94 protein-coding genes and 1 tRNA gene (1 of these 95 cut by a window edge) are annotated in these 115343 nt (G+C 68.3%); 50 read left to right on the forward strand and 45 right to left on the reverse strand.

What is annotated here, in order from left to right; all coding sequences use genetic code 11:
* The 3 genes from serB to leuA form a co-directional block, all read left to right on the forward strand.
* Positions 1-1181 carry the 3' portion of a phosphoserine phosphatase SerB gene (gene serB / locus FIU88_RS04350; RefSeq protein ID WP_152478317.1) on the forward strand. 55 nt of this gene lie to the left of the window's left edge, so only the last 1181 of its 1236 coding nucleotides appear in the window; the start codon falls outside the window, past its left edge; the stop codon is at positions 1179-1181.
* The gene (locus FIU88_RS04355) at positions 1171-2025 is read left to right on the forward strand and encodes an ion transporter (protein ID WP_016856111.1); all 855 of its coding nucleotides are present in this window, start codon (positions 1171-1173) and stop codon (positions 2023-2025) included. The genes serB and FIU88_RS04355 overlap by 11 nt, the downstream gene beginning before the upstream one ends.
* A 312-nt stretch (positions 2026-2337) precedes the next feature.
* Complete coding sequence (leuA, locus tag FIU88_RS04360) at positions 2338-4044, forward strand: 2-isopropylmalate synthase (protein ID WP_016856110.1); 1707 nt, start codon at positions 2338-2340, stop codon at positions 4042-4044.
* Positions 4045-4135: 91 nt separating this feature from the next.
* Here leuA and FIU88_RS04365 read toward each other — a convergent pair whose 3' ends face one another.
* Positions 4136-5131 (reverse strand): AraC family transcriptional regulator, encoded by a 996-nt coding sequence (locus tag FIU88_RS04365; RefSeq protein WP_152478318.1) that lies wholly within the window; start codon positions 5129-5131, stop codon positions 4136-4138.
* A 192-nt stretch (positions 5132-5323) separates the two neighbouring features.
* Between FIU88_RS04365 and FIU88_RS04370 the strand changes: the two genes are divergently transcribed.
* Both FIU88_RS04370 and FIU88_RS04375 read left to right on the forward strand, forming a co-directional pair.
* Complete coding sequence (locus FIU88_RS04370) at positions 5324-7489, forward strand: TonB-dependent siderophore receptor (protein ID WP_152478319.1); 2166 nt, start codon at positions 5324-5326, stop codon at positions 7487-7489.
* Positions 7479-8435, forward strand: a complete 957-nt coding sequence (locus FIU88_RS04375; RefSeq protein ID WP_152478320.1) for an alpha/beta hydrolase — start codon at positions 7479-7481, stop codon at positions 8433-8435. The genes FIU88_RS04370 and FIU88_RS04375 overlap by 11 nt, the downstream gene beginning before the upstream one ends.
* A 12-nt stretch (positions 8436-8447) precedes the next feature.
* Here FIU88_RS04375 and epmB read toward each other — a convergent pair whose 3' ends face one another.
* Positions 8448-9473: an EF-P beta-lysylation protein EpmB gene (epmB, locus tag FIU88_RS04380; protein WP_152478321.1), complete on the reverse strand. Its 1026-nt coding sequence runs from the start codon at positions 9471-9473 to the stop codon at positions 8448-8450.
* Between the two features lie 108 nt (positions 9474-9581).
* Between epmB and efp the strand changes: the two genes are divergently transcribed.
* The 14 genes from efp (at position 9582) to FIU88_RS04445 (ending at position 23541) form a co-directional block, all read left to right on the forward strand.
* Positions 9582-10148, forward strand: a complete 567-nt coding sequence (gene efp / locus FIU88_RS04385) for an elongation factor P (protein ID WP_016856108.1) — start codon at positions 9582-9584, stop codon at positions 10146-10148.
* A gap of 212 nt (positions 10149-10360) precedes the next feature.
* A complete protein-coding gene (gene epmA, locus FIU88_RS04390; protein ID WP_152478322.1) occupies positions 10361-11335 on the forward strand; it encodes an EF-P lysine aminoacylase EpmA in 975 nt (324 codons plus the stop codon).
* A 215-nt stretch (positions 11336-11550) separates the two neighbouring features.
* Positions 11551-12069 carry an Hcp family type VI secretion system effector gene (locus tag FIU88_RS04395; protein WP_152478323.1) on the forward strand — a complete coding sequence of 173 codons (519 nt, stop codon included), beginning with the start codon at positions 11551-11553 and terminating at the stop codon, positions 12067-12069.
* Between the two features lie 239 nt (positions 12070-12308).
* Positions 12309-14429 (forward strand): type VI secretion system Vgr family protein, encoded by a 2121-nt coding sequence (locus tag FIU88_RS04400; protein WP_152478324.1) that lies wholly within the window; start codon positions 12309-12311, stop codon positions 14427-14429.
* Positions 14426-15325: a DUF4123 domain-containing protein gene (locus FIU88_RS04405; protein ID WP_152478325.1), complete on the forward strand. Its 900-nt coding sequence runs from the start codon at positions 14426-14428 to the stop codon at positions 15323-15325. The genes FIU88_RS04400 and FIU88_RS04405 overlap by 4 nt, the downstream gene beginning before the upstream one ends.
* Entirely contained in the window at positions 15322-18657 is a 3336-nt protein-coding gene (locus FIU88_RS04410; protein ID WP_152478326.1) for a toxin VasX, read from the forward strand. Before FIU88_RS04405 ends, FIU88_RS04410 begins: the two co-directional genes overlap by 4 nt.
* 44 nt (positions 18658-18701) lie before the next feature.
* Positions 18702-19070, forward strand: coding sequence for a hypothetical protein (locus FIU88_RS04415; protein WP_152478327.1), 369 nt, complete (start codon positions 18702-18704; stop codon positions 19068-19070).
* 245 nt (positions 19071-19315) lie between these two features.
* Positions 19316-20053: a hypothetical protein gene (locus FIU88_RS04420; protein WP_152478328.1), complete on the forward strand. Its 738-nt coding sequence runs from the start codon at positions 19316-19318 to the stop codon at positions 20051-20053.
* Between the two features lie 15 nt (positions 20054-20068).
* Positions 20069-20476, forward strand: coding sequence for a hypothetical protein (locus FIU88_RS04425; RefSeq protein ID WP_152478329.1), 408 nt, complete (start codon positions 20069-20071; stop codon positions 20474-20476).
* A complete protein-coding gene (locus FIU88_RS19375) occupies positions 20443-21201 on the forward strand; it encodes a hypothetical protein (protein WP_253742725.1) in 759 nt (252 codons plus the stop codon). Before FIU88_RS04425 ends, FIU88_RS19375 begins: the two co-directional genes overlap by 34 nt.
* Positions 21202-21624: 423 nt before the next feature.
* A complete protein-coding gene (locus tag FIU88_RS04435; protein ID WP_152478330.1) occupies positions 21625-22371 on the forward strand; it encodes a hypothetical protein in 747 nt (248 codons plus the stop codon).
* 161 nt (positions 22372-22532) lie between these two features.
* Complete coding sequence (locus tag FIU88_RS19485) at positions 22533-22667, forward strand: hypothetical protein (protein ID WP_301339547.1); 135 nt, start codon at positions 22533-22535, stop codon at positions 22665-22667.
* A 1-nt stretch (position 22668) separates the two neighbouring features.
* Positions 22669-23049 (forward strand): hypothetical protein, encoded by a 381-nt coding sequence (locus FIU88_RS04440; protein ID WP_152478331.1) that lies wholly within the window; start codon positions 22669-22671, stop codon positions 23047-23049.
* Positions 23050-23151: 102 nt separating this feature from the next.
* Complete coding sequence (locus FIU88_RS04445) at positions 23152-23541, forward strand: hypothetical protein (RefSeq protein ID WP_152478332.1); 390 nt, start codon at positions 23152-23154, stop codon at positions 23539-23541.
* Between the two features lie 114 nt (positions 23542-23655).
* Here the strand turns inward: FIU88_RS04445 and asd are convergent, their stop codons facing one another.
* From asd to rsgA, 3 genes are all read right to left on the reverse strand, one after another.
* Entirely contained in the window at positions 23656-24492 is an 837-nt protein-coding gene (gene asd, locus FIU88_RS04450) for an archaetidylserine decarboxylase (protein WP_152478333.1), read from the reverse strand.
* Between the two features lie 152 nt (positions 24493-24644).
* Positions 24645-25475: a sulfurtransferase gene (locus tag FIU88_RS04455; protein ID WP_152478334.1), complete on the reverse strand. Its 831-nt coding sequence runs from the start codon at positions 25473-25475 to the stop codon at positions 24645-24647.
* Positions 25476-25548: 73 nt separating this feature from the next.
* A complete protein-coding gene (gene rsgA, locus FIU88_RS04460) occupies positions 25549-26583 on the reverse strand; it encodes a small ribosomal subunit biogenesis GTPase RsgA (protein WP_152478335.1) in 1035 nt (344 codons plus the stop codon).
* An 84-nt stretch (positions 26584-26667) separates the two neighbouring features.
* Between rsgA and orn the strand changes: the two genes are divergently transcribed.
* Entirely contained in the window at positions 26668-27261 is a 594-nt protein-coding gene (gene orn, locus FIU88_RS04465; protein WP_016856102.1) for an oligoribonuclease, read from the forward strand.
* A gap of 17 nt (positions 27262-27278) precedes the next feature.
* Here the strand turns inward: orn and queG are convergent, their stop codons facing one another.
* The gene (gene queG, locus FIU88_RS04470) at positions 27279-28424 is read right to left on the reverse strand and encodes a tRNA epoxyqueuosine(34) reductase QueG (RefSeq protein ID WP_253742728.1); all 1146 of its coding nucleotides are present in this window, start codon (positions 28422-28424) and stop codon (positions 27279-27281) included.
* 112 nt (positions 28425-28536) lie between these two features.
* On the opposite strand from queG, the gene FIU88_RS04475 reads away from it, so the two are divergent.
* From FIU88_RS04475 to FIU88_RS04525, 11 genes are all read left to right on the forward strand, one after another.
* The gene (locus FIU88_RS04475; protein ID WP_152478336.1) at positions 28537-30042 is read left to right on the forward strand and encodes an NAD(P)H-hydrate dehydratase; all 1506 of its coding nucleotides are present in this window, start codon (positions 28537-28539) and stop codon (positions 30040-30042) included.
* Positions 30043-30044: 2 nt separating this feature from the next.
* The gene (gene tsaE, locus FIU88_RS04480; protein WP_152480126.1) at positions 30045-30575 is read left to right on the forward strand and encodes a tRNA (adenosine(37)-N6)-threonylcarbamoyltransferase complex ATPase subunit type 1 TsaE; all 531 of its coding nucleotides are present in this window, start codon (positions 30045-30047) and stop codon (positions 30573-30575) included.
* Positions 30572-32023: an N-acetylmuramoyl-L-alanine amidase gene (locus tag FIU88_RS04485; protein ID WP_152478337.1), complete on the forward strand. Its 1452-nt coding sequence runs from the start codon at positions 30572-30574 to the stop codon at positions 32021-32023. Before tsaE ends, FIU88_RS04485 begins: the two co-directional genes overlap by 4 nt.
* Positions 32024-32041: 18 nt before the next feature.
* Positions 32042-34096 carry a DNA mismatch repair endonuclease MutL gene (mutL, locus tag FIU88_RS04490; RefSeq protein WP_152478338.1) on the forward strand — a complete coding sequence of 685 codons (2055 nt, stop codon included), beginning with the start codon at positions 32042-32044 and terminating at the stop codon, positions 34094-34096.
* Between the two features lie 6 nt (positions 34097-34102).
* Entirely contained in the window at positions 34103-35041 is a 939-nt protein-coding gene (miaA, locus tag FIU88_RS04495; RefSeq protein WP_152478339.1) for a tRNA (adenosine(37)-N6)-dimethylallyltransferase MiaA, read from the forward strand.
* Between the two features lie 115 nt (positions 35042-35156).
* Positions 35157-35402: an RNA chaperone Hfq gene (gene hfq / locus FIU88_RS04500; protein WP_016855436.1), complete on the forward strand. Its 246-nt coding sequence runs from the start codon at positions 35157-35159 to the stop codon at positions 35400-35402.
* Positions 35403-35410: 8 nt separating this feature from the next.
* Positions 35411-36727 (forward strand): ribosome rescue GTPase HflX, encoded by a 1317-nt coding sequence (gene hflX, locus FIU88_RS04505; RefSeq protein ID WP_016855437.1) that lies wholly within the window; start codon positions 35411-35413, stop codon positions 36725-36727.
* 170 nt (positions 36728-36897) lie between these two features.
* The gene (hflK, locus tag FIU88_RS04510) at positions 36898-38136 is read left to right on the forward strand and encodes an FtsH protease activity modulator HflK (RefSeq protein ID WP_016855438.1); all 1239 of its coding nucleotides are present in this window, start codon (positions 36898-36900) and stop codon (positions 38134-38136) included.
* 2 nt (positions 38137-38138) lie between these two features.
* Positions 38139-39023: a protease modulator HflC gene (gene hflC, locus FIU88_RS04515; RefSeq protein ID WP_016855439.1), complete on the forward strand. Its 885-nt coding sequence runs from the start codon at positions 38139-38141 to the stop codon at positions 39021-39023.
* A gap of 222 nt (positions 39024-39245) precedes the next feature.
* Complete coding sequence (locus FIU88_RS04520; protein ID WP_152478340.1) at positions 39246-40442, forward strand: ATP phosphoribosyltransferase regulatory subunit; 1197 nt, start codon at positions 39246-39248, stop codon at positions 40440-40442.
* A gap of 64 nt (positions 40443-40506) precedes the next feature.
* Complete coding sequence (locus FIU88_RS04525) at positions 40507-41802, forward strand: adenylosuccinate synthase (protein WP_016855441.1); 1296 nt, start codon at positions 40507-40509, stop codon at positions 41800-41802.
* A 210-nt stretch (positions 41803-42012) separates the two neighbouring features.
* Here the strand turns inward: FIU88_RS04525 and FIU88_RS04530 are convergent, their stop codons facing one another.
* The 17 genes from FIU88_RS04530 to FIU88_RS04610 all read right to left on the reverse strand — a co-directional run bounded on the left by FIU88_RS04530 (position 42013) and on the right by FIU88_RS04610 (position 64520).
* Positions 42013-44781, reverse strand: coding sequence for a tetratricopeptide repeat protein (locus FIU88_RS04530; RefSeq protein ID WP_152478341.1), 2769 nt, complete (start codon positions 44779-44781; stop codon positions 42013-42015).
* Positions 44782-44827: 46 nt separating this feature from the next.
* Complete coding sequence (locus tag FIU88_RS04535; RefSeq protein ID WP_152478342.1) at positions 44828-46054, reverse strand: alginate lyase family protein; 1227 nt, start codon at positions 46052-46054, stop codon at positions 44828-44830.
* Positions 46055-46108: 54 nt separating this feature from the next.
* Positions 46109-46993, reverse strand: a complete 885-nt coding sequence (locus tag FIU88_RS04540; RefSeq protein ID WP_152478343.1) for a polysaccharide lyase — start codon at positions 46991-46993, stop codon at positions 46109-46111.
* Between the two features lie 65 nt (positions 46994-47058).
* Positions 47059-48588 carry a PilZ domain-containing protein gene (locus tag FIU88_RS04545; protein ID WP_016855445.1) on the reverse strand — a complete coding sequence of 510 codons (1530 nt, stop codon included), beginning with the start codon at positions 48586-48588 and terminating at the stop codon, positions 47059-47061.
* Positions 48589-48634: 46 nt separating this feature from the next.
* Entirely contained in the window at positions 48635-50554 is a 1920-nt protein-coding gene (locus FIU88_RS04550) for a glycosyltransferase (protein ID WP_152478344.1), read from the reverse strand.
* 9 nt (positions 50555-50563) lie between these two features.
* On the reverse strand, positions 50564-51910 hold the full coding sequence (locus FIU88_RS04555) for a UDP-glucose/GDP-mannose dehydrogenase family protein (protein ID WP_016855447.1): 1347 nt from the start codon (positions 51908-51910) through the stop codon (positions 50564-50566).
* A 517-nt stretch (positions 51911-52427) separates the two neighbouring features.
* Positions 52428-54086: a BCCT family transporter gene (locus tag FIU88_RS04560; protein ID WP_016855448.1), complete on the reverse strand. Its 1659-nt coding sequence runs from the start codon at positions 54084-54086 to the stop codon at positions 52428-52430.
* Positions 54087-54127: 41 nt separating this feature from the next.
* On the reverse strand, positions 54128-54550 hold the full coding sequence (locus tag FIU88_RS04565; RefSeq protein ID WP_152478345.1) for a universal stress protein: 423 nt from the start codon (positions 54548-54550) through the stop codon (positions 54128-54130).
* A gap of 326 nt (positions 54551-54876) precedes the next feature.
* A complete protein-coding gene (locus FIU88_RS04570) occupies positions 54877-55737 on the reverse strand; it encodes a glycine betaine ABC transporter substrate-binding protein (RefSeq protein ID WP_026068484.1) in 861 nt (286 codons plus the stop codon).
* A gap of 82 nt (positions 55738-55819) precedes the next feature.
* Entirely contained in the window at positions 55820-56653 is an 834-nt protein-coding gene (locus FIU88_RS04575) for a proline/glycine betaine ABC transporter permease (RefSeq protein ID WP_040478295.1), read from the reverse strand.
* Positions 56654-56658: 5 nt separating this feature from the next.
* Complete coding sequence (locus FIU88_RS04580) at positions 56659-57861, reverse strand: glycine betaine/L-proline ABC transporter ATP-binding protein (protein ID WP_152478346.1); 1203 nt, start codon at positions 57859-57861, stop codon at positions 56659-56661.
* 323 nt (positions 57862-58184) lie between these two features.
* Complete coding sequence (locus FIU88_RS04585) at positions 58185-59372, reverse strand: PQQ-dependent sugar dehydrogenase (RefSeq protein WP_152478347.1); 1188 nt, start codon at positions 59370-59372, stop codon at positions 58185-58187.
* A gap of 63 nt (positions 59373-59435) precedes the next feature.
* Entirely contained in the window at positions 59436-60311 is an 876-nt protein-coding gene (locus tag FIU88_RS04590; protein WP_152478348.1) for an AEC family transporter, read from the reverse strand.
* Positions 60312-60369: 58 nt separating this feature from the next.
* Positions 60370-62427 (reverse strand): FUSC family protein, encoded by a 2058-nt coding sequence (locus FIU88_RS04595; RefSeq protein ID WP_152478349.1) that lies wholly within the window; start codon positions 62425-62427, stop codon positions 60370-60372.
* Between the two features lie 6 nt (positions 62428-62433).
* Complete coding sequence (locus FIU88_RS04600; protein WP_016855456.1) at positions 62434-63306, reverse strand: HlyD family secretion protein; 873 nt, start codon at positions 63304-63306, stop codon at positions 62434-62436.
* Positions 63307-63308: 2 nt separating this feature from the next.
* On the reverse strand, positions 63309-63524 hold the full coding sequence (locus FIU88_RS04605) for a DUF1656 domain-containing protein (protein WP_016855457.1): 216 nt from the start codon (positions 63522-63524) through the stop codon (positions 63309-63311).
* Positions 63525-63593: 69 nt separating this feature from the next.
* Positions 63594-64520, reverse strand: a complete 927-nt coding sequence (locus tag FIU88_RS04610; protein WP_016855458.1) for a LysR family transcriptional regulator — start codon at positions 64518-64520, stop codon at positions 63594-63596.
* Between the two features lie 225 nt (positions 64521-64745).
* Here FIU88_RS04610 and FIU88_RS04615 point away from each other — a divergent pair, with 225 nt between their 5' ends.
* From FIU88_RS04615 to FIU88_RS04635, 5 genes are all read left to right on the forward strand, one after another.
* Positions 64746-66701: a ligand-gated channel protein gene (locus FIU88_RS04615; protein WP_152478350.1), complete on the forward strand. Its 1956-nt coding sequence runs from the start codon at positions 64746-64748 to the stop codon at positions 66699-66701.
* A 303-nt stretch (positions 66702-67004) separates the two neighbouring features.
* Positions 67005-67943: an ABC transporter substrate-binding protein gene (locus tag FIU88_RS04620; protein WP_016855460.1), complete on the forward strand. Its 939-nt coding sequence runs from the start codon at positions 67005-67007 to the stop codon at positions 67941-67943.
* Between the two features lie 65 nt (positions 67944-68008).
* Entirely contained in the window at positions 68009-68971 is a 963-nt protein-coding gene (locus tag FIU88_RS04625; RefSeq protein ID WP_152480127.1) for an iron ABC transporter permease, read from the forward strand.
* 13 nt (positions 68972-68984) lie between these two features.
* On the forward strand, positions 68985-70088 hold the full coding sequence (locus FIU88_RS04630; RefSeq protein ID WP_152478351.1) for an iron chelate uptake ABC transporter family permease subunit: 1104 nt from the start codon (positions 68985-68987) through the stop codon (positions 70086-70088).
* A complete protein-coding gene (locus FIU88_RS04635) occupies positions 70085-70873 on the forward strand; it encodes an ABC transporter ATP-binding protein (RefSeq protein WP_152478352.1) in 789 nt (262 codons plus the stop codon). The genes FIU88_RS04630 and FIU88_RS04635 overlap by 4 nt, the downstream gene beginning before the upstream one ends.
* Positions 70874-70933: 60 nt before the next feature.
* Here FIU88_RS04635 and FIU88_RS04640 read toward each other — a convergent pair whose 3' ends face one another.
* Entirely contained in the window at positions 70934-71482 is a 549-nt protein-coding gene (locus FIU88_RS04640; protein WP_016855464.1) for a PRC-barrel domain-containing protein, read from the reverse strand.
* Between the two features lie 176 nt (positions 71483-71658).
* Between FIU88_RS04640 and FIU88_RS04645 the strand changes: the two genes are divergently transcribed.
* Genes FIU88_RS04645 through FIU88_RS04660 form a run of 4 tightly spaced genes read left to right on the forward strand, consistent with a single transcriptional unit; the run spans position 71659 to position 75750 of the window.
* The gene (locus tag FIU88_RS04645) at positions 71659-72627 is read left to right on the forward strand and encodes a zinc ABC transporter substrate-binding protein (RefSeq protein WP_253742731.1); all 969 of its coding nucleotides are present in this window, start codon (positions 71659-71661) and stop codon (positions 72625-72627) included.
* A gap of 44 nt (positions 72628-72671) precedes the next feature.
* Positions 72672-73454, forward strand: coding sequence for a metal ABC transporter ATP-binding protein (locus FIU88_RS04650; protein ID WP_016855466.1), 783 nt, complete (start codon positions 72672-72674; stop codon positions 73452-73454).
* Positions 73454-74602: a metal ABC transporter permease gene (locus FIU88_RS04655; protein WP_016855467.1), complete on the forward strand. Its 1149-nt coding sequence runs from the start codon at positions 73454-73456 to the stop codon at positions 74600-74602. The genes FIU88_RS04650 and FIU88_RS04655 overlap by 1 nt, the downstream gene beginning before the upstream one ends.
* Positions 74602-75750: a metal ABC transporter permease gene (locus FIU88_RS04660; RefSeq protein WP_016855468.1), complete on the forward strand. Its 1149-nt coding sequence runs from the start codon at positions 74602-74604 to the stop codon at positions 75748-75750. The genes FIU88_RS04655 and FIU88_RS04660 overlap by 1 nt, the downstream gene beginning before the upstream one ends.
* 7 nt (positions 75751-75757) lie before the next feature.
* Here the strand turns inward: FIU88_RS04660 and FIU88_RS04665 are convergent, their stop codons facing one another.
* The 6 genes from FIU88_RS04665 to FIU88_RS04690 all read right to left on the reverse strand — a co-directional run bounded on the left by FIU88_RS04665 (position 75758) and on the right by FIU88_RS04690 (position 82907).
* On the reverse strand, positions 75758-76678 hold the full coding sequence (locus FIU88_RS04665) for a sucrase ferredoxin (RefSeq protein ID WP_152478353.1): 921 nt from the start codon (positions 76676-76678) through the stop codon (positions 75758-75760).
* Positions 76675-77520 (reverse strand): ABC transporter ATP-binding protein, encoded by an 846-nt coding sequence (locus FIU88_RS04670; RefSeq protein WP_152478354.1) that lies wholly within the window; start codon positions 77518-77520, stop codon positions 76675-76677. The genes FIU88_RS04665 and FIU88_RS04670 overlap by 4 nt, the downstream gene beginning before the upstream one ends.
* A 125-nt stretch (positions 77521-77645) precedes the next feature.
* On the reverse strand, positions 77646-78683 hold the full coding sequence (locus FIU88_RS04675; protein WP_152478355.1) for an iron ABC transporter permease: 1038 nt from the start codon (positions 78681-78683) through the stop codon (positions 77646-77648).
* A complete protein-coding gene (locus tag FIU88_RS04680; protein ID WP_152478356.1) occupies positions 78680-79684 on the reverse strand; it encodes an iron ABC transporter permease in 1005 nt (334 codons plus the stop codon). The genes FIU88_RS04675 and FIU88_RS04680 overlap by 4 nt, the downstream gene beginning before the upstream one ends.
* The gene (locus FIU88_RS04685) at positions 79678-80697 is read right to left on the reverse strand and encodes an ABC transporter substrate-binding protein (RefSeq protein WP_152478357.1); all 1020 of its coding nucleotides are present in this window, start codon (positions 80695-80697) and stop codon (positions 79678-79680) included. Before FIU88_RS04685 ends, FIU88_RS04680 begins: the two co-directional genes overlap by 7 nt.
* Positions 80698-80774: 77 nt before the next feature.
* A complete protein-coding gene (locus FIU88_RS04690; RefSeq protein WP_152478358.1) occupies positions 80775-82907 on the reverse strand; it encodes a TonB-dependent receptor in 2133 nt (710 codons plus the stop codon).
* 215 nt (positions 82908-83122) lie between these two features.
* Here FIU88_RS04690 and FIU88_RS04695 point away from each other — a divergent pair, with 215 nt between their 5' ends.
* Positions 83123-84787 (forward strand): multidrug ABC transporter permease/ATP-binding protein, encoded by a 1665-nt coding sequence (locus tag FIU88_RS04695; protein WP_152478359.1) that lies wholly within the window; start codon positions 83123-83125, stop codon positions 84785-84787.
* Between the two features lie 177 nt (positions 84788-84964).
* On the forward strand, positions 84965-87106 hold the full coding sequence (locus FIU88_RS04700) for a TonB-dependent siderophore receptor (RefSeq protein ID WP_152478360.1): 2142 nt from the start codon (positions 84965-84967) through the stop codon (positions 87104-87106).
* A gap of 86 nt (positions 87107-87192) precedes the next feature.
* Here FIU88_RS04700 and FIU88_RS04705 read toward each other — a convergent pair whose 3' ends face one another.
* The 5 genes from FIU88_RS04705 to FIU88_RS04725 all read right to left on the reverse strand — a co-directional run bounded on the left by FIU88_RS04705 (position 87193) and on the right by FIU88_RS04725 (position 92608).
* On the reverse strand, positions 87193-88221 hold the full coding sequence (locus tag FIU88_RS04705) for a nickel/cobalt transporter (RefSeq protein ID WP_253742733.1): 1029 nt from the start codon (positions 88219-88221) through the stop codon (positions 87193-87195).
* On the reverse strand, positions 88206-88841 hold the full coding sequence (locus FIU88_RS04710) for a DUF1007 family protein (RefSeq protein ID WP_152478361.1): 636 nt from the start codon (positions 88839-88841) through the stop codon (positions 88206-88208). Before FIU88_RS04710 ends, FIU88_RS04705 begins: the two co-directional genes overlap by 16 nt.
* A gap of 59 nt (positions 88842-88900) precedes the next feature.
* Positions 88901-90904, reverse strand: a complete 2004-nt coding sequence (fhuB, locus tag FIU88_RS04715) for a Fe(3+)-hydroxamate ABC transporter permease FhuB (RefSeq protein ID WP_152478362.1) — start codon at positions 90902-90904, stop codon at positions 88901-88903.
* A complete protein-coding gene (locus FIU88_RS04720; protein ID WP_253742735.1) occupies positions 90894-91742 on the reverse strand; it encodes an ABC transporter substrate-binding protein in 849 nt (282 codons plus the stop codon). The genes fhuB and FIU88_RS04720 overlap by 11 nt, the downstream gene beginning before the upstream one ends.
* A gap of 98 nt (positions 91743-91840) precedes the next feature.
* On the reverse strand, positions 91841-92608 hold the full coding sequence (locus FIU88_RS04725; RefSeq protein ID WP_016855474.1) for an ATP-binding cassette domain-containing protein: 768 nt from the start codon (positions 92606-92608) through the stop codon (positions 91841-91843).
* Positions 92609-92841: 233 nt separating this feature from the next.
* Between FIU88_RS04725 and FIU88_RS04730 the strand changes: the two genes are divergently transcribed.
* Together FIU88_RS04730 and FIU88_RS04735 are read left to right on the forward strand one after the other, a co-directional pair.
* The gene (locus FIU88_RS04730) at positions 92842-93453 is read left to right on the forward strand and encodes a superoxide dismutase (protein ID WP_016855475.1); all 612 of its coding nucleotides are present in this window, start codon (positions 92842-92844) and stop codon (positions 93451-93453) included.
* A 143-nt stretch (positions 93454-93596) separates the two neighbouring features.
* Positions 93597-95390, forward strand: coding sequence for an ABC transporter ATP-binding protein (locus tag FIU88_RS04735; protein ID WP_152478364.1), 1794 nt, complete (start codon positions 93597-93599; stop codon positions 95388-95390).
* Between the two features lie 102 nt (positions 95391-95492).
* Here FIU88_RS04735 and FIU88_RS04740 read toward each other — a convergent pair whose 3' ends face one another.
* Positions 95493-97586 carry a TonB-dependent receptor gene (locus FIU88_RS04740; RefSeq protein ID WP_152478365.1) on the reverse strand — a complete coding sequence of 698 codons (2094 nt, stop codon included), beginning with the start codon at positions 97584-97586 and terminating at the stop codon, positions 95493-95495.
* A gap of 300 nt (positions 97587-97886) precedes the next feature.
* On the opposite strand from FIU88_RS04740, the gene FIU88_RS04745 reads away from it, so the two are divergent.
* Complete coding sequence (locus FIU88_RS04745) at positions 97887-98213, forward strand: DUF3325 domain-containing protein (protein WP_152478366.1); 327 nt, start codon at positions 97887-97889, stop codon at positions 98211-98213.
* A gap of 55 nt (positions 98214-98268) precedes the next feature.
* On the opposite strand, the gene FIU88_RS04750 is transcribed toward FIU88_RS04745, so the two are convergent.
* From FIU88_RS04750 to FIU88_RS04785, 8 genes are all read right to left on the reverse strand, one after another.
* Positions 98269-100377, reverse strand: a complete 2109-nt coding sequence (locus FIU88_RS04750) for a TonB-dependent siderophore receptor (protein WP_152478367.1) — start codon at positions 100375-100377, stop codon at positions 98269-98271.
* A gap of 106 nt (positions 100378-100483) precedes the next feature.
* Positions 100484-101440, reverse strand: a complete 957-nt coding sequence (locus FIU88_RS04755) for an AraC family transcriptional regulator (RefSeq protein WP_152478368.1) — start codon at positions 101438-101440, stop codon at positions 100484-100486.
* Positions 101437-102258 (reverse strand): siderophore-iron reductase FhuF, encoded by an 822-nt coding sequence (fhuF, locus tag FIU88_RS04760; RefSeq protein WP_152478369.1) that lies wholly within the window; start codon positions 102256-102258, stop codon positions 101437-101439. Before fhuF ends, FIU88_RS04755 begins: the two co-directional genes overlap by 4 nt.
* 81 nt (positions 102259-102339) lie before the next feature.
* On the reverse strand, positions 102340-102876 hold the full coding sequence (locus FIU88_RS04765) for an RNA polymerase sigma factor (RefSeq protein WP_152478370.1): 537 nt from the start codon (positions 102874-102876) through the stop codon (positions 102340-102342).
* Positions 102877-103024: 148 nt separating this feature from the next.
* Complete coding sequence (locus FIU88_RS04770) at positions 103025-105505, reverse strand: GNAT family N-acetyltransferase (RefSeq protein WP_152478371.1); 2481 nt, start codon at positions 105503-105505, stop codon at positions 103025-103027.
* A 3-nt stretch (positions 105506-105508) separates the two neighbouring features.
* Positions 105509-106681 carry an MFS transporter gene (locus FIU88_RS04775; RefSeq protein WP_152478372.1) on the reverse strand — a complete coding sequence of 391 codons (1173 nt, stop codon included), beginning with the start codon at positions 106679-106681 and terminating at the stop codon, positions 105509-105511.
* Positions 106678-108006, reverse strand: coding sequence for a lysine N(6)-hydroxylase/L-ornithine N(5)-oxygenase family protein (locus FIU88_RS04780; RefSeq protein ID WP_016855485.1), 1329 nt, complete (start codon positions 108004-108006; stop codon positions 106678-106680). The genes FIU88_RS04775 and FIU88_RS04780 overlap by 4 nt, the downstream gene beginning before the upstream one ends.
* Positions 108007-108023: 17 nt before the next feature.
* Complete coding sequence (locus FIU88_RS04785) at positions 108024-109583, reverse strand: aspartate aminotransferase family protein (protein ID WP_152478373.1); 1560 nt, start codon at positions 109581-109583, stop codon at positions 108024-108026.
* Positions 109584-109954: 371 nt separating this feature from the next.
* On the opposite strand from FIU88_RS04785, the gene FIU88_RS04790 reads away from it, so the two are divergent.
* Complete coding sequence (locus FIU88_RS04790) at positions 109955-111007, forward strand: hypothetical protein (RefSeq protein ID WP_152478374.1); 1053 nt, start codon at positions 109955-109957, stop codon at positions 111005-111007.
* Here FIU88_RS04790 and FIU88_RS04795 read toward each other — a convergent pair.
* A complete protein-coding gene (locus FIU88_RS04795; RefSeq protein ID WP_152478375.1) occupies positions 110985-112007 on the reverse strand; it encodes a CNNM domain-containing protein in 1023 nt (340 codons plus the stop codon). The genes FIU88_RS04790 and FIU88_RS04795 overlap by 23 nt on opposite strands.
* 126 nt (positions 112008-112133) lie before the next feature.
* On the opposite strand from FIU88_RS04795, the gene FIU88_RS04800 reads away from it, so the two are divergent.
* From FIU88_RS04800 to FIU88_RS04815, 4 genes are all read left to right on the forward strand, one after another.
* Positions 112134-112210, forward strand: a tRNA-Ile gene (locus FIU88_RS04800).
* A 273-nt stretch (positions 112211-112483) separates the two neighbouring features.
* Complete coding sequence (locus tag FIU88_RS04805) at positions 112484-112852, forward strand: nucleotide pyrophosphohydrolase (RefSeq protein WP_152478376.1); 369 nt, start codon at positions 112484-112486, stop codon at positions 112850-112852.
* A gap of 232 nt (positions 112853-113084) precedes the next feature.
* Positions 113085-113405 carry a hypothetical protein gene (locus FIU88_RS04810; protein WP_152478377.1) on the forward strand — a complete coding sequence of 107 codons (321 nt, stop codon included), beginning with the start codon at positions 113085-113087 and terminating at the stop codon, positions 113403-113405.
* A 138-nt stretch (positions 113406-113543) separates the two neighbouring features.
* Positions 113544-115178 carry a DUF6119 family protein gene (locus FIU88_RS04815; RefSeq protein WP_172977659.1) on the forward strand — a complete coding sequence of 545 codons (1635 nt, stop codon included), beginning with the start codon at positions 113544-113546 and terminating at the stop codon, positions 115176-115178.
* Positions 115179-115343: the final 165 nt, after the last annotated feature.

The following is a 115343-nucleotide window of genomic DNA, read 5'->3' on the forward strand; positions in this document are numbered from 1 at the left end:
CCGGCCTGGGCCGTGCCCTGGCCCAGAGCGGCGCGCGGCTGCTGGACATCAACCAGAGCGTGACCTTCGGCATCGTGTCGCTGGAGGCCCTGGTGGGGCTCGACCACGACAGCGACCTGGAGGGCGCGCTGTCCGCCGCCGGCGATCGGCTGGGGCTCGATGTCCAGGCGATCCAGATCGGCGCCGAGGACTATCACCGCTGGAGCGTGCAGGCCAGCCAGCCGCGGCTGATCCTGACCCTGCTGGCGCCGCATCTGCCGGCCGGCATCCTGGCCGAGGTCGGCGCGCTGACCGCCGAGCAGGGCCTGACGGTGGAGCTGATCCACCGGCTCTCCGGCCGCGAGCCGCTGGACGGCGGCGTGCCCGGCGAGCATGACGCTATCCAGGGCGCCTGCGTGGAGTGCTGGCTGCGCGGCGACAACGTCGACCTCGAGGCCCTGCGCGAGAAGGCGCTGGCGCTGGGCGCGGCCCACGGCGTCGACATCGCCCTGCAGGAGGACTCCATCTGGCGCCGCCACCGTCGCCTGGTGTGCTTCGACATGGATTCGACCCTGATCCAGGCCGAGGTGATCGACGAGCTGGCGCGCCGTCACGGCGTCTATGACGAGGTGGCCGAGGTCACCGAGCGGGCCATGCGCGGCGAGCTGGACTTCCAGCAGAGCTTCCGCGAGCGCATGGCGAAGCTCCGCGGCCTCGACGAGTCGGTGCTGGCCGAGATCGCCGAGGAACTGCCGCTGATGGACGGCCTGGAGCGGCTGATGCGCCAGCTCAAGCGGCTCGGCTATCGCACCGCGATCCTGTCCGGCGGCTTCACCTACTTCGCTCACTACTTGCAGGAGCGCCTCGGCTTCGACGAGGTCCACGCCAACGAGCTGGTGATCGAGGACGGCAAGGTCACCGGCGAGGTGCGCGAGCCGATCGTCGACGCCGACCGCAAGGCCGAGCTGCTGTGCCGGATCGCCGAGCGCGAGGGGCTGTCCATGGAGCAGACCATCGCCGTGGGCGACGGCGCCAACGATCTGAAGATGCTGGCCGCGGCCGGCCTCGGCATCGCCTTCCGGGCCAAGCCGCTGGTGCGCCAGCAGGCCCGGCACTCGCTCTCGACCCTGGGGCTGGACGCGGTGCTCTACCTGATCGGCTATCGCCAGGGCGACCTGGAGGAAGGACGCGGTGAGCGCTGATCTGCTGACCTGGCGCGACCGCTTCGAGCGGCTGCGCGCCAACAAGGTGTTCGAGACGCTGGTGATCGCCATCATCATCGTCTCGGCGCTGCTGATCGGCGCCAAGACCTACGAGCAGTCCAGCCACATCCAGCACTGGCTGCTGGCGCTGGACACGGCGGTGACGGTGTTCTTCCTGGTGGAGATCCTGATCCGCATGGGCGCCGAGCGGCGGCTGCGGGACTTCTTCAGGAAGGGCTGGAACGTCTTCGACTTCCTGATCGTCACTGCCAGCCTGATCCCGCTCGACGAGTCGGAGATGGTGCTGCTGGCGCGGCTGCTGCGCATCTTCCGGGTGCTGCGCCTGGTGTCGATGATCCCCGAGCTGCGGGTGCTGCTGGCGGCGCTGGTCAAGTCGATCCCGCGCATGGGCTACGTGGCGCTGCTGATGTTCATCATCTTCTACATCTACGCCGCCATCGGCAGCTTCCTGTTCGCCGAGGTCGACGATTTCCTGTGGGGCAACATCGCCACGGCCATGCTGACGCTGTTCCGCATCGCCACCTTCGAGGACTGGACCGACGTGATGTACGCCACCCAGGAGCTGCATGCCTGGAGCTGGCTGTACTACCTGACGTTCATCTTCCTCACCGCCTTCATCTTCCTCAACATGATGATCGGCATCGTGCTCGACGTGATGCAGAAGGAGAGCGCCGAGATGGCGCTGGAGAACGGCGAGGGCGAGACGGCGGAGCTCCAGGCCCTGCGCGCCGACGTGCACCAGATGCGCGACCAGCTGACCCGCATGGAGGGCCTGCTGCAGGCCGGCGAGGCGCGCGAGCTTGACAAGCGACCCCCAGGCTGATTTTCTAGGGGCCATGAACATGACATCGTACAGCCTCGTCCTCGACCTACGACTACTAGCCCGCCGCTGAGCGCGCCGGGCGATGCCGTCTGCATCGCCCTTTTGTCCAGGTCGAATTCGAGGTTGTCACATGTCCCGCACCGCTACTGTCATTCCCATGAACATTGCCCCTGTCTGTGTCGTACGCGCCGCCCGACCGGTCCGTGGGGTCGCGATGGTCATGAGCGAACACCTCGACGACGCCCCGTCTGCCCTCCGGCAGGCGGGGCGTCGCCGTTTCTGAATCCGATAAACGCCCGGGAGAACGCCGCCATGATGCTCGATAACCCCTCCGCCAAGTACCGTCCCTTCGTGGCCGTCGACCTGCCCGACCGCCAGTGGCCGAGCCAGCGCATCGAGACGCCGCCCCAGTGGTGCGCCGTCGACCTGCGTGACGGCAACCAGGCGCTGATCGATCCCATGGACCAAGAGCGCAAGCAGCGCTTCTTCGACCTGCTGGTGAAGATCGGCTTCAAGCAGATCGAGGTGGGCTTCCCCTCGGCCTCCCAGACCGACTTCGACTTCGTGCGCTCGCTGATCGAAGAGGACAAGGTGCCGGATGACGTCACCATCCAGGTGCTCACCCAGGCGCGCCCGCACCTGATCGACCGCACCTTCGAGGCGCTCAAGGGCGCCAAGAACGCCATCGTTCACGTCTACAACGCCACCGATCCGGTGTTCCGCCGCGTGGTGTTCAACGTCAGCAAGCCCGAGTGCATCCAGATCGCGGTGGACGCCACCACCCGCATCCGCGAGCACATGGCGGCGGCCCCGGAGACCCACTGGACCTTCCAGTACTCGCCGGAGCTGTTCTCGACCACCGAGATGGACTTCGCGGTGGAGATCGTCGATGCCGTGGAGGCCACCTATGGCGGCAGCGTCGAGAAGCCGATGATCGTCAACCTGCCGGCCACCGTGGAGTGCGCCACGCCCAACAACTACGCCGACCAGGTGGAGTGGTTCTGCCGCCACGTTGCCCATCGCGATCACCTGATCGTCAGCGTGCACCCGCACAACGACCGCGGCACCGGCGTGGCCGCCGCCGAGCTGACGGTGATGGCCGGCGCCGACCGCGTCGAGGGCTGCCTGTTCGGCAACGGCGAGCGTACCGGCAACGTCGACCTCGTCACCCTGGCCATGAACCTCTACACCCAGGGCGTGCACCCGGGCCTCGACTTCTCCAACATCACGCCGATCATGCGCGAGGTGGAGTACTGCAACCAGCTGCCGGTGCACCCGCGTCATCCCTACGTCGGCGACCTGGTGTTCACCGCCTTCTCCGGCTCCCACCAGGACGCCATCAAGAAGGGCATGGCCGAGCGCCGCGAGAACCCGGAGGCCGTCTGGGCGGTGCCCTACCTGCCGATCGACCCGCTCGACGTGGGCCGCAGCTACGAGGCGGTGATCCGCGTCAACAGCCAGTCCGGCAAGGGCGGCGTCTCCTACCTGCTCGAGCAGGAGCACGGCATCGAGCTGCCGCGCCGCCTGTCGATCGAGTTCAGCCAGGTGGTGCAGGAAGTGGCCGACCGGCTGGGCAAGGAGATCACCTCCGAGATGATCTACCAGGCCTTCGTCGACGAGTACCTCGAGCAGCGCGAGCCCTTCGCCCTGATCAGCCACCGCATGTCCTCCGAGCCGGACAGCCCCACCGTGACCCTCGAGGCCACCGTCGAGGAAGGCGGCGAGCGTCGCGTCATCCAGAGCCAGGGCAACGGGCCGCTGGCGGCCTTCATCAAGGCGCTGGCCGGCGAGGGCCATGACGTCGAGATCATCGACTATCACGAGCACTCCCGCGGCCAGGGCGCCGACGCCGAGGCGATCGCCTACGTGGAGGTGCGCGTCAACGGCGAGGCGGTGTTCGGCGTCGGCACCGACGAGAGCATCACCAGCGCCTCGATCAAGGGCGTGCTGAGCGCGATCAACCGCAAGCACTCCACCGAGGAGCCGGCGGCCAACGTGACCGCCGAAACGCTGGCCTGATCGCCCCCGGCTCGCCGAGCCGGCCTCGCGCCATCGTCCACCCCGTCGAGTTCGCTCGGCGGGGTGTTTTCGTGGTGTCCCGTCGGCGCGATCAGGCCGAGGCGCTCGCACCGGCCCGGCATTCGCTCGGCGTGAGGCCGAACTCTCGCTTGAAGGCAGTCGCGAAGTTGGGGGCGCGGGTATAGCCGGCCAGTGCGGCGGCCGCCTCGACGCTGGCGCCCTCGCGGATCAGGGCATCGCGGGCCAGCGTCAGGTGATGGCGGCGCAGGAAGCGTCCGAGGGATTCGCCCTGCTGGGCGCGGAAGCGGCGCTGAAGGTTGCTCAGGCTCATGCCCAGTCGCCGGGCCAGGTCGTCCTGGGTGGCGCCCCGGGCCTGGCCGTCGTCGACCATCGCCATCAGCCGTGCCAGGCGGCGGTCGACGGGGGCGCTGTGCGATGCCTCGAGCCGCTCGGGAAGCGGCATCGTCGGGCGCGCCACGGCCAGCGCCTCGCCGGCCATCGCCATGGCCAAGCCACTCAGCTGAAGGTGATGGGCGGCATCGTCTCGCGCCAGCCGTTCCGGCGCGAACAGCTGTGCCGCCAGGGTCAGCAGGCCCGGTGACGGTGTCCAGTGACGCAGTCGCGGCATGTCGTCGGGGGCGGCATCGAGGATGTCGCCCTGACCGTGACGCGCCAGCCAGTGCGGCGACAGGCCGAGGGTCAGGGTGCGCTCGAAGCCGCCGGCCCGGCCGAGGCGGGCGAAGGTCGTGGCCCGGGGCAGGCTGACCACCACGCCGGTGGCGTTCGCCTCGGGGCCCAGGTGGACCTCATCGGCGCCATAGCGCACCCGGGCCGCGCCATCGATCACCAGGGCGATCTTGAGGCCGGCCGGCAGTTCCGCCCGGCTGGTGAGGCCGAAGCGATCCCGGACCTCGGCCAGTCGCAGGCGCATGCCCGGCTGCAGCTCGGCGACGCGCATATGGCCGTCGAGCAGGGCGGTGCGACGATCCCAGTCCGGGGCGTCGAGCCGCTGGTGGCGGACCAGCGGCGCGGACAGATCGCGCAGCTGCCTGGCGTCGATGCCGTGATCGAAGGCGGTCTCTCCCATGGGGTCTCTCTCGTCGACAGCGGCCGGGCGCATCGCCGAAGCGCCGGTTCGCGGTGTTTGCAAAGCCATTCGCCCGAGGCGCAAAGGCGACGGGCGGGGGTCGCTGACATAATGCCCTTCCGCCGCTAGTGTAACGCATTCTCATTTGAGAATGGCGCCGCGCGGCTCGAAGGCACGACAAGGGAACGTGACATGATCATACGAGAAGGCGACACCTTCCGCTCCACGGCGCTGCTGGGCGGTACGCTGGCCCTGATGGGATTTGCCCAGACCGCGCTGGCTCAGTCGATCGAGGATGCCGCGCGCCTCGACACCATCACGGTCGAGGGCAACCGGCTCTACGAGATGCTGCCCTCCGAGACGACCGGCGGCTATGGCATCGATGCCGCCACCGTCGGCACCAAGACGCCGGCCGCACTGCGCGATATTCCGCAGTCGGTGAGCGTGGTGACGCGCGACGCCATCGAGGACCAGGGCTTCGCCACCCTGGACGAACTGGGGCGACGCACGCCGGGCATGCGGGTGCTCTCCAACGACAACGGCCGTTCGTCGATCTATGCCCGCGGCTACGAATACGACGAGTACAACATCGATGGCCTGCCGGCCCCGATGTCGAGCATCACCGGCTCGGTGCCGTCGCTGGCGGCCTTCGACCGGGTCGAGATCATGCGCGGCCCCTCGGGGCTGTTCAACAGCACCAGCGAGATGGGTGGCATCGTCAACCTGGTGCGCAAGCGCCCGACCCGCGAGTTCCAGGGACACGTCACCGGCAGCGTCGGAACCGATGATCGACGGGGCGCCCAGGTCGATGTGGCGGGACCGGTCGATGCCGCCGGGCGCATCCGCGGCCGGCTGGTCGTCGATCACACCGAGCACGCCCGTTTCGTCGACCAGAACGACAACGATCAGGATGATCTCTATGCGGCGCTGGACATCGATCTCGACGAGGCGACCACCCTGGGGCTCGGCTTCCTGCACAATCGCAAGGACATCGTGGTCAACAACGGCCAGCCGGTGGGCAGCGACGGCGAGCTCCTGTACGGCGATCGCTCGGACTTCTACGGTGCCGACTGGAACGATTTCGAGAGCCGCTCCGACGACTGGATCGCCGAGCTGACCCATCGCTTCGAGGGGGGCGGCGTCGGGCGCCTCGCCGCGCGCTACGCCGACCGCGAAGCCGACTACAACTACGCCTTCGGCGGCAGCGCCCTCGACGAGAACGGCACGCTGAGCGTGGCCGGCGCCGCCGGCAGGGTCGAGCAGCAGGCGCTGTCGCTGGATGCCAGCTACAGCCAGCCGTTCTCGGCCTTCGGCAGCGTCAGCGAGTTCGTGGTCGGCAGCGACCACAAGCGCTACGACACCGAGACCCAGACGGGGCGCGCGCGCAGCATGACGTCCTCCTCCGTCACCCTCGAGGGGCTCAACGATCTGGCCTACGTCGACGTGCTCGACGCCGCGCGGGCCGGCCAGAGCGGCTACAGCTACGGCGACACCGAGACCACCCTCGAAGAGAGCGGTCTCTACGGCAAGCTGACCCTGCGCCCCGTGGCATCGCTGGCGCTGATCGCCGGCGGGCGGCTGAGCCACTACGACGTCGAGCTGACGGATCACGTGGCGGACGACCGCCAGAGCCGCAGCGACGAGGAATTCACGCCCTATGCCGGCCTGGTCTACGACCTCGACGCCAGCCACTCGGTCTATGCCAGCTACTCACAGGTGTTCAAGCCGCAGACTTCCAGCGATGCCGATGGCGATCTGCTCGAACCGCGCGAGGGCGAACAGTTCGAGGTCGGCATCAAGGGCAGCTATCTCGGCGGTGCGCTGAACGCCCGGGTCAGCGCCTTCCGGCTAGAGGATGAGAATCGGGCGGCCACGCCGGACGATCCCGGCGCCGACTATGTGGTCGGGGTGGGCAAGATGCGCATCCAGGGCGCCGAGTTCGAGGTGACGGGCAGTCTGACCGAGCAATGGGACCTGATCGCCGGCTACACCTATCTGGATACCGAGGTGCAGCAGGCCTCCACCACCCGTGACGACGGGGTCTTCCTGCTGATGCCCCACAGCGTCGTCAACCTGTGGACCCAGTACGGCTTCGAGGGTGGCGCGCTGGACGGCCTGAGCCTCGGCGGGGGAGTCACCGCGATGAGCGACTTCGCCTCCAGCAGCGGCGTCGAGGCGCCGGGCTATGCGGTGGTCGACGCCATGGTCGGCTACGACTTCGGCGCCAACCTGAGCGGCCAGCTCAACGTCCACAACCTGCTGGACCGCGATTACTACAATCGCGTCGGCGGGGTGAGCACCTTCAACATGGCCGGGGCGCCCGCCAGCGTCGTCGCCTCGCTGCGCTATGACTTCTGAGTCGTTCGACGCCGGGCACCACGGCATGCCGTGGTGCCCGTCTCCCCTGCGAGCGGCCCTGTCAACGGGGCTACTGGCGCTGTGCTGGGCGGTGGCGAGCATGGCCCAGGGGGCGACGCCACCCGGCGTGACGCTGCCGGGGTCGCGCGAGTTCACCCTGGCCTCGGCCGAGACCGGTGGCGACTACCTGATCCAGGTGTCGCTGCCCGACGCGCCGCCGCCGGCGGGCGGCTACCCGGTGCTCTACCTGCTCGACGGCAACGCGCGGCTGCCGCTGGTGCAGGCCGCGCGCGACACCCTGACCCGGCGGGGCCCGAATGGCGACGGCAGCCCATGGCTGATCGTCGCCATCGGCTATCCCGACACCCGGCGCTTCGACCTCGAGCGCCGCGCCCTCGACTACACCCCGGCGGTAGCGGGGCGTGACGAGGCCGACGACAGGCACGGCGGGGCGGATGCCTTCCTGGACTTCATCGAGTCGCGGCTCAAGCCGGAGATCGCCTCGCGTTTCCCGGTCGATACCGCACGCGAGGCGCTGTTCGGACACTCCTACGGCGGGCTGCTGACGGTGCATGCGCTGATGACGCGTCCGACCCGCTTTGCGCGCTATATCGCCATCAGCCCGTCGCTGTGGTGGTACGGCGAGGCACCGCTGGCGCATCTGGCGGCCCTCGGCGCGTCGGAGCGCGAGGACGGCGAGGCGCCGCGGGTGATGCTCGGCGTCGGCGGGGACGAGCAGACGCCGGGCGACGGCGATCTCGGCACGCCGCGGGCCGAGCGGCTGCGCGAGCGGGCCATGATCGACAACGCCCGGCGTCTCGCCGACTGGCTGGCCGTGCATCGGCCGGGCTGGCGCGTCGGGTTCTCGGTGTTTCCGGGCGAGGATCATGGCAGCGTGATGTGGCCGGCGACCCGGGCGGCGCTGGCCTTCCTGCACTCGCCCTGATCGCCGCCGGGCTTACAGCGGCGTCTTGCTGGCCTCGCCCGGCACCTCGCGGACCAGCGTCGGCATCAGGAAGCCGGGCAGGTGCCGGCGCAGCTCGGCGACCAGCGCCCGGGCCGCCTCGTCGCTCACGTCGAAGTGGGCGGCGCCGGCCACCGGGTCCAGCACGTGCAGGTAGTAGGGCAGGACGCCGGCCTCGAACAGCCGCTCGGAGAGCTCGGCCAGCGACGCGACGTCGTCGTTGACCCCTCGCAGCAGCACGCTCTGGTTGAGCAGGGTCACGCCCGCGGCCTGCAGCCGTTGGCAGGCCTCGACCACCGCCTCGTCGATTTCCCGGGCGTGGTTGATGTGCAGCACCATGACCTTCTGCAGCCGCGTGCCGCCGAGCCAGTCGAGCAGGGCGCCGTCGATGCGGTCGGGGATCACCACCGGCAGCCGGGTGTGGATCCGCAGCCGCCGGAGGTGCGGGATGGCCTCCAGCCGTTCGACCAGCCAGGAAAGCTGGCGGTCGCTGGCCGCCAGCGGGTCGCCGCCGGAGAGAATCGCCTCAACGATGGAGGCATCGTCGCGCAGGTAGGACAGCGTCTCCTCCCACTGGGCCCGCGAGGGCGCGTTCTCTTCATACGGGAAGTGGCGGCGGAAGCAGTAGCGGCAGTTCACCGCGCAGGCGGGGCTCGCGATCAACAGCACCCGGCCGGCGTACTTGTGGATCAGCCCGCGCTTCTGGGTATGCTCGGCCTCCTCGAGCGGGTCGGCGACGAAACCGGGCGCGGCCTCGGCCTCCTCGCCGAGCGGCAGCACCTGGCGCAGCAGCGGGTCGCTTGGATCGCCGGGTCGGATGCGGGCGAGATAGGCCTCCGGCACACGCACCTCGAACAGCGCATGGCCGGCCTCGGCGCCGGACACCCACTCGGGGGCGAGGCCCAGGCGGCGGCACAGGGCGTGCGGGTCGCGGATCGCGCCGGCCAGCTGCGCCTGCCAGGCGCCGGGCGCCGGCGTGGCGGGCCGGCACTGCAAAGGAATCGGGCTTCGGGTTATCATGCGGGGCACACTTCGAGGCGGCCGAGGGCTTGCCCCTCGGCCACTGTCATTTGCTTGCTCGCGTCCGCGGCTTCGGCCACCGACGCGCTGGAATATGGAACGATCATCATGGCGAACTATTCTACCAACGAATTCAAGGGCGGTCTGAAGGTCATGCTGGATGGCGACCCCTGCGCCATCCTCGAGAACGACTACGTCAAGCCGGGCAAGGGCCAGGCCTTCAACCGCGTCAAGCTGCGCAACCTGATGACCGGCCGCGTCTGGGAACGCACCTTCAAGTCCGGCGAGTCCCTGGAAGGGGCCGACGTGCTCGAGCTGGACATGGAGTATGTCTACACCGACGGCGACATGTGGCACTTCATGAAGACCGACGGCTCCTTCGAACAGTACGCCGTCGAGAAGAAGGCGCTCGGCGAGACCGACAAGTGGCTCAAGGAGCAGGTGGTCTACACCGTGACCCTGTGGAACGACAACGCCATCGCCGTGACCCCGCCGAACTTCATCGAGCTCGAGGTCACCGAGACCGACCCCGGCCTCAAGGGCGACACCGCCCAGGGCGGCTCCAAGCCGGCGACCCTGTCCTCCGGTGCCGTGGTGCGCGTGCCGCTGTTCATCAACCAGGGCGAGGTGCTGAAGGTCGATACGCGCTCCGGTGAGTATGTCTCCCGCGCCTGACGCCTGAAGTGATGCACTGAGCGGCGGCGAGGGCAGGCCGGTGCGGAGATCCTATGCCATGGATGGCATCGGTAGCGCCCAGGGAGGGGTTCACAGCGCCTCCGCAAAGGCCTGCCCTCGGGAAAGCCGCGTTGCCGGTGGATCGCTCAAGTAACAAGGTGTTCTACAAAGGCCCCTACGCCGGGGCCTTTGTCGTTTGTGGAGAAAGATCGATGACCATTGATTGGCGGCCCACCGCCGAGATCGCGACGCTGCGCGAGCGGGCGCGGCTGATGGCCGAGGTGCGGGCCTTCTTCGCCGAGCGCGAGGTGTGGGAGGTGGAAACGCCGGTGCTCGGCCACGGCGGCAGCACCGACGTGCACCTGGCCTCACTGTGCTGCGAGGCGGTGACGCCGGCCGGTCGCGAGCGGCTGTGGCTGCAGACCTCGCCGGAATTCCACATGAAGCGGCTGCTGGCCGCCGGCAGCGGAGCGATCTTCCAGATCGCCCGCAGCTTCCGCGACGGCGAGGTGGGCGGGCGCCACAACCTCGAGTTCAGCATGCTGGAGTGGTACCGCCCGGGCCTCGACCTGGACGGCCTGATCGCCGAGACCGATGCGCTGATCCGCCGGGTGCTGCCGTCCGATCCCGGCCCGCTGCGCCGTCGCCGCTATCGTGAGCTGTTTCGCGAACACCTCAGGCTCGATCCCTTCCACGAACCGCTCGATGCCCTGCGCCGCCGGGCCGCCGAGACCGGCGGGCTCGACATGGCCACGGCCTCGCGCGACGACTGCCTCGACCTGTTGATCAGCCTGTCCATCGAGCCGCACCTGGGCCGCGATGGCATCGACGTGGTGGTGGACTACCCGGCCAGCCAGGCGGCGCTGGCGCGTCGACATCGCGATCCGGAGGACGGCGAGTGGGTCGCCTCGCGCTTCGAGGTCTACCGGCACGGCCTCGAGCTCGCCAACGGCTACGACGAGCTCACCGACGCCGCGGAGCAGCGCGCCCGCTTCGAGGATGACAACGCCGCCCGCCGCGCCGCCGGCCTGGCCGAGGTCGACGTCGACGAGCGCCTGCTGGCCGCGCTGGAGGCCGGCATGCCGGCGGGCAGCGGCGTGGCCCTGGGGCTCGATCGCCTGTTCCAGCTGGCGCAGGGCAGGGCGAGCGTGGCCGAGGTGATGGCCTTCGCCACGCCAAGGGCCTGAGTGGATCCGACGGAGCCTGAGAAGGCCAGGCAACTTCTTGCCCGCTGGGCAACTTCTTGCTCGATCCGGGCAAGATCTTGCCTAACCATAGTGAGTCTGGCGCGGCGATTTTTTCATAACAGACTGATTTTAAATGGGTGTGTGTGTTGTGGCCCCAGACATGCTCCTTATAGACGTCCATCGGACATCGTCATTCATCGTCAAGGAGCAGACACATGCCTACGCCGTGTTATATCAGCATCGAAGGCCAGACCCAGGGCAACATCACCGCCGGTGCCTTCACCCCCGAGTCCGTCGGCAACATCTACGTCGAGGGCCACGAGGACCAGATGCTGGTGCAGGAATTCAAGCACATCGTCACCGTGCCGACCGACCCGCAGTCCGGCCAGCCCGCCGGCCAGCGCGCCCACAAGCCGTTCATCTTCACCGTGGCCCTGAACAAGGCCGTGCCGCTGATGTACAACGCCCTGGCCTCCGGCGAGATGCTGCCGAACGTCGAGCTGAAGTGGTACCGCACCTCCGTCGAGGGCAAGCAGGAGCACTTCTTCACCACCTCGCTGACCGACGCCACCATCGTCGACATCAACCTGCGCATGCCCCACGCCCAGGATTCCAACAGCTCCGAGTTCACCCAGCTGATGGACGTGTCCCTGGCCTATCGCAAGATCGACTGGGAACACACCGTCGCCGGCACCTCCGGTTCCGACGACTGGCGCGCCCCGATCGAGGCCTGATCGCCTCGCGCCCTGCGGTGCCTCAGCCCATGCTCGCGCCGGCGGGCACCGTCTTCGTCGCCAGGGCCTCGGCCCTGGCGGCGGCATGTCTCAGCGCTGGTCGTTCTCGTCCGTCAGGCGAGCCCTGAGCCATGCCGCCGCCGACTTGTGTCGGCGCCGCACTCGCGTAACCTAGCCCTTTCGCCGGCCCTTCGCGGCCGGTGACCCAAGGAACGGACACGGCCTCCAGGAGGGATGCCATGACCCAGGCCAATGGACTGCAGTTCACCCTCAGCCTCGCGGGGGCCGATGAGGCCGACCTGGCCGTCGTCGACTTCACCCATGAAGAGGCGCTCTCGTCGCCCTTCCACCTGCGGGTGCGCTTCGCCAGCCGGGCCGCCGACCTCTCGTCGACATCGCTGCTCGACCGCCCGGCGAGCCTGACCGTGTGGCAGGACGGCGTGGCCCAGCGCCGGGTCCACGGCATCGTGGCCGAGTTCGGCCGCGGCGACCGCGGCCATCGCCGCAGCTTCTACGAGGTGGTGATCCGCCCCTCGCTGTGGCGGCTCTCGCTGCGCCAGAACTCGCGCATCTTCCAGCGCGTCTCGCCGCTGACCATCCTCAACACCCTGTGCGAGGAGCGTGGCCTGACCGACGTGGCCTTCGCGCTGACCCGCGAGCCCGCCGAGCGCGAGTACTGCGTGCAGTACCGCGAGACCGACCTCGAGTTCCTCGAGCGCCTGGCCGCCGAGGAAGGACTGTTCTATTTCCACCAGTTTCTGGAACCGAGTGGCGAGGATGCCGACCTCGGCGCCCACCGGCTGGTGTTCGCCGACGATCCCCAGGTGCTCACCGGCCTCGGCGAGCGCCGCTATCATCACCGCGCCGGCGGCACGCCGCCCCAGCGTCACCTGCGGCGGCTGACCCAGACCGCCCGGGTGCGCCCGGCTCGGGCCCAGCTCAAGGACTACTCGTTCAAGCAGCCGGCCTATTCACAGTTACATCAGGCTCAGCTGCACGATCGGGAAGCCGCGGGGCTGGACGCCCTCTCGCAGCGGACGGACTACGAACACTACGACTACCCGGGCCGCTACAAGGCCGACGCCTCGGGCCGGGCCTTCACCCGCCACCGGCTCGAGCACCTGCGCCACGACGCCCTGACCCTCGACGGCGAGAGCGACCTGCCCGAACTCACCCCGGGCGCGCGCTTCACCCTGGCCGACCACGACGTGGCCGAGTTCAACCGCGGCTGGCAGGTCATCAAGGTGGTCCACCAGGGCGAGCAGCCTCAGGCCCTCGAGGAAGATGCCGTGCAGGCGCAAGGCCTGCGGGGCCAAGGTGGGAAGACGGGCTCGGAAGCCATGACGCGGTATCACAACACCCTGAGCCTGACCCCGGACGACACCGCCTGGCGCCCCGAACCCCGGCCCAAGCCGCGGGTCGACGGCCCCCAGGTGGCCTTCGTGGTTGGCCCCGAGGGCGAGGAGATCCACTGCGACGAGCACGGCCGGGTGCGCTGCCAGTTCCCCTGGGACCGCTACGCCGAGCCCAACGAGACCGCCAGCGCCTGGCTGCGCGTGAGCCAGGACTGGGCCGGCGGCGGCTACGGCATGATGGCGATCCCGCGTATCGGCCACGAGGTGATCGTCTCCTTCCTGGAGGGCGACCCGGACCAGCCGCTGATCACCGGGCGCACCTACCACGCGGTCAACACGCCGCCGTATTCGCTGCCGGAGCACAAGACGCGCACCGTGCTGCGCACCCAGACCCACCAGGGCGAGGGCTTCAACGAGCTGCGCTTCGAGGACCAGCACGACCAGGAACAGATCTGGTGGCACGCCCAGAAGGACCTGGAACTGCTGACCGAGAACGACCGCACCGAGGAGATCCGCCGCGACAGCCACCTGGCCGTGAAGCGCGACCGCATCACCGAGATCGACCGCGACGACCACCACACCGTGCACGGCGAGCGGCGCACCCGGGTCGACGGCGACGATCATCTCAGCGTGGGCCAGACCCGCCACGAGAAGATCGGCCGCGCCCAGCTGGTCGAGGCCGGCAGCGAGGTGCATCACAAGGCCGGCATGAAGGTGGTGGTCGAGGCCGGCGCCGAGATCACCCTCAAGGCCGGCGGCAGCTTCGTGAAGCTCGACCCCAGCGGGGTGACCATCGTCGGCCCGAGCGTGAAGATCAACTCCGGCGGCAGCCCCGGCAGCGGCACCGGGCAGAGCGCCCAGGCGCCGATCCTGCCGGGGGAGGCGACGGAGGAGACGCATGAGGCGATCGAAGCGCCCCGTCAGGAAGCCGTCCTGAGACAGGAGATGGCCACGGCACAGCTCTGCACGCCGTCGAACAACGGGCAGGGAAGCGGCCAAGCATGAGCGCATGGTCGGTGACTCGGCCGTCTGTGCCCGGTGAGCGGGGAGGTGAACGCCTCTTCGTGCTGCTGGACGGCGTCGCCATGGAGCCGGTGGAGCGCTGGCTCTACGAGACGCATCCTACGCCGGTCTATGAGCCACTCTATCTCGATACGCCTCTGGCCGAATGTCGGACGCTATCGCCGTGCTTGGTCGAGCTGGAGGCGGGTAGCCCGGTGTTCGAGCGCTTTATCGAGGAAGAGGCCGAGAACGAAGCGGGCTGGCTGATGACGGCGGGCGAGGCCTTGGAGGTCGTGGCCGATCATCTGCGTAGGCTGCTGATCGTGGAGCACCCCTGGCAAGGTGAGCAGACGTTACGGGTGGCGTCCCCCGAGGTCATGCGCTATTTGCTCGAGGCGGAGGCCGCTCCGGAGGCCAGTTCGCTTCTGGGGCCCATCGAACGCCTGTGGCTACCTGAGATGCAGGGAACAGATCTGAACTGGCACCACCTCGAGAGTGATAGCGAGCGGCATCGTGACGAGTCGCCTGGGCGCTTCCAATTGACAGAGGCACATTGCGCGTCGCTTTCGCGTATCGCCTGGCGTCGATTCCGTGGCGAGCTTGCAGAGCATTTACAGGCCCATTTCGCCAAGGGGCCCTGGCTACCCACCTTTGACGGCGCAGGCCAGGCAGCGAGCGAGGTGATCGAGTTGACGGCGGCACTTGGTTTTCATGGACGGCGCGCGCATTTCTATCTGGCTAACATCCTCGGGGCCCACGGTCGATCGGCGCTGCAAGAAGAGACCATGCCCGAGTTATCCAGATGCCTGAAGGTGGCAGACGGACGTCCGCCGATGGAGCGCCTCAAGTCGGCGGTGGACCTCGCACAGGCCCGGCTGAACAAGGAGAGGTCAGCATGAGCATCGACATGGAAGCCGCCAATCTGGTGGCCGAAAACCAGAGCGATAACGATCCCGGCCAGGAGGCCGGGCAGTGTCCGCTACAAAAACCGGACCTGCAGCTGGTGCCGGTACGCTATGCCCTGGTGGAGCCCGAGCAGGAGGTGTCCCTGCCGGGGGTATCACCCCCCATCCAGGGAGACTTCCGTCCCAACGGCATTCGACCCGCCAGGCAAGGGTGGCTCTACCTGATTCACAGCATCGCCCCCGACGAGTTGCAGGCCTTCGAGGTCATGCCGGATGGCAGCGGGGACCCGATCATTCTCGAACGCCGCGGCAGCATCAAGGTGTTCTACAGCCAGGTGGAACTGGAGGAGAAACGGGCGGCTCTCCTGCTGGCGAAGCCGGAGGTGCAGGATGAGGTGATGCTGACGGTCAACATCGGTGGCTACTGCCCGGGCAACGGCACCGACCATCTGTTGCCACCCGATAAGTTAGGTGAGGTGCTGGCAGATGACCTGGGCGAGCGAACCGTGTCCGAAGAACGTCTGGATTATGGCCAGTATCAGTGGACGGCGAGCTCGGGCTGGCAGACGGCGCAGGCGGCCACCATCACGGGAAATATCCAGGCCGAGTATCGTGAAGACAGTGCCTGCCTAATCGTCGAGGATGTGGTGGCCCGTGCCAATGATCTGCTTGGCGCCTGGACACTGGTCGCCGGTCAGGAGGCCGAGTGGCTGGACGAGGAGCCCGAGAAACATTTTGCCGCCCGGGCCATCGATGGCTTCATGCAGCTCGACTTGAATCCCATGATCGCGCGTGCCGGTCAGGGCGAGATTCCCGAATGGCTGGGAGGGGCTGACGATTCTGACAGGGAGCAGCTCCGGCAACTGATGGAGCTGCAGAACCAGTATGATGAGAAGCACTCGGAGGATCTGGCCAATAGTGGCGGGCATCCGGGCTTTCGGTCCCGCGAACAGCAGGCGCTGGAAGCGGAGGTGAATAGCGTCAGCACCGATCTCGCCGAGCGACTGGGTACCGACGCCGAAGCGGTCCGCGACTTCGCTCGCGAGACCCATGACGATTACTTTGAGCGCGTCTTTGGCAGTCAGGAGGGCGATCGCTTTCTGGCTCAGCAAGGCATTGAGGACGTCATCCGCCTCGGCGAGATGCAGTCGTTTCTTACCAATGCTGACCATTTGCAAGGTGAGTGGCGAGCCGACAAGGAGAAGGTCGGTGGGGACATAAAGACGTTGCTGCCCCGTTGGCACCAGTACGCCAGCCTGCTCGATGGTGAGGATGATACCCAGGCTATCCTGCGCAGCAGTCTCGAACATCGGGTGTTCACGACCCTGGAGGCCTGCGGTCAGCAGGACTTCCTGAACCAGCACTATTTCGATGAGGTCACGGTGGCGCACCGCCTGCATGTGACCCCCTTGGCCGGCTTCATCAATGCCGCGGCGGCCAACTGGAAGAATGCCCAGGGCTCCCTGATGGCGCTGATGTCGGCGGAGGCCGCGCCGGGTACGCATGCGCAATGGCGAGAACGCGTCGATCAACAGGATCAATTACGCCTGCAGAACCTCGATGGCCTTGGCGAAGAGGCACGAGCGACCGTCGTAACCGAGTTGACGGCCAAGGAAAGAGTGATGGGGCGCTCCCTGATGGCGAGCGTACTGGACGAGACCGAGTCACTGAATCTCGAGGAGCGTTTCACCGCCCTGTTCGATCGCACCTCCAATGGGATACGCCATCAGCTCTATACACGCCTTTCCGCCTACCAGCTGGGTTGGCAAATCCCCGAACAGGCCGTTCTCGAGCGCCTCAATGGCCTGCTACAGCGCGCCGAACGCCTGGCGGGCGAGGTGGAAAGCGCGAGTCGTATCGAGCGGACGCTGGAACGCCAGCGGAAGCAGCTTCCCAAACGGGCCTATGATTCGCGAGTTCGTCAGGCGCGAGCGGACGTTCGTCAGCAGCGTCAGGCGCTGGCTGATGTACTCGATGAGCTGGCCGACGCCACTTACCCCCTCGATGAAGCGGGCAATCAGGCCTTTAAAGTATCCGGGCTCAGCGAGCAGGCATCTCGTGCAGCGTTAAATGAACGTAGCCAGGTCCGGAAGGCGCTGCAGCAGCAAAGTACTAGGGATGCTCTATTTCGCAATGAGCAGGGGGATATCGCCCCGAGCCGTGCCGTGCCGGTGGGAGTCAGCGGCCTGATGTTGGTATTAAATGTCTGGTTGTTTGGCGGGGCCATTCAGCAGTTGAGCATGTCCGTGCGAACGAATGAACAAAAGGGGGAGGCGGCGCTGAGCGTTCTCTCCGGTGCATTCGGGACGATTGGTGCCACGGCTAGTGTGTTAGAGATCTTCCATGATACTCGCTATCGACGCCTATATGAGGGTCGCTCCTTCCAGAGTGCCGTCCAGCAGGCGGCCGGTAGCCTGGATCATCTGGACGATTGGGCCCGATTGACCAACCGCGCGATGATTGGCGTGGCGGGGTTCTCAGTCTTTGCGGCAGGCTTCGATATTGGTCGTCAAGTCTTAAAGCTGGATCGTGCGAGCACGGATCGTCAGCGTCTGGCGGCCGGTATCGCTTTGGCGGGGGATATCGCCGTGGCAGGTGGAACCCTGCCGATCTTTGCGGCGGGGCTGATCGGGCAGTTCAAGGGCGCCTCTGCCACTGCTCTGCGCCTGTCCTTGTTGCGCCTGGCGGTGCCGCTGAACTGGGTCGCCGCCGTCGGCGTCGTGCTGGTCGTCGTCGGCGAGTTGCTCTACGAGTACTACTCCCTCTCGCCGCTGCAGCAGTGGTGCCAGAAAAGCGTCTGGGGAAACGAGCCGGAGGGCTGGAACCTCCAGGCGCATCATCAGCATCTCGCCGAGGTGCATGGCAAGCCGGTGCTTTGGCGCCGCGGCGAACAGCTACCACGCATGAGTGCCATGCCGGCAGGACCGCAACACCCGGCGAGTTCCCTGAATTTGCGTCTCAACCTGCCGGGAGTTGAGGTGCCTAATGCGGATAACCTCCTGGTAGGCCTCTGGGGGATATCGCGCGGTGGCCAGCAGGAGCTTCACGAGGATCTGATGGCCCACGCCGGGCTTACCCAGGAAGAGGGCAACTGTCGGTTGGATTATGCCCTGGACCCCGAGCGCGTCGGTGACTGGAATACCCTGATACTGGTGGTGCGTATTACCTCCCAGGGGGCGTCGTCACCTACCTCGACTGTGGCCTTCCAAGTCTTCAGTCGTTTGGATGCCGTATCGCCCAGGGAGAACTGGAGACCCGTCGAGCCCCTGGAGGGGCGCGAGGCCAGCGCCTGGCAGGCCATGCCGCTTGCGCCCTGGACGGCCTGATAGAGTAGGGCATCGAACCGCTTGCCATGAATACAGGAAACACCATGACCATCCAAACCAAGGAACAGGAAGCCTCCGCCATGTCGCTGCGCGTCGGCGAGCATCTGACGCGTGGCGCCAATGAGCTTTATGCCCTAACCCCTAAGCCTGTTCCGCTAGGGCCCACGGCGGGGGTCGGAGCGGATGTCGGCCGTCTGGTCTATCGTCGCGACGGGGCGACGTTGGATCTGCTGCATAATGTCAGTCGAAACGGCATGCTGGCCTGGGGGGGGGCGGCGGTCTGGATGATGCTTGCCTTTGTAGGGGTCTGCTTCTTCGTCGTCTTTATGGTCTTTTATGGAGGCTTTACCTGGGGCGATGCTTTGGGGATATGGGGGGGGGGGCCTATATGGCGATTCTGCTTTTTACTGTAGGCGGGCTATGGCTCCCTGATCTCTGGATTCGTGGCAATGCCCCGGTACGCTTCCATCGCCAGCGCCGTGAGGTGGCCTTTGTGGTGGAACACCTTGGGCGAAGGGTCTTCTTGCCGGCTCCCAGCGCTCACCTGATGTACGGCTTCTGGTTTGCGCTGTTTTCGATTAGTGGTTTTTTAACGTTGATCAGTCTCGGTGGACTTAGGGGAGAGATGCATATGTTCGATCGCCAGGGCGTTGTGCTTATGGCGATTACTCATCTGGTCATCTTGCCGGCTCTGGCCATCGGCTATGTGGCGTTGTATCGCGGGGTTCGTCGCCTGGCCGGCTGGCGCAAAGAGACCGTCTTCGTGCCCTGGGAAGACGTGGTAGCGGTGGCCACGCGCAATATGGCGGTGACCGTCGGCGGCCCGGCGGGCATCGGCTGGCAGCTGCATATCCTGCCGCCGGACCCAGAGCGTCCGGGGTATAGCCTGGCAGGTGCCGGTATTTCTGCCAACGTGACCAGCCTGCAGATGGCGATGATGCAGTGGGAGCAGATTCGCCGCTACATGGAGGAGGGCCCCGAGGCGGTGCCCGAGCGCGCCGATGACTACAGCGTGGCCTGGTACAAGGAGGAGATGGCCCGTCAGAAACGACGTCATGAGCGGGAAGGCAAGCCGTTCTGGCGCTACCGCCTGGGCCGCTGGATGGAGCTGGCCTATTTCGCCAGCTGGTACACCGAGTACCGGGTCAACCATGTGCTGCCCAAGGCTATCCCCAAGGGCTGGGTGGAGGAGTGGTCTAAGCCGCTGCCCGAGTCCGACTGGGCCAGCCCCTCGGACGAGCTCACCGAGCTAAGCCGCCAGGTCGAGGCCGCCTACGAGCGCGGCGAGACCTTCCTCGATCTGGGGCCGGTGGAGGAACGCTTCGGCCAGTCCGGTGCCGGTGAGACCGCGAAGGCCGCCTATCGCAGCGTGCCCTTTGCTGCCCATGTTGGGTGAATGGTAAGCAGTGTCATGACAGCCAAGGAAAACCAGACGCCCCGCCCCGATATGGCTCAGCCTCACCGCGCCGGAGATATCACTCCTTTCCCGGCAGGCAAGATTATCTACCTTTCCCCGATGCCCTTGCCCACGGGAGCGGCGCCCGTCGACTTCAATCAGGCCATCGGCGAGGTGAACGATGCCTATCTGGACTTGGGCGGTAGCCTGCCCACGCCGTTTACCTGGCAGTTTACCCTAGGGATTCCTTTTATTAGTTATTTGATGCTGGCGTTTCTTGTCCCATTGATAGGGGGAGGAGCCGTTGGGTTGTATGGTAAAAGCTTTGATGTATTTCTCTTGGTTACTGGACGGATGTTTAATGAGATTTTTGTGACGATGTCCGTGATATGTTTTTTATATTGGCCATGGCGTTGTTTATAAAATGTCAATATCACTTCAAGTTCCGCAACGACGTCCCCACTCGCTTTCATCGCCAGCGCCGCGAGGTGGCCTTCGCGCCGGGTGGTGGCAAGCCGCCGATCGTCGTGCCGTGGGAAAGCGTGGCGGCCTGGGTGACCCAGGCGCAGGGGGCGACCCAGTACGGCGTGCAGCGCCAGTATGGCTTGGGGCTCGGCTTCATCGATCCCGACACGGGGGAGCAGCACTTCCTCGAGTTGCCGCAGCCCGGCCTGCCGCTGGCGATGGGGCTGTGGGAGTCGGTGCGGGCCTATATGGAATACGAGGTGCATACCCGCGAGGAGATTCAGGATCCGAACGGCCTGCATCGCCCCGGCGATCCGCCCTACGAGGGCGTGCATACCTTCCATCATGCCCGTCGTAGGCTGCATCGTCGCCACCGCGACGGTGAGATCGGCCTGTTCAAGGTGGCCATGTGGTATGCCTGGCATGTCCTCGTCCTATGGACGATTCCCTTCCATCTCGCCGAGTGGGAAATTCGCGCCATCCAGAAGGCCGGGCGCAAGACCCTGCCGGCGAGTCTGGAGGAATGGTCGCAGCCGATTCCCAGGGAGCAGTGGGCCCAGCCCAGCGAAGCACTCGAGCGGCTCTCGGCGGAAGTGCGCCGGCGCTACGCCCAACAGCCCAACCGGCCGATCACCGCCATCTTCGCCGAGGTCTACGCCGAGGAGACGACGCTCCCAGCCTGACGGGGCAAGCGTGGTTCCTGCCTCTTACTAAGGCATTGATTCACTGAACGATACATCACACGGCAAGGACGCCGTGCCCATCAATTTTCGCCAGGGAAGGCGCACTGCCGCCTGCCCCGGCGGTAGCGTGCTTCAAGGCGCTAATCAGTACCTGTCCCTGATTGTTTTGCGGAGGCGGAATTTGCGCTGTCGATCGATTATCCGGCGACGCTACTGAACTCCCCTAATGGCGCTGACTTTGTGTTTTATAAGCCAGAGGCAGATGCGGGTGGTTTTACCCTGGAGCCGGTGGAGAACGCCCCTGTTCGGCAAGCGATGGGCCGACTGTTCAATCTGACGGTCCCGGCTTGAATTTATGCGGGACGGTTGCGGTTAGTATGTAAGTGTTTTTTCATTCAGTATCTTTGAAAAGGTGTTCGTGTGATGTGGTTTGTTCAGCCAAAGAAAAATTACGTGCCTGAGATGCCTTGGGAACGTACTGCTGAGCCCGAGGTGATGAGCTGGCAAGTTCGGGTGCGTGACTATAATGTTTTGGTGGCGAATATAGCGTTTCTTGTTATTACGCTGCTTTCTGGTAGTGTCTGGTTTTTTTCTGCTTATTCTTTTTTGGGAGAGGATGAGTATATGCCGGCAGTTTGCGTGGCGATGTTTTTTTTAATGACTCCTGTGTTCATGGGTATGACCCATCAAACGTCTATTATCGTTTATCGATTGACAGATAAAGGCTATGAGATGTTCTCGTGGAAACCCCAGATTGATTCGGTGAAGCCGGTGATGAAGTGGACGGCAATTGTCTCCGGTGTTGCCGTTCTTGTAGCCACTTTTTTCAATCCCTACTTTATTCTTGGTGCAGTTGGGCCAGCTGGTTTGGGCCTGATTGCACTGTCGATGGGTAATGCCAGTAGTTACCAGGAACTTGTGAGAGGAGCAGAGCATTGCAGCGCTTCTTGGCTCGATGTGGAAGAAGTGGCTCTTTGGAGAAAGCGTCGGCTGATTGGGCTCCGGTTTACCTTTCATACAAGTGAAGGTGTTACACAGAACGGATATCGCACCTTGTATTGTAAAAAGGGTGAAAAGGATAAACGAGTTGCCTTTATAAGGGAGAAGGTGTCGGAGGTTCCTTATGTAGAAAGAAAGATGGAGGTTTTTGAAGGGGGGATGGCGATTTAGCCTTTTTTTGAAAAACCACCTATCAGTCAAGCAAAAGCAGCACTGCAAGGACGCCGGTGACTCAATATTTCCGCCAGGGAAGGTGCGCTGCGGTCTGCCCGGCGGTAGCGTGCCTTTTGGCCGATCCGGCATGAGTGTTGGAACACGCAAGGAGGCAGAACATGACCGATGCCGCGCAGCCGGAAGAACAGCAAGGGTACGAGGACACGGCCTTCATGGCCGATCGTATTCCCCGGCTGGCACCGCCACCGTTTAATGCCCCCCTGGTTTCTGCACACCACGCATTAGCTGCGTAGGGTGTGCAGAAACCAGGGGGCAGTACAGCCGGACATTCCCCGGCTCGAGCCGTTCCGCCATCTCGACCCGACCACTCGAGCCTTCGACGAAGCCGGCAAGCGTGGCCGTCCGGCCACCTACTGGCGCGATCTCTACGCCAGCGTCGATGAAAAGGAGCTGAAGCGGCTTCGCGACGAGCATCACGAGAAGGTCAATGCTGCGCCCTGGGGCAGCCGCCCCGATCGGATGGCCCAGTCGGTGCCGGGTTATGAAGACAGCTACACCGCCGAGCCCGAAGACGTGAACGCCTATGCCCACGCGCCGACCAAGAACGTGCGTTTCGTGGAGCGTCCTGCGGCCTCGTCGGATGACGCCTCCGATCAGCACGATGCACGGCGCTGAACCTCTTGAACCTCGGTGGCTGATGGTTTCACCGAGGTTTGTCCGATCGACGCCGCAAGGCCGTTACAATGGCGCCCACATTCATCTCTTGGAAAGCGCATCATGAAGGATTCGGGGATCAAGGTCGCCACCTATGTCTGCCCGGCATGCCAGGAACGGGTCGGGCTGCGGCATCGCCATGCGCTGCGCCTGCTGCGCAACGAGACGGCCGAGTGCCCCAAGTGCGGGGCCGACGATCTCGTGGCGGGGGCGTCACGCGAGACGTTGTCCGGCCATCTTCGCCAGATGGAAGAGGCGGCGAAGAAGTATTCTCGTATCGTGCTGGTGACGGTGCCGATCATCCTGGCCACCCTGGCGCTGCACTTCTTCGGCAAGATCCCGACGCCGGTCTTCGCGGGGATCTTCATCGTCGCCATGGGCGTTCAAATCCTGGGCAAGCCGAGGAAGGCCATGCGCTCGCCGGTCGAGATCACGCTGGAGCGCTCGAGCTGAGCCGCTGGCGATCGTGACGTGACATGATCGGCCGGACACGACAGGGCCCACTCACCTGAGTGGGCCCTGTTCGTGGGTGGCTCGAGGGTGAAGCAGGGAGCCGGGCGGCTGGTGTCAGCCGAAGTCGCCGAGTCGCTGGCCCATCCTGACCGTCTGTTCCGCGTCCAGGCCGTTGAAATCGACCGGCTCGGCGAAGGTCATCACCACGGTGGAGCCGAGCTGGAAGCGGCCCATCTCCTCGCCCTTCTCGAGATGCACCGGGGTGTCGAAGCGGATGCGCTGGACGCCGCCGCGGGGCAGGGGCGTGATCTGCCCGGCCCACACCGTCTCGATGGCGGCGACGATCATGGCGCCGACCAGCACCAGCGCCATGGGGCCGTGCTCGGTGTCGAAGTGGCACACCAGGCGCTCGTTGCGGGCGAAGAGGTTGGGCACGTGGTGGGTGGTGGCGGCGTTGACCGAGAACAGCCGGCCCGGCACGTAGACCATCTCCCGGAGCGTGCCGGCCACCGGCATGTGCACGCGATGGTAGTCGCTGGGCGAGAGATAGACGGTGGCGAAGCTGCCGTCGCGATAGCGCCCGGCGGCTTCCAGGTCGCCGCCCAGCAGGTCGGCGGCGGTGAAGTGGTGGCCCTTGGCCTGGATCAGCCGGCCGTGCTCGAGGCGCCCGAACTGCGAGAGGGTGCCGTCGGCCGGCGAGACCAGCCCCTCGCCGATGGGGCGGGCGCCGTCCTTCAGCGGCCGGGTGAAGAACGCGTTGAAGCTCGGATAGGCGCTCGGGTCCGGCTGGTGGGCCTCGCCCATGTCCACCTTGAACTGGCGGATAAAGGCGCGAATGGCGAGGTCCTTGACCCAGGACACCCGGCAGTCGGCGAGCCGGCCGATCAGCCGCGAGAGCAGGTGGTGGGGCAGGGGATACTGGATCAGGGCGAACAGCTTGGCTGGGGTCACGAAGGGAACGTTCCGGTCGGTTGCATGAGTGATCAGAGGAAGGAGCGAAGAAGCAAGGCAGCGACGGGGCAGCCTTCCCTCTTCAAGGCGCGACGCGCCGGTCTTCCTTCCTCAGGCGGCCTGCTTCAAGCGGCGCCGCCGCGTCTTGCCGCTTATTTCTCGATCGGCGTGTCGTCGCGGTTGCCCCATTCCTTCCAGGAGCCGGGATAGGCGCGCATCTTCTCGAAGCCGAGTGCCTTGCCCACCAGCCAGGTGAGGCCGCTGCGGTGGTGGGTCTGGCAGTGAGTGACCACTTCCATGTCCGGCGTCAGGCCCAGCGTCTCGAGCTCGGTGATGAGCTCCGCGTAGTCGCGGATGCGCAGGTCGCGCGCCTTGTCCATGGCGTCGAGCCAGTCCAGGTTCACCGCGCCGGGGATGTGGCCGAGGCGCTTGTTGTCGCCCTTCTCGCCGTCGTACTCGGCGCGGGTGCGGGCGTCCCAGATCGCGAAGCCCTTCTCGCCCAGGCGCTCGGTCAGCTCGACGCGGTCGATGGCCACCTCGGGATGGAGAATCTCGGCCTGATAGTCGCTGGGCGCGGGGTTGGTCGTCTCGGTGGAGGTCGGCAGCCCGGCGGCGCGCCAGGCGTGGATGCCGCCGTTGAGGTAGGAGTAGCGGGTGTGGCCGATCAGCTCCAGGGTCCACAGCAGCCGGCCGGCCCAGCCGCCGCCCTCGTCGTCGTAGGCCACCACGTGGGTGTCCCGGGTCAGCCCCAGCGACGAGAACAGCGCCGACAGCGCCTCGGCGTCCGGCGCCTCGTTGGGCACGTCACCCTCGCCGCGCAGCAGCCGCTTGGGGTCCAGATAGACGGCGCCGGGCACGTGGCCCTGCTCATGGCTCTCGGCCTTCAGCGGCACGTCGATGATCAGCAGCGAAGGGGCGTCCAGCTGCGCCTCGAGCCGCTCGGGCTCGACGATCAGCGGCAGCAGGTTGTCTTCTGAACTCATGGGGCTCTCCTTGATCGTTCTGGCCTAGACGTCCTGGCCTGAATCCGCCCGGCTCGGGCATGCCGTTGTTCTTTCAGCTCTCTTCGAGACTATCGACGATACGGCGGTAGCTGGCAAAGCGGTCGGCGTGAATCTCGCCGCTCTCGACGGCGGCCAGCAGCGCGCAGCCCGGCTCCTTGCGGTGGCGGCAGTCGCGGAAGCGGCAGCGACCGAGGTGCTCGCGGAACTCGATGAAGCCCTCGGCGACCTGAGCCTCGTCCAGGTGGATCAGGCCAAACTCGCGGATGCCGGGGGAGTCGATCAGCTCGCCGGCCCCATCGGCGTCCCGCTCGCCCGGGGCGAAGCGGTAGAGCCGGGCGGTGGTGGTGGTGTGGCGGCCCTTGCGCGAGTCCTCCGACAGCGCGCCGATGCGCAGTTCCTCGTCCGGCAGCAGGCGGTCGATGAGTGAGGACTTGCCGACCCCGCTCTGGCCGACGAACACCGAGGTACGCCCGGCCAGCCGCCGATGGAGGGCGTCCAGGCCGCCGTCGCGGGCGGTGGTGGTGGTCACCACCGGATAGCCCAGCGCCGCGTAGCGTTCCAGCAGCGCGCCGAGCTCGCCGCCGTTCTCGGGCAGCAGGTCGGCCTTGTTGAGCACCAGCACCGGCGCGATGCCGGTGGCCTCGGCCGCCACCAGGTAGCGGTCGATGAGGTTGGCGTGAGGCTCGGGCTCCACGGCGAACACGATCAGGATCTGGTCGATGTTGGCCGCCACCGGCTTGAGCTGGCCCCGGGGGTCGGGGCGCTCGAGCACGCTTGCGCGCTCGCCGCGGGCCACCACCACGCCGCTGCCGTCCTCGCCGGCGCGCCAGATCACCCGGTCGCCGGTGACCAGCCCCTCGAGGTTGGCGCGCAGGTGGCAGCGCACCGGGTCGCCGTCGCCCTCCGGGCGCACGTCCAGGGTGCGGCCGAAGTGGGCGATCACCCGCCCGGGCTGTTCGGCGCCGTATTCGCCGGCGTCGAGCTTGTCGGCATCCTGCTGGCCGCGCTTCTCGGCGCGCTTGGCGCGTTCGGCCTGGATCTTCTCGATGCGCCAGCGCTGCTGGCGGGTCAACTTGCGTTTGCTCATGAGGGCCCGAAGGTCGGTACAATGGCGGCATTGTACTCATCAACGGGGCCGGCTGTCGCCGGCCGCACGATCAAGGAACGTCCCATGGCCGCGAACCAAGATGCCCAGGATCCGCGCACCCGGCGCCTGGTGTGGATCGACCTGGAAATGACCGGGCTCGACCCGAACCGCGAACGCATCATCGAGGTGGCCACCCTGGTCACCGACGCCGAGCTCAACGTGGTCGCCGAGGGGCCGGTGATCGCCGTCCATCAGCCGGATGCCCTGCTCGAGGGCATGGACGACTGGAACCAGAAGACCCACGGCGCCTCGGGGCTGGTCTCGCGGGTCAAGGCCAGCACCGTCGACACCGCCAAGGCCGAGCAGGAGACGCTGGCGTTCCTGCGCGAGCACGTGGCGCCGGGCAGCTCGCCGATGTGCGGCAACAGCATCCACCAGGACCGCCGCTTCCTCGAGCGCGAGATGCCCGAGCTGCTGGCCTTCTTCCACTACCGCAACCTGGACGTCTCGACCGTCAAGGAGCTGGCCAAGCGCTGGAACCCGGGCGCGCTGGTCGGCTTCAGCAAGCGCAACGTCCACCTGGCGATGGACGACATCAAGGAATCGATCGCCGAGCTGTCGCACTATCGCCAGACCTTCCTGCGCCTCGAGGACGAGGACGGCGACGAGGAAGAGTAAGCGGTTCGTCGTCGGGGCTAGGCCTCGACGGCGATCGTGTTCCGCTTCTTCTCCTGCTGACGCGCCAGCGCCCAGCGCACGTGCTCGCGGACCAGGTCCGAGGGATACGCCAGCCGGGCGCGCAGCGCGGCCTCCACCGTCTCGCTCCAGGGCGCGTTGCCGAGCCCCACCGCCAGGTTGCGCAGCCAGCGCTCGTAGCCGATCCGTCGGATCGGGCTGCCGGCGGTCCTGTCCAGGAACTCCTCCTCGCCCCAGGCGAACAGCGCGACCAGATCGGCGCGGTCCAGGTCGTGGCGCGGCGCGAAGTCGGCCTCGCTGCTGGCCCGGGTGAAGCGGGTGAAGGGGCACACCAGCTGGCAGTCGTCGCAGCCGAACACCCGGTTGCCCATGGCGGCGCGGAATTCCTCGGGAATGGCGCCGTGCAGCTCGATGGTGTGGTAGGAGATGCAGCGCCGCGCGTCGACCACCTTGTCCTCGACGATGGCGTCGGTGGGGCAGGCCGTGCGGCAGGCGCTGCAGCTGCCGCAGTGCTCCGCCTCGAAGGGCTCGTCCACCGGCAGCGGCAGGTCGGTATAGAGCTCGCCGAGGAAGAACAGCGAGCCGGCCTTGGGATTCAGCAGCATGGCGTTCTTGCCGAACCAGCCGAGCCCGGCCTTGCGCGCCAGGCCGCGCTCCATCACCGGGGCGGAATCGACGAAGGCGCGATAGCCGAACGGGCCGATCTCGGCTTGGATCTGCTTGGCCAGGCTCGCCAGGCGCTTGCGCATCAGCTTGTGGTAGTCGCGCCCGACCGCGTAGCGGGAGACGTAGGCCTTCTCCGGCCGCGCCAGCATCCTGGTGGTTTCCACCTCCGGCGGCAGGTAGTCCAGGCGCACGCTGATCACCCGCACCGTGCCGGGCTCGAGCTCCTCGGGGCGGGTGCGCTTGGTGCCGTGCTTGGCCATGAAGCCCATCTCGCCGTGATGGCCGGCGTCGAGCCAGCGCTGCAGGCGCGCCTCGTCCTCGGACAGGTCGACGTCGGCGATGCCCACCTGCTGGAAACCGAGTTCGCGGCCCCAGGTCTTGATGCGCTCGGCCAGCTCGGCCAAGTCGGTCTGCTGAGCCAAGTCGGTCTGCTGAGTGAGACGATCGGGGGCGTCGCCCGCGGGAGACGGCTGGGTCATGATTGAGGAAACACCGTTCGGAAAGGCGCCGCGACGCTTGGCGAGCGGCGGGAGACAGGACACACTTCGTGGAACGTCCATGGTAAAGCATCGCCTCGAAGGGAGACAGGGAATGACGGCATCGTCCGAAGCATCCGGCCGGGCGCTGTATCGCGCCGAGCAGGTCCGCGAGCTGGACCGTCGTACCATCGCCGCCGGCATCGCGGGCTTCGCGCTGATGCAGCGCGCCGCGGCGGCGGCCTTTCAGGTGCTGCGCGAGGCCTGGCCAGAGGCCCGCTCGCTCAGCGTGCTGTGCGGCGCCGGCAACAACGGCGGCGACGGCCACGTGCTGGCGGCGCTGGCCGCCGCCGAGGGCTGGGCCGTGCAGCGCGTGGCGCTCAAGCCGGTGGAGGCGCTGACGGGCGACGCCCGCCGGGCCGCCGACATGGCCACCGCGGCGGGCGTGGGGCTCGAGCCCTGGCGGCCGGGGCTCACGCTTGCCGGCGAGGTGGTGGTGGATGCGCTGCTCGGCACCGGGCTTGCCGGCGAGGTGCGCGGCGACTTCCGCGAGGCCATCGCCGCGATCAACGCGGCCGAGCGGCCGGTGCTGGCCATCGACATTCCCTCCGGCGTGCACGCCGACACCGGCGCCGAGCTGGGCGTGGCGGTCGAGGCCACGCGCACGGTCACCTTCATCGGCGACAAGCTGGGGCTGCACACCGGCCGCGCCCCGGCGCTGACCGGGGAGGTGATCTTCCGCGGGCTCGACGCCCCCGGCTCGACCGCGGCCGACATGCTGCCGGCGGCCGAGCTGCTGCACCGCGACGCCATCGCCGCGGCGCTGCCGCCGCGCCCGCGGGACGCCCACAAGGGTGACGCCGGCCATGCGCTGGTGCTCGGCGGGGCGCCGGGCTTCGGCGGCGCGGCGCTGCTGGCCGCCGAGCATGCCGCCCGGCTGGGGGCCGGCAAGGTCAGCCTGGCCACCGCGCCGGAACACGTCACCGCGAGCCTGGTGCGCCGCCCCGAGGTGATGGTCCACGGCGTGCGCGGCGCCGCCGATCTCGGCGAGCTGCCGTCGCAGGCCGATGTGCTGGTGGTCGGCCCCGGGCTGGGGCAGGGCAGCTGGGGCCAGGCGATGCTGCAGGCCGCCCTCGACGCCGGCCGGCCGCTGGTGGTCGACGCCGACGCCCTCAACCTGCTGGCCGGCCGTTTCGGCGGCCTTTCCCGGGACGACTGGCTGCTGACGCCGCATCCCGGTGAGGCCGGCCGCCTGCTCGGCACGAGTGCGGCCGAGGTGGAGGCCGACCGCCCGGCGGCGGCCGCCGAGCTGCAGCGCCGCTACGGCGGCACGGTGGTGCTCAAGGGCGCCGGCAGCCTGGTCGCGGGGCCCTCGGGGCTCGCCGTGTGCCCCTACGGCAATCCGGGCATGGCCAGCGGCGGCATGGGCGATGCCCTGTCCGGCATCCTCGGCGCGCTGCTGGCCCAGGGGCTCGACGGCGAGACCGCCGCCCGGGTCGGCGTGATGGTGCACGCCCTGGCCGCCGACGAGGCCGCGGCGGCGGGCGGCCAGCGTGGCCTGCTGGCCGGCGATCTGGCATCCTGTGCGCGAATTCTGGTCAACCCGACGATGGGCGAATGACGATGCAGCTGCGACTCGATGACGAAGACCGCCAGGTGGCCTTCGGCGAATCCCTCGGCCGGGCCCTCGGCGGCCACGGCCTGCTCTTTCTCGAGGGCGAGCTGGGCGCGGGCAAGACGACCCTGACCCGCGGCATCCTGCGCGCCTACGGGCATCGCGGCGCGGTCAAGAGCCCCACCTACACCCTGGTCGAGCCCTACGAGCTCGAGACAGTGCGCGTGAACCACTTCGACCTCTATCGCCTGGGCGATCCCGAGGAGCTCGAGTTCATCGGCGGCCGCGACCTGCTGGCCGACGACGCGCTGTGCGTGATCGAGTGGCCGGCCCGCGGCGAGGGCTGGCTGCCGACGCCGGACCTGACGGTGACGCTGAGCCTGGACGGCGAGGGCCGCCGGGCGACGCTGGTCGCCGGCAGCGACCACGGCCGCGCGCTGCTCGAGCGCCTCGCCGCCGATGCCTCTTTGTCTGCAGCAGAGCAGTCCGAGGCAGCGCAGCCCGGGGCGACGGGCCCGGAAGGCGACCGCCTCCCATGAGCCAGGGCACCGTGTCCCGCCGCCTGCTCGGCGGCCTGCTGGCGCTGGCGGCACTGATGCCGTCCGCGGCCCTCGCGGCCAGCGTCGACAACCTGCGCCTGTGGGCGGCCCCCGACCATGCCCGGCTGGTGTTCGACCTGTCGTCCGCGGCCGAGGCGAACGTCTTCAGCCTCGACGATCCGCGCCGCCTGGTGATCGACCTCTCGGACACCCGCCTGGCCGCCGACGTCGAGCGGCTCGACCTGGACGGCAGCGCCATCCGCGACGTGCGCACCGGCGTGCGCGACGGCGATGACCTGCGCGTGGTGCTGGAGCTCAACCGCGAGGTCGAGCCGCGCCACTTCAGCCTGGCGCCCAACGAACAGTACGGTCACCGCCTGGTGGTCGATCTCGAGTATCCCGGCGAGAGCGCCGTGGAGGACCCGATCGATCCCATCGAGGCGATGATCCGCGATCAGGAGATCGCCGCCGACCGCGCCCAGACGCAGGCCCAGGTGCAGGGCCGCGATGCCGCCGCGACGACCCCGCCCCGAGAGCCCGCCCAGCCGCATCCCAAGCGCGACATCATCATCGCCGTGGATGCCGGCCACGGTGGCGAGGATCCCGGCGCGATCGGCCCCTCGGGCACCCGCGAGAAGGACGTGGTGCTGGAGATGGCCCGGCGGCTGGCGCGCAAGGTCAACGACGCCGAGGGCTTCAAGGCGGTGCTGATCCGTGACGACGACTACTACGTCGGCCTGCGCCAGCGCACCCGCATCGCCCGCGAGCAGAAGGCCGACTTCTTCGTCTCGATCCACGCCGATGCCTTCCGCAGCCCGCGGCCCCACGGCAGCTCGGTGTTCGCGCTGTCCCAGAGCGGGGCGACCTCCGAGACCGCCCAGTGGCTGGCGGCCAGCGAGAACCGCTCCGACCTGATCGGCGGCGTCGACGGCAACCTGTCGCTCGACGACAAGGACGAGGTGCTGCGCGGCGTGCTGCTCGACCTGACCATGACCGCAACCCTGAACGATTCGCTGACCATCGGCGGACAGGTGCTCGACCGGCTGGGCCGGATCAACGACCTGCACAAGCCGCGGGTGGAGCAGGCCGGCTTCGTGGTGCTCAAGTCGCCGGACATTCCCTCGCTGCTGGTCGAGACCGGCTTCATCTCCAACCCCGACGAGGAGCGCCGGCTGCAGCAGTCGGGCTATCAGGAGCAGATGATGGACGCGGTGTTCGGCGGCGTCCGGGCGCACTTCCACCGCAATCCGCCGCCGGCCAGCCTGCTGGCCTGGCAGCGCGATCAGGGCCGCGACACGGGCGGCAACGAGTATCGCATCCAGCCCGGCGATACCCTCTCCGAGATCGCCGCCCGCCATGGCGTGCCGGTGGCGCAGCTGCGCCAGGCCAACGCCCTGAACGGCGACGTGATCCGCGTCGGGCAGGTGCTGCGGATTCCCCGTTCGTGAGCGGGTCACGGGAGCGTTATGAGCGATAACTCACATATCCGGATCCTCGATCCCCGGCTGGCCAACCAGATCGCCGCCGGCGAGGTGGTCGAGCGTCCGTCCTCGGTGGTCAAGGAGCTGGTCGAGAACGCCATCGACGCCGGCGCGAGCCGCGTCGAGGTGGAGCTGGAGTCCGGCGGCGCCCGGCTGATCCGGGTGCGCGACGACGGCGGCGGCATCGACGAGGACGACCTGCCGCTGGCGCTGTCGCGCCATGCCACCAGCAAGATCGCCTCCCTCGAGGACCTCGAGGGCGTGGCCAGCCTCGGCTTCCGCGGCGAGGCGCTGGCCTCGATCAGCTCGGTGTCGCGGCTCGAACTGGTCTCCAATACCCAGGACGATCCCACCGGCGGCTGGCGGGTGGTGGTCGAGGGCCGGCGCATGGAGCCGCGGGTCACGCCCTCGCCGCATCCGCGCGGCACCTCGGTGACGGTGCGCGACCTGTTCTTCAACACCCCGGCGCGGCGCAAGTTCCTGCGCACCGAGAAGACCGAGTTCGGCCACGTCGAGGAGGCCTTCCGCCGCCAGGCGCTGTCGCGGCTCGATGTCGGCTGGGTGCTGCGCCACAACCAGAAGACCCTCCACCAGCTGCGCCCCGGCGGCGACCTGGTGGGCCACGAGCGGCGCCTCCAGGCGCTGCTCGGCAAGGGCTTCCTGGAGAACGCCCTGCACCTGGACCTCGAGACCGGCGGGCTGCGCCTGTGGGGCTGGGTCGGGCTGCCGACCCATTCCCGGGCCCAGGCCGACCAGCAGTACTTCTTCGTCAACGGCCGGGTGGTGCGCGACCGGCTGGTGGCCCACGCCATCCGCCAGGCCTATCGCGACGTGCTGTTCCACGGCCGCCATCCGGTGTTCGTGCTGTATCTCGAGGTCGACCCGACGGTGGTCGATGTCAACGTGCACCCGACCAAGCACGAGGTGCGCTTCCGCGACGGGCGCATGGTCCACGACTTCCTGTTCTCCAGCCTGCACCGGGCGCTGGGCGAGGCCCGGGCCGGCGCCAGCGTGGGCGGCGACGCGGAGCCGGGCGAGACCGCGGATGCTGCGCCCGGCGCGCCCGGCGCGCCCGGCGCGCCCGCGGAAGCCGAGGCGGCTCGCGCCGGCGAGGTCCGCGAGGCGCCGCCCCAGCCCGCCTGGCAGCAGCAGCCCATGGCGCTGCACGGCCGCGCGGAGGAGGGCGAACGCAAGGTCTCGCCGGATCGCGTGCGGGCCTTCATGGAGGGCTATCGGGCGCTGCATCCCGAGCACGAGGAGAGCCTGCTGACGCCCCAGCCTGCCGCCCCGGGGGCCGGTGGCGCCGCCGCCGACGTGGCGCTGGCCGAGCGCCAGGCGCGCTCGCCGCTCGGGGCCACGGTCGCCGCACCCGCCGAGGGCTCCGCTGCGGCGCCGTCCGAGTCGGCGCCCCAGGCCGCGCCTCGCCCGGCGATGCCGGAAGAAGACGCCACCAAGGCGCCGCCGCTGGGCTACGCCGTGGCCCAGCTGCACGGCGTCTATATCCTGTCGCAGACCGAGCGCGGGATGGTGATCGTCGACATGCACGCCGCCCACGAGCGCATCGTCTACGAGCGCATGAAGACCCAGGTGCACGGCGGCGCCCTCGAGGCCCAGCCGCTGCTGGTGCCGGTCTCGCTGGCCGCCAGTGCCGCCCAGGTGGCGACCGCCGAGGCCGAGCACGAGGCCTTCGCCCGGCTCGGCGTCGAGCTCGACGTGGCCGGCCCCGAGACGCTGCTGGTACGCCAGGTGCCCACGCTGCTGGTCGACGCCGACGTCGAGCCGCTGATCCGCGACATGCTGGGCGACCTCGAGCGCTACGGCCGCTCGGATCGCCTCGAGGCACACATCAACGAGCTGCTGTCCACCATGGCCTGCCACGGCAGCGTGCGCGCCAACCGTCAGCTGACGGTCGAGGAGATGAACGCCCTGCTGCGCGACATGGAGATCACCGAGCGCAGCGGCCAGTGCAACCACGGCCGGCCGACCTGGACCGAGCTGAGCATGAAGGAGTTGGACCGCCTCTTCCTGAGGGGGCAGTGAACGACGATGCATGACACCCGCCCACCCGCCATCTTCCTGATGGGCCCCACCGCCGCCGGCAAGACCGACCTGGCCATCGCGCTGCACGAACGGCTGGGCTGCGAGCTGGTCAGCGTCGACTCGGCGATGGTCTACCGCGGTCTCGACATCGGCAGCGCCAAGCCCTCCGCCGACGAGCTTTCCCGTGCGCCGCATCGGCTGATCGACATCCGCGACCCGGCCGAGCCCTACTCGGCGGCGGAGTTCCGCGAGGACGCGCTGCGCGAGATGGCCGAGATCACCGCGGCCGGCCGGGTGCCGCTGCTGGTCGGCGGCACCATGATGTACTTCAAGCGCCTGGTCGAGGGCGTGGCCAACCTGCCGTCGGCCGACGCCGAGGTGCGCGCCGAGCTGGAGCGCGATGCCGAGCGTCTCGGCCTGGCCGGCCTTCATGAGGCGCTGGCGCGGGTCGACCCGGCGGCCGCCGAGCGCATCCATCCCAACGATCCCCAGCGCCTGATGCGGGCGCTGGAGGTGTATCGCATCAGCGGCCGGTCGCTGACCGAGCTGTGGCATGAGCAGCGCCCGGAAACCTTTCCCTGGCGGCCGCTGTCGATAGGGCTCGCGCCCGCCGATCGCGGCGTGCTGCATGCGCGCATCGCCCGGCGTTTCGACGCCATGCTCGAGGCCGGCTTCCTCGACGAGATGGCCGCGCTCAAGGCGCGCGGCGATCTGACGCCGGAGCTCCCGTCGATGAAGAGCGTGGGCTATCGTCAGGGGTGGGAATACCTCGAGGGCGAGGTCGATCATGCGACCTTTCGTCACCGCGGCATCGTGGCCACCCGCCAGCTGGCCAAGCGTCAGCTGACCTGGATGCGCCGCTGGCCGGCGCTGCACTGGGTGGATAGCCTGGGCCCCGACCCGCTTGCACAACTCCTGAAACTGGTGCGCGAATTCGGGACTTAGCGTAAGATGGTCGCTTCGAGCGGCCGTACGACCGGGCTCATCGGTTACCCTGTGTCGCCCCCGGACGGGGCGAGCACTGAATGATCAACTCCAGAAACAATTCAGGGAGAGCAACATGTCCAAAGGGCAGTCCCTTCAAGATCCGTACCTGAACATCCTGCGCAAGGAGCGCATTCCGGTATCGATCTTCCTGGTCAACGGCATCAAGCTGCAGGGCCAGATCGAATCCTTCGACCAGTTCGTGATTCTGCTGCGCAACACCGTCAGCCAGATGGTCTACAAGCACGCCATCTCCACCGTTGTGCCGTCGCGCAACGTGCGGCTGCCGGCCCCCGATGCGCCGTCGGAAAGCAATGCGTGAGGTATTGATTGTTTTTTGAACGTCCCGACGCCGGTGAAACGGCGGTACTCGTCCATGTCGACTTCCAGGACGAGAAAGAGCGCGAAGACCCAGGCGAGTTCCTCGAGCTCGTGCGCTCGGCCGGCGCGGAGCCGGCCACCCTGCTGACCGGCTCGCGCAGCCGGCCCGACCCCCGTTCCTTCATCGGCTCGGGCAAGGCCGAGGAGCTGCGCGAGGCGCTGCAGGTTCACAAGGCCGAGCTGGTGATCTTCAACCATGCCCTGAGCCCTTCCCAGCAGCGCAACCTCGAGCAGTCGCTCCAGTGTCGCGTGCTCGACCGTACCGGCCTGATCCTCGACATCTTCGCCCAGCGGGCGCGGACCCACGAGGGCAAGCTGCAGGTCGAGCTGGCCCAGCTCGAGTACATGTCGACGCGCCTGGTGCGCGGCTGGACCCACCTCGAACGCCAGAAGGGCGGCATCGGCCTGCGCGGCCCGGGCGAGACCCAGCTCGAGACCGACCGCCGGCTGCTGCGTGGGCGTATCAAGGCCATTCACAAGCGCCTCGACAAGGTTCGCAGCCAGCGCCATCAGAATCGGCGTGCGCGCTCCCGAGCCGAGGTGCCCAGCGTCTCGCTGGTCGGCTATACCAACGCCGGCAAGTCGACGCTGTTCAACGCCGTGACCGCCTCTCGGGTCTATGCGGCCGACCAGCTGTTCGCTACTCTCGACCCGACGCTCAGGCGCCTGGAGATCGAGGACGTGGGGCCGGTGGTGCTGGCCGATACCGTGGGCTTCATCCGCCACCTGCCGCACAAGCTGGTGGAGGCCTTCCAGGCCACCCTGCAGGAGGCCGCCGAGGCCACCCTGCTGGTGCACGTGATCGACGCGGCGGATGCCGACCGCGACCTCAACGTGAGCCAGGTGGAGGAAGTGCTCGACGAGATCGGCGCCCTGGACGTGCCGACGCTCAAGGTGATGAACAAGATCGACATGTTCGACAGCGCCCCGCGCATCGAGCGCGGCGCCGATGGCATGCCCGAGACGGTGTGGCTGTCGGCCCGCGACGGCAAGGGCCTGGAGCTGTTCGAGCAGGCGCTCTCCGAGTGCCTGGCCGACGACATCATCGACTTCGACGTCACCCTGGAGCCGCAGCAGGGCAAGCTGCGCGCCGGCCTGCACGAGCTGGGCGCGGTGCGCGAGGAACGCTTCGACGAGATGGGGCGCACCCAGCTCGAGATCCGCCTGCCGCGTCGCGATTTCCTGCAGCTGATGGCACGGCTCGGCGAACGCGCCGATGACTACCTGCCGGAGGCCCTGCAGGACCGCCCCCTCTGGGAGGAGTGAGCGGGGAACCGCGAGGCACGGCAAGGCGGTGACGAGGCCGGAACAACGAGACCGTAATAAAAGAGTCGCCTTCGGGTGCCGACACACCAGGGTCGGCACCACAAGGATCGCAACCGATGCCCGTCGTGCCGGAGCGCGCGGCGGAACGCAACGCAGAGTGGAGACGACGTATGGCCTGGAATGAGCCCGGTGGCGGCGGCAACCAGCACGACCCCTGGAGCGGGGGAGGGCGCCGCGGCGGTAACGGCGGCGGTGGCAACCGCGGCGGTGGCGGCAACAATCAGGGGCCGCCCGACCTCGACGAGGCCCTGAAGAAGTTTCAGGACAAGCTCAACGGCATGCTGGGCGGCCGCGGCAAGCGCGGCGGCAACGGTGGCAAGGGCGGTGGCGGCGGCAAGCCGCGCAACGCCTTCGCCCTGCCGGGCCTGCTGCTGATCGTGGCGCTGGCCATCTGGGCCGCGTCCGGCTTCTACCTGGTCGACCAGTCCGAGCGCGGCGTGGTGCTGCGGTTCGGCAAGTTCCAGGAAGTGGTCACCCCCGGCCTGCAGTGGAACCCGCCGCTGATCGATGACGTGCGCATGGTCAACGTGACCCGGGTGCGCTCGGTCAGCCAGACCCAGTCGATGCTCACCCAGGACGAGAACATCGTCTCCGTCGAGATCTCGGCCCAGTACCAGGTCGCCGATCCGCGCGGCTACGTGCTGAACGTGCGCAACCCGGAGCTCTCGCTCGAGAACGCCCTGGACAGCGCGCTGCGTCACGTGGTCGGCGGCACCGACATGATCGACATCCTGACCTCCGGCCGCGAGATCCTCGGCACCGCGGTGGCCAGCCGCCTGCAGTCCTACCTGGACAGCTACGGCACCGGCATCCGCCTGCAGACCCTGAACGTCGAGTCCACCTCGCCGCCCGACGCGGTGCAGGACGCCTTCGATGACGTCATCCGGGCCCGCGAGGATCGTCAGCGCACCATCAACCAGGCGATGGCCTACGCCAACGCCGTGATTCCGGCCGCCCAGGGCCAGGCCCAGCGCATCGTCGAGCAGGGCCAGGGCTACCGCGAATCGGTGGTGGCCGAGGCTCGCGGTCAGGCCAACCGCTTCAACGCACTGCTGACCCAGTACCAGGACGCGCCGGCCATCATGCGCGAGCGCCTCTATCTCGACGCCCTGTCCGACGTCTACGGCGACACCAGCAAGGTGATGGTCGACGTCAACGACGACGCGCCGCTGATGGTGCTGCCGATGGATCGCCTGAGCCGCGGCAACACCGGTGCCGCCGGTAGCCAGGGTGGCGACACCGTGTCGATGGACCCCCAGCTCCTCGAGCGCCTGAGCGCCAGCCAGGCCGACGGCAGCAGTGACAGCCGCAGTGCTCGCAGCAACGGAATCAGCCGGGAGGGCCGTTAACGATGATCAATAACCGTTCCCTGCTCATCGTCGGCGGCCTGGCCGCCGTGGCCTGGCTGGCCAGCAACAGCCTCTACGTGATCGACGAGACCGAGCGCGCGGTGAAGCTGCGCTTCGGTGAAGTGGTCGAGGAGAATATCCAGCCGGGTCTGCACGTCAAGATCCCGATCACCCAGACCATCCGCAAGTTCGACACCCGGGTGCTGACACTGGACACCGACGCCAGCCGGTACCTGACCCTCGAGCAGAAGGCGGTGATCGTGGATTCCTACGTCAAGTGGCAGGTGGTCAATCCCACCCGCTACTACGAGGCCACCGCCGGCGACGAGCTGCAGGCCGTGCGCCTGATCCAGCCGCGGGTCGACGAGAGCCTGCGTAACGAGTTCGGCCGCTTGAACCTCTCGCAGATCATCTCCGAGCAGCGTGACGAGCTGATGACCGGGCCCACCGAGGAGCTCAACGAGCTGATGCGCGACGAGCTCGGGGTGGCGATCCTCGACATCCGGGTCAAGCGCATCGACCTGCCCGAGGACGTCTCCTCGGCGGTGTACGACCGCATGCGCTCCGAGCGCGAGCGCGAGGCCCGCGAGTGGCGTGCCCAGGGCCAGGAAGAGTCCGAGCGCATCCGCGCCAACGCCGACCGCCGCCGTCAGGTGCTGCTGGCCCAGGCCAACGAGCGCTCCGAGACCCTGCGCGGTGAGGGCGACGCCGAGGCCGCGGCCATCTACTCGGAGGCCTACGGCAAGGACGAGGAGTTCTTCTCCTTCTGGCGCAGCCTGGATGCCTATCGCTCGAGCTTCCAGGGCGACGGCAACATGCTGGTGCTGGATCCGTCCAGCGACTTCTTCCAGTACCTCAAGAGCCCGACGGCCCAGGGCGGCGAGTGACGGCCGGGAGGGGGCGGTTCAGGCCGCCCCTTCCGTTCGTGCGGGGTTCCTCCCGCCACCAAACGTGATAGACTCCTGTAACCGGGCGTGGCCCGGTTTTTTTGTGGCCGTTTTTTGTGGCCGACCACTCCCGGCATTCCCCTCCGGCGCTCCGCCAGGCGTGTGATTCACCCTGCCGCCAGGCTCGCCGAAGGCCAATCATCGTCTTGCAGGAAGAACGACATGACCATCGCTGACCGCTGGCTGCTGCCCGACGGCATGGACGAGGTGCTGCCTCCTCAGGCCAGCCGCATGGAGGAGCTGCGCCGGGCGTTGCTCGATCTCTACCATCGCTGGGGCTACGACCAGGTGATGCCGCCTCCCGTGGAGTTCCTCGACTCCCTGCTCACCGGCACCGGCACCGAACTCGATCTGCAGACCTTCAAGCTCACCGACCAGATGACCGGTCGGATGATGGGCGTCAGCGCCGACGTCACGCCCCAGGTGGCGCGCATGGACGCCCACTCGCTGAAGCGCCAGGGCCCGGTGCGGCTGTGCTACTGCACCACCGTGCTGCGGGCCAAGGCGGACCAGCATCAGGGCGGTCGCAGCCCGGTGCAGGTCGGCCTCGAGCTGTTCGGCCATGCCGGCCTGGAAGCCGACCTGGAGGTCCTGCGCCTGGCGCTGACCAGCCTGCAGGTCGCCGGCGCCGGCGAGATCCACCTGGCGCTGGGCCACATCGGCATCTACCGTAGCTTGGTGGAGGCCGCCGAGCTGACCGCCGAGCAGGAGAAGGCGGTGTTCGAGGCCCTCGAGCTCAAGTCGCCCGGCGAGCTGGCCGCGCGGGTCGAGCAAAGCGTCAGCGATCCGGCCATGGCCGGCATGCTGTGCGCCCTGGGCGAGCTGCACGGTGGCCCTGAGGTGCTGGAGCAGGCCCGCGAGGCCTTCGCCGAGGCGCCCCAGGCGGTGGGGGCGGCGCTCGACCAGCTGCGTGCCCTGCACGCCGGCGTGGTCGCCGAGCATCCCGACGTGGCGCTCTACTTCGACCTGGCCGAACTGCGCGGCTACCAGTACCACACCGGCATGATGTTCGCCGCCCACGTGCCCGGCTACAGCCAGGCGTTGGCCAAGGGCGGCCGCTACGATGACACCGGCCGCGCCTTCGGTCGCGCCCGCCCGGCCACCGGCTTCTCCCTGGAGCTCAAGCTGCTGGCCAACCTGGTGCCCAGCGAGCCGCCCCACGACGGCATCTGGGCGCCGGCCGAGGGCGAGGGCCTGGCCGAGGCCATCAAGGCCCTGCGCGAGCAGGGCGAGCGGGTCGTCCAGGCGCTGCCCGGGCAGCGCACCGGTCCGCAGGAACACCGCTGCCAGCGGCACCTGACTCCCGCCGACGGCGGCTGGCAGGTCGCGCCGCTGGCCGCGGCCAGCGATCAGGCCTGATCTCAGGCAGACACGATATCGGCACCGCCGGACGCTGGCGGCGCAGCAACGAGAGACGAGGCAAATGGGCAAGAACGTAGTCGTACTGGGCACCCAGTGGGGTGACGAAGGCAAGGGCAAGGTCGTCGACCTGCTCACCGAGTCCGCAGGCGCGGTCGTGCGCTTCCAGGGCGGACACAACGCCGGTCACACCCTGGTGATCGATGGCGAGAAGACCGTCCTGCACCTGATCCCCTCCGGCATCCTGCGTGACGACAAGACTTGCGTGATCGGCAACGGCGTGGTGCTGTCGCCGGAAGCGCTGCTCGAGGAGATCCGCGAGCTGGAAGCCAAGGGCGTGCCGGTGCGCGAGCGCCTGCGCCTGTCGCCGGCCTGCCCGCTGATCCTGCCGTACCACGAGCGCCTCGACCAGGCCCGCGAGAAGGCCCGCGGCGTGGCCAAGATCGGCACCACCGGTCGCGGCATCGGCCCGGCCTACGAGGACAAGGTCGCCCGCCGCGGCCTGCGCCTGGGCGACATGCTGCACCGCGAGCGCTTCGCCTCCAAGCTCGGCGAGGTGCTGGACTACCACAACTTCGTGCTGACCAAGTTCCACGGCGAGGAGCCGGTGGACTTCCAGCAGGTGCTCGACGACGCCATGCGCATGGCCGACGAGCTGCGCTCCATGGTCTGCGACACCGTGAGCCTGGTGCACGACGTGCGCAAGGCCGGCGACAACATCCTGTTCGAGGGCGCCCAGGGCTCGCTGCTGGACATCGACCACGGCACCTATCCGTTCGTGACCAGCTCCAACACCACCGCCGGCGGCACCGCCACCGGTTCCGGCGTCGGCCCGCTGTACCTGGACTACGTGCTGGGCATCACCAAGGCCTACACCACCCGCGTCGGCTCCGGCCCGTTCCCGACCGAGCTGTTCGACGAGCACGGCCGTCACCTGGCCGAGAAGGGCCACGAGTTCGGTGCCACCACCGGCCGTGCGCGCCGCTGCGGCTGGTTCGACGCCGTGGCCCTGCGCCACGCCGTGCAGATCAACTCCGTGTCCGGCATCTGCCTGACCAAGCTCGACGTGCTCGACGGCCTGGAGAACATCCGCGTCTGCGTGGGCTATCGCAGCAAGGACGGAGAGCTGCTCGACACCCCGGTGGACTCCGAAGGCTACGAGGCCATCGAGCCGGTCTACCAGGACCTGCCGGGCTGGAGCGAGTCGACCATCGGCATCAAGAGCGTCGAGGCACTGCCGGCCAACGCCCGCGCCTACATCAGCTTCCTCGAGGAGCAGGTGGGCACCTCCATCGACATCATCTCCACCGGCCCGGATCGCAACGAGACCATCGTGCTGCGCAATCCCTTCGGTGAATGAGCCCTTCGGTGAAGTAAGCCCTTCGGTGAAGTAAGCCCTTCGGTGAAGTAAGCCCTTCGGTGAAGTAAGCCCTTCGGTGAAGTAAGCCCTTCACCGAACAGGCGCCGCGGCGGCTAGGCCTTCGGGCCTTCCCCCGAACGACGACGGGCCGGCAGGAAACTGCCGGCCCGTCGTCGTGTGTGGCCTCCCGCCATGAGAGGCCGGGCGCGATCAGCGTTCGGCCGATGCCACCTGCAGCGCCTGCATGGCGTCCTCGTCGGACAGCAGGTCGTGCAGCGTCTGGGCGGCCAACTCGCCGTTGCCGTCCATCACCTCGTCGAGCCACAGCAGCGCCTGCTCGCGGTTGGCGTTCTCGAGCCCGTTGGCGGTCAGGTAGGCCTTGGCCAGCGCCAGGCGCGCGGTCTCGTGGCCCTGGCGCGCGGCCTCCAGCAGGTAGTCGGCGCCCTGACGAAGGTCCTGGCCGAGGGTCTCGCCGCGCAGCAGCTCGCGGCCGAGGGTGGCCTGGGCGCCGGCGTGGCCCTGTTCGGCGGCCTGCTCGAGCAGGCGGCGTCCGCGCGCGGCGTCGACGCTCATGCCGCCTTCACCGCGCAGCAGCGCGGTGCCGAGCAGCGTGCGCGCCGAGAGGCTGCCGGCCTCGCTGGCCTGGGTGAGCCAGGTCCTGGCCTGCTGCGGATCGGGTTGGACGCCCTTGCCCTCGAGGTAGGCGGCGCCGAGGCGCTGGGCGGCATAGTCGTCGCCGGCCTCGGCGGACTCGCGCAGCAGCTCGATGCCGCGCTGGGTGTCCTGGGCGACGTGCTCGCCCTCGAGCAGGGCGTCGGCGAGGGCCAGCCGGGCGCCGCTGTTGCCGCGCGCGGCGGCCTGCTCGAGCAGGCGCATGCCGCGCTCGGGGTCGGCGCTCACGCCTTCGCCGGTCAGCAGCAGCTTGCCCAGATCGCCGCGGGCCCCGACGTGGCCGCCGGCGACGGCCTGCTGCAGGTAGCGGGCGCCGCGGGCGGGATCGCGTGTCACGCCCTTGCCCTCGAGATACATCCGTCCCAGATCGGCGCTGGCGCCCGGATGGCCCTCGTTGGCGGCGCGCTGCAGCCAGGAGCGTGCGGCGTTCAGGTTCTGCTGCACGCCACGGCCGTTGAGGAAGGCCTCGCCGAGCCGCGCCATGGATCCGGGGTGGCCGTCTTCCGCGGCCTCCACCAGGGCGTTGATGTTGCCGGCCTTGCCCTGGTCATAGTGCAGCCGTGACAGGGCATCCTCGGCCGAGTCGTGACCGGCCTCCCGGGCGCGGTTCAGCCACTCGCTGGCCTTGCCCAGGTCGCGGGGCACGCCGTCGCCCTTGCGGTAGGCGCGGCCCAGCACCACCATCGCGTAGGCATCCCCCTCGCGGGCGGCCTCTTCCAGCAGGGCGAGGCCGCGTGAGGGCTGGCGCTGCTGGAGGGTGCCCTCGAGATAGCCGGCGCCCAGCGCCGTCTTGGCGGAGGCGTCGCCGGCATCGGCGGCCTGCTTCAACAGCTCCTCGGCCTTCGACGGATGGTAGGGCAGCACCTCGCCTTCCAGGTAGGCCTCGCCGAGCATGCGCAGGGCGGCGGTCTGGCCCTGGTCGGCGGCGTCCTTCAGCAGGGCCTCGGCGCGCTGGCCGTCGGCCGGCACGCCGTTGCCTTCCAGGTACATCTGCCCCAGCTGCTGGGTGGCGTAGGGGTGGCCCAGCTCGTTGGCGCGCTCCAGATACTCGCGCGCCTGGCTCGGCTGGCTGGCGTGGCCCTCATCCTCGAGGTAGTAGGCACCGAGCAGCGACAGCGCCAGGGCGTCGTCTTGTTCGGCGGCCTGCTTGAGCAGCTCGATGCCGCGGCGGGGATTGGGGGGCAGCCCGTCGCCATCGAGCAGGGCGCGGCCCAGGGTGACCTGGGCATCCACCGAGCCCTGGGCGATGGCCGCGCTCAGCCAGTGCTGGGCGCGTTCCGGGCTGGCGGCCACGTTGGCGTTGCCTTCCAGCAGCAGCTTGCCCAGGGTTTCCATGGCCGACACATTGCCGTCCAGGGCGGCCTGCTCCAGCATCGCCTGGCCGCGCTGGGGCGCGTTGCCTTCCACCAGCGAGCGGCCGGCCCGGCTCAGGGCGCCGGGATCGCCGGCCTCGGCGGCCTTGTTCAGCCAGTGCATGTGGCGCTGGGGCTGGTGGCCCATCAGGCCGTCCTCGGTGAACAGGCCGGCCAGCTGATTCATGGCGCCGACGTCGCCGGCGCGGGCGTCCTGCTCCAGCAGCTCGGTGTAGCGCTGGGCGTACTGGCTGGAAAGGCCGCGGTCTTCGGCCAGCCAGCCGCCGGGGCCGTGGGCCTTGGCCAGGGCCTCGAGGGCGGCGCCGTTGTCGGCCTCGGCGGCGCGCCGGTAGAGCGCGGCGGCCTGTTCGGGGTCGGCCTGGACGCCGTCGCCGCCCTCGACGAGCAGCTCGGCCATGGCGGCCTGGGCCCGGGGGCCGACCTCTTCCTCGATGGCCTGCTGGATCAGGTAGTAGGCGAGCACGTCGTTGCGCTCGACGCCGCGCCCCTCACGGTAGAGCTTGGCCAGGTTCAGCGAGGCGTTGCCGGTGATGTAGGAGGGCGTCTTGATGGCCTCGGCATAGAGGCTGGCCGCGCGCGCCGGATCGGCGGGCACGCCCAGGCCCTGATCGAAGATCTTGGCCATCTCGTAGTAGCCCTTGGGCAGCCCCTTCTGCATCAGCGTCTCGAGCTCGGCGATGGCCTGCTGGCTGCGGCCCTGCTCGAGCAGCTGTTGCGCCTTCTCCACGGTGTTCTTGTGCATCCATTCCAGGGTGCGCGGCTGACCGCCGTCGAACCAGTCCGCGTACTGCGGCGGCACGGGAGCGGTGACGTGGGCGTCGGGCTGCGGGGTGGTGGCGCAGCCGCCGAGCCAGGCCACCAGGGTGGCCGAGACGGCCAGCTTCAGCCCCGTGGGCTGGCGAGGAGATGAGATGTCGCGTGGAATCTGGGTCATGATGTCGGGTTGCCTCGAAGTGATGGATGAACGTCGGAGCGAGCGTTCACTGCTCGCTCAGGCCCTTGAACGCGGCGTCCTCGCGCTGGGTCTCATCCATGACGATGTTCTGCTGGGCGTCGGGGTCCATGAAGTAGAGCGTCATGTAGCCGCCGGCACTGCGGTTGTAGATGGGACGCTGCCGACGCACGAAGTCGGCGATCCGCGGATCGTGGAAGCGCGACTGGTAGATCTCCATCCAGGCGAAGTACTGGCTGTCCTTGAGGAAGCCGGTGTACTGCTCGTGGGGCGCCATGTCGCCGAGGGCGGCGGGATCGGCGAAGATCTCCAGGGCGAAGTCGACCGCGTCCTGGATGCCGTGGCCGTCCACCTCCAGGTCGAAGATGTCGTAGCCCTGGCGCTCGATGACCTGCATGTTGGTGATCAGGTAGAGCAGCGCATAGTTCTGGTAGTGGGTCGCGCGGCGTCCACGGGCGATCTCCATCGGCAGCGCGCCTTCGTCGGTGATGTCGTGCAGCGCCGAGTAGATGGCGCTGACGCCGAAGCGGAACAGATCGTTGTCTTCGGTCAGCACGCCGACCATGGTTCCGTAGAGGGCCCGACGGTAGAAGTGGTTGTTGCAGCAGCTGTTGCCGGGCTGCCCCTGGATGTCGGAGTGCTGGTGGGCCAGGTCGTTGAGCCAGGCCTCGATCCGCTCACGCTCCTCCTCCATGCCCTCGATCTCGGGGCGCACCACCGAATAGGCCATGGCCGCGGCGAAGATCATCGATTCGGTGGCGAACCAGGCCTGGGGCTCCATGGAGTCGTAATAGAAGTTGGTCAGCGCTTCGTCCTGCGACCACTTGTCGAGGAAGCGCACCAGGCATTCGGCGTAGTAGTCATCGCCGGTGGCCATGTAGCTGCCGGCCAGGTGCGAGACGTTATCCTCGAACTGGAACAGCGGCTCCGAGGCCAGTTCCCACTCATCGGGGCTGGGGTAGTAGCCGGGGATCCGCATGCGGGTGTTGATCGGCTTGTACGCCAGCAGCTGCGAGCAGCTGGTGCCGGTCGACAGCTGGTCGATCTCCTGCAGCAGGATCGCGTTGTCGGTGTCCTCGAGCTGCGCCCTGCGCTTCTCGACGTCGAAATAGGAGGCGTCGGGATCCGTCACCTCGTAGTGCGACAGGTCGAGTTCGGCACGCTCCTCGAGGGTCATGGCCTGGGCCGTGGTCAGCCCGCCCGCGCCCAGCCCGCAGAGGGCCAGGGACAGGCCGGCGAGCAGGCGACGGGGCATGTCGCCGTGACCTAGGCGGGTTGATGGAGACAGAGACATCGAGAGTCCTCGGAATCAGGAACGGGGGGCATGGAAGCGGAAGCCGGCGAAGTCGACGTGCTGGTCGCGGGGCGTGCGCCAGTCCTTGCCGTGCCCGCCGAAGAAGGTGGAGAACATCAGGCCGTCGATGGTCACGTCCTCGTCGGTGCGGTAGATGATGCCGTGCTGCTCGAGGATCGGCTGGCCGTCCACCCACACGCGGGCCACGCCGTTCTCCTGGCCGGGGTCGTTGAGGATGATCTCCTGCTCCAGGGTCACCCACTGGCCGGTGGGGAAGGTCCAGCGGCCGCGGCCGACGGACTTGCCGTAGTCCTCGTGCTGGTCGACGGCATACTCGTAGAGCTCGCCCTGGCCGTTGGCCCGCCACATGTAGCGCATGGAGAAGCCGTTCTCGCCGTCGGCCTCCTCGCCGCCGCTGGGCGCCTCGCCGCCGTACAGGCCCGGCAGCTTGCCGCCCTTGACGAAGTCGAAGCCCGGCTCGAAGCGCACCCGGTACTGCAGGCAGGCGCGCTCGGCGCCGGCCAGGGCGTCGGGAGCGGCATAGAAGCCGGCGCCGCCCGTCTCGGTATCGCCCGGCGACGAGGTGCCCTCGGGGTAGTGGATGCGCAGGCCGGGCTCATCGAGGCCGGTCTCGCCGGCCGCGAGGCGTTCGACGTTCTCGGTGCCCCAGTCTCGCTGGGTGGCGAAGCCTTCACGGATGGCGGCCTGGGCATCCTCGGCCTGCAGGGCAGGGGAGGGCGCGGCGACCTGCGGATAGCGGGTCGAGCAGGCGGCCACGCTCGGTGAGGTGATCGCGGGCCCCTTGCCCTCGGCCAGGGCCGGGGCGCTCAGGCCGGGCAGCAGGGCCAGCATCAGCAGGGCCAGGGGGCGCTTTCTCGGGATGACGTGTTCGGCTGACATATCGGGCTCCGGTCGGAGGCCGCCGCGCGGGCGGCCGGGATGTCCTCGTGATAGGGCGCTCGGGCTCAGCTCGCCTGGCGTTCGCCGTCGGCGAGCGGCGCCTCGTCGTCGTTGGCGCCGGTGACGCCGTCGACCAGGCCGTCGACCAGCTGGGCGACCGAGCGGGCGCCCTGCCAGACCCATTCGGCGGCGCTGCCGACCAGCGGGGTCTCGGTGAAGCGCACGTCCACCGGGGTGCCGACGGCGTCGGCCGGCAGCGGCTCTTCGGGCACCAGCAGCACGCTGGCCACGTTCTGCTGCTGACGCACCCAGCTGGGGAAGCCGGCACGCGGCTGGCGCTCGATGTCCAGCGCCACGCTGCGCACCCGGGCGCTGATCGGGCCGGCGGTGTTGGGCAGCGAGATGTAGGCCTGCTGGTCCGGGCCGATGCGATCGATGTCATCCATGTGCACCAGCGCCTCGACCATGATGTCGTTGTCGCCGGTGCGGATGAGCGTCATGATGCGCTCGCTCTCGTTGATATAGGTGCCGTCGGAGCTGCTCAGCGCCCAGGCCACCAGGCAGTTGCAGGGGCTGTAGACCTCGTTCTGGGACTGGCGGGCCTCCAGCGCGGTGATCCGCGAGCTCTGGAAGTCGCGGGCGGTCTCGAACTGGTCGATGCGCGCCCGGGCGATCTCCGGCGAGACCGTCTCGAAGCTCACCGACTCGCCGTTGGCCGGCTTGGCGGAGTTGGCCAGGCTGACCTGGTTGGCACCGCCATCGATGTTGTTCTGCAGGTTCTCGATCAGCTGGCTGTTGTAGCTCTGGGCGGCCTGGGCCAGGATCAGGTCCGACTCGAGGTCGACGTTCTTGACGCTGGTCAGCTTCGCGTCGCGTTCGACCCGGTCGCCGGCCTTGAGGTCATGGGCCTGGAGGATGCCCGGACCCGGGGCACGGATGTCGATGCGCGGCGCGGTCACCGCGGCGAAGTTCGGCTCGATCAGCATGAAGTTGCGGTAAGCGGTGGCCGCCGCTACCAGGCCCAGCACGCCGATGGCCATGAACAGCGCCACGTAGCGGCCCAGCGGCTTGGGCGGACGCTGGGCCGGCTGCGGCTGGCCGGCGGCGCCGCGCTTGCGCGGGGTCTGCGGGTCCTCGCCCGCCATCAGGCCTTCCAGGTCCATCTCGCGGCCGCTCAGGCTGGCGCGGATCAGGCGGCGCAGCAGCTCCTGGTGGCCGGGGCTGATGTCGGTGAACTCGAAGCCGGCGGTGTGGCCTCGCTCGCCGGCCGTGCAGTGCCGGCACTCGGCGGTCACGGGGACGGTCATCTCGGCGCCGCCGGCCTGCAGCAGCAGCGAGGCCTGGACCCGGGCGCCCTCGCGGATCGGCCGCTGGCTGTGGATCGCGAAGCCGCCCTGGGACAGGTCGACGCCGTCGAACCCCTGGCCGTCGTCCATCTTGACCTGGAAGGCGCGCTTCACGCGCAGGTAGCGACGCTCGTCGCGGCGCTCGTGGGCGATGCCGGCGCCGGGCGTCTGGTCGGCGCCCTGGCCCCGGCGCTGATCGCCCAGCGTGGGCTCGCTTCGATCGTGATTGTCGGCGTAGTAATCGGTCATGGGGTATCTCTCTCCAGTGGTTGCCTCCCGGCGGCGTCCTGCGAGGTCAGGAGCGGCCGGGTTGCACGCTGATATTCAGGTCGACGAGGGCCACCTTGCGGCCGTCGAGTTCGAGGGCGCAGCCCAGGGTCGTGTGGCAGGTCGCGAGCTGTCCGGCGTCGAGCGGGCGGCCGCTGGCGTCGTGGACATGACGGGCCAGTTCGGGGCTGATCTCGAGCGTGGTCGGCTCGTCGCCGGGCGCGCCGGTGAGGCGTTCGGTCCGCATGCGCTCGGTGGTGGCGACGATGTCCAGCAGGCCCTCGTCCAGCGCCAGGCGCTCCGGCGGCAGGGTGACGTTGCCGCTGGGGGAGCCGTCGACCAGGATCATCGCCATCCAGCGATTGGCCGTGCCGGTCTGAGCCTCGGCCTCGGCGGCGGGGCCCTGGAGGATGGCCATGGCGGTGCGATCCGGCGGCTGCAGCACCCCGGTGGCCAGCACCAGCACGTAGAGCATCACCGCGATGAAGGCGCCGTGCAGCACGTGACCCATGCGACGCTGGCGGTTGACCGCGGCCGGGTCGTCCGGCTCGCCGGCGGAGATCCCCTGGCGCGACCACTTCTGGCGGTTGAAGCGGAAGCTGACGTAGGTCTTGAGCAGGGCGCCGAAGACCTGGTTGTAATAGATCAGCGGGATCCACAGCAGGCTGAAGCGGCCGCGCTGCCAGGCCAGGATCAGCGTCGAGATGCTGCGCGTGAACAGGATCCACAGCGCGTAGGCGAAGATGAACGAGGGCCGCACGAACAGGGTCACCAGGATCGCCACCGTGGGGCCGATCAGGGTCGTCCACATGGACAGGCGCTGGTCGACCAGGCTCCACCAGGTGAACATGCCCATCGGGCGCGGCCCCAGGGCGATCGCCCGGCCGCTGGTGCGCAGCATGTTGCCGTACCAGCGGCGCATCAGGTCGGTGGTCGACTTGAAGAAGCGGCGGCGGTCCGGCAGCTCCTCGAACCCGGTGACGTAGACGTCCGGCAGGTAGAGCATCCGCCAGCCGTTCTTGAGCAGCCAGTACCAGGTCGACTTGTCGTCCCCCGAGAGGAACTTGAAGTTGCCGAAGCGCCAGTGGTCGACGCGGTCGTTCTCGACCAGCTCGATGAAGCTCGGCTGGGTGGCGAGGTCGAGGCGGAAGGCGCTGTAGCGGCCGGTCAGCACCAGCAGCCGGCGCGACACCGAGCCGGAGCTCATCACCAGATGGCGCTGGGCGTAGCGCAGGTCGTACCACTCCTTGGTGACGTCGCCGCCGGTGACGATGGCACTGTTGTTGGTGGTCAGCGCGCCCAGGTCCTCGTTGGTGCGGAAGAACGACAGCGAGCGCTCGAGGGTCTCGGGCTCGAGCAGGATGTCGCCGTCCATCGAGACCAGCAGGGCGTCCGGGGCCGGGGCGCGGCGCGAGATCGCGCGCAGCACTTCCGCCATGGCGGAGCGCTTGCCGTCCCCCTTCTGGAACATGTAGCGCAGCTCGATGTTGCTCGGCCAGCCGAGGTCGTCCATCACGTGGGTGATGATGTCGACGTCGGTGCGGTCGGCCAGCGAGGCGAAGATGGTGGTCGGGACGCCGTAGTCCCGGACCTCGCGCACCAGCGCCTCGTAGACCCGATAGCTGACGTCGGCATCGATGCGGAACGAGGTGCACAGCACGTACAGCTCGCTGGGCTTGCCGGCCTCGCCGGCGGCGTCCGCCTCGGCCCGCAGCCGCGGGAAGATGCGCCGGTTGTACCACACCGAGCGCAGCGCCTGGACGAACCACCAGGAGTAGCGCCAGGCGCCGATGGCCCCGATGGCGAAGAAGAAGCTCTTCGACGCCGGCGAGAAGACCTCCGACGGCAGCTCGGAGAGCAGCAGCACCAGCAGGGCCAGCAGCAGCAGCAGGGCGGTGACCTCCGTCACCTTGCTGGCGACGGAGGTGTGGTCGGGGAGCTTCGACATGGCGAGGCCTCAGGCGACGACGGGACGGACGGAGGCGCCTCGGCCGATGCCGTAGTAGGTCAGCCCCGCCTCCTTGGCGCTCTCGGGCGAGAACAGGTTGCGGCCGTCGATCACCACCGGCTCGATCAGGCGCTCGCGCAGGCGGCCGAAGTCGACGGTGCGGAAGGCCTTCCACTCGGTGCAGATGACCAGCGCATGGGCGCCCTCGAGGGTCTCGTCGCGGTTCTCGGTGAGATCCAGGTCCTCGCGGTTGCCGTAGATCCGCAGGCACTCCTCGGCGGCCTCGGGATCATGGGCCTGGACCCGGGCGCCGGCCTGCCACAGCGCTTCCATCAGCGCGCGGCTGGGGGCCTCGCGCATGTCGTCGGTGTTGGGCTTGAAGGCCAGGCCCCACAGCGCGATGGTCTTGCCGGCCAGATCGCCGTCGAAGGCATCGCTGAGCATCTCGAACAGGCGGCTCTTCTGGCGGGCGTTGACCTGCTCGACGGCGTTGATCAGGTGGGCCGGATGGCCGGCGGCCTCGGCGGTGTGGGCCAGCGCCTTGACGTCCTTGGGGAAGCAGGAGCCGCCGTAGCCGCAGCCCGGATAGATGAAGTGGTAGCCGATGCGCGGATCGCTGCCGATGCCGTGACGCACTTCCTCGATGTCGGCGCCCAGGCGCTCGGCCAGGTTGGCCATCTCGTTGATGAAGCTGATCTTGGTGGCCAGCATGGCGTTGGCGGCGTACTTGGTCAGCTCGGCGCTGCGCACGCCCATGAACATCAGCTTGTCGCGCTGGCGGTTGTAGGGGCCGTAGCACTCGCGCATGACCTGGCGAACGCGTTCGGACTCGGTACCCACCACGATGCGCGAGCCGCGCGAGAAGTCCTCGATGGCGGCGCCTTCCTTGAGGAATTCGGGGTTGGAGCAGACGTCGAACTCGATGTCCGCGCCACGGGCCTCGAGGGTGGCGGCCACGGTGCGCTCCACCTTGCTGGCGGTGCCGACCGGTACCGTCGACTTGTCGACGATGATGCGGTACTCGGTCATGTGGGTGGCGATGGTCTCGGCGACCTTGAGCACGTGACGCAGGTCGGCGCTGCCGTCCTCGTCCGACGGCGTGCCGACGGCGATGAACTGCAGCAGGCCGAACTCGACCGCGGCCTTGGCATCGTTGGTGAAGTGCAGGCGGCCGGCGGCCAGGTTCTGGTGGATCAGCGTCTCGAGGCCCGGCTCGTAGATCGGCACCTCGCCTTGGCTGAGACGGGCCACCTTGTCGGCGTCCACATCGACACACATCACTTCATGGCCGACTTCGGCGAGGCAGGCGCCGGTGACGAGTCCTACGTATCCGGAACCAAAGATGGTGATCTTCATGGGCGTCTTGCTCCTGGTCGTGGTCGGAAACGAACGTCCTGTCCCAGGCCCCTGGCGGGGGAGGGAGCGTCATGGACGTGCGTGGATCTGCCAGGTAAAGGAGCAAGCATCGGGCCGGAATGGAAAAAAAGCTTTTATATCAGATATCTATGCTGGTATTGGTCGAGGTGTCACCGTGTGACGACTCGTTTGCGGCGTGTCGGGAGGGGAAAAGTGTCGCGATACGCCAACAGCGTATCGTGTCAGCCGGTGCAGGAGGGGGATCGCGAGGCGGCACCGGCGGGGGCTGTCGCGGCCTGACGGCACCGTCGGAAAACGGCGCAGAGGCCCGCGGAGCGTGGCCTGCACGGCATCGACCGACGAGCGGGAAAATTTACATTAGGCAAGTAAGATGTACAGGTGTTGCATCATATCGACACTCGGCCCGATCGGCGCCATGGCGGTGACGCTCGAGGCCGACGCGCCAACGAAAAAGGCGGCCCGAAGGCCGCCTTTCTCGTCGAGATCAGGGCGTCTTTCAGTTGCCCTTGGGCTCGCTTCTCAGTGCCTTGACCAGCGCGTAGCAGCCGAGCAGCAGCACGATGGTGAAGGGCAGGCCGGTGGAGACGGCCGCCGTCTGCAGGGCCGTCAGGCCGCCGCCCAGCAGCAGGGCGATGGCGATGGCGCCTTCGATGATGGCCCAGAAGATGCGCTGCGGCTTGGGCGCGTCGACCTTGCCGCCGGCGGTGATCGAGTCGATGACCAGCGAACCGGAGTCCGAGGAGGTCACGAAGAACACGATCACCAGGATGATGCCGACGAAGGAGGTGATGGCGGACAGCGGCAGCTGGCCGAGCATGGCGAACAGCTTGATCTCCAGCGCGGCGTCCTGGACGCCCTGGAAGCCGTCGGAGATGACCTGATCGATGGCGGTGCCACCGAAGGCCGTCATCCACAGCACCGAGACCAGGGTCGGCACCAGCAGCACGGCGGTCAGGAACTCGCGCACGCTGCGGCCGCGGCTGACGCGGGCGATGAACATGCCGACGAACGGTGACCAGGAGATCCACCAGGCCCAGTAGAAGGCGGTCCAGCCCTGGCTGAAGTTGGCGTCCTCACGGCCGAAGGGCATCGCCAGCGCCGGCAGGTTGACCGCGTAGGCGACCAGGTTCTCGAAGAAGCCGGTGGCGATCAGCAGGGTCGGGCCGACGATGATCACGAACACCAGCAGCAGGAAGGCCAGCACCATGTTGAGCTGCGACAGGCGCTGCACGCCCTTGTCGACGCCCAGCAGGATCGAGCACATCGCCACGGCGGTGATGCCCATGATCAGCAGCACCATGGTGATGTTGCTGTTGGGCACGTCGAACAGGTAGCTGAGGCCGGCGGCCGCCTGGGAGGCGCCCAGGCCCAGCGAGGTGGCCAGACCGAACAGGGTGGCGAACACCGCCAGGATGTCGATCAGGTGTCCCGGCCAGCCCCACACGCGCTCACCCAGGATCGGGTAGAAGATCGAGCGCATGGTCAGCGGCAGGCCCTTGTTGAAGGCGAAGATCGCCAGTGCCAGGCCGACGATGGCGTAGGCGCCCCAGGGGTGCAGGCCCCAGTGGTAGATGGTGGCGGCCATGCCCAGCTTCTGGGCGGCGACCTCGTCGCCGGCGGCGGCGCCCAGCGGCGCCCAGTCGGTGCGTACGCCGTTCTCCACGGTGGTGCCGTCGAGGGCGGTGCCGAAGTGGGTCAGCGGCTCGGAGACGCCGTAGAACATCAGGCCGATGCCCATGCCGGCGGCGAACAGCATCGCGAACCAGCCGGCGTAGCTGAAGTCCGGCGTGGCATTGGCACCGCCGATGCGCACCTTGCCCAGCGGCGAGAGCACGATGCCGAGGCTGACCAGCACGAAGATGTTGCCGCCGAGCAGGAAGACCCAGCTGAGGTTGCCGGTCAGGAAGCTGAAGATGGCGTCGAAGATCGGCTCGATCTCGGCCTGCAGGGCCAGCGTCAGGATCACGAAGACCAGGATCACTAGCGACGACACGGTGAAGACCTTGCCGTGCAGATCGACATCGAGGCCGAACTTGTTGGTGGTGATGTTGTCCTGGCCGATCACGTAATCGGTATCGATCAGGTTGGCCGGACCTTCCGGGGCGGGAATGCCCTCGCCGGCGGCCCCCTCGGGGGCTTTGTTGTCGTTCGTCACGGGATCTCTCCTTGTTGACGTCGAGGAACGAGTGGGGCGCATCAGTCCTGTGGACGGACCAGGAACACCGATGCGTCAGTGTGGGTGGCAATCTTGCCGCCGTGTGAGGGAAGCACGACATCCAGGTGTTTCGGCGGATGGGTCTGCATGATCACCAGATCGACGCTCAGCTCGTCGATCGCCTTGACCAGCACGTCATCCAGATCGGCGATGGGGTCCGGGCAGACGATGGCCTTGGCGCTGACCGGCTGGCCGTGCACCTGGGCGCGCTCCTGGGCGAAGGCCTCCAGCTTCTGCTGGTACTCGTCCGGGGTTCGGGCCACGCTGCCCGGGGTATTGGCGATGATCGCCACGTAGCAGACCTCGGCATCGTAATGCCGGGCCTGATCGGCGACGACCTTCAGCGATGGTTCGAACACATCGGGGTGTGCCAGGTCCACCGGCACCAGGATCTTCTTGAACATGCCTGCGCTCCTTGTTGGGTTGCGTCCGCGCTCACACGCTCAGTGTGGCCGTTGGACGGCGATTCGAGCGTGCCGCGCTTTCAACGGCCGCGGCACGGTCATCGGCGTCGTCCGGGGAGGCGTTGCCCTTGTTGTCATTGTCGTGGTCATCCGACGGCGCGGGGCGCGATCGGACAGGGGATTCTAATCAAATAGAATAGGACTGATAACCGGCAATCTGCGACGCGTCCGGTTCCGTGTGCGCTCGCGCCGTTGACGCCGGCGCCCGACACGCAAGGGGGAGGTGCCCCGTGAGACACCTCCCCCTGGCTGTCATGCGGTCGCCATCACGACTGCGGCAGCCACTCCTGCACCAGGTCCTGGTTGTCCTCGACCCACTGCTTGGCGTTCTCGTAGGGGTCGGAGTCTTCCTCCTGGTTCATGAGCATGACTTCGCCCATCTGCTCGGGCGTCCACTCGAAGGCGTCCAGGATGGCGTAGGCGCCCGGCATGTCTTCCTCGAGGCCGTCGCGCGCGATGGTATGGATCTGCTCGGCGCCGCCATAGACGTCCTGGGGGTCCTCGAGGTACTTGAGGTCCCAGCGGGCGAACATCCAGTGCGGCGTCCAGCTGGTCACCACGATCGGCTCGTCGTTGGCAATGGCGGTCTGCAGGGCCGCGGTCATGGTGGCGCCGCTGCCGCTCTGCAGGTCGAGGTCCAGCTCGTAGGCGTCGATGACGTCCTCGGTGAGGCTCATCAGGCCGGCGCCCGGATCGATGCCGGTGATCTTGCCGCCCAGCGCGTCGGCGTGGTCGTTCAGGTCGGCGATGGAGTTCATGTCGCTATCGGCGGGCACCACCAGGCCGAGCTTGGTACCGTCGAGGTTCGGACCCAGATCGTCGACCTGATCGCTGACCCGCTCGAGGTAGTCGGCGTGGGTGGTCGGCAGCCAGGCGGCGACGATGCTGTCGGCATCGCCGGTGGCGACCGATTGCCACATGGCGGCGGCGGACAGCGAGGTCATCTCGACCTCGTAGCCGGCCTGCTCCAGCACGGCGCGCACCACGTTGGTGGAGGCGACTTCCGAGGCCCATTCGACGTAGGCCAGGTGAACGCTGCCCTTGTCCTGGGCCTGGGCCGTCGCCGCGGTCAGGCTGGCGCCGGCGATGAGGGCCAGGCCAGCGATGCGCATCGGTTGCTTAGGCATAATGATTCTCCTTCGGAATGTGTTCACGAGCATGCTGAGACGCACCGCCGGATTCAACCGGCGGTCGTTCAACGGCCGATCATCAGGCCTTGCCGCGTTTGCGCAGCGATTGGGTGAGGCGGTCGAGCAGCATGGCCAGGATCACCACGGCGATGCCGGCCTCGAAGCCATCCCCCGGGCGCAGGCGTTGAATGGCACGCCAGACCTCGCTGCCGAGGCCGTCGGCGCCGATCATGGCGGCGATGACCACCATCGACAGCGCCAGCATGATGGTCTGGTTGATGCCGGCCATCACCGTGGGCAGCGACAGCGGCAGCTGGACCTTGAACAGCTTCTGGCCACGGGTGGCACCGTAGGCGTCGGCGGCTTCCACGAGCTCGGTGGGGACCTGGCGGATGCCCAGGGTGGTGAAGCGGATCGCCGGCGGCATGGAGAAGATCACGGTGGCGAAGATCGCCGAGACCGAGCCGATGCCGAAGAACGGGATGGCCGGGATCAGGTAGACGAAGGCCGGCATGGTCTGCATGAAGTCCAGCACCGGCATGATCGTCCGATAGAGCCGCTCGGAGAGCGCCGCGGCGATGCCCACCGGCAGGGCGATGATCACCGCCACCAGGGTGGCGATCACCACCAGGGTCAGGGTCTCGATCATCGGGTCCCAGAGCCCGAGGTTCCAGATCAGTGCCAGGCCGGCGGCCGCGCCGATGGCCAGACGCACGTTGGCGAGCCACCAGCACAGGCCGGCGATGATCACCAGCAGCGACCAGTCGGGCAGCCACATCAGGGCATCGTTGAGCCCATCGATGCCGGTCTGGGTGATGCGCGAGATGCCGCGGGTCACGGCGGAGTACTCGCTGGTCAGCCAGTTGAGGCCGTTCTCGATCCAGTCGCCCAGCGGCATGCGCGGAAATTCGATAGCCATCAGTGGTCTCCTGCCTGTGCGAGTTCATCGAGGACGGCGCCTTTCACGACCACGCCCTGCAGCACCTGGTCGTCGTCTACCACGGCGATCGGGAAGCGGTTCTCGCTGAACATGGCGAACAGGTTGTGCAGCGGCTCCTCGCGGGTGACCTTGCGGAAGTCCTGGGTCATCACCTCGGTGACGGTCTGCTTGCCATCCTCCAGCGCCTGGCTGGCGCCATCGGCATCGATCAGGCCGACCAGGCGGCGGTCGCGGTCGAGGATGTAGATGGAATCGAGGCTGTGGTCACGCATCTTGCGCAGCGCGGTGCGCGGGCCATCGGTGTCGCGCACCGTGGAGCGCACCTTGCGCATGGCGCTCTCGGCGCTGAGGATGCGCGACTTGTCGACGCCCTCGATGAAGCGGCGGACATAGTCGTCGGCGGGGGCGGTGAGGATCTCCTCCGGGGTGCCGATCTGCACCACCTCGCCGTCCTTGAGCAGCACGATGCGATCGCCGATGCTCAGGGCCTCGTCGAGGTCGTGGGTAATGAAGACGGTGGTCTTCTTCATGCGGTGCTGGAGCTGCAGCAGCTCCTGCTGCATGTCGCCGCGGATCAGCGGGTCGAGGGCCGAGAAGGCCTCGTCCATCAGCAGCACGCTGGCGTCGTTGGCCAGCGCCCGAGCCAGGCCGACGCGCTGCTGCATGCCGCCGGACAGCTGGCGGGGAAGGGCGTCTTCCCAGCCGTCCAGGCCGACCTGCTTGAGGGCGTTGCGGGCGGTCTCGCGACGTTCGCCGGCATCGATGCCGCGGATCTCCAGGCCGAACTCGGCGTTCTGCTGCACGGTGCGGTGGGGGAAGAGGGCGAAGTTCTGGAACACCATGGAGAAGTGGCGGCGGCGGCATTCCAGCAGCTCCTTCTCCTTGAGGCTCGGGATGTTCTGCCCGTCGATGACGATCTCGCCCTCGGTCGGGTCGATCAGGCGGTTGAGGCAGCGGATCAGGGTCGACTTGCCGGAGCCGGACAGCCCCATGATCACCAGCAGTTCCCCTTCGTAGACATCGAAGTCGATGTTCGACAGGCCCAGGGTCTGGCCGGTCTTGTCGAGGATCTCGGGACGCTTCAGTCCCTGGTCGCGCAGTTCCAGCGCCTTCTTCGGCTGGTTGCCGAAGACCTTGCTGAGGTTGCGGACCCGAATCTTGACGTTTCGGTTGTCACTCATTGGCGAACCTTGGTCGACGCCCGTGCCTGCGTTGAACGGCAGGGGTGGGCGAGTGGTTGTGATGAAGCCTGACGCCAGCATGCCAGCCGGCTGCGTTGACGCGAAATAAAACGCAATACCGTAGCGTTGAATCCAACAAAGTTCGAATGGTGCCGAATGTCGCCTAAATAACGGTCATCGTCGCCTCGCAGGGCCACAACGATGGTGCCGAGCGCGAGTGATGGGGGTCGAAGGTTGTTATCAACGCGGCCGTTGGGTAACGCGCGGGCGCGTTGAATTCTCGTCGGGCGCCCCCGTCCGGGCCGGGGGGCGGCGGTGAGTCCTCATTCGGCGCAGGTTGCGGCGGCTCGGGATGTCGTAGGGGAAAGACGCCACAGGCCACCCTCAGCGGCATCGACCAGCAGGTAAATGTGGCTATGGTTGCCTTGCCGCACGGTACGGATGCGGCCGAGCTCTCCCTCGAGCACTCTCTCGCGTTCGATCACCCTGTCGCCCGCGAGGCGCAACCGCAGCAGCGCCTCGCCGCGCAGCCCGCCGGCCAGCAGATCACCCCGCCAGGGGGCGAAGGCCGGCGAGGTCACCCGGGTCAGGCCCGATGGGGCGAAGCGGCCCTCGAAGACATGCACCGGGTCGCGCATGCCCGGGGCGCTGTCCTCGCCGACCGGCAGGAAGGTCACGTAGTCGCGGCCGCGGGAGACCTCCGGCCAGCCATAGTTGGCACCCGGCACCAGGCGATTGAGTTCGTCGCCGGTGCGCGGGCCGTGCTCGGTGGACCAGGCCGTGCCGTCGTCGGTGACGATCAGCCCCTGGGGATTGCGGTGGCCGAGGCTGAAGATCTCGTCCAGCACCTCGGGATCGTCGACGAAGGGATTGTCGGCCGGCACGCCGCCGGTCTCGGTGAGGCGCAGCATGCTGCCGGCGTGGTCGCCGCCGTCCTGGGCGCGCGGCGGGCTGCCGCGTTCGCCGACGCTCATCAGCAGGGTGCCGTCGGGGCGCCAGGCCAGCCGCGAGCCGTAGTGTCGCCCCGGGCCGGCGCCGCGGTTCTGGACGAAGAGCCGCTGCACGTCGGTCAGCCGGTCGCCCTCGAGACGCGCCCGGGACAGCGCGGTGGCGTCGCCGCCGGGCACCGGCCGGCTCCAGGTGAAGTAGAGCCAGTCGTGCTCGCCGCCGTCGTCGCCGAAGCGGGGATGCAGGGCCAGGTCGAGCAGCCCGCCCTGGCCGCGGGCCGAGACCTCGGGCAGGCCCGCCAGCCGGGTCAGGGTGCCATCCGCCTCGAGCCGGCTCAGGCGGCCGGGGCGTTCGCCCACCAGCAGCCGGCCGTCGGGCAGCTGGGTCAGGCCCCAGGGATGGTCGAGGCCGCCGACCAGCGGCGTCAGGCACATCGTCAGGCGCTGGGTATCAACCAGCCGGGACGGGGCCGGCTCGGCGTGGGCCATGGCGCTCAGCAGCAGGCCGAGCAGCGCCGCGCTCGGCAGGCGGCAGGCGAACGGGAAACGCGAGGGAGGGATCATGGGCCGGCTCCGTGGACGGGGCGGCCTCCAGTATAGGCGGTGTCCACGGTCGCCGGCCCGGGGCTACATCAGCCAGGCCAGCAGCAGCGGCAGGTAGATCAGCGACAGCAGGGTCGAGCAGAACACCAGGCTGGCCACGTATTCCGGCTCGCGGCGGGCCTTCTGGGCGAACAGATAGTTGAACACCGCCACCGGCATGCTCATCTGCAGCACCAGGATCGCATGGGCCATGGGCGGCAGGTTCAGCAGCGCGCCGATGCCCCAGGCCAGGCCGGCGGCCAGCGGCAGGCGCAGCAGGCAGAAGCCGAGCCCCGAGCGCAGGTTCCTGACCTGGATATGGGCCAGCGACACCCCGAGGGTGATCAGCATCAGCGGCACCGTGAAGCCCGAGATCAGGTCCACGCTGTTGGCGATCCACGGTGGCAGGTCGGTGTCGGTGAGCAGCAGCGCCAGGGCGATCAGGATGGCGTAGACCGTGGGCGTCTTGGCCAGCGACTTCAGCGGATTGCCGCGGCTGGTCATCATCGTGCCGAGGGTGAACTGGAACAGCGAGACCGTGACCATCACCGTGATGCCGAAGGCGAAGCCGGCCTCGCCGAAGGCATAGAGCACCACCGGCAGGCCCATGTTGCCGGTGTTGGGGTACATCATCGGCGCCAGCAGCACCCGCCAGTCGCGACGCAGCAGGCGCGCGGAGACCAGGGTGGCGGCGCCCATGGCGGTCAGCACCAGGGCGGTGGCCAGCATGGTGCGTCCGAAGCTGTCGGCGTCGATCTCGGCGCCGGCCAGCGAGGCGAGCACCAGCGCCGGGGTGCCGATGTTGAACACCAGGCGGGTGACGAAGGCCACGGGGTAGTCGTGGCCGAGCCGAACCCAGCCGAAGCCCAGACCGGCACCGGCGATGACCGGCGCCATCACGGCGAAGAGTTCGGCGAACATGCAGCGTCTCCTTGGCTGAGGGAAATGAGCGGGTAAAGCCGTGGCGGCGGGGCGTGACTCATGCCACTTCCGCCTGCGCCGGGGGCGGCGAGAGGCCTTGAAGGGCGCGGGCTCGCTGTGCCTGGCGTTCCAGCGACAGCTCGAGACGCTGCGCCAGGCCGGCGAGCTGGGCCCGCTGGCGCTCGCTCAGTGCCGGCTGGTGGCGGGCGGCCTCGACCAGCGCCTCGCCGGCCGGGGCCACCGCGTCGGGCGAGCGGCCCCTGGCGCTGTCGGCGTAGGCCTGGGCCAAGGCATCGAAGAAGTCGCGCTTGGCGCGGTGCAGGGCCTCGTCCGGCAGGTCGTCCAGCCGGCGGCGCATCTGCAGGCAGGCATAGCCGATGTCGAGCCCGGTCAGGCCCAGGGTAAAGAGATGGCGCTGGTCCTCGGGCAGCACGTCGTCATGCCTGGCCAGGTGCAGCAGACGGTCGGCCATGCCGCCGACGAAGCGTGCCTCCGCCTCGTGGATCGGCGGCGAGGTCAGGCGGCGCAGGTCGCCGACGATGGCGCCCACCAGCCGGCGCTTGCGCAGCCGCGAGCCGAAGCCGGGCAGCAGTCGGAAGCCGGTCACCACCGCGGACATCCCGATCATCACCGCGATGGCGCGGTTGATGAAGCTGTCGAAGGAGAAGTCCATGCCGTTGTCGGGCATGGTCAGCAGGATGTTGCCGATGGTGAAGGCCAGGCAGTAGCCCATCAGGCGCGGGTTGGCCGCGCCCAGCAGGCCGAGGAACAGCGGCGGCATCAGGATCATCGCCAGCATCGGGAAACCGCTGGCCTGGGCCAGCAGCACGTGGCCGAACAGGAAGGCGCTGGGAATCGCCGCCAGCATGCCCTTGGCGAACATCATGCACACCATCACCGGGTTGTCGCGGGTGGCGAAGAAGGCCGAGAACAGGGTGCCGAGCAGCATCGCGACCTGGCCGTTGTCCCAGCTGGTGGCCAGCCAGAAGGCGGCGAGCAGGGAGAAGACCAGGCCCGCGCGCACGGCGTTGAGGCCGGCCACCAGGTGGTCGCGATGCCAGGCCAGTGCCGCGCCTCGCAGCCGCATGCGCCCCGGGTGGCTGATGGCATCGCGGGCGTCGAGCATCACCACGGCGTGGCCCAGCGCCTCGCGTAGGCCCAGCAGGCAGCGCTGCTCGAGGGGCGTCCCGTCGTCGTCGGGGCAGTCCTTGACCCGGTGACGCAGGGCGTGAAGGCGTCGCTGGGCCGGGGCGATGCCGCTGACCTCCGCCGACTCGCGAAAGCCGTCGGCGAGCTCCTCGGCCAGCCGGTGGATGGTCGGCGAGATGCGCTCGCCGTAGTGATGCAGGATCTGCTGCAGGGCGTGCAGGGTGGCCAGCAGGCGCAGGGTGCGGCGAGTCAGCACGTGGCTGGCGCGGATCCGGCCCGGCCCTTCCGGGCCCTCGTAGCGGGCGGCCTGGCTGTCGGTCTCGAGCTGGGTGAGCGGCTCCAGGCTGTGGGTCAGGGTGCCCTGCAGCTCGTCGAGATCGTCGCTGTCGGTCAGCCGCAGGGCGGCGTGGCGGAAGGCCTGGTTGACCACGTCGTCGGCCTGTCGGCCGAGATGGTCGCCGACCTTGATCGGCCACAGCAGCGCGCTGACCAGGGTGGCGCACAGCGCACCCAGCGACAGCTCGGAGAGCCGTGCCACGGCGATGGAGAAGATGCCGTCGGGCTGGCCGGCGCCGATCACCACGATCAGCATGGCCGTGACGGCGCCCATGATGCAGCCGTAGGAGGCGTTGTTGCGTAGCAGCGAACTGCCGTAGGTGCAGAACATGATCCACAGCGTCAGGGCGGCCAGCGCCGGGATGGGCGCCTGGGCGAACAGGCTCATGATGGCGATGCCGGCGCCGCAGCCGACCAGGGTGCCGCTGATCTGGCTGAGCCCCTTCTCGACCACCATGCCGCTCATCGGGCGGACCTGCAGGAAGGCCGCCGAGATCAGCGCCCAGTAGGGCCGCTCCAGGTCGCACCACAGCGCCGCGTAGAGTGCCAGCAGCATGGCCAGGGTGGCCTTGGCGGCGAACTTGACCGCATCGGAACTCGGCGTGAGATAGGCCTGCAGCCAGAGGGACATGCGCCGTTACTCCGTCGGCTCGACGTTCGGCTCCACATACACCGAGGCCGTCATGCCGGCGCTCAGGGTCGTCCCCTCGGGAATCTCGTCCAGTGCGATGCGCACCGGAATGCGCTGGGCCAGCCGCACCCAGCTGAAGGTGGGGTCCACCTGGGGCAGCAGCTGGCTGTTGGGATCGGTGTTGGGGTCGGCGATGGCGCGGCCGATGCTCTCCACGTGGCCCTCCAGCTCGGTGTCGCCGCTCATCAGGATCACCCGCGCCGGGTCGCCGACCGAGAACTGCGGGGTCTTGGTTTCCTCGAAGTAGCCGGTGACGAAGTAGGAGCCCTCCTTGATCAGCGCCATCACCTCTTCGCCGTCGCTGACGTAGTTGCCCTCGCTGAGCTGCAGGTTGAGCACGTGGCCCGCCGCCGGAGCCGACACCGTGGTGCGTTCGAGGTCGAGCCGGGCGCTGGCCAGGTCGCTCTTGGCCTGGTCGAGGGTGGCGCTGGCCACCTGGCGGTTGATACGGGCCGTCTCCTGGCCCTCGGCGCTGATCGCCTGACGGCTCAGGCGGTTGCGCCGCGAGGCCTCGTCCTGGCTCTGCTGGAGCTCGGCCTGGCGTTGGGCCACCACCGCCTCGGCCCGGTTCACCGCCGTCTCGTAGCGCGCGCGATCGATCTGGAACAGCGTCTCGCCCTCGTCGACGCGCTGGTTGTCGCCCACCGTCAGCGCCACCACGCGACCGGAGACATCCGGGGCGACGGTGATCACCTCGGCGCGCACGCGGCCGTCGCGGGTCCAGGGCGTATAGAGGTAGTAGTGCCACAGCCACAGGCCGGCGGCGATGGCGATGGCGACGACGACCAGGGTGACGAGGCTGCGTAGCAGGGTGCGCATGTTCAGGCGTTCCCGGTGGCGGAAGAGAGGTAGGCGATGACGGCGGTGCAGATCACGAACAGGGCGGTGTCGAACCAGGCCTCGAACCACAGGCGGTTCGCGCCCAGCAGCCGATAGAGCACCGCGCGGATCAGCAGCGTGGCGCCGAAGCCGAGCAGGGCATACAGCAGCAGGGGAGAGAGATAGAGGCCGCCGACGGCGATTTCGCGAAGTCCCATGCTCGCTCCTTGAGCGTCGTTAAGGGCTCCATTCTAGCAATCGCCGTCGCAACAGGCACGGCGGGTGGTTCAGGCCTCCGCCGGGGCGGCCTCGGGGGCGGTGGCCCAGTCGGCGGGGCAGGCGCCGCGCAGGAACTCGAGCAGCGCCGTGACCTTGCGTGGCCGGTGGCCGTGAGGGTAGAGCAGGCTCACCGGCATCGCCGAGGCCTGCCAGTCGGGCAGGCAGCGCACCAGCTGGTCCGGGTGGGCCGCCCGGCGGCGCTCGGCCATCCACACCGGCAGCACGCCCAGGCCGTGGCCGCGGGCGATGGCGTCGGAGTGCAGCAGCAGGCGATCGACGCGCAGCCGCGAGCCGGGCGGGCAGACGTCGTGTTCGCCCTCGCGCGGGTGGCGCAGCACCAGGCCGCGTTCGGCCTCGCCGAGCAGGTCGATCCAGGCGTGGCCGTCCAGGTCGCGGGGATGGGACGGCGTGCCGTGGCGGGCGAGGTAGTCGGGATGGGCATAGAGCCCGCGCGGCAGCCGGGCCACCGTCTCCTGGCGCAGGGCGGTCTCGCCGGTCTCGCCGTACCACACCACCACCGAATGGCAGGCGGCCTGGCCCGGCAGCTGGTCGCGGGTCAGCAGGTTCAGCTTCAGCGCGGGATGGCGGGCCATGAACGCGTCGAGGGCGGGCGCCACCCAGGTGCGCGACAGGCCCTCGTGGACCTCCAGCGTCAGCTCGCCGCTGATCTCCTCGCGCAGCTCGTCCAGGGCCTGGCGGCCCTTGTCGGCCAGCGCGATCAGCCGCAGGCAGTAGTCGTGGAAGACGCGTCCGGCCTCGGTGGGTTCCAGCCGGTTCGACTGGCGCCGCATCAGCGGCTGGCCGAGCCGCGCTTCCAGCTGCTGGAGGCGGCGGCTCAGGGTCGATTTCGCCACGCCCAGCCGGCGGGCGCTCAGGGTGAGGCTGCCGCTGTCCATGACGTCGGCGAAGGCGAGCAGTTCATCGGCATCGTGCATGGTGTTGAGCCGTAGGGTGCTAACGGAAGGCCCATCGTAGCAATACGCTGGTTGAAAATCATTCTCGTTGTTGTGATCGGTGAGAATCGTGATCGCGTTGCGTGTCACGCAACGCGCCGTGCCATGACGCGAGCGAGCGAATATGGAAGAATGTGAATAATAAAAATTCGCATTAACTAAAGCCGGCCCGGATGAGGCCGGTGGGATCTTCAGGAGTCGCCACACATGTCGTTCCCCTCTTCTCGCACCGTCCTTGCCTCGCTGATCGCCGGCCTGGCGGCCTCCCCCGCCGTCGCGCAGGAAACGGCCGAGCTTGACGATGTCGTGGTCACCGCCGCCGGTTACGAGCAGCAGGTGCAGGATGCCCCGGCCTCGATCAGCGTGATCAGCCGTGAGGACCTGGAAGGCCGCGCCTACCGAGACATCACCGATGCGCTGCGCAACGTGCCGGGCGTGACCGTCACCGGCGGCGGGTCGTCCCAGGACATCAGCATCCGCGGCATGGGCGCCAAATACACCCTGATGCTGGTCGACGGCAAGCGTCAGGGCTCGCGGGAAACCCGCCCCAACAGCGACGGCCCGGGCATCGAGCAGGGCTGGATGCCGCCGCTGTCGGCCATCGAGCGCATCGAGGTGATCCGCGGCCCGATGTCGTCGCTGTACGGCTCCGATGCCCTGGGCGGCGTGATCAACGTGATCACCCGCAAGGTGCCGCAGGAGTGGGGCGGTGAGGTCTCCACCAGCATGACGATCCAGGAAGACTCCGCCTCCGGCGACGAGCACAACAGCCGCTTCCATGTCGCCGGGCCGCTGATCGGAGACCGTCTCGGCCTGCAGGTCTACGGCCAGTACGACCAGCGCGACGAGGACGCCATCATCGGCGGCTACGCCGACCAGCGCCTGGCCAGCGGCACCGCCAAGCTGAGCTGGACGCCGGACGACATCCACGAGATCGGCCTCGAGGCGGGCTACAGCGAGCAGCGTCGGATCACCAATCCCGGTGAGTCCGTCGAGCTGGTGGGGTCTCGCGGGCCGAACGAGCGCTCCGAACAGGAGTACGATCGCCGCCACTTCGCGCTGAGCCACGACGGCTACTTCGACGTCGGCACCACCACCAGCTACGTGCAGCACGAGGAGATCGACAACCCCTCCCGCGACAACAGCTACCAGAGCACCGTGGCCGACACCAAGGCGGTGCTGCCGCTGGGCGCCCATATCCTGACCCTGGGCGGCCAGTACGAGGATCAGCGCCTGGAGGACGGCGGCAACCAGTCCGAGACGTCCGATTTGAGCGAGCTGACCCGCTATCGCTGGGCGCTGTACGCCGAGGACGAATGGATGCTGACCGAGGACTTCTCGCTGACCGGCGGCGTGCGCCTCAACGAGGACGAGGACTACGGCAGCCACTGGTCGCCGCGCCTGTATGGCGTCTGGCACCTCGACGACCGCTGGACGCTGAAGGGCGGCGTCTCCTCCGGCTTCCGCGCGCCGGACCTGCGCTACACCAGCCCCGGCTGGGTCCAGGTCAGCCGCGGCGGCAACATCTACGGCAACCCGGATCTGGAGGCGGAAACCTCGCTCAGCCAGGAACTGGGCCTGCACTATGCCGGCGACAACGGCCTGATGGCCGGCCTGACCGTCTTCCACACCGACTTCGACGACAAGATCACCCGCATCAACTGCCCGACGTCCGTATGCACCGATGGCGCCAACGACTTCGGCTCCGATCCGACCTACCGGGTCAACGTCGATGAGGCGGTCACCCAGGGCGTCGAGTTCTCCCTGTCCACGCCGCTGGCCGACGATCTGGACCTGAGCGCCAGCTACACCTACACCGACTCCGAGCAGAAGAGCGGCGAGTACGAGGGCGAGCCGCTCACCCAGCTGCCCAAGCACCAGGTCTCGGCATCGCTGGACTGGCAGGCCACCGAGCGCCTGAACCAGTGGACCCGCCTGACCTATCGCGGCGAGGAGAGCCAGCCCACCACCGGTCCGTCCCAGGATGCCATCGTCGCGCCGTCCTACACCTTCGTGGACGCCGGCCTCGGCTATCAGCTGACGCCGCAGACCACCCTCAACGCCGGCCTCTACAACCTGTTCGACGAGGACATCACCGAGGAAGAGTACGGCTACGTCGAGGATGGCCGTCGCCTGTGGCTGGGCATCAACGTCGCGTTCTGATCGCCCGCGTATCGCCGGCCCCGGTCCTGGTCACCGGCCGCCGCGCGGCGCTGGCCGCGCAGGGCGGGAGGCGATCGACGTGACGGTGCTGTCGCCCGGCCCGTGGACCTCTCCGGCGAGCGTTCATGCCCGGCTGGGCGAACAGCCTCTGGCCCCGGTTCCTGCGCTCCCGCAACGTCGCGTTGCGAAACATCGAACGCGACGTTGCGCCGAGCGGGGATGAGAACCCCTTTGAGATTCATTATCATTGGCAAATATTCGCATGGCCGGGCGCACGGGTGCCCGGCGAGTCGAGGAGCTTCCATGTCAGTTTCCCTGCCCAGGGCGTCGACCCTGATCGGCGCCTGCCTGGTGGCGGCCATTGCCGCCGCGGTCACCCCGGCCCAGGCACGTACCCTGGACACCGCCCACGGCGAGATCGAGGTGCCGGACGCCCCCGAGCGCGTGGTCACCCTCTATGAAGGCGCCCTGGATGCCGCCCTGGCCGCCGGCGTGATGCCGGTGGGCGCGGTGACCACCCGCGGCGGCGACGACGTGGCCCGCTACATCGCGCCGCATCTCGGCGATCAGCGCCCGGCGATCGTCGGCGTGGTGCGCGAGATCAACATGGAGGCGGTGGTCGGCGAGCGCCCGGACCTGATCCTGGCCGGCCCGAGCCTCGCCGATGCCCAGTACGCGCTGCTGTCGAAGATCGCCCCCACCGTGGTGCCGCAGAGCCCGGGCATTACCCCCGAGGCGTGGAAGGTCGAGGGGCGCCAGTTCGGCGAGGCCCTGGGCCGCGAGGACGCGGTGAACGCGGCCATCGAGGGCGTCGAGAGCCGGGCCGCCGAGCTGGCCGAGCGCGTGGACGCGGCCGAGGTCGGCGCCACCGCCAACCTGGTGCGCTGGATGCCCCAGGGCCCGCTGGTGATGTCCGACCGGCTGTTCGCCAGCGGCCTGCTCGAGGCCGTCGGCCTGGACGTCGCCTCCGGCGACCTGGTCAACGGTCATGGCGTGCACAGCGACCCGCTGAGCCTGGAGAACCTGTCAAGGCTGCAGGGCGACTGGCTGTTCCTGGCCACCCTCAACGAGGAGGGCGACGAGGCCCTGGCCGCGGCCAAGGATTCCCCGGCCTTCGCCCGCCTGCCGGTGGTCGACAACGGCCGGGTGGTGCCGGTGGACGGCCAGCTGTGGACCAGCGCCAACGGCCCGCTGGCCGCCGAGGCCATCCTCGACGACATCGAAGCGGCGCTCGTGCCCTGATGTCGAAGGCCGCCTCCGTCAACATCGAGCCCCGCCCATCGGCGGGGCTTTCCCGTGTCATGCCGATGCTGTCCGGCCTGCTGGCGCTGGCGGTGCTGGCCAGCCTGCTGTGGGGCGCCGGCGAGGTCGGTCCGGCCCGCGCCCTGGCGGTGCTCGCCGGCCACGGCGACAGCGAGGCGCGGTTCGTGGTCGAGACCCTGCGCCTGCCGCGCACCCTGATCGGCATCGCCGTGGGGCTGTCTCTGGGCGTGGCCGGCGCGCTGTTGCAGGCCGTGTCGCGCAACCCGCTGGCCGAGCCCGGACTGCTGGGCGTCAGCGCCGGGGCCGCCTTCGCCGTGGCCGTGGCGTTGTGGCTGGGCGCCAGCGCGGCGACCCTGCGCGTGGCCGTGGCCCAGGTCGGTGCCCTGGGCGGCTGCCTCGCGGTGATGAGCGTGGCACGCCTGCGCGGCCCGGGCGACGACCCGGTGCGCCTGGTGCTGGCCGGGGCCGCCTTCTCGGCGCTGCTGGCCTCGCTGACCTCGCTGCTGCTGCTGTTCGATCAGCGCACCGCCGACGAGATCCGCTTCTGGGTGGTCGGCAGCCTGGCCGGGCGCCGCCTCGATGACCTCGCCGCCGTGCTGCCGAGCCTGGGCCTGGCGCTGGTCGTCACCGCGCTGATCGCCCGGCCCCTGGCGGCGCTGGCGCTGGGCGAGCGGGTCGCCTCGGGCCTCGGCCATCGCCCCGGCCGGGTGCGTGCGCTGGTGGTGATCGCGGTGGCGCTGCTGGTCGGCGCCGCCACCGCCATCGCCGGGCCGATCGCCTTCGTCGGCCTGGTGGTGCCCTTCGCGGCCCGCGCCCTGGCCGGCCCCGACATTCGCCGCACCCTGTGGCTGTGCCTGCCGCTGGGCCCGCTGATGGTGCTCGCCGCCGACGTGGTCTCGCGGCGGGTGGTGGCGCCGTCGGAGCTGCCGCTGGGCGTGCTCACCGCCCTGGTCGGCGCCCCGGTGCTGGTCGCCGTGGTGCGCGCCCGTCGACTGCCGACCCTGTGAGCCGGAGACCGTCATGTCCGAGACCCTGATGTCCGAGCCCCTGCCGATGCCTGCCCGCGCCGATGCCCCACGCCGCGTCGCGCCGCCGCCGGGCTACTGGCGCCTGGCCCGGGGCGAGCGCCATCTGCTGATCGAGCGCCGCGCGCTGATCGTCTCTCTGCTGCTGCTGGGGCTGCTGACGGGGTCCTCGCTGGCCTACCTGTGCCTGGGCCAGCAGGTGCTGTCGCCCGCCGGCGCCTGGGCGGCGCTCAAGGGCGAGGGCGACCCGCTGGCCGGCTTCCTGGTGCGGGAGCTGCGCTTCCCGCGGCTGCTGGCGGCCTGGCTGACCGGCGCCGCCTTCGCGCTGGCCGGCTGCCTGATGCAGACCCTGGCCCGCAACCGCCTGGCCACCCCCGGCATCATCGGCATCGACAACGGCGCCACCGCCTTCGCCGTGGCCTCCGTCGTGGGGCTCGGCGTGTCGCTGGCACCGTCGGCCATGGCGCTGGTCGGCGCGGCCACCGCGGCGGCCGTGACCTTCGGCGTGGCCAGCGGCGGCGATACCCGCGGCTATCGCTTCATCGTCGCCGGCATCGGCATCGGCGCGGTGTTCGGCGCCGTCACCCAGCTGCTGTTGGCCCGGGTCGACATCGACACCGCCAACCAGGCCTACCCGTGGACGGTGGGCACCCTGAATTCGCGCCCGGGCGGCGCCGTCGCGGTGCTGGGCATCGGCCTGGCGCTCGGCTGGCCGCTGGCCATGGCGCTGGCCCGGCCGCTGTCGCTGATGCGCTTCAGCGACGCCGTGGCCCGCGGGCTCGGCGTCGGGCTGCGGCGCCGGCGCGCCCAGATCCTCGGGCTCTCGGTGCTGCTCACCGCGCTGGCGGTGGCGGTGGCCGGGCCGGTGGGCATGGTCGGGCTGATCGGCCCGGAGATCGCCCGCTCGCTGTCCACCTCGCGGGGCGTGCCGCTGACCGCCTCGGCCCTGGCCGGGGCCCTGGTGATGGTGCTGGCCGACCTGACCGGCCGGCTGCTGCTGGCCCCCATCGAACTGCCGGTGGGCATCGTCACCGCCGTGGTCGGCGGCCCCTGGCTGCTGTGGATCCTGATGCGTCCCACCCATAGGAGAGTCTCATGAACGCCCCGCAACGCCTGAAGGCCGAGGCGCTGAGCCTGAGCCACGGTCGCACCGCGATCATCGAGGACCTGGCGGTCGAGCTGCCGCCGGGCCGGGTGACCGCCATCGTCGGCCCCAACGGCTGCGGCAAGTCGACCCTGCTGGCCGGGCTGGCGCGGCTGCACGCGCCGGACTCGGGCGCGGTGCTGCTCGATGGCCAGGACATCCAGCGCCTGCCGCCCCGGGAGCTGGCCCGGCGTCTGGCGCTGCTGCCCCAGGAGGCCACGGCGCCGGAGGGGCTGACCGTGGGCGACCTGATCCGCTTCGGCCGCCAGCCCCACCAGGGCTGGCTGCGCCAGTGGTCCGGCGACGACCGGCGCGCGGTGGAGGAGGCGGTGGCCGCGGCGGGGCTGGAGGCCCTGGCCGACCGGCCGCTGGAGGCGCTCTCCGGCGGCCAGCGCCAGCGCGCCTGGATCGCCATGACCATCGCCCAGCAGACGCCGCTGCTGCTGCTCGACGAGCCGACCTCGGCGCTGGACCTGGGCCACCAGCTGGAGGTCTTCGAGCTGGTCAGGCGCCTGGCCGCCGACGGCCGCACCCTGGCGCTGGTGCTGCATGACCTGGCCAGCGCCTGCCGCTATGCCGATCACCTGGTGGCCATGCGCGACGGGCGCATCGTCGCCCAGGGCGCGCCCGCCGAGGTGGTCACCGAGGCGCTGGTGCACGAGCTCTACGGCGTGACCTGCACCCTGGTGCCCGATCCGGCCACCGGCACGCCGATCCTGACCGACCTGCGCCGGGCCTGAACGCGACGCGCCCCGGCAGGGCCGGGGCGCGTGGGAGTGGTGAAGTGTCGCCGAGTCGGGTTATTCGGCGGCCTTCTGGGCGCTCTCGCCGGCGCTCTGCAGGGCCTGGCCGATGCGATCCAGGGCGTTGGACGCGCCTTCCTGGGTGGTTTCCCAGGCGCTGGCCGCGCCTTCCTGGGTGTCGGCCCAGGCGCTGCGCATGCTCTCGCGGGCCTCGTTCCACCAGCCGTCGGTGTATTCGGGCTGGTCGCGCAGGCTGGCGGCGTCGAGGCTCAGGGTGACGCGGTATTCGATGTCCTCGATGCGCTCGCCGTGATGGGTCTCGACCTTGAACTGGTCGGCCTCGACCACGTACTGCTTCTCGTTGAGGTCGAGCAGGCTGCCGGAGTCGATCACCAGGGCGCGCAGGCGCATGTCGTCGTCCAGCAGCACGTCTTCCACCTCGCCGATCGACCGCTCGGAATCCGCCTGGGTGTAGACGTCGGCGTCGAGCAGCTCATCGGCGGAGTACAGGCCCTGCGGGGCGGCCGATGCGGTGGCACTGACGGTCAGGCCGGCGGCGAGCAGGGCGGCGGTGATGCTCGTCTGGCGAAGGGAATCGCGGGTCATGGCGTCTCTCCTTGAGTCGGTGTCCATCGCGTCGTCATGTGTCGACGACACCCATTAGTGTCGTCTGATGTCCATGAGTTTCAACTCGTTGTGTAACAATGTGTGATACAGGCACTTTTACCCGGTCGTGGCCGGGGTGTTATATCTGCGGGAGCGGCTGACCGGGAGGATCAACGATGCGGATGCGATGGATGACCATGGGGCTCGCCATGGTCCTGGGGAGCGGACCGGCGCAGGCCGCGGAGCCGCTGGAGACGGTGGTGACCATCGGCATGCTCGGCGACGTCGCCGAGCGGGTCGGTGGCGAGTGCGTCGAGGTCACGGCGCTGATGGGGCCGGGGGTGGACCCGCACCTGTTCCAGGCCAGCGCCCGGGACGTGGCGACCCTGCAGCGTGCCGAGACCATCCTCTATTCCGGCTATGCGCTGGAGGGCCGGCTCGGCGACGTGCTGGAACGCTTCGCCGAGATCACGCCCACCGTGGCGGTCTCGCCGGCCGCCATCGGCGAAGACGCGCTGATCCGGGTGCAGGATGCCTACGGCATCGATCCTCACCTGTGGATGGACGTGTCGCTGTGGGCGCAGACCCTGCCGGTGCTGGCCGAGACCTTCGCCGAGGCGCGCCCCGAGTGCGCGGCGACGATGCGGGACAACGCCGAGGCCTATGGCCGCGAGCTCGCCGCCCTGCACGACTGGATCGCGGCGAGCGTGGCCTCCATTCCCGAGGCGCAGCGCATCCTGGTGACCGCCCATGACGCCTTCCACTACTACGGCCGCGCCTACGGGATCGAGGTCGCCGGCATCCAGGGCATCAGCACCGAGACCGAGACCGGCGTGGCCGATATCCGCGCCATGGCGGACGTGGTGGTCGAGCGCTCGGTGCCGGCGGTGTTCGTCGAGAGCACCATCAATCCCCGCACCGTCCAGGCGGTGATCGACGCCGCCCGCCAACGCGGCCAGGCGGTGACGGTCGGCGCCCAGCTGTATGCCGACGCCATGGGCGAGGCGGGGACCGCCGAGGGCACCTACATCGGCATGCTCCATGCCAATACCCGGCACATCGTCGAGGCGCTGGGCGGCACGCCGGCACCGCTGCCCGAGGCGCTGGCCGACTGGGCCGCCCGCTGGGAGATTCCCGAGGCCTGATCCGTCCGTCCCGCCACGCATCCCACGCATCAGAAAGGCACGCCATGACCCTACCGCTGCATGAACCGGATCTCGCCCTGCACGTCGAGGACCTGACGGTCAGCTACCACAGCAAGCCGGTGCTGTGGGACATCGACTTCGACGTCCCGCCCGGGGTGATGGCCGGCATCGTCGGCCCCAACGGCGCCGGCAAGAGCACGCTGATCAAGAGCGTGCTGGGGCTCGTGCCCACGGTGGCCGGCCATGTGCGCCTGTTCGGCCTGCCCTACAGGTCGCATCGCCGCCGGGTGGGCTACGTGCCGCAGCGCTCCAGCGTCGACTGGGATTTTCCCACCACCGCCCTGGACGTGGTCACCATGGGGCTCTACGGCCGACTGGGCTGGCTGCGGCGGCCGGGGCGGCGCGAGCGCGACGAGGCCATGGCGGCGCTGGAGCAGGTCGGCATGGCCGATCTCGCCGGTCGCCAGATCAGCCAGCTCTCCGGCGGCCAGCAGCAGCGGGTGTTCCTGGCCCGGGCGCTGGTCCAGCAGGCCGACGTCTATTTTCTCGACGAGCCCATGGCCGGGGTCGACGCCACCACCGAACGCGCCATCGTCGACATCCTTCGCCGCCTGCGCGACCAGGGCAAGACGCTGATCGTGGTGCACCATGACCTGCAGACGGTGCGCAGCTACTTCGACTGGCTGCTGCTGCTCAACGTGCGGGTCATCGCCCAGGGGCCGGTGCGCGAGGTCTATACCGCCGACAACCTGCGCCGCGCCTACGGCGGCCAGATCGCGCTGCTCGACGAGGCCGGCAGGCTGGCCGGGGAGGGCGACGCCTCGTGATGGCCTCGCTGCTGAGCCTGTTGAACGACTACACCCTGCAGAACGTCATGGCCGGCGCCGCCCTGCTGGGGCTGATCAGCGGCGTGCTGGGCAGCTTCGCGGTGCTGCGCCGCCAGAGCCTGCTCGGCGACACCATGTCCCACGCGGCGCTGCCCGGGGTCTGTCTGGGATTCATCATCGCCGGCGGGCGTCACATGGGCAGCATCCTGGTCGGCGCGCTGGTCACCGGTGCCCTGGCGGCGCTGACGATGCTGCTGCTGACGCGCCTCAGCCGGCTCAAGACCGACGCCGCCCTGGGCATCGCGCTGAGCGTCTTCTTCGCCCTCGGGGTGGTGCTGCTGACCCATATCCAGGGCACGCACAACGCCTCCCAGGGCGGCCTCGACGCCTTCCTGTTCGGTCAGGCGGCGGCCACCCTGCGCGCCGACGTGTGGATCATGGCCGGCATCACCGCGATCGCCCTGACGCTGGTGGCGGTGCTGTGGAAGGAGTTCAAGCTGGTGACCTTCGATGCCGAGTTCGCCGCCTCCCAAGGGATGCCGGTGGTCTGGCTCGAGGCGCTGCTGACGATGATGGTCGCGCTCGCCGTGGTGGTCGGCCTGCAGATGGTCGGCGTGGTGCTGATGGCGGCCATGATCATCGCCCCGGCGGTGGCGGCCCGGCAGTGGAGCCGGCGTCTCGAGAGCATGGTGACACTCGCCGCGCTGATCGGCGTGGCCGGCGGCGTGCTGGGCGCCTTGCTCAGCGCCCTGTCGCGGGGCCTGGCCACCGGCCCGCTGATCATCCTCAGCGTTTCCGCCGTGGTGCTGCTGTCGCTCGCCCTGGCCCCGGGCCGCGGCCTGGTGTGGGAGGCGCTGCGGCTGTGGCGGGGGCGTCGACGCCTGCGCCAGCAGCAGGTGCTGACCACCCTCTACGGGCTCGCCGCCCGCCACGAGGATCCGGTGTTCCGCTCCGAGCAGGGGCTGATCGACAGCTATCACGGGCTGCGCACCCGTACCGCGCTGCGCAAGCTCGAGCGCAGAGGCCTGGTCGAGTGGGGCGAGGCGCCGCCGGGGGAGCCGGGGCCGTCGCGGCGCTGGCTGCTGACGCCGGCGGGGCGTGCCGAGGCCGAGCGGGTGCTGGCCTCGCTGCACGAGGAGGGCGCCTGATGCTGGCCGCGCTGTTCGACAATCCCGCGGCGATGATCATGCTGGTGGGCGCCCTGGTGGGCATCGCCTCGACCCTGGTGGGCACCTTCCTGGTGCTGCGTGGCAACAGCATGCTCTCGGACGCCATCGGCCATGCCATCGTGTTCGGCATCGTCATCGTGTGGCTGGCGACGCATCAGCAGAGCGGCCCGCTGCAGATCCTCGGCGCAGCGCTGACGGGGCTGCTCACGGTGGTGCTCACCGAGCTCTTGGTCAGCACCCGGCGGGTCAAGCAGGACGCCGCCATCGGCCTGGTGTTCCCGGTGCTGTTCTCGATCGGCGTGCTGCTGCTCAACCTGTATGCCCGGGACGTGCACATCGACACCCATACCGTGCTGCTCGGCGAGATCGGCTTCGTGTGGCTCGATACCGTCACCCTGGGCGAGTATCGGGTGCCCCAGGCGCTGCTTTCCATGGGCGCCATGACGCTGCTCAACGCCGCCTTCGTCGGCGTCTTCTTCAAGGAACTCAAGCTGGCCACCTTCGACGAGGGGCTGGCCCGGGCCCTGGGGCTGGCGCCGGGACTCTTGTTCCATGGCCTGCTGCTGCTGACCAGCGGCACCGCGGTGGCGGCCTTCGACGCCGTGGGGGCGGTGCTGTTCGTGGCCTTCGTCATCGTGCCGCCGGCCACCGCCTACCTGCTCACCGACCGGCTGTGGCTGATGTTTGTCTACGGCATGCTGGTATCGATCCTGTCCAGCGTCTCGGGCTATGCCCTGGCGGTGGCCTGGGACGTCTCGATCGGCGGCATGATGGCGGTGATGACCGGTGCGTTCCTGCTGCTGGCCTTCCTGGTCGGCCCGCGCTATGGGGTGATCGCCCAGTGGCTGCGGCGCCGCGGGCAGCGGCGCCTCAACGAGATCCGCACCCTGGCCGTGCACCTCTACAACCACGAGGGCAGCCCCGAGCAGCACGAGGAGAACGTCACCCGGGCGCTGCGCGAGCACCTGCTGTGGGACGATGCCAAGGCACGCCGGGTGGTGGCGCGCAGCCGCGAACAGGCGCTGATCGAGCGCAACGGCGAGGCGCTGCACCTGACCCCGGGCGGCCGCGAGCTGGCCCGGGAGATCCTCGAGCCGGGGCGTCGGGCCGCGGACGGCCAGGGGTAGGCGGCGCTCAGGCCTCGCCCGGCGGGAGGGGCTCGACCGAGACGGCGCGCCAGACGGGGCTCGGCGTGGCCCCGTCGCCCTCGAGGTCGGCGCAGGTGTCGAGGCGCACCACGGTATCGGTCCGGCAGCACACGACCAGCCGGCCGGCCCGGGCGTCGTCTTGCCAGTCGAACGTCAGCCGGCGGGCCTCGTCGTCGCCGTCCTCGGTCGCGAGGCGTGGCATCGCGACCCGCTCCCGGGCCTCGAGCCAGCCCAACGCGGCGTGCTGGGCGCACTGCTGCACCGGCGACAGGTGGCCGTCGCCGCGGTAGCAGGGCAGGTAGGGCCTTCCTCGGGCCTCGGCTTCGAGCAGCGGCAGCACGTCGGCCTCGGTGATGCGCCCGTACTTGCGCAGCGCGGGAAACAGGATGGCGCTGGCGGCCAGCCGGCAGCCGCCCAGATGGCTGCTCTCCCAGACCTCGAACGGCAACGCGTGGGCGTCGATCGCCGCGGCGAGTGCCTTGTAGGCGGCGAAGCCGAACTTGGCGCAGCACTTGTCCTTCTTGCCGTGGGTACAGCACAGCAGCAGCGACCCCGTTGGCGGTGCGCTCTCCCAGCGGGCAAGCGATTCGCCGTTGTCGAAGGCGGCGAGGAACGCCGGCAGCGCCTCGCGCTCGACCTCGAAGCCGCGGTTCTCGGGCATCAGGTAGAGGCGATGGCGGTGGCTGGGGTGCCCGCGGCGGTGAATCAGGTTGACCCGGCGGCCGGCCTCGGCCAGCGCGTCGAGCCGGGCCACGATCTCCTCCGGCATGTCGCTGGCATGGCGCAGGTTGCGCTGCCACTTGGCGCTCGGCCAGGCGAGCAGCAGGTTGCGCTCGGCGTGGGTGGCGGTGCCGGCCAGCGGGTCGTCGACGGCGGCGCTCTCGACCGCGCAGAAGCGCCGGCTCATGCGCTGACCTCGCGCTGGGCGTCGCGACGCGAGCGGGCCAGGGGCGACTGAAGCGGCACGCAGATCGGGCCGCCGCCCCGGGGATCGTCGATGACGTGGGCGTCGAGGTCGAAGACCCGCTTCAGGTTCTCGGCGGTGAACACCTCGGCGGGCGTGCCCCGCCGCTCGATGCGCCCGTCGCGCATCATCACCAGTTCGTCGGCGTAGGCCGCCGCCAGGTTGAGGTCGTGCAGCACCACCAGCAGGGTGCGGCCCTGATCGTGGGCCAGCGCCACCAGCAGCTCCAGCAGCTCGACCTGGACCTTGAGGTCGAGGAAGGTGGTGGGCTCGTCGAGCAGGATCAGGTCCGTCTCCTGGGCCAGCACCATGGCGATCCAGCAGCGCTGACGCTGGCCGCCGGAGAGGGCGTCGACGCTGCGCTCGGCGAAGTCCGTGACGCCGGCGTAGGCCATCGCCTCGCGCACCGCGCGGGCGTCGCCCTCGGCGTCCTGGCGCCATAGCCCCTGGTGGGGGAAACGGCCCATGGCCACCAGCTGGCGCACCGTGAGGCCCTCCGGCGCGTCCGGCCCCTGGGGCAGAATGCCCAGGCACCGGGCCACGTCCCGGCTGCGGCGACGGTGGATGTCCTGGCCGTCGAGGCAGACCCGGCCGCCGTCCGGCGTCAGGGTCCGCGCCAGGGTCTTCAGCAGCGTCGACTTGCCACAGCCGTTGGGGCCGAGCAGCACCGTCAGCTTGCCCTCGGCCACCGCCAGGTCGACGCCGTCCAGCACGGGGCGGGCGTCGTAGCCGGCGCGCAGGGCTTCGCCCGTCAGTCGGGCCGTCGGGGCGGCGAACTTGGACATGGGCAGGTGTCGATCCGTGCTGAAGGAAGGCAGGGCAAGGTAAGACAAAACATTCTCATTTGCAACGTGGGCCGAGGCCGCGCCGGGGCCCGTCCACCGGGGGCTGTCGTCGGGTGCTCCCGGGCTCAGCGGCGGCTGCGATACAGCAGGTAGACGAAGAAGGGCGCGCCCACGCCCGAGACGAAGATGCCGGCCGGCAGGTCCTTGGGCAGGAACGCCACCCGGCCCAGCAGGTCGGCGTAAAGCACGATCAGCGCACCGATCAGCGCGGCGACGGGCGCCAGCCGGGCGAAGCCGCGGCCCACCAGGCGCGCCGCGATATGGGGCGCGATCAGGCCGACGAAGCTGAGCCCGCCGGCGAAGGCCACGGCCGCCCCGGCCAGCGCCACGCTGCAGGCCATCAGCAGCAGCCGGCTGCGCAGCAGGTTCACGCCGAGCCCCTGGGCCACGTGATCGCCCAGCGCCATGGCGTCCATGTGACGCGATTGGGTCAGGCACAGCGGCACGGCGACCAGCAGCCAGGGCAGCAGGCCCATCACGTCCGGCCACTGGGCGGCATAGAGGCTGCCGGTCAGCCACACGTAGGCGCCCATGGCGGCGCTGTCGTCGCTGATCACGATCATCAGGGTCGTCATGGCCCCCATCGCGGCGGATAGCCCGATGCCGACCAGCACCATGCGCGACGGCGAGAGGCCGCGCCGCCAGGCCAGCGAGAACACCAGCAGGGCGCTGAGCAGCGCACCGCCGAGCGCCGAGGCCGGCAACCAGTGGCGGTCAAGGCCGGATCCGATCAGCGCGAGGAGGGCCACGGCGGCGAGGGCGGCGCCGCTGGTGATGCCGATCACGTCCGGCGAGGCCAGCGGATTGCGCACGATGCCCTGGAGGATGGCGCCCGCCACGGCCAGTGCCGCGCCGACCAGCATGGCCAGCAGCAGGCGCGGCAGGCGCAGCTCCCAGACGATGAAGGCGATGTCGCTGTTCCGGGGCGCCACCAGCGCCTGCATGACCTCGTCGAAGGCGGTGGGGAAGCTGCCGAGGGTGAGCGACAGGCCGACGCTGGCGAGCAGCGCCAGCCCCAGCAGCGCGAGCACGATGGCGTGTCGTGATGGCCGGGATTCGCCGGCGTCGTCGGCCGTGCGTGGCAGGGAAGAAGAGGGCGTCATGAGTGGGCCGATGTCCTGCGTGCCAGATGAATGAAGACGGGCGTGCCGATCAGCGCGGTCATCACGCCCACCGGCACGTCCTGCGGGGGCATCAGGAAGCGCGAGCCGACGTCGGCCAGCAGCAGCAGGCTGGCGCCCAGCAGGGCGCAGGCCGGCAGCAGCCAGCGATGGTCGACGCCGAACAGGCCTCGCGCCATGTGCGGCACGATGAGGCCGACGAAGCCGATCATGCCGGAAAGCGCCACCGAGCCGCCGGCGAGCAGGATCACCGCCAGGCCGAGCAGCAGCTTGACGGTGCCGGCGCGCAGGCCGAGTCCCTGCACCGTCTCGTCGCCCAGCATCAGGGCGTTGGCGTGGCGGACCAGCACGGCGCTCAGCAGCAGGGCGGCGGCGAACAGCGGCAGCAGCGGCACCACCAGCGACAGCTCGCGCCCGGAGACGGAGCCGGCCAGCCAGTAGAGCACGCTCTCGAAGCTCTGCCGGTCGACGATCAGCAGGCCCTGGCTGAACGAGACGAACATGGCGCTGACGGCTACGCCCGCCAGCACCACCCGCAGCGGCGAGAGCTCGCCCCGTCGGCCGCGGCTCAGCAGCGCGACCAGCCCCGCGGCGACGAAGCCGCCCAGCAGCGCCGCCCAGACGATCTCGCCCGGCGCATGCAGGGGCAGCCACGAGACCGCGATCACCACGAAGCACATGGCCCCGGCGTTGATGCCCAGCAGGCTCGGCGAGGCCAGGGGATTGCGGGTCAGGGTCTGCATCAGGGCGCCGGCGATGGCCAGGCTGGCACCGACCAGGGCGGCGATCACCGCCCGGGGCAGGCGCTCGGTGGCGATGATGAGATGCGCGACCCGGCCGGGGTCGTAGTGGGTCAGTGCCTCGACGAAGGTCGGCGCCGGGATCTCCGTGGTGCCCAGCATGACGCTCGCGGCGAACGCCGCCGCGGCCAGCGCCAGGCCCAGCAGCAGCCCGGCGAGGCGCGATCGTCGACCGTTCAGCATGCGACGACCCCCTCGCCGGACGCCGCGCATGACGAGGTCGGTGGTGACAGCCCGTAGCGGTCATAGAGATCGTCGAGCATGGCGTTGGCGGCCAGGATGCCGCCGCCCATGATCCAGTTCACCGCATCCACCTCGAACACGCGGTCATGGCGCACCGCGTCCAGCCGCTGCCACAGCGGGTGGGAGCGCCAGTGGCGGTAGTTGCGGGCGATGGCGGGATCGTCCGGTTCCAGCAGCACGAAGATCACGTCGGCGTTGATGACCGGGATGTTCTCCTCGCTGGTCAGCTTCATGCCCCAGCCCTGGTCCTGCACGGAGCGCGGCTGTTCGAAGCCCAGCTCGTCGAGGATCGAGCCGGCGAACCCCGTGGAGTAGATGCGCAGGTGGTCGCTCTTGAAGCGCACCACGGCGGCCCTCTGCGGCCAGGCATCGCCCAGCGTATCCTCGATCCGCCGGCGAAAGTCGGCCACCCGCTCGTCCCAGTCGTGGAGCAGCGACCGGGCGCGCGCCTCCCGGCCCGTGGCCTCGGCCAGCAGCCTCAGGCTGGCCTTGAAGGCGAAGACGCTGTCGCTGGCCACCGTCGGGGCCATGGCCTCGAGCAGCGGCCGGACCCGCTGATGGCGAAAGCGCGTCGCCATGATCAGGTCCGGGGCCAGCCAGGCGATCTTCTCGAGGTTGGGCTGGGTCTCCAGGCCGACGTGCTCCACGCCGTCCAGCGCCTCGCGCAGATAGCGATACATCGGCGGTTCCAGCCACGAATCGACGACGCCGACCGGGGTGATGCCGAGCGCCACCGCGCTGTCCGTCGCCCCCTGGTAGAGGGTGACGACGCGCTGCGGCGAGTCGGGAACGGGCGTGTCGCCGAAGGCGTTGACGACGCTATTGCCGTCGTGGGGAGCATCGGCGGCGACAGGGCCCAGCGGCAACAGCAGCGCCAGCAGCGCGGCCAGCCAGCGGAAAAGAGGGCCGGCGCCCGCCTTGGCGTGATTCGAGTGGCAAGCAGTATCGGGCATCGCGGTCGGGCCGGCAGGAAACGGAACGAAGCGGCATCCTGAGATGCCGCTCATGAAAGGCACCATGCGACGACGGCTCAGAAGTCGAGCTGATAGCTCAGGGTCAGGGTGCGGCCGCGGCCCTTGAAGTAGTAGTCGTCGCTGTTGCGGGCGGCCTGGGAGTAATAGGTGAAGTAGTCCTCGTCGGTGAGGTTCTCCACGCCCAGGCTGGTGCGACCCACCGGCAGGCGATAGGTCAGCGAGGCATCGACCAGGCCGTAGCCGTCGAATTCCAGCTCGGGGTCGTCGACGCTGCGGTCGAAGTAGCGGCTGAACTGCAGATGGGTGGACAGCTCGTCGTTCCAGGCCGCGCTCCAGGCCAGCTTGAGGGTGTCGGGGGCGATGTTGATGCCGGTCAGCTCGGTGTCGACGCTGCCATCACCGTCGGTGTCCGACTCGCCCTCGGCGTGGGTGTAGGACAACCGCAGCCGGTGGCGATCGCTGACTCGGGCTTCGCCGGTGACCTCGACGCCCTGGATCTCGGTCTTCTCGCGGCTGCCGACCCAGGTACCGTTCTCGAAGGCCAGGCGCTCGCCGTAGTCGGAGTTCGACTCGTAGTAGCTCAGCTCGAGGCCGTAGCGATCCCAGTCGAAGCGGGCGCCGATCTCGCGGTTGTCGGTGACGATGGGCTGCAGCTGCAAGAGGCCGTCGACGTTCTGGCCGGGGTCACTGATGCTGCGCAGCACGCGGCCCACGTCGGGCATGCCGAAGCCTTCGGAGTAGTTGGCGTAGAGCTGCGCCCACTCGGTGGCCTGATAGACGATGCCGGCGTTGTACAGCGTCTCGTCGAAGTCGGGCGTGCCGCCCTCGACGCTGACGTTGTCCTGGGTGACGTTGCTGCGGTCGATGGTCGAGAAGTCGTCGACGTCGAGCTCGGCGCGCTCGTGACGCACGCCGGCGTGCAGGCTGACCGCCTCGGTCAGGCTGTAGTCGCCCTGCAGGAAGGCGGCGGCGTTGCGGAACTGCGTCTCCGGCACGTAGGTGCGGTCGGTCTGCACCAGCATCTGCCGGGTCTCGTCCTCGAGCAGGTCGAGGCCGGTGGTCAGGGTCAGGCGATCGTCCAGCAGGCCATCGCGGGACAGGGTGAACTTGGCGCCGACCTTGTCGGACTCGTTGCGGGTCTGGTCGTAGCGGGTCGTGCCGTCGTCGCCCTGGTAGGGGAAGTATGGCGTGGTGCCGAACTGGGCCCGGAAGCGCTGGGTATAGAGCTGGGCGTCGACGCTGTTGCCCAGCCAGTCGTCATGGGAGTACGACAGCCGGGCGGTGGTGACCTCGTTGAAGCCGGGATCGCCGATCGGATCGCCCTTGCGCGCGGTGGTCGCGACGCCGGCGCCCCGGTCTCCCGCCACCGGCACATAGTCGCCGTTGCCTTCCAGCTCGAAGCGGTTGAGCGCGACCTCGACGTTCTGGTGATCGTCGATCCAGTAGCCCGCCTTGGCCATCAGGTCGTGGCTCTCGGAGTCCTGGATTTCGCCGGGATAGGCGATGCCGACCTCGTCGTCGCTGCCGTCGTAGAAGACGCCGCGCTCCTGGCGGCTGGCGGCCACCACGTAGTCCCAGTCGCCGGTCTGGCCGCTCAGGCGATAGTCCAGCTTGTGGCCGAAGCCCTCGGACTCGAAATCGTCGTCGCTGGTCAGGCTGATGCCGGCGTGCTGGCGCACCCCGGCGCCGTCCGGGCGCTTGGTCACATAGTTGATGATGCCGCCGGTGGCGCCCAGGCCATGCTCGGCGCTGGCGCCGTGGATGACCTCGATGCGCTCGACCATCGAGAGGTCGATGGTGTAGCTGTCGCGCCCGCTGTCGCGCAGCGGGTTGGACTGGGGCACGCCGTCGACCAGGAACAAGGGGGAGCGACCGCGGAAGGTCTCGCCGGCGTTGGACAGCTTCTGGCGGCTGGGCGAGTAGGAGGGGATCAGGTTGCTGAGCACCTGGCCCGGGTCCTGGGTGATCGCCAGCTGCTGCTCGATCTGTTCGCGGGTGATGACGGTGACCTTCTGGGGCGTCTCGTCCACGCGGCTTTGATTGCGCGTGGCGGTGATCACCAGCGGGTTCATGGCCTGGGCGTCGGACGCGTCCTGCGCTGCGGCGAGCGCGGTGACGGGCAGGGCTGAGCCGAGGACGAGCGGCAACAGCGGCAGCCGCTTGAGGTGCGGTTGTCGGGCAGTGGGCATGTCGTGAAGATCCCTTGTTCGATCCTGGAGTGGTTATCGTTATGTGTCGAGAACGGTAGAATGTCTCGATGTTGCAAACGATAATGTTTTTTATTTAGTTGCGCAATTCGGAGCCGCGCTCCGCCTCACGCAAGTCGCCGGCGCCCCCCGCATTGACGCGCGCCCTCACAGGCGGACAATGCCTCCCTTCCTCTCGACCGGAACAAGGATTCCTCGTGGAACTGCTGCGCGTCGTCTACCGCCATTACCGCTGGCCCTTCCTCGGCGTGATGCTGCTCAGCCTGGCCAGCGCCGGGCTCGGCATCGGTGCCATCGCCTTCATCAACCGGCGGCTGATCGACACCGTCGGCGACCCCGCCGGCGTGCTGCCGGCCTTCCTCGGCGTGATCGTCGCCCTGCTGGTGGTGACCCTGGCCTCGCAGCTGGCGCTGACCATCCTCGGCCACCATTTCGTCCACGGGCTGCGCGGCCGGTTGGTGAAGCAGATCCTCGATACCGACGTCGAGCGCCTCGAGCGCCTCGGCAGCGCCGAACTGCTGGCCAGCCTGTCGAGCGACATCCGCAACGTGACCATCGCCTTCGTGCGCCTGCCGGAGCTGATCCAGGGCCTGGTGCTGACCGTCGGCTCGGCGCTATATCTGGGCTGGCTGTCGCCGGGCCTGCTCGCGGTCACGGCCGCCTGGCTGGCGGTCACCATCGCCGTCAGCTCCTGGCTGGTGGCGCGGGTCTATCGGCATCTCGCGCGGGTGCGCGAGAGCGAGGACCGGCTCTACCGCGACTACGAGGCGGTCATCCACGGGCGCAAGGAGCTGGCACTCAACCGCGGACGGGCGCGGCGCCTCTACGACGAGCGCTACGAGGTCGACGCCCGCGACTACCGCGGCCACATCATCCGCGCCGACACCTACCACCTGAGCGCGATCAACTGGTCGAACATCATGATGCTCGGCGCCATCGGGGTGGTGTTTTTCCTTGCCAACGGCCTGGGCTGGGCCAGCACCTCGGTGGCGGCGACCTACTCGCTGACCCTGCTGTTCCTGCGCACGCCGCTGCTTCAGGCCATCGGCGCGCTGCCGACGCTGATGAGCGCCCAGGTGGCCTTCGACAAGATTGCGGCGCTCGAACTGGCCGATGCCGAGCGCGACTTCGCGGTGGCCGAGGCCGAGCCGGGGGACTGGCAGACCCTGAGTCTGCGCGACGTGCGCTTCGCCTACACCGGCGCGGACGGTGAGGCCGGCTTCGCCGTCGGCCCCCTGAATCTGACGCTGCGGCGGGGCGAGATGGTGTTCCTGATCGGCGGCAACGGCAGCGGCAAGTCGACCCTGGCCAAGCTGCTGACGGGCCTCTACCGGCCCCAGCAGGGCGAGCTGCTGCTGGACGGCCAGCCGCTGAGGGAGGCCGCGTCCTACCGGCAGCGGTTCTCCGCGGTGTTCAGCGACTTTCATCAGTTCGCGGATCTGGTCGGGCCCGAGGGCGCCCAAGCCGACCCCGCCCTGGTCGAGGCGTGGCTGGAGGAGCTGGCGATGCGCGACAAGCTGGCCTTCGACGGCCAGAGCGTGACCAATCCCGAGCTCTCCCAGGGGCAGCGCAAGCGGCTGGCGCTGCTGATGGCGATCGCCGAGGAGCGCGACCTGCTGCTGCTCGACGAGTGGGCCGCCGATCAGGACCCGCAGTTCCGCCGTGTCTTCTACCGCGACCTGCTGCCGCGGCTGCAGGCGATGGGCAAGACGGTGTTCGCCATCAGTCACGACGACCACTACTTCGACCATGCCGACCGGCTGCTGGAGATGCACGGTGGCAGGCTGAGCGAACTGATGGACGACCAGCGGGCGAGCGTCAGCCGGGATGCGGTGGCTCGGCTCGACGAGGCCGCGCCCTGACGCGAGCGGGAAAGCGGGCGTGGGAGCGCCGACCGACCGCCGGGGAAAGGGGTGTAACAAAAGTTAGTGTGATTTGTTTGTGCAAATGCAAGCAATTACTATAAGCAATCGCCAGCCTCGAACGTGGCGTTCCGTCTTGGCGACCCCTTGTCCCCCCGCATCGTAAGGCACACACCAATGACACGCGTATCCCGCCGCTCGTGGCGGCTGTCTCCCCTGACCGCCGCCGTCCGCTATGGCCTCGGCCTCACCCTCATCGGCGCCGCCGGCGCGGCGCTGGCCCAGCAGGACACCTCGGAGGTCGAGACCGACACCGTCGTCGTCAGCGCCACCGCGCTGAAGGTCGCGACGCCGACCATCGAGACGCCGCGGGCCGTGTCCGAGGTCGGCCGCGACGAGCTGGATCGGCGCGCCGTCGACAAGTACGACGAGACCTTCCGCTACCGTTCCGGGGTGGTCTCCCAGCCCTACGGGTCGGATAACAACGCCGACTGGATGTTCCTGCGGGGCTTCAGCGCCGAAGGCTCGACCTACCAGGACGGCCTGCGCCTGTTCCGTACCGGCGGCTACTTCTGGTGGATGACCGAGCCCTACGGGCTTGAACGGGTGGAGCTGCTCAAGGGGCCGTCCTCGATCCTCTATGGCGAGGCGCCTCCCGGCGGGCTGGTCAACGCCGTCAGCAAGCGGCCCACCGCCGAGCCGCAAGGCGAGATCGAACTTCAGGTGGGCAACAAGGGGCATCGTCAGATCGGCATCGACACCTCTGGTCCGGTGTCCGGGCGTGACGACATGCGCTACCGCGTCGTGGGCATGGTGCGCGAGGGGGACGGCGAGCTAGACGGCACCGACATGGACCGCTATTACTTTGCCCCGAGCCTGGCCGTCGATGTCTCCGAGGACACCACGGTGACCTTCCTGGCCAGCGTCCAGAAGGACGACGGTGTGCCGACCACGGGGTTCTTCCCCGCCTACGGCACGGTCGAGGGGACCCCCTTCGGCAAGATCGATCCCGAGACCAATCTCGGTCAGCCCGACTATGACGATCTCGACCAGCGCCAGCTTTCCCTGGGCTACGAGCTCGAACATCGCATCAACGATACCTGGGAGTTCCAGCAGAACTTCCGCTACAGCAACCTCGATCTCGAACTGCGTTCGGTCTATCCCAACTCCTACGTGACGCCTCCGCGCAGCATCTCGCGTGGCGTCGTCGACCGTGACGGCGAATATGACGCCTTCACGCTCGATAACCGCTTCATCGCGCGGACCTATACCGAAAACACCGAGAACACCCTGCTGCTCGGGGCCGGCTATCAGCGCCTGGATCTCGATTACGACAACGCGGACAGCTTCCGCACCCTGGGCGATGGCTCGTCCTACTTCGTCAACATCGATACCGTGGACATGTTCGATCCGGATCGCGGGGCCTTCAATGAGCCGCAGACCGGTGACCCGACGCATCACGACGTCGAGAAGGAGCAGATCGGCGTCTACGTGCAGGACCAGTTCCGCCTGAATGACAAGTGGATCTTCCTGGCCGGCGCGCGCTACGACAGCGTCGACAGCCGCGACGTCTATCGCGACGAGACCGGCCGCTCACGCGAGGGCTACGACGACGATCAGGTCTCGCTGACCGGCGGCGTCATGTACCTGGCCGACAACGGTCTGTCGCCTTATGTCAGCTACAGCGAGTCGTTCACGCCCCTGGCCAGCACCGACGCCAGAGGCGAGAGCTACGAGCCGCTGGAGGGGCGCCAGTTCGAGGTGGGCATCAAGTATGCACCGCCGGGCTTCGACGGCTATGTGACCGTGTCGGCGTTCGATCTGGAGGAGAGCAATACGCTGATCACCAGTTCTGCCGGTGCCCAGCGCCAGATCGGCGAGCGCAGCTCGACCGGGGTCGAGATCGAAGGCGTTGGCTATCTCACCGACAACCTCAAGCTCACGGCGTCCTACACCTACACCGATACCCGAGTCGATGTCAGCGAGGAACAGCAGGACGAGCATGCCCCGCTGGTGCCGTACAACATGGCCTCGGCCTGGCTCGACTATGACTTCGCCGGTGCACTGCATGGCCTGTCGGTCGGCGGTGGCGTGCGCTACGTGGGATCCAGCGCCAACAGCCCGGATGCGGGCGAGACTTACCAAGTGCCGTCTCACACCCTTTACGATGCCGTGGTTCGCTACGACGTCAACGAGCACTGGGGCGCGCAGCTCAACGTCAACAACCTGACCGACGAAGAGTACATCAGCGGCTGTGACTTCTACTGCTACTACGGCGAATCGCGCAGCGTGATCGGCAGCCTGAGCTACCGCTTCTGAGTCGTGCCTTTCACCACGCTAAACGACCGCGCCCGGCCAATTGGCCGGGCGCGGTCGTTCAGGGGCTGGCTGTCTTGCGCGAAACGCTAGCCGCCGAACGGCGAGGGGGAGGTGGTGGGGGCGCCCTCGAGCAGCGGCGGCGCGTCGGGTGACCGGGCGCCGGCCACGAACAGTGAAAGCCCCAGCATCAGGATGAGGGCGCCGCCTGCGAAGCCAACGACTCGCAGGCAGCGCGCCAGGTTCATGCTGCTCGCCGAGCGCTGCAGGCGGCGCTCGGCCCAGCCGCGAGCCATCACGCTGGCCAGGGCCAGCGCCGAGACCGTCAGGGCGGTGCCGGCGGCCATGGCCAGCACCGCCAGCACGCCGCTCCAGTAGTGCCCCAGCAGCGAGGCGGCGCCGACCAGCAGTACGCTGCCGCTGCAGGGACGCATGCCGATCGAGGCCACCACGGCCAGGGCGCCGCGCCAGTCCGTGGCCTGTTGGGGCGTCAGATGGTGGGCGCAGTCACACTCGTGCGAGTCGTGGTCGTGGTCGTGGTCGTGGTCGTGGTCGTGGTCGTGGTCGTGGTCGTGGGAGCCCGGCGTGCGCCGGTGGCCGGCCAGGGCCCGCCAGCACAGCCAGAGCCCCAGTGCCACGACGAGCAGGTAGCTGGCCTGCTCCAGCCACACCACCGAACCCATGGCCTGGCGGGTCAGCCAGCCCAGGCCATGAACCAGCACCGTGACCAGGCCGATGGCCACCAGGGCCTGCAGCAGAGAGGCCAGGCACGAGAGCAGCAGGGCCCGGCGCAGCGCGCCGCCCTGGCTGAGCAGGTAGGTGCCGAGCACCGCCTTGCCATGGCCCGGGCCGGCGGCGTGGAAGACGCCATAGCCGAAGCTGAGGCCCAGCAGGCCGAGCCAGGCGGCCGATGTCGGCGCAGCGTCCAGGGCCGCGATCGCCTCCGTCAGGGCGCGATGCAGGTCGCGCTGCCAGGCGACCAGTCGCAGGCTGGCCTCCTGGCCGAAGGTGCTCCAGGCCACCGCCAGCAGCCCCAGGGTGACGCCACCGATCAACAGGGGGGCCAGCCATCGCAGGCGCCGCTGCATCTTGTGGGCGGGATTCATGGACGATCGCATCGTATTTCTCCCGTTTCGGCGAAGAAGCGGCCGAGGCCCTCCTGGGCTTGCTCGCCGCGATCCAGGCTGGCCGCCTCGGCGACCTTCGCGGGATCGGGATCGGCGGCGATGATCCGGGTGCTGCAGCCGTCTCTCGTGACCGTCAAGGCGTCCGGCCTGGGCGTCTCGGCGTCCGCCTCGTGCACGACTTCGAGGTAGTAGGTCGGGTCATAGATGCGATAGCGCATCGGCGCCTCCTCCAGCCGCAGGGGCGTGGACAGGGGCAGTCGGAACATCAGCTCGACGCGACCGTCGCGCGCCAGGGTGGTGAAGTCATCGACCTCGCCGAGCGCGATCGGCCGGTCGGCCTGGGTCACGTGAGTGAAGTAGTGCTTCGGGGCCAGGGTGTGGCGGATCTCCACGCCGAGCTGGTCGAGGCGCGCCGCCATCGGTTCATCGCCCTGGGCGGCGCCGAGTTCTTCCAGCACCAGCTGGCTGTAGAACGGGTCGAGCCGCCAGCGCTGCTGAAGGGCCACGGCATGCCCCTGGTCATTCGTCATCACCTTCACCGAGACGTCCACCCAGCCGTGAGGATGCGCGACGCCCGTCAGGGGAAAACATGCCAGGGCGAAGGCCAGCATCGAGGCGATCCGCTGTCGCCAGGAGGCGCGCCATCGACGCGGTCGGGGCTTGATAGGGTTCATAGTCGTCGCATTCCCCACATGAAATAGGCGCCGCCGATCAGCGAGGCGACCAGGCCGGCAGGAATCTCCTGCGGGAACAGTAACTGGCGACCCAGCCAGTCGGCCAGCACCATCAGCAGCGCGCCGGTCAGGGCGGCGCCGGCGAGATGCGCCCGGGCGCGGGTGAAGCCCATCAGTCGCGCCATGTGAGGCGCCAGCAGGCCGACGAAGGACAGCGGTCCGACCACCAGGGTGGCGGCGGCGGTCAGCAGGGCGACCAGCAGCAGCAGGCTGAGCCGCGCCCGGCGCAGGTCGATGCCGAGCGCGGCGGCGGTGGCGCCGCCCAGCGGCAGGATGTCCAGCCAGCGGGCGAGCGGCGCGGCGGCCAGCGCCAGCAGCGCGGCGGCACCGGCCACGGTCACGGCGCTCGTCGCATCGACGTAGTAGGTGGAGCCGGAGAGCCAGGCGATGACCTGCTGGCCGCGGGGGTCGCCGCCGGCCAGCACCACGGCCTTGATCGCCTCGAACAGTGCGGTGATCGCGACCCCGGTGAGCAGCAGCCGCTCGGGCTGGAAGCCGCTCCTGCGGTTGACCGCCACCAGCACCGCCAGCGAGGCGAGCGCGCCCAGCACCCCGGCGCCGACCAGCGTCAGGTTGCCGGGCGAGGGCAGCAGGAAGATGGCGCCCATCAGGGCGATGGCGCTGCCGCCGCTGATGCCGAGGATCTCGGGGCTGGCCATGGGGTTGGCGGTGAGGCGCTGGATCAGGGTGCCGGCGACGGCCAGCATCAGCCCGCAGCCGGCGGCGGCGAGCAGCCGCGGCCAGCGCCACTCGAGCAGGCCGGCATCGAGGGGCGAGGCCCACTGCCAGCCGTCGGCGCCCTGACCGGCGAGTGCGGCCACCACGGCCATCACGACCAGGGCGAGGGACAGCCCGACGATCAGCCTTCTCGGCGCGGGGTGACGCACGCGAGACGTGGCGGCGTGGCGCGGCGGCGCCGAGCCGTTGAGGCGCAGGCGCGGGATCAGCCACAGCAGCAGCGGCGCGCCCAGGGCGGCGGTGGTGGCGCCGGTGGGAATCAGCGTCGGCAGGGTGCCGGCGTAGCGCTGCAGCAGCTGGTCGGTGGTGGCCAGCAGCAGGGCGCCGAGCAGCGTCGACCACAGCAGCCGTGTGCCCAGCCGGCGGGCGCCGGCCAGGCGCACGATGTTGGGCGCCGCCAGGCCGATGAAGCCGACGATGCCGACGGTGCTGACCACGCAGCCGGTGAGGAACACCGCCAGGCCGAGCCCGGCCAGGCGCAGCCACTTGAGCGACACGCCGAGGCTTCTGGCGCCGGCCTCGTCGAGCTCCAGCACCGCCAGCGGGCGCAACAGCCAGAAGGCGCCGAGGACGCCCAGCGCCAGGCGCGGCGCCAGGAAGGCGGCGTCGCTCCAGCCGTTCTGGGCCAGCGAACCGGCACCCCAGATCAGCAGGCCCTTGAGCGCTTCCTGATGGAACAGCAGCAGCACCATGGCCAGGGCGCCGAAGTAGAGGTTGACCACCAGCCCGCCGAGCACCACCACGACCGGCGACAGGCCGCGTCGCCAGGCCAGCGCGAACACCAGCCCCATGGCCAGTCCGCCGCCGGCCAGCGCCACCCATTCGCGGCCCAGGGCGAGCAGCCCCGGGGCCAGCAGGCTGGCGGCCATCAGCGCCAGGTTGGCGCCGCTGGCCACGCCCAGGGTGGTCGGCGCCGCCAGCGGGTTGCGCAGCACCTGCTGCATCAGCACCCCGGCCAGCGCCAGGCCGCCGCCGGCCATCAATGCCATGGCCAGCCGCGGCCACCAGGCGAAGTGCAGCACCAGGGCGTCGGCGGAGGTATCCGGGATCGTCACCAGCGACGACAGCCCGGCCACGAGCCCCGTGCTCGACGCCAGATGGGCCACGGCCAGGCCCGCGGTGAGCAGGCCCAGCAGCAGGCAGGCGCGGCCCGGCGTCAGCCGGCGTGACGGGAGGGCGTGGGCAGGCGCATCAGCGGACATCGTCGTTCTCCAGGGCGGTCACCAGCTGCTCGGCGAAGCGCTGGGCGGAGGGCAGGGCGCCGAAGCTCCATACCGGCGGCAGGATCAGCGGCTCGCCGCGGCTGCGTTCGACCAGCCGCCGCCACAGGCCACTGTCGGCCAGGGTCTCGCGCACGCCGGCCGGATAGGGTTCGACCACCACCAGCCGGGCGTCGAGGCCGGCCAGGGCCTCGATGCCGACCAGCGAGAAGCCCCAGGCGTTGGTGACGCCGGTCCAGGCGTTCTGAAGCCCCAGGCGGTCGAGCACCGCCTGGTAGAGGCCGTTGTCGCCGAACACCCGCACGTGGCGGGCGTCCATGAATTGCACGACCAGCAGCGGCGGGGCGTCGTCGCCGAGGCGATGCTCGAGGCGCATCAGGCGCGACTCGGTGTCCTCGATCAGCCGCTCGCCGGCCTCGGGCCGTTCGACGATGTCGGCGACGCGGCGCGTCAGCTCGCGCATCTCCGTCCAGGTGTCCCGGCCGGGGGTATAGAGCGTCAGGGTGTCCACCGGGGCGATCGCCTCGAGGCGCGGGGCGAGGTTGGCGAACATCGGCGAGATCAGGATGCGCTCGGGATCGAGGTCCGCCAGCAGCTCCAGGTTGGGCTGGGAGCGCAGGCCGAGGTCGATCACCGCGCCCGGCAGCGCCGGCTCGCCCACCCAGGCGTGATAGGCGTCGAGCTGGGCCATCGCCGCGGGCGGCGCCTCGAGGGCGGCCAGGGTCTCGGCCAGGGTCCAGTCGAGAGTCGCCAGGCGCGGTGATTCCAGATGTGGTGAGACGGCCAGCGCCGGCAGGGCGATGAAGAGCGTGAGCAGCATGACGAGCGGGCCGGCGAGCCAGCGGCGGGCCCGTCGACGAAGGCGGCGCGTAGGAGACAAGCGGAACTCCATGAACGAGTGGCGAGCGAGTGATGGAATCAGTGGGCGATGGCGACCCGGTGCTCGCCGACGGGATGGTGCATCACGTGCATGGGGATGCCGTAGATCGCTTCCAGGGTGTCGCCGGTCATCAGGTCGGCCGGCGTGCCCTGGGCCAGCACTCGGCCGCCGTGCAGCGCCACCAGGCGGTCGCAGTAGCGCGAGGCCATGTTGATATCGTGCAGCACGATGATCACGCCCAGGCCCAGCTCCTGGGAGAGCCGGCGGGTCAGGGCCAGCACCTCGACCTGGTGGGCGATGTCCAGCGCCGCCAGCGGTTCGTCGAGCAGCAGGAAGCGGCTGCCCTGGGCCAGCAGCATGGCGAGCCACACCCGCTGGCGCTCGCCGCCGGAGAGGGTATCCACCAGGCGGTCGGCGAAGGCCTCGGTATGGGTCAGGGCGATGGCGCGCTCGACCTGCTGGCGGTCCTCGCGGGTATGGCGACCCAGCAGGCCGCGCCAGGGATAGCGGCCGAAGGCGATCAGCTCGCGGCAGGTCAGGGTCTCGGCGCTGGGCAGATGCTGGGGCAGGTAGGCCACCTGGCGGGCGAACTCGCGGTGGCCCCAATCACCGAGCGGCCGGTCGTCGAAGCGGATGACGCCCTGGCTGGCGGGTTGCTGCTGGGCCAGCAGCTTGAGCAGCGTCGACTTGCCGGAGCCGTTGTGGCCGATCAGACCGTGGACCTGGCCTTCCTCGAAGCGAAGATCGGTGGGGTGCAGCAGGCGTTTGCCGTTGACCTCGAAGGTCGCGGCCTGGGCATCGAACATGGTGGGCTCCGTGGATCGTCGGCGGCGCGAGGCCTCGCGGTCAGGGCGAAGGCGCGCGCACCCGCGTGAGAGTACTCTTGATACGAATGGTTATCAAATCTCCGTGATAGGCATATCCTATATGCTAGTGGTTTTCATTTAGGTTTATCGGGCGTAGGCTGAGGTCGTGGTCGCGGGGTTCAACTTTCGTCGCTCCACGACTCTCTTGCCTCTCTCGAAAAGGAGCCGCCGTCATGCCGCATGCGTTGCCCGAACTGCCCTACGCCTATGACGCTCTCGAGCCGCATCTCGATGCCCTGACCATGGAGATCCACCATTCGCGGCATCACCAGACCTACGTCAACAACCTCAACGCCGCCCTGGAAGGCACCGGCCTCGAGGAACTGCCGGTGGAGGCGCTGATCGCCGATATCGACCGGGTGCCCGCCGACAAGCGCCAGGCGGTGATCAACAACGGCGGCGGCCACGCCAATCACTCGCTGTTCTGGCGGGTGATGTCGCCCGAGGGCGGCGGGGCGCCGAGCGGGCGGGTGGCGGCGGCCATCGAGCGCGAGCTGGGCGGCGTCGAGGCCTTCCGGCAGGCCTTCACCCAGGCCGCCCTGACGCGCTTCGGCAGCGGCTGGGCCTGGCTCAGCGTGACCCCGCAGGGCGCGCTGGTGGTGGAGAGCACCGCCAACCAGGACAGCCCGCTGATGCACGGCAACACGCCGGTGCTGGGCCTCGACGTGTGGGAGCACGCCTACTACCTCAAGTACTGGAACAAGCGCCCCGATTACATCGCCGCCTTCTACGAGGTGGTCGACTGGGACGAGGTCGAGCGGCGCTATCTCGCCGCCGTCGGCTGAGGGCGCCTCGCGATTCCCTGCAGGCTGGCGGGACAGCCCCGCGACGACGGGGTATGGTAGCCGTCTGATCGTGACCGCCGGGCCTGCCAGGGCCCGGCGGTCTTTCGTCGCGTACAGGGAAGACCGCCACAGGGAGAGTCTCCATGTCGAATATGAGGAGCTTCGAGGCGCTGGGCCGCCTGCTCCGCTATGCCCGCGGGCACCGGCGCCGGATCGTCGCCGCCACCGTCTGCTCGATCATCAACAAGCTGTTCGATATCGCCCCGGAGATCCTGATCGGGGTGGCCATCGACGTGGTGGTCAACCAGGAGGACAGCTTCGTCGCCGGGCTGGGCTTCACCACCGCCCGGGAGCAGATCCTGATCCTCGGGGTGCTGACCTTCTTCATCTGGGCCGGCGAGTCGCTGTTCGAGTACCTCTACCAGATTTTGTGGCGCAACCTGGCCCAGCGGCTCCAGGCCGAGCTGCGCCAGGACGCCTACGAGCACGTCCAGCGCCTGGACATGGGCTTCTTCGAGTCGCGAAGCTCCGGGCAGCTGGTGGCGACCATGAACGACGACGTCAACCAGCTCGAGCGCTTCCTCGACGGCGGCGCCAATTCGATGATCCAGGTCGGCGTCACCGTGGTGGCGGTGGGGGCGGTGTTCTTCGTGCTCTCGCCCCTGATTGCGCTGCTGGCCTTCACGCCGATCCCGCTGATCGTGTGGGGCGCCTTCTACTTCCAGCGCAAGGCCGGGCCACTCTACGCCGAGGTGCGCGAGCGGGTCGGCGAGCTCTCCAGCCGGCTGGCCAACAACCTGGCGGGCATCGCCACCATCAAGAGCTTCACCGCCGAGGCGCGCGAGGCCGAGCGCCTCAAGGCCGCCAGCGAGGCCTACGTGCAGGCCAACCGCCGCGCGATCCGCATCAGCTCGGCGTTCATTCCGGTGATCCGCATGGCGATCCTCACCGGCTTCCTGGCCACCTTCACGGTGGGCGGCATGATGGCGCTGAACGGCGAGCTCAACGTCGGCGCCTACGGGGTGCTGGTGTTCCTCACCCAGCGGCTGCTGTGGCCGCTGACCGGGCTGGCCCAGGTGATCGACCTGTTCGAGCGCGCCATGGCCAGCACCCGGCGCATCCTCGACCTGCTGGCCACGCCGATCCGGGTGCGCGACGACGCCGGCCAGGCGCTGGCGGAGCCGGTGCGCGGCGAGGTGCGCTTCGAGGGCGTGGCCTTCCGCTACGGCGAGTCCGGCGCCGGGGTCGAGGGCATCGATCTGGCGGTGCCAGCGGGCCACACCCTGGCGCTGGTGGGCGCCACCGGCTCCGGCAAGTCGACGCTGATCAAGCTGCTGCTGCGCTTCGTCGAGCCGGCCGCGGGCCGGGTGAGCGTCGACGGCCAGCCGCTGGACGAGGTGACGCTGGCCTCGCTGCGCCGATCGATCGGCCTGGTCAGCCAGGACGTCTACCTGTTCGAGGGCACGATCCGTGACAACATCGCCTACGGCAAGCCCGAAGCCACCGACGCCGAGATCGTCGAGGCGGCGCGCACCGCCGAGGCCTGGGACTTCATCCAGGCGCTGCCCGAGGGGCTCGACACCGCGGTGGGCGAGCGCGGCGTGCGCCTCTCCGGCGGCCAGCGACAGCGGCTGTCGCTGGCCCGGGCGCTGCTCAAGGATCCGCCGATCCTGGTGCTCGACGAGGCCACCAGCGCGGTGGACAACGAGACCGAGGCCGCCATCCAGCGCTCCCTGCGCCGGATCGGCCACGGCCGCACGGTGATCATGATCGCCCATCGGCTGTCGACCATCGTCCACGCCGACGAGATCGCGGTGATCGAGGCGGGCCGGGTGGCCGAGCGCGGCACCCACGCCGAGCTCTTGGCCCGCGACGGCCGCTACGCCGCCCAGTGGCGGGTGCAGACCGGCGAGCTCGAGGCGGCGGCGCTGCCGTAGCGCGGGGAGGGCGTCGCCTGCTCGCGCAGGCGCTCGCCAACGAAAGATGCCCCGGCGGCCATGGTGGCCGCCGGGGCATCTTGTTTGCCGCCGGGGAAGGCGTCAGACGTCGAGCGACCAGGTCAGGCGGAAGGTGCGGCCCTGGCCATTGAGGTCCCACAGCGAGGAGGCGCCGTAGGCCTCGTAGAAGATCGCCGCGCGCTGCCCCCAGGTGGTGGTGTACTGCTCGTCGAGCAGGTTATCCACGCCCAGGCTGAAGGTGCCGACGCCGGTGTCCTGACTGAGGCTGGTGTCGACGGTGGTGAAGCCATCGAGCGAGTTGCCGTCCGCGTCGTCGATGTCGAAGGTGCGGTTGACCTGGAGCATGGCGCGGGTGTCGTCGTCGGCCCAGTTGGCGAAGGCCACCGCCTTGGGCATGCTGGCCTCGGTGACGCTGGCATCGAGCCACTCGCCGTCCTGCTCGACCTCGGAGCGCGACCAGTGGAAGGAGGTGCCGACATCGACGTGCCGGCCGAGGTAGCGCTGGACCTTGCCCTCGATGCCGTAGGTGCGCACGTCGCGGTCGATGGTGGTGGTGCCGATCTCCAGGCCGCCGTCGCTGTACACGTAGTCGAGCGCCTTGTCGGACCAGCTGTAGTAGGCCGCGATCTGGGTGTTCCAGTCTGCCGCGTTCATGCGCCAGCCGGCCTCGACCTGCTGGGTCTTGATCCCGTCGACGGGGTTGTCAGAGATGTCGAAGCTCACGTTGCGGTACGACTTGGCGATGTCGGGGATCTCGAAGCCCTGGGAGTAGGCCAGCCAGGCCTGGTGGCCGTTGTGGAAGTCGTAGAGGGCCTTGGCATTGAACAGCGAGACGTCGTAGTCGTTGCTGCCGCCGTCGTTGCCGCCCTGGGGATCGACCTCGACGTCGGTCTGCTCGACGCGCACGCCGCCGGACAGCAGCAGGGCGTCGGTGGCCTGGTACTCGGCCTGGGCGAAGCCGGCCAGGGTGTCGGCCTGAAAGGACGGGTAGTACGGATCCAGGGTGTCGACCTTGTCCAGCGTGCGCCCGCCATCGTCGGAGACCAGGGTGAAGCGCCGCGAGTCGAAGGTCTCGTGGCTGAAGTCGATGCCGTAGGTCAGGGACAGTGGAGCGGCGAGCTGGGCCGAGAACATGGCCTTGGCGCCGGAGAGGTCGGTGTTCTGCTCGGAGACCGTAAAGGCGTTGCCGCCGCCCGGGAAGGGATTGAAGACCGACGACTCCTGGCGATGGAAGGCCTGGAAGAAGAACTGCTGGCCCAGCAGCGCGTCGTGGCGGTAGTTGGCGTTGAACAGGGTGCGGTCGGTCTCCGGGTCGACGTCGGACGCGTAGCCGTCGCGGACCTCGCTGCCCTGGATCTGCGCCGTGTAGCTGCTGCCCGTGTTGTAGTCGGGATAGACCAGGCCCTTGTCGCCCTCGAAACGCGAGCGGTATTTCTGCGCCAGGAGATCGAGGTGCTGGTGCTCGGTGAGCGCCACGTCGAGCGAGCCCATCACGTCGATGGTGCGATTGCCCTGCAGGCCCGACTGAGCGATGTCCGGCTTGATGATCTCGCCGTCGCCGTCGTAGAACCAGCCGTTCTCCTGCACCGCGGCGGAGACGCGGCCGTTGACGCGCTCGTTGCCGAAGGCCATCGCCTGGGCGGCACGCTTCTGCAGCTCATTCGAGTCGTTGAAGCCGGTGGCCAGCCCGACCTCGCTTTCCAGATGGGGCCCGCCGGGTTCGCCGTCCTTGGTGATGATGTTGATGATCCCGCCCGTGGCGCCGCCGCCGTAGAGGCTGCTGGCGCCCGACAGCACCTCGATGCGCTCGATGTTGAACGGGTCGATGGCATCGAACTGGCGCGACAGGCTGCGCGAGCCGTTCATCGACACGCCGTCGATCATCACCAGGGCATCGCGGCCGCGGAAGTTCTGAGCGTAGTTGGTGCGATTCGTCGAGGAACCGATGTCGAAGCCGGGGATCAGCTTGCCCAGCGCCGATTTCAGCGATTGTCCGGTGTTCAGCTGATCCTGGAGCTGCTGATGCTCCACGACCCAGACGGCGCCGGGGACCTCGCTGATGGACTGGGGCGAACGGGAGCCCACGACCACCATGGTGTCCTGTGGCGTCTGGGCGAGGGCATGCAGGGGCGCGACCGAAGACGCGATGGCTGCGGTGAGCAGGGCCTTTTTCATTGTCGTTTCCTGGAAAGAGGAGCGTGATTTTTTGGCAGGAGGAGCCTACGCAAGGGCGGAATGAATATCAATGAGATTGATTTCTATTAAATGGCTTGTCGCGTCGATGCGCCCAGGGGAGCCTCCCAACGAGGGAGCCATTCAGGATAGCCATCTGATGCAAATAGTAATCTTTTTTATTAGCATGGATGCCAAGCCCTCTGACGAGATCCTGCCCATGCTCTTTCCTCTCCCGGCGTCTACCGGCGCGCCTCGCGCTCCGGCGCCGTCGCGGCTGCGCAGGACACGAAAGGTAACGACATGATGATCTGGTTGACCCTGGCCGAGTGCGTGGCCGGTTTCGCGGGGCTGGCGCTGGGTTCTGAGCGTGTCCGGCGTCGACTCGGGTGGAAGCTGCCGCATCGGCGCGGCGCGAGTGCCAGGCTGGCGGGCATCGTGCTGCTGCTGGTGGCCGCCGTGGAGGCGATGGGCCGGCAGGGCCTCGTTGTGGGGCTGGTGAGCTGGTGTGGCCAGCTGAGCCTGGGGGCGGGCGCGATCTCCCTGCTGCTGATCGCACGGGAGCGCATGCTCTCGCGGCGGGCGATGCCGACGCCGCGCCGAGCGCGGCCAGGCGCCAGGAGGGCCTGAACGCAACACGCCACCGACAGACGTCGGTGGCGTGAACATGCGGCATCGAGGCGGTTTAGAAGTCGTAGCTGACGGTCGCCTTCACGCTGCGCTCGGCGCCGAAGTAGCAGCGAGACTCGCTGTAACAGGCTCCGATATATTCCTTGTCGAACAGATTGTTGACGTTCAGCTGGGCGGTCACGCCGTTCAGGCCGACCTGGGAGAGATCGTACTTGAGGGAGGCATCCACCAGCGTGTAGTCCGGGACCTCGAGCGTATTGGATTCGTTGGCCCAGCTGTCGCCGATGTAGCGCACCCCAAGGCCCGTGGTCAGACCCGATAGCGCCCCTTCCTGGAACCGATAGGAGCCCCAGACGGAGGCCATGTGTTCCGGTGTCGCCACCGGCGTCTTGCCTTCGTTGCCTTCCTCGGACTCCTGAATCTCCACATCCGTGTAGGTGTAGCTCGCCCGAACGGCCAGGTCTTCGGTGATGTGCTTGTCGGCCTCGAGTTCCAGGCCGCGAGATCGTGTGCTGCCGACGGCGCGATAGGCCTGAATGTCCTGGATGTAGTTGGCCGTGTTGTCCTGGTCGATCTGGAACACGGCGATGCTGTACTGGTCGCTGGTCCCGTTGGGCTGATACTTCAGTCCGAGCTCGACCTGTTCGGCATCGGAGGGCTCGATCAGATCGCCGCTCTCGTCGACGTTGCTGCTCGGGCTGAACGACTCGGAGTAACTGATATACGGTGAGAGGCCGTTGTCGAACTGGTACAGCAGCGCCGCGCGGCCGCTGAAGCTTTCATCGTCGAGCTGCTGTTGGCTCGTCGTGCCAGAGGCGAGGTTTTCGCTCTCGTTCTCTATGTCGACCCAGTCGTAGCGCCCGCCGAGGGTGAGGCGCCACTGACCGAGAGCGATCTGGTCCTGCAGATAGACGCCGGTCTGCTCCAGCTCACGGTCATTGTCACTGAAGGGGACAATGGTCCCGTCGCTGCCGTACGTCGGGTTGAACGGATTGATGGAGGAAAAGCCTGAACCGTAAGACCATTCGGCGTCGGTGTCACGATGCTGGTAGTCCAGCCCCGTCAGCACGGTGTGCTGGGTGTCGCCGAGATCGAAGTCGGCGATCAGCTGGTTGTCGACGGCCAGGGCGCTGAGCTCCTCGTCGGCGCCGAAGTAGGTCCGGCCAAGCTCATCGCCACTCCAGACGCTCGTGTTATAGACCTGCCCGTAGTCGACATCGCTGTGGATGTAACGCAGGTTCTGGCGTCCGGTCCAGGTGTCGTTGAAACGGTGCTCGAGCTGATAGCCGACCATGGCCTGCTCGCGATCGAACGTTTCGTAATCTTCCTCACCGTCATAGAAGCTGTTGGAAATCCGCTTGCCGTTATGGCTGTAGAGGGTGCCGTCGGCCGGCAGCCCGCCGTAGTAGCCTCCCTCCGGGTCCTTCTGCAGATACGCCATCAGCGTCAACGAGGTAGAGTCGCCGATATCGAGAGCCAGAGACGGCGCGATGGCATATCGCTCGTTCTCGACGTGATCCCACTGGCTGTCGGCATCCTTGACCAGACCGACCACCCGGTAGGCGGCGCGCCCCGAGTCTCCTACCTGGCCGCCGATATCGAATCCGGCGCCGAGGTGCCCCTGAGTGCCGACGCTCGCCTGCACCTGACGGTGCGAGGTGAACTGGGGCAGCTTGCTGGTCAAGGCCACCAGCCCGCCGGGCGCGGCGCGGCCGTAGAGCACCGAAGAGGGGCCCTTGACCACCTCGATGCTCTCCAGGAAATACGGGTCGATCTGGAAGATGCTGTAGGTGCCCTTGTCGTTCAGCAGTTTCAGGCCGTCCAGATACTGGTTGTCAATGCTGTCGCTACCGAAGCCGCGAAGCTTGATCGCATCGTAACGCCCCCCCGTGGCGCCGTACTGGCCGGTAAAGACGCCCGCGGTATAGCGGGTGGCTTCCTGGACCGATTCCGATCCCTGTTCGCGAATCTCTTCCTGAGTGATCAGCGAGACGGACTGCGGCGTCTCGTTGAATGGCGTCTCGGTCTTGGTCGCCGCCTGGGCGGTGACGGTCACGGTGGAGAGGTTCTCGCTGTTCTGAGACGCGTTCTGGGCCTGGGCGGAGAGAGCGACGCCGGCGGCGGCGAGGGCGATGGCCTGCGCCAGGGGACGTGGGGTCGGCATGCAGAAGTTCCTGTGGCGATTATATGACTCATTAACTAATGAGAATTATTGCTTTTTGGTTCGCCGGTTGAGGTATGCGCAGTGCTCAATGCTCTATGCGCAGCGATCAGCAGGCTTTCGTCAGGGAACTCGGCGGCACGCCGTAGCGGCGGCGGAAGGCGGTGGCGAAGTTGCTGGCGTGGCGATAGCCGCAGAAGTGGGCGGCCTGCTGCACGCTGAAGCCGCGGCTCAGGTAGTCGTGGGCGAGGCCCAGTCGGCAGTCGCGCAGGTAGTCGAAGACGCTCACGCCGAAGGCCGCGCGGAACTTGCGGCGCAGGCTGGCCGGGCTCATGGCGGCGAGCTCGGCCAGCGCCTCCAGGCGATGCTCGGCGGCGGGATCCTGCTCGAGGGCGGCGCGCACGCGCTCGAGCCGCTGGCGCTCCCGCGGCGCCAGGCGCGTCGACTCGTCCGCGTCGGCCGGGGGATCGTTCCGGGCGGGAGGCTGCGGCAGGCCGTGGGCCAGCAGCTGTAGCCCCAGGCCCTCGAGCAGCAGCCTCTGGGCCGGGGCGGGCAGCGGTGTGGCCATCGCCTGTTCGAGCCCCTGCAGCAGCGCGCTCGGCGGGCGCCAGGCGTGCATCCGCGAGCCGCCATGGTCGGGCAGCGCCGGGCCCAGCTCGGCCAGGCGTGACTCGCTGAGGCCCAGGGTCAGGGCTCGCAGGCGCTGGCCGGCGGGCTGGGTGGCGTGCAGGCCGTGGCGCGCATCGAGGCGCAGGCTCAGCGCCATGCCCGGGGTCAGCGTCAGGGTGCGCTCCTCGAGGCTGACCTCGGCGCGGCCCTCCAGCATGACCACGATCGACAGCGGTGAGGGCGCGTGGGAGTGGGAATCGTAGCGGTGCAGCACTTCCACGTCGGAGGTCACCAGTTCCATGCCCTGGCCCAGCGACAGCTCGCGCACCACGCCACGCATCACCGGTTCCTCCTCGCGGGAGACGAGTGCCGGCACCCGGTAGTCGATGCCGTAGCGCCGCCCGTAGGCCTGCAGGTCGCGGGCGGTGTGCTGGCGCACGCCGGACGCGGCGCTCATGGGGCGGTCCGTTCTACCGTCGCCGTCTGTGCCGTCTGTGCCGTCTGTGCCGTCTGTGCCGTCTGTGCCGTCTGTGCGGCCTTCGCGGCCTTGGCCTTGCGCCGGCACTCCAGCGGGCAGTTGGCGCAGTAGCCGAGGTCGTCGAGCAGGTAGCGAATGCAGCAGGTCTTCGGCATGCGGGTCGGCGCCTCGGGGTCGGCCGGCACCACGTGGCGCACCGCCTGATAGAGCGGGTTGCGGCGCCCGTCGGGCAGGTGGCGGGTCGAGATCAGCGCCAGGCCGGGCTCGGCCGCGGCCGGGGAGCCCATGGGGTGGTCGGCCATGGCGCCGGCGAAGTAGTCGACATAGCTGCCGGCATTGCTCCAGAACACCTTGGGCGAGGCGCCGGACACCGCGGCCAGGGTCTCGATCAGCGGGATCAGGTGGCCGTCGAGCAGGGTGGCGAAGCGGCCGAGGCCGTCGAGCTCGGCGAGCGGTCGGCCGGCGTGGCGCAGGCTGAAGCCGGCGGTCTGGCCCTCGGGCGTCTGCACCACATGCAGCTCGTCGACCCCCAGCGGCAGGTCGCGTTCCAGCAGCAGGTTGGTCGCCAGGCCGTGCGCGGCCAGGCCGGCGAAGTGCCACTTGGACCACAACGAGGCCACCGCCCGGCGGTCGCCGTGGCCGTACTGGGCGCCGTAGCGTTCGAGCAGGGCATCCAGGTAGGCCGGATCGAGCAGGTGGCTGGCGGCGATGACGTCGTCGCCCGGCGTCGCCTCGATGCGAGGCGGCGTCAGGAAGTCGAGGGGGCCGCGATAGAGCTGTGACAGCGCGAGGGTCATGGCGCATTCACCGGAAGAAGCGTGGGGCCATGGTAGATCAAATGGGAATCGTTATCAAAGATCGCTTCGTCGTGAGGCGCGTCAGGCCATGGCGGGCATCAGCCGGTCGCGACAGTGGACGATGGCCTGCTTGACGTAGCGGCCCGCCATGCGCTCCGAGACGCCGAGCCGGCGGCCGATCTCGGCCTGGGGCACCCCTTCCAGGCGATGCCAGACCAGCGCCTGGCGCAGGCGCGGCGGCAGGCCCGCCATGGTGCGCGCAAGGCCGCGGCGGCACAGCCGGCGCTCGGCGGCCGCCTCGGGGTCTGAGGGAACCGCGGCGTAGGGGCAGGCCAGGCAGGGAAGGTCGTCGTCCTCCAGCGGCCGGTCGGCGGGGCGCGCCTGGCTGCGGCGATGATGGTCGATGAGCAGGTTGCGGGCGATGCGGAACAGGTAGGCGCGGGGCTGTTCCAGTCGCGTGCCGGAAGCGCCTCGGCCGGATGGCTGTTGACCGAGACGCAGGAACACCTCCTGGCACAGATCGTCGGCCAGGTCGGGGCAGGGCAGCTGGTGACGGAGAAAGGCGGTGATGTCCCGGGCGTGGGCGCGGAAGAGGGTATCGAGGGTCGTGGCATCCATTCGTGAAACGCTCCGTTCGTTGTGCCGGAGCGGTGATTCTATTCAATAATAATTATCATTATCAAATATAATCGCCCGGGAGCGGGCCCCCGGGCGAAGTGTGCACTCGCCGACGCCATGACGGGCATGGCGTCGGCGAGCCGAGCGATCAGCTCGGCGTGGCCTCGCTCTCCTCGCGCGCTCGCTCGCGATCTGCCTCACGCGCCGCGGCGGCGGGGCGGTAGGCGGCGATCGGGTTGTCGAGGGTGCCGGCGAACTGCAGGTTCTTGGCCGGGTCGGCCAGGTCGATCATCTGCTGGTGGTTGTTGAGCTGCAGCCGGTTCAGGCAGGAGCGGGTGAACTCCGGCGCGAACAGGTCGTGGCGGGCGAATTTGTCGGCGAACTCGGGATGGTCGCGCTGGTAGTCGATCACGCAGTCGGCCACCAGCGCCCAGAAGCGCGACTCGCTGATGTCGCCCTGTTCGACGAGGATCGCCGACATGAAGCGCAGGAAGCAGTCGAAGACGTCGGTGAAGATCGACAGCACCTTGAGCGGCTCCGGCACGTCCACGGCGATGCGGGCGATGGCCTCGGGCAGCTCGGCATCGACGTTCATGATGCCGATCTCCTCGGCGATGTCCTTCATGATCGCGCGCACCGGCACGCCGTCCTCGAGCTGCAGGATCAGGTTCTCGCCGTGGGGCATGAACACCAGGTCATAGGCGAAGAAGCAGTGCAGCAGCGGGCGGAAGTAGGCCCGCAGGTAGCGCGACAGCCAGTCCTCGGTAGTGAGGCCCGAGCGCGCGATCAGCCGCGGCAGCAGCGCCTGCTCATCGCCGTCGACGTGGAGCAGCGCGGCCATGGTCATCAGCCGCTGGCCGTCCTGCTGGTAGTGCTCCGGGCTCTCGCGCCACAGGCAGGCGAGCATCTTCTTGTAGGCGCTGTAGGTGTCGAAGGCCGGCTCGACGGCGTCGCGGCGAAAGCCGATGGCGGCCTCCTCGCGCAGCACCGTGAAGCCCTGGGCGCGGAGCTCCGGGTCGCCGTCGACCAGGCGCTTGATCCAGTCGTTGATCGCCGGCGTGGCGCGCATGTAGCTCGGCGAGAGGCCGCGCATGAAGCCCATGTTGAGGATCGACAGCGCGGTCTTCACGTAGCGCCGGCTCGGCCGGCTGGTATTGAACCAGGTGCGGATCGACTGCTGGGCGCGGTACTGGTCGCTGCCGTAGCCCAGGCAGACGATGCGCTGGCGGGCCACCTCGCCGGCGAAGGTGATGGCCAGCTTGTGGAACCACTGCCACGGATGCGCCGGCATCAGCAGGTAGTCGGCGGGATCGAGCCCGCGGGCCTCGAGGCGGCGGTGGAAGTCTTTAAGCGTCGCCTCGCCGAGTTCGTCGCGCAGCAGGGCCTCGTACTCGAGCCCCTCGATGGCGCTGTAGTGGGCGTCCTCGAGGTGCACGGCGAGCCACACCAGGGTGATCGGCGCGGCGGCCTCCGGGGCGTAGGCGTGATAGTCCACGGCGTCGAAGCCCATGCGGCCGTTGTTGGCCACGAACACCGGATGGCCCTCGGTCATGGCGGCCTCCAGGGTCTGGAAGTCGGCGTCGACCAGGCCGGCGGCGTCCGGGCGGGTGCCGTCGAGCTTGTAGGCGCCGCCGAACAGGGTGCTGGCCACCTCCTCCAGATAGAGTGGCAGCATCGCCTCGCCGATGCCGAGCGGGCCGCGGAACTCGAGGATGAACTGCTGGGCGTCGAGCTCGGCGGGGGCGCCGTCGACGCGCTTCTCCAGCGAGTCGAGCTCGATCGCCCAGTGATCCAGCGCCCGGCGCCGGGCGCGGAAGCGGTACTCGACGTTGCCCTCGGGGGCGCTCAGCCGATAGTCGGCGGCCTCGTCGTCGCCCGCCGTGCCGGCGTTCACGGCCTCGGGGGCCAGCAGCCGCTCGTGGCCGAACTCGGCGATCGCCTTGCGGATCAGCCAGCGGTTGGCCCGGGCCCAGAGCTCGGGGCGCAGGTGGCCCGCGGCGCGGGCCGGGTCGGCGGCGAGGGCCGGATCCAGGCGCGGGTTCTGCCGGCTCACCGCCGCGGCGAAGCCCTGGCGGTCGCAGAAGGCCAGATGGGCGGTCTTGTCCTCGAGCGCGACCTCGCGGTCGTAAACGAAGCCGACCCGGCGATTGAGCGGATGGATCCGGCGGTTATTGACGTCCGGCTCCACCACGATGCGACGCGTCGCCGGATCCTCGAACATGAAGGCCAGGATGGCGGTGATCACCTGGGTGCTGAAGCCGGGCAGCGGCGTCTCGGCCGGCGCCACCAGGAAGTGCATGCCGCGGTCGCCCTCGGCCACGTCATAGTGGCGGCCGATGGGGTCGTGGCGCGGGTCGTAGCACTCGACCAGGAAGGCCGGCCGGCCGTCGAACAGCCCCAGGTAGCCCTGGGCGTGCTCGCTCTCCTGGAGCTCGCGATAGAAGGCCTGCACGCGCTCCGGCGAGTGGCCCTGCATGCCCCAGAAATGGGCTCGCGGTGCGGTGACCCACTCGTGGATCAGCGCCAGGTCCTCGGGCAGGTGCAGCGGGCGCAGCGTGAAGGTGCCGAGCCCCTGGGCGTGGCGCGAATAGAGGGGCTGGGTGGTCGGCGTCGGTTGGAACAGGGTCATGGATCAGGTCCTTGCAGAAACGGAATCGGAGGGGGCGGCCGGGCGCGTCTCGGCGCCGGCCAGCAGCCGCCGGTAGGCCAGGGCGCACAGCGCCAGGCCCGTCGCGGCCACGAGGAAGGGAGCGGTCAGCCCGAAGGCCTCGACCAGGCGGCCGGCGCCCCAGGAGGCGACGAGCACGCCGAGGCCCTGGAAGACGTGGACCTTGCTGAAGTCGCTGGCGTAGCGGTCGGGCGTGCTGAGCTGGAACAGGCGCAGCTCCAGGCGCACGGTGATGCGGAACAGCGCCCAGCCGAACAGCACCCGGCCGGCCAGGATGGCGGCGACCTCGCCGCTGGCCTGCAGCAGCAGGCCGACGAGGCCGATGGCCAGCGGCAGCAGGATGGCCTGGCCGGCGGGGCGGCGCGCGAGCAGGTCGATCGCCAGCAGGGCCACCGCCACGGCGCCGGGGATGGCGAACACCGCGCCGGCCAGCACCTCGCCGGAGAGCCCGGAGGCCAGCTCCCAGTAGCGGGCGAAGAACGGCCGCGCCAGGGTGGCGCTGAAGTAGAACAGCAGCATCACCAGGCCCAGACGCAGGATGGCGCCACTGGAGGCCGGCGCCCGCTCGGTGGCCGGTGCCGCATGCGGCGCGCGGCCGCGGCGGATCAGCCAGGCGCAGACCGCGACCTGCAGGGCGTCGCCCAGCGCCATCACGCGGAACACCTGGGCCGCGGCCCAGTGCTCCAGCACCAGGCCGCCGACCATGGCGCCGAGGATGCCGCCGGCGTGCACGACGACCGAGAGGGTGCCGATCAGGGTCGCGTGGCGATCCTGGGGCTCGAAGTGCATCAGGTAGGGGTAGACCAGCAGGTAGCTGGCCTTGGCCACCAGCATCGCCAGCGACAGGCCCCAGAACCACGGCAGCGAGGTGACCACGGCGCAGGCGAGGCTGAGCCCGCCCGCCACCAGCTGGGTGACCAGCAGCAGCGGCAGGGTGCCGACCCGGCGCGCCAGGCGCGCCCAGGCGGGCAGCGCCACCAGCACCACCAGGCAGCTCATCGCCAGGTAGGCGCCGACGTGGGACGGGTCCGTCACGCCGAAGCGCGCGTCGAAGAACTGCGGGTAGAAGGGCAGCAGCATGGCATCGCTGATCACCGCCACCGCAGTCACCGCCACCAGCCAGGGCGTCGGGGTCATGCGGGCTCCGCTTGCTCGGGTTCGAAGACCGCCTCGTCGGGCGCGCCGAAGCGCTGATAGGCGATGCGTCGCTCCACCGGATAGATCTCCTTCCCGGTCATCGCGCGGATCAGGCAGGCGTTGCGATAGGGGCCCATGCCCAGGTCAGGGGCCGCCAGGCTGTGGGTATGCAGCTCGGCGTTCTGCACGAACAGCCGGCCCTCGCCGCCGTCGATGTCGTAGAAGCGGCCCACCGCGAAGCGCCCGGCCTCGTCGAAGGCGATGCGCGAGGCGATCGGCGCCAGGAAGTCCGGCATGTGGTAGCGGTAGCCGGTGGCCATGACCAGCGCCTGGGTGCGATGGCGATAGTGGCGCTGCTGCTCGGTGTGCCACAGGGTCAGGTCGTACTCGCCGCGCTCGGCATCGAAACGGCAGGTCTCGAGCTGGGCGTTGGTGAACAGCGACGAGCGCACCTCGCCGACCAGCTCCTTGGCGTAGCGCAGGTCGTAGATGTCGTTGATCAGGTCCTCGTTGATGCCCTTGTAGAGGCCCTTCTGTTCCCGCGTCAGCGCGTTGCGCGTCGCCTCGGGCAGGGCATGGAAGTAGTCGATGTAGTCCGGCGAGGTCATCTCCAGGGTCAGCTTGGCGTACTCCAGCGGGAAGAAGCGCGGCGAGCGGGTGATCCAGTCGAGCCGGTAGCCGAAGCGGTCGATGTCGGCGAGCAGGTCGCGGTAGATCTCGGCCGCGCTCTGGCCGCTGCCGACCACGGTGATCGCCGGCTGGCGCTGCAGCTCGGCCTTGCGCTGGAGGTACTCGCCGGAGTGCATCGGCCGCGGCTCGACGTCGCGGCAGCCCTCGGGCAGCCAGGGCGTGGTGCCGGTGCCGAGCACCAGATGGCGGGCCAGGTACTCGCGCGCCTCGCCGCTGCCGGTGTCGCGGCAGCTCACGCGGTAGAGGCCGCTGGCGTCCTCGAACTCCACCCGCTCCACCTCGGTGGAGAAGCGCACGCTGTCGAGCTGTTCCACCGCCCACTGGCAGTAGCGGTTGTACTCGTTGCGCAGCAGGAAGAAGCTCTCGCGGATATAGAAGTTGTAGAGTCGGCCCTGCTGCTTCAGGTAGTTGAGCACGCTGAAGCGGCTGGTGGGGTCGGCCATGGTCACCAGGTCGGCGAGGAAGGGCGTCTGCAGGGTGGCGTCCTCCAGCAGCATGCCCGGGTGCCAGTCGAAGCCGTCGCGGCGCTCGAGGAACAGCCCGTCGAGCTCCTCGATGGGGTCGGCCAGGCAGGCCAGCCCCAGGTTGAAGGGCCCGAGGCCGATGGCGATGAAGTCGTGAACGTGCTGGGTCATGGACAGGTCTCGTGGCATCAGGAGGCGACGGCGTGGGCCGAGGCGGTGGCGGCGCCATCGCACCAGGCGCGGGCGTGGGCGCCGATGCGCTCGACGATGGCGCTGAGGTCGTCGACGGTGGTCTCCGGGTTGAGCAGGGTGAACTTCAGGTAGCGGCGGCCATCGACCCGGGTGGCGGCGATCACCGCCTCGCCGTGGCGCGAGAGGGCGGCGCGCACGTGGGCGTTCAGGGCGTCCAGCGCCTCGTCGTCCAGGTCGAGCTCCTCGGGCCGGTAGCGGAAGATCAGGGTGCTGAGCGGCGGGTCGAGCAGCACCTCGATGTCGGGCCGGGCGGACAGCCGCGCGTGGGCCTCGCCGGCCAGGTCCATGACCCGCTCGAACATCTCGCCCAGGGCGTCGGCGCCCATGATGCGCAGCGTCATCCACAGCTTCAGGGCGTCGAAGCGCTTGGTGGTCTGCAGGCTCTTGTTGACCTGGTCCGGCGTGCCGGCCAGCGCCTGGCTCTCGGGGTTCAGGTAGTCGGCGTGATGGGTGACGTGGCGCAGATCGCTGGCGCGGCGCACCAGGAAGGCGCTGCAGCTCACCGGCTGGAAGAAGGTCTTGTGATAGTCGACGGTGACCGAGTCGGCGTGCTCGATGCCGGCCAGGCGGTGGCGCTCGCGGCGCGAGCACAGCAGGCCCCCGCCGTAGGCGGCGTCGACGTGCAGCCAGATGCCGTGCTCGCGGCACAGCGCGGCGATCTCCTCGAGCGGGTCGATGCTGCCGAAGTCGGTGGTGCCGGCGGTGGCCACCACCGCGATCGGGACCAGGTCGAGGGCGATGCATTCCTCGAGGCGCGCCTTGAGCGCCTGCGGGTCCATGCGGTAGTCCGCATCGGTGGCCACCGGCATCACCGCCTGGTAGCCGAGCCCGAGGATCGCCGCCGACTTCTGCAGGCTGAAGTGGCTGAGCTCCGAGCCGAGGATGCGCAGCCGCCGATGGTCCGCCGGCAGGCCCTGCTGCTTGTTGCCGCCGGGGCGGTCCTGGTGCGCGCCGTGATGGTCGCGGGCGATCATCAGCGCCATCAGGTTCGACTGGGTGCCGCCGCTGGTGAACACGCCGTCGGCGTCCTCGCCGAGGCCGATGCGCTCCGCCGTCCAGTCGATCAGCGACTGCTCGATGAAGGTGCCGCCGGCGCTCTGGTCGAAGGTGTCCAGCGAGGAGTTGATCGGCGCCAGGATCGCCTCGGCGAGCACGCCCGGCAGCACCACCGGGCAGTTCAGGTGGGCCACGTAGCGCGGATGATGGAAGTAGACGGCGTCGTCCAGGTAGACGCGCTCCAGCTCCTCCAGGGCCGGGCGCAGCTCGCCGAGCGGTGCGTCGAGGTCGATGGCCTCGAAGCGGCCGCGCAGCTCCTCGGGCCGGGCGCCGGTGAAGGGCCGCTCGACCTCGGCCACCTTGCGCCTCACCAGGTCGATGCAGCGGGTCGCCTGCTGCCAGTAGGCCTCGGCGTGCCGGGCGTTGAACAGCTGATGGGATGCCAGCGGGGCGGGCTCGGTACCGAGCCGCGGCCCGGGCGCTTCAATCCGTGATGTCATGGGCACCTCGTTCTTTCTGCCTGGCCGGGCCACATGGCCCGGCGCCTGATGCCTCGCGAGCACGAGACAATGCTCCCTTACGAATACAAATCTTTATCATTAATGATATGTGCAGGAGTGATGACGCAGGCGAGGCGCGGAACTGAACCGTGAATAAGAATTTTTTTATTCAAGCGGCGGTGGATGGGCGGACACGGGGGAGGGAAGAGGGGGGAGGGAAGAGGGGGGGAGGGAATAGAGAAGAGGGAAGCCCGTGCAGAAAATGCGCAGCGAACAAGGAGACGAACCCGCGCGGGCGGTGTCGTATCGCGTGAGGACCGTCGGGCGTACTAGCCTGAGCGGGCTCGACATTTTCCGACGGAGACCGACCCATGGCCCAAGCCCGGATTCTTCAGCAAGGCACGATCCACTGCTTCCCCGCCGGCCTGCGCGACGAGGCCGGCGAGCTCGTCAACGCCGAGATCTCCGCCGTGCTGTATGACGGCGAGCGGCTGTTGATGGCCAGCGACAAGCCGGTGCCCGGCGACGAGCGCTCCGCGGTCTTCGCCCTGCCGCTGACGCCCGAGGGCCCGGACGACGCGCAACTGGAATACCTCTCCGCCGCGCGCCTGCAGCAGGCGGTGAAGTACGAGGACTTCGCGCTGACCACCGACGGCCGCCACGTGCTGGCGGTGACCGGCTTCGACCGCATCGAGGAGCAGGGCCACGGGCTGAACGACTACAACCACCTGCTGATCTGGCCGCTCGGCGAACCCGAGGCGGTGCAGGTGGTGGACCCGGACCCGCGCGACGGCGTGGAAGGCTCGCTGGAGCTGCGGCGCAAGCTCAACCTCGCCATCGGCTACCCCTACTACAAGCTCGAGGGGCTGGCCACGGTGCCCGGCGAGCGCGGCGACGGCCTGCTGCTGTTCGGCGTGCGCGAGCAGGGCAACGCCCACGACGACTTCGCGTACGTCAGCCGCGTGGTCGGCGCGCACTACCAGATCACCGACGGCGGCAACATCGAGTTCATCGACGCCCTGCGCGAGCACTTCCGCTTCGTGCCCCACGAGCAGGACGGCGTGCGCTTCGAGTGCGGGCTCTCGAGCCTGGAGTACGATCCCTACCACGCCCGGCTCTACTTCCTGACCAGCTTCGAGGTCGAGGAGGGCGGCCGGGAGCGCATCGGCGGCTACCTGTGGGAGCTCGGCCTGGAGGAATTCCGCGACGGCGTGACGCCGCGGCTGGTGACCACGCCCGAAGGGGAAGCGCTGGAGTTCGAGCACAAGGCCGAGGGCCTGGCCGTGCTCGACCGCGAGCGGCTGTTCGTGGCCTACGACAACGACCGCAACCTCGAGCTCGGCAGCGTGGACGAGCGCGACGAACGCCACGCCTGCGAGGCGCCCTACACGATACTGGAGCTCACGGCGATTCCTGCTTCTTGAGCTGCTTGGTCCAGCGCTGGCGGGCGTACTTGCGCAGGTTCGCCACGTTGTCGGTCTCGTCGACGATGTCCTGGCCGAGGATCGTCTCGATGATGTCTTCCAGGGTGATGAGGCCGACCCAGGTGCCGAGATCGTCGTACACCACGCACAGGTGCTGACGGCCCAGTACCATCATGGTGAACACCTGCTCGACGTTGTCCTCGGCCTGAATGGTCGGCACCGAGTGCATCAGCGACTTGAGGTCGACATCGTCGTCGGCCTGGTAGGTGTCGGCCTTGTGGATGTAGCCCAGCGCCTGCTCGCCGCCATCCATCACCGGGAAGCGCGTGAAGGGCGAGTGGCCCAGCTCGTCGTCGAACGCCTTCACCGTCATGCCGGCCTTCACCGTCACCGAGACGGTGCGCGGGGTCATCACGTCCTTCACGGGGATATCGTGCAGGTTGAGGATGTTGACGATGACGCGCGTCTCTTCCGGGTCCAGCGCCTTCTCCTCCTGACCGATCTGGGCCAGCGCCTTGATCTCGCCGCGCATGTCGGTGTCCATGGCGTCCTTGCCGATCCGCTTGGTGATCTGCTCGGACATCCAGATGAAGGGCTTGAGGCACCAGATCATCGCATCGAGCGTGGTGGTCAGCGTGCCGGCGAGCTGCCGCCAGTAAGTGGCGCCGATGGTCTTGGGGATGATCTCGGAGACGAACAGGATCAACAGTGTCATCAGCGCCGAGGCCACCCCCAGCCACGCCTCGCCGAACACCACCGTGACCTGGGCGCCGACGCCGGTGGCCCCCACCGTATGGGCGATGGTGTTCAGGGTGAGGATGGCGGCCAGCGGCTGATCGATGTTCTGCTTCAGGCGATTGAGCCGCGCGTGCAGCCTGGGCTTCGTCTCGCGTAGCTGGGCCACGTAGCTCGGGGTGGTGGAGAGCAGCGCCGCCTCGAGCAGCGAGCAGAGAAAGGAAACGCCGATGGAAAGGACTGCGAAGCCGATCAGCAGGAACATGGGGTCTCTTCTAGTGGCCAAGGAGGGTCGAGCCTGGGCATCTTCTCCCGAGCCATCGCCCCCTCGCAAGGCCAGCGGCTATGGCCTTGTCTCTCGGCTTTCGCTATCATACGCAGCCGCTGATAAGGGCCTATAGCTCAGTTGGTTAGAGCAGGGGACTCATAATCCCTTGGTCGTAGGTTCAAGTCCTACTGGGCCCACCATCCTCTTCTATTATCCAGCATTCAGTGCCCCCTCCCCGTACTTCCATCTCTTCTATACACACGTCGCACTTCGCAAGCCTCGCCTCAGGCCTGTGACGGCTCGCGTCCGTGACCGGCCGGTGATGACTCACCGAGCAACACGCCGTTCTTACAGGCCTTCCCTGAACTCGCGTTCAAGCGGGATGGCCGCCTATGCCGATGCCGGCTGGATGGCGAGCGGTAGAGCAGGCATGCTCACGGATATCCGATACCGTAGAGCCAGGCGAGTACCCCATGTCAGACCCGTTCAAGCAGCTCCATGACGCCATGGACCAGTTCGCCACCGAGCGCGACTGGGATCAGTTCCACTCGCCCAAGAACCTGGCCATGGCGCTGACGGTGGAGGCGGCGGAGCTGCAGGAGTGCTTCCAGTGGCGGACCGAGGCGCAGTCCAGGGAGCTGGACGAGCAGCAACTGGCCGCCGTGCGCGACGAAATTGCCGATGTGCAGCTCTACCTGATCCGGCTGGCGGGCAAGCTGGACGTGGATATCGAATCGGCATGCCGGGCGAAGATGGACAAAAACGCGGCGAAATACCCTTCAGATCGGGTGCGGGGAAGTGCTAAAAAGTACACACATTACGCCGATGGTGAAACGAATTGAGTTGGGTCTGCTGCTGGTGGCCGGCGTTCACGAGGTGGCTGATGAATGAACTGGTGATCGAAGAAGCAGGGCAGATCAGCCCGGAGATCGAGAAGGCGCGGAAGACGCTCAAGCAGACAGGGACGGATACCGACTAGCCGGAAAGGCAGCGGCCAGGTGGTACCAGGGCGGAAGGCGCCAGGGATAGGAGGTCGGCCTTGAGCATCGCAAGGGCAACGCGGAGGGAGTCGTGATGGGAATGCAGGATCGGGACTACTACTGGGAAGATCGCAAAAAGCGGGAAAACAGGTTCGATAAGAATGACACCTATCGCCGGTCATATGAGTTCGGAGAAAATGACGGTGACAAGCCTAAAAAGCCCCCTAAAAGCCGGAGAAGCCGATGGAGCTGGATGAAATCAAGAAAGATTGATGGTTATAGTTTTCTCTCAGGCTTTATTTTTTCGCTCTTATTGATTTCTTTTATGGTTAACCTAATGCCAGGGTTTGTCGATTTTTTGTCTAGGCCTGCCAGAGGTATCATGCAACTGTTTGGTGTGAATGGCTGGTTTTAAATATTTTTCTCCTATTGGTTTTGAGCTGATTTTTAATCTTTAAGGTGATTAGAGAGATAGGGGGGTGTTAAAAAATACATTAAGTATGTAAGCTAAGTCGGCAATACGCTTTGGATGCAATTAAGACGCAGGGAAGTTATGAATAAGAAGACTCAAAAGTTAACGATCAGGCTGTTGAAAGAAGGTGTAGCGCCAGAGCAATCTCTGAGGGAGGGAGTTCAGCTTCAAAGTTGGGAGGCAATAAAAGGATCTAAGATAGCAATCACTAGTATAGGAGGTGGCAATCCTAAGTGGGCCAACTTCTTAGAGTTAAATGCAGATCAAGCTGAACTTTTGGTAAATTGGTCGGCTTGCGGCATTGTTTTCTTGAGAACCAGAGAAAGATGGTTTGGGCTAACCTTTGGGCTTGGCCATGTAAAGCTAGAACCAACATGCTTTGAGGAAGATTTTGGGCTAAAAGTTGTTCTCAACTCAGTTAATCATCAAAGACTGAGGAGTGCTGATTTAAGAACACCAGACGAGAACACTGTTTCTAGAAGAAGCCAGGCAAGCAGAAGCGCTGATCAGAATATCTTCTCCATTGATGCTGAACGAGATATTGTGCGAGGGCTAGCTGGTATACCCAAGTTGGAAGGGTTCGGATCTAGAGTCGCAGGGGCTGATTCATTATCGCTAACGAGGAAGGTGAAAGCTTCAGAGTTGCCAAGAGTTTGTAGGGAAGCATATGATTACTATAAGAAAGATGATTATAAAGAACATTTCGAGTGGGTTGATTACATACGCCATGTGAGAGATGCTGAACTATTAGGTAGACTGGAGAGAAGTCTAGTAGATAGCATGGATAAAACTTTAAAGGATGAGGGGGAAATTGATATATCTTTGGCTTATCCTGCAATATATGATCCTGAGAAAACCACGGATATAATGTTTAAAGGCTTTGGCAGTAAAGAGCTTTTCCCTGATTTGGAAGCAGAATCCTATTTTGAGGCGCTAAGAGATGTAGGTGTCGAGGATTATTATTTTGATTTCTTGAGATCCCATACTGTTAATGAAGTGGATGATGCTGGGAAAAACATTGGTAATAAATGGCCGATGCTTCATTGCCTCTCTGCTCAACAGGAATTAGATGGAAGAAAATATGTTCTCTCAGGTGGCAAGTGGTATCAAATAGATCAGGTTTTAGCTGATGATGTAAATAATTTCTTTGAAAGGGTGGAAAAATATGCAATGCCCTTGGGGAAAAAGGATGATAATGAAGAAGTTTATAATGCAAGGTTGAGAGATACGAGTAATGAACATCTGTGCATGGATAGGAGGTTAGTAACACCAACAGGCTCTAAAGATACTATTGAGGCATGTGATTTCTTTACGAAAGAAAGCTGCTTAATTCATGTTAAGAATAAAGCCGAGTCTTCAAGGTTAAGTCATCTTTTTAGTCAGGGCGTGGTTTCTGGAACAGTGTTAGTAATGGATGAGCCTTTCAGAAACAAATATCATGCAAAAATGAAGATCGCAGAGGAAGAAACTGCTAGAGAGGGGTTCTCGGAAGTTTTTGCTAAAAACATTGAGAAGTTTTCTGCCAGTGATTTCAAGGTTGTTTATGCAGTTATCGGTACTGGAGTAGAACCTAAGTTGCCGTTCTTTAGTTTGGTGACATTTAAGCAAGCAGCTAAGCAGTTGGAGTTAATGGGGTATAATGTAGCCTTTTCTTGGATATCAAAACCCAAGAGCGACCCAAAGCCAAAAGCTAAAAAAAGAAAAGGTAAAAATTAATGAGGCTGTATAGTTATTTTTAAAGCGTGGCCTAGGGTGTTTGCAGCTGTTGAAAAGCTTCAAATGCCCTTGTTTTTTACTCCGTTTAAGTGTTAAAGCTTGTTATTGTATCAACTTGGAATAGCTTCCAATCTGGAGGTTTACTAAATTGTGAATACAATACGA

Source organism: Halomonas sp. THAF12 (assembly GCF_009363675.1).
Lineage (GTDB): Bacteria > Pseudomonadota > Gammaproteobacteria > Pseudomonadales > Halomonadaceae > Halomonas > Halomonas smyrnensis.

What these genes read in the sequence shown, in the direction of transcription:
- leuA (WP_016856110.1), top strand. Translation starts at nt 2,338, where the DNA reads ATGATGCTCGATAACCCCTCCGCCAAGTACCGTCCCTTCGTGGCCGTC.
- FIU88_RS04365 (WP_152478318.1), bottom strand. Translation starts at nt 5,131, where the DNA reads ATGGGAGAGACCGCCTTCGATCACGGCATCGACGCCAGGCAGCTGCGC.
- FIU88_RS04370 (WP_152478319.1), top strand. Translation starts at nt 5,324, where the DNA reads ATGATCATACGAGAAGGCGACACCTTCCGCTCCACGGCGCTGCTGGGC.
- FIU88_RS04375 (WP_152478320.1), top strand. Translation starts at nt 7,479, where the DNA reads ATGACTTCTGAGTCGTTCGACGCCGGGCACCACGGCATGCCGTGGTGC.
- epmB (WP_152478321.1), bottom strand. Translation starts at nt 9,473, where the DNA reads ATGATAACCCGAAGCCCGATTCCTTTGCAGTGCCGGCCCGCCACGCCG.
- efp (WP_016856108.1), top strand. Translation starts at nt 9,582, where the DNA reads ATGGCGAACTATTCTACCAACGAATTCAAGGGCGGTCTGAAGGTCATG.
- epmA (WP_152478322.1), top strand. Translation starts at nt 10,361, where the DNA reads ATGACCATTGATTGGCGGCCCACCGCCGAGATCGCGACGCTGCGCGAG.
- FIU88_RS04395 (WP_152478323.1), top strand. Translation starts at nt 11,551, where the DNA reads ATGCCTACGCCGTGTTATATCAGCATCGAAGGCCAGACCCAGGGCAAC.
- FIU88_RS04400 (WP_152478324.1), top strand. Translation starts at nt 12,309, where the DNA reads ATGACCCAGGCCAATGGACTGCAGTTCACCCTCAGCCTCGCGGGGGCC.
- FIU88_RS04405 (WP_152478325.1), top strand. Translation starts at nt 14,426, where the DNA reads ATGAGCGCATGGTCGGTGACTCGGCCGTCTGTGCCCGGTGAGCGGGGA.
- FIU88_RS04410 (WP_152478326.1), top strand. Translation starts at nt 15,322, where the DNA reads ATGAGCATCGACATGGAAGCCGCCAATCTGGTGGCCGAAAACCAGAGC.
- FIU88_RS04415 (WP_152478327.1), top strand. Translation starts at nt 18,702, where the DNA reads ATGACCATCCAAACCAAGGAACAGGAAGCCTCCGCCATGTCGCTGCGC.
- FIU88_RS04420 (WP_152478328.1), top strand. Translation starts at nt 19,316, where the DNA reads ATGGCGATTACTCATCTGGTCATCTTGCCGGCTCTGGCCATCGGCTAT.
- FIU88_RS04425 (WP_152478329.1), top strand. Translation starts at nt 20,069, where the DNA reads ATGACAGCCAAGGAAAACCAGACGCCCCGCCCCGATATGGCTCAGCCT.
- FIU88_RS19375 (WP_253742725.1), top strand. Translation starts at nt 20,443, where the DNA reads ATGTTTTTTATATTGGCCATGGCGTTGTTTATAAAATGTCAATATCAC.
- FIU88_RS04435 (WP_152478330.1), top strand. Translation starts at nt 21,625, where the DNA reads ATGTGGTTTGTTCAGCCAAAGAAAAATTACGTGCCTGAGATGCCTTGG.
- FIU88_RS19485 (WP_301339547.1), top strand. Translation starts at nt 22,533, where the DNA reads ATGACCGATGCCGCGCAGCCGGAAGAACAGCAAGGGTACGAGGACACG.
- FIU88_RS04445 (WP_152478332.1), top strand. Translation starts at nt 23,152, where the DNA reads ATGAAGGATTCGGGGATCAAGGTCGCCACCTATGTCTGCCCGGCATGC.
- FIU88_RS04455 (WP_152478334.1), bottom strand. Translation starts at nt 25,475, where the DNA reads ATGAGTTCAGAAGACAACCTGCTGCCGCTGATCGTCGAGCCCGAGCGG.
- rsgA (WP_152478335.1), bottom strand. Translation starts at nt 26,583, where the DNA reads ATGAGCAAACGCAAGTTGACCCGCCAGCAGCGCTGGCGCATCGAGAAG.
- orn (WP_016856102.1), top strand. Translation starts at nt 26,668, where the DNA reads ATGGCCGCGAACCAAGATGCCCAGGATCCGCGCACCCGGCGCCTGGTG.
- queG (WP_253742728.1), bottom strand. Translation starts at nt 28,424, where the DNA reads ATGACCCAGCCGTCTCCCGCGGGCGACGCCCCCGATCGTCTCACTCAG.
- FIU88_RS04475 (WP_152478336.1), top strand. Translation starts at nt 28,537, where the DNA reads ATGACGGCATCGTCCGAAGCATCCGGCCGGGCGCTGTATCGCGCCGAG.
- tsaE (WP_152480126.1), top strand. Translation starts at nt 30,045, where the DNA reads ATGCAGCTGCGACTCGATGACGAAGACCGCCAGGTGGCCTTCGGCGAA.
- FIU88_RS04485 (WP_152478337.1), top strand. Translation starts at nt 30,572, where the DNA reads ATGAGCCAGGGCACCGTGTCCCGCCGCCTGCTCGGCGGCCTGCTGGCG.
- mutL (WP_152478338.1), top strand. Translation starts at nt 32,042, where the DNA reads ATGAGCGATAACTCACATATCCGGATCCTCGATCCCCGGCTGGCCAAC.
- miaA (WP_152478339.1), top strand. Translation starts at nt 34,103, where the DNA reads ATGCATGACACCCGCCCACCCGCCATCTTCCTGATGGGCCCCACCGCC.
- hfq (WP_016855436.1), top strand. Translation starts at nt 35,157, where the DNA reads ATGTCCAAAGGGCAGTCCCTTCAAGATCCGTACCTGAACATCCTGCGC.
- hflK (WP_016855438.1), top strand. Translation starts at nt 36,898, where the DNA reads ATGGCCTGGAATGAGCCCGGTGGCGGCGGCAACCAGCACGACCCCTGG.
- hflC (WP_016855439.1), top strand. Translation starts at nt 38,139, where the DNA reads ATGATCAATAACCGTTCCCTGCTCATCGTCGGCGGCCTGGCCGCCGTG.
- FIU88_RS04520 (WP_152478340.1), top strand. Translation starts at nt 39,246, where the DNA reads ATGACCATCGCTGACCGCTGGCTGCTGCCCGACGGCATGGACGAGGTG.
- FIU88_RS04525 (WP_016855441.1), top strand. Translation starts at nt 40,507, where the DNA reads ATGGGCAAGAACGTAGTCGTACTGGGCACCCAGTGGGGTGACGAAGGC.
- FIU88_RS04530 (WP_152478341.1), bottom strand. Translation starts at nt 44,781, where the DNA reads ATGACCCAGATTCCACGCGACATCTCATCTCCTCGCCAGCCCACGGGG.
- FIU88_RS04535 (WP_152478342.1), bottom strand. Translation starts at nt 46,054, where the DNA reads ATGCCCCGTCGCCTGCTCGCCGGCCTGTCCCTGGCCCTCTGCGGGCTG.
- FIU88_RS04540 (WP_152478343.1), bottom strand. Translation starts at nt 46,993, where the DNA reads ATGTCAGCCGAACACGTCATCCCGAGAAAGCGCCCCCTGGCCCTGCTG.
- FIU88_RS04545 (WP_016855445.1), bottom strand. Translation starts at nt 48,588, where the DNA reads ATGACCGATTACTACGCCGACAATCACGATCGAAGCGAGCCCACGCTG.
- FIU88_RS04550 (WP_152478344.1), bottom strand. Translation starts at nt 50,554, where the DNA reads ATGTCGAAGCTCCCCGACCACACCTCCGTCGCCAGCAAGGTGACGGAG.
- FIU88_RS04555 (WP_016855447.1), bottom strand. Translation starts at nt 51,910, where the DNA reads ATGAAGATCACCATCTTTGGTTCCGGATACGTAGGACTCGTCACCGGC.
- FIU88_RS04565 (WP_152478345.1), bottom strand. Translation starts at nt 54,550, where the DNA reads ATGTTCAAGAAGATCCTGGTGCCGGTGGACCTGGCACACCCCGATGTG.
- FIU88_RS04570 (WP_026068484.1), bottom strand. Translation starts at nt 55,737, where the DNA reads ATGCCTAAGCAACCGATGCGCATCGCTGGCCTGGCCCTCATCGCCGGC.
- FIU88_RS04580 (WP_152478346.1), bottom strand. Translation starts at nt 57,861, where the DNA reads ATGAGTGACAACCGAAACGTCAAGATTCGGGTCCGCAACCTCAGCAAG.
- FIU88_RS04585 (WP_152478347.1), bottom strand. Translation starts at nt 59,372, where the DNA reads ATGATCCCTCCCTCGCGTTTCCCGTTCGCCTGCCGCCTGCCGAGCGCG.
- FIU88_RS04590 (WP_152478348.1), bottom strand. Translation starts at nt 60,311, where the DNA reads ATGTTCGCCGAACTCTTCGCCGTGATGGCGCCGGTCATCGCCGGTGCC.
- FIU88_RS04595 (WP_152478349.1), bottom strand. Translation starts at nt 62,427, where the DNA reads ATGTCCCTCTGGCTGCAGGCCTATCTCACGCCGAGTTCCGATGCGGTC.
- FIU88_RS04600 (WP_016855456.1), bottom strand. Translation starts at nt 63,306, where the DNA reads ATGCGCACCCTGCTACGCAGCCTCGTCACCCTGGTCGTCGTCGCCATC.
- FIU88_RS04605 (WP_016855457.1), bottom strand. Translation starts at nt 63,524, where the DNA reads ATGGGACTTCGCGAAATCGCCGTCGGCGGCCTCTATCTCTCTCCCCTG.
- FIU88_RS04610 (WP_016855458.1), bottom strand. Translation starts at nt 64,520, where the DNA reads ATGCACGATGCCGATGAACTGCTCGCCTTCGCCGACGTCATGGACAGC.
- FIU88_RS04615 (WP_152478350.1), top strand. Translation starts at nt 64,746, where the DNA reads ATGTCGTTCCCCTCTTCTCGCACCGTCCTTGCCTCGCTGATCGCCGGC.
- FIU88_RS04620 (WP_016855460.1), top strand. Translation starts at nt 67,005, where the DNA reads ATGTCAGTTTCCCTGCCCAGGGCGTCGACCCTGATCGGCGCCTGCCTG.
- FIU88_RS04625 (WP_152480127.1), top strand. Translation starts at nt 68,009, where the DNA reads ATGCTGTCCGGCCTGCTGGCGCTGGCGGTGCTGGCCAGCCTGCTGTGG.
- FIU88_RS04630 (WP_152478351.1), top strand. Translation starts at nt 68,985, where the DNA reads ATGTCCGAGACCCTGATGTCCGAGCCCCTGCCGATGCCTGCCCGCGCC.
- FIU88_RS04635 (WP_152478352.1), top strand. Translation starts at nt 70,085, where the DNA reads ATGAACGCCCCGCAACGCCTGAAGGCCGAGGCGCTGAGCCTGAGCCAC.
- FIU88_RS04640 (WP_016855464.1), bottom strand. Translation starts at nt 71,482, where the DNA reads ATGACCCGCGATTCCCTTCGCCAGACGAGCATCACCGCCGCCCTGCTC.
- FIU88_RS04645 (WP_253742731.1), top strand. Translation starts at nt 71,659, where the DNA reads ATGCGGATGCGATGGATGACCATGGGGCTCGCCATGGTCCTGGGGAGC.
- FIU88_RS04650 (WP_016855466.1), top strand. Translation starts at nt 72,672, where the DNA reads ATGACCCTACCGCTGCATGAACCGGATCTCGCCCTGCACGTCGAGGAC.
- FIU88_RS04655 (WP_016855467.1), top strand. Translation starts at nt 73,454, where the DNA reads ATGGCCTCGCTGCTGAGCCTGTTGAACGACTACACCCTGCAGAACGTC.
- FIU88_RS04660 (WP_016855468.1), top strand. Translation starts at nt 74,602, where the DNA reads ATGCTGGCCGCGCTGTTCGACAATCCCGCGGCGATGATCATGCTGGTG.
- FIU88_RS04665 (WP_152478353.1), bottom strand. Translation starts at nt 76,678, where the DNA reads ATGAGCCGGCGCTTCTGCGCGGTCGAGAGCGCCGCCGTCGACGACCCG.
- FIU88_RS04670 (WP_152478354.1), bottom strand. Translation starts at nt 77,520, where the DNA reads ATGTCCAAGTTCGCCGCCCCGACGGCCCGACTGACGGGCGAAGCCCTG.
- FIU88_RS04675 (WP_152478355.1), bottom strand. Translation starts at nt 78,683, where the DNA reads ATGACGCCCTCTTCTTCCCTGCCACGCACGGCCGACGACGCCGGCGAA.
- FIU88_RS04680 (WP_152478356.1), bottom strand. Translation starts at nt 79,684, where the DNA reads ATGCTGAACGGTCGACGATCGCGCCTCGCCGGGCTGCTGCTGGGCCTG.
- FIU88_RS04685 (WP_152478357.1), bottom strand. Translation starts at nt 80,697, where the DNA reads ATGCCCGATACTGCTTGCCACTCGAATCACGCCAAGGCGGGCGCCGGC.
- FIU88_RS04690 (WP_152478358.1), bottom strand. Translation starts at nt 82,907, where the DNA reads ATGCCCACTGCCCGACAACCGCACCTCAAGCGGCTGCCGCTGTTGCCG.
- FIU88_RS04700 (WP_152478360.1), top strand. Translation starts at nt 84,965, where the DNA reads ATGACACGCGTATCCCGCCGCTCGTGGCGGCTGTCTCCCCTGACCGCC.
- FIU88_RS04705 (WP_253742733.1), bottom strand. Translation starts at nt 88,221, where the DNA reads ATGCGATCGTCCATGAATCCCGCCCACAAGATGCAGCGGCGCCTGCGA.
- FIU88_RS04710 (WP_152478361.1), bottom strand. Translation starts at nt 88,841, where the DNA reads ATGCTGGCCTTCGCCCTGGCATGTTTTCCCCTGACGGGCGTCGCGCAT.
- fhuB (WP_152478362.1), bottom strand. Translation starts at nt 90,904, where the DNA reads ATGTCCGCTGATGCGCCTGCCCACGCCCTCCCGTCACGCCGGCTGACG.
- FIU88_RS04720 (WP_253742735.1), bottom strand. Translation starts at nt 91,742, where the DNA reads ATGCTGCTCACGCTCTTCATCGCCCTGCCGGCGCTGGCCGTCTCACCA.
- FIU88_RS04725 (WP_016855474.1), bottom strand. Translation starts at nt 92,608, where the DNA reads ATGTTCGATGCCCAGGCCGCGACCTTCGAGGTCAACGGCAAACGCCTG.
- FIU88_RS04730 (WP_016855475.1), top strand. Translation starts at nt 92,842, where the DNA reads ATGCCGCATGCGTTGCCCGAACTGCCCTACGCCTATGACGCTCTCGAG.
- FIU88_RS04735 (WP_152478364.1), top strand. Translation starts at nt 93,597, where the DNA reads ATGTCGAATATGAGGAGCTTCGAGGCGCTGGGCCGCCTGCTCCGCTAT.
- FIU88_RS04740 (WP_152478365.1), bottom strand. Translation starts at nt 97,586, where the DNA reads ATGAAAAAGGCCCTGCTCACCGCAGCCATCGCGTCTTCGGTCGCGCCC.
- FIU88_RS04745 (WP_152478366.1), top strand. Translation starts at nt 97,887, where the DNA reads ATGATGATCTGGTTGACCCTGGCCGAGTGCGTGGCCGGTTTCGCGGGG.
- FIU88_RS04750 (WP_152478367.1), bottom strand. Translation starts at nt 100,377, where the DNA reads ATGCCGACCCCACGTCCCCTGGCGCAGGCCATCGCCCTCGCCGCCGCC.
- FIU88_RS04755 (WP_152478368.1), bottom strand. Translation starts at nt 101,440, where the DNA reads ATGAGCGCCGCGTCCGGCGTGCGCCAGCACACCGCCCGCGACCTGCAG.
- fhuF (WP_152478369.1), bottom strand. Translation starts at nt 102,258, where the DNA reads ATGACCCTCGCGCTGTCACAGCTCTATCGCGGCCCCCTCGACTTCCTG.
- FIU88_RS04765 (WP_152478370.1), bottom strand. Translation starts at nt 102,876, where the DNA reads ATGGATGCCACGACCCTCGATACCCTCTTCCGCGCCCACGCCCGGGAC.
- FIU88_RS04770 (WP_152478371.1), bottom strand. Translation starts at nt 105,505, where the DNA reads ATGACCCTGTTCCAACCGACGCCGACCACCCAGCCCCTCTATTCGCGC.
- FIU88_RS04775 (WP_152478372.1), bottom strand. Translation starts at nt 106,681, where the DNA reads ATGACCCCGACGCCCTGGCTGGTGGCGGTGACTGCGGTGGCGGTGATC.
- FIU88_RS04780 (WP_016855485.1), bottom strand. Translation starts at nt 108,006, where the DNA reads ATGACCCAGCACGTTCACGACTTCATCGCCATCGGCCTCGGGCCCTTC.
- FIU88_RS04785 (WP_152478373.1), bottom strand. Translation starts at nt 109,583, where the DNA reads ATGACATCACGGATTGAAGCGCCCGGGCCGCGGCTCGGTACCGAGCCC.
- FIU88_RS04790 (WP_152478374.1), top strand. Translation starts at nt 109,955, where the DNA reads ATGGCCCAAGCCCGGATTCTTCAGCAAGGCACGATCCACTGCTTCCCC.
- FIU88_RS04795 (WP_152478375.1), bottom strand. Translation starts at nt 112,007, where the DNA reads ATGTTCCTGCTGATCGGCTTCGCAGTCCTTTCCATCGGCGTTTCCTTT.
- FIU88_RS04805 (WP_152478376.1), top strand. Translation starts at nt 112,484, where the DNA reads ATGTCAGACCCGTTCAAGCAGCTCCATGACGCCATGGACCAGTTCGCC.
- FIU88_RS04810 (WP_152478377.1), top strand. Translation starts at nt 113,085, where the DNA reads ATGGGAATGCAGGATCGGGACTACTACTGGGAAGATCGCAAAAAGCGG.
- FIU88_RS04815 (WP_172977659.1), top strand. Translation starts at nt 113,544, where the DNA reads ATGAATAAGAAGACTCAAAAGTTAACGATCAGGCTGTTGAAAGAAGGT.